We start from the raw sequence: 112,148 nt of genomic DNA, 5'->3' as shown, positions 1-112,148 counted from the left end.
AGCATGTCCCCCATGGATCGGCGTCGCGCTCTTCAACTGGCGGGCGCCGCCGGGTGCAAGCCTAGGAGTCTGGGCGGCAGAAGCTGCGTCGGCTGCAACGCGCGAGAAAACGGTCCATCGCGGCGCTCCCAACGGCGCCCATAGCTCGGCTATGGGCTTGTTGGTATCACCACGCTGTCCTCGTTTTTCGCACGTTTCGCTTCGACGCCTTCTGCCGCCCAGGCTCCTAGCGCGGACGCGCCGGCGCGCAGCCTAAGCGCTGCGCCAGCTTGTGCAGGTTGCTGGGGTCCAGGCCCAGCTCGCGCGCGGCGCCGGCCCAGCGGCCACCGTGCGCGGCCAGGGCCTGCTCGATGGCGGCGCGCTGGCAGGCCTCGACGCGCTCGCGCAGGGTGCCCGCAGGGTCGGACGCCGCGCCGGCCACCGTGGCGCCCGCGGGCCCCGCGGGCACAGCCACCGGCGCGGCGTCCAGGTCCAGCAGCTCGGCGCCGAGGGTGACGATCTCGGTGCGGGTGGCGCCGCGGCTGACGGCCTTGAGCGCGGCGCGGCCGATCACCTGCTCCAGCTCGCGCACGTTGCCCGGCCAGGCGTAGCGGCGCAGCGCCTGCTTGGCCTCCACCGACAGGCGCAGGCTGCGCAGGCCCAGGCGCGCGCGGTTGACCTCCAGCAGGCGCCCGGCCAGCAAAAGGACGTCGCGGCCGCGCTCGCGCAGCGGCGGAATGGTGATGGGGTAGACCGACAGGCGGTGGTACAGGTCGGCGCGAAACGCCCCGTCCTGCACCTGCTCGCGCAGGCTGCGGTTGGTGGTGGCGATCACCCGCACGTCCACCGTGCGCGGCGCGGCCGCGCCCTGGCGCCGCACGGTGCCGCTCTGCAGGGTGCGCAGCAGCTGGGCCTGCACGGCCAGCGGCAGCTCGCCCACCTCCTCCAGCAGCAGGGTGCCGCCATCGGCCGCCTCGAAGCGGCCGGCGCGGTCTTCCACCGCGCCGGCGAAGGCGCCGCGCACGTGGCCGAACAGCTCGCTCTCGGCCAGCGCCTCGGGCAGCGCGGCGCAGTTGATGTGCACCAGCGGCTGCGCGCGCCGGCGCGACAGGGCGTGCAGGCGGTGCGCGAACAGCTCCTTGCCGACCCCGGTCTCGCCCAGCAGCAACACGGGCAGCTCGGTGTCGGCCACGATGCCCAGCTCGTGCAGCAGCTGCTGCATGGGCGGGCTGTCGCCCAGCAGGCCGCGGTCTTCGTCCACCGGCTGCCCGCCCGTGACCGGTACGCCGGCCGACTGGCTGGCCACGCGCAGCGCGCCTTCGAGCCGGCCCACCCGCACCACGGCCTCGATCAGCGGCAGCAGCTGCGCCAGCTGGCGCTGGGCCGGCTCGTCGAAGGTGCCGACGTCCAGCGCATCCAGCGTCAGCACGCCCCAGGGCCGGCCCTCGACGGCCAGGACGATGCCCATGCAGTCGTGCACGTGCAGCGGCTCGCCCGGCCGCTCGATGACCAGGCCGTCGTACGGGTCGGGCAGGCCGCTGTCGTGATGAAAGCGCGTGACCCCAACGCGCCGCAGGATGGCGGCCAGGCGCGGGTGCTCCATCAAGGCGAAGCGGCGCCCCAGGGCGTCGGGCGTCAGGCCGTCCACCGCCTCGGGCCGCAGGCTGTCGCCGCCCGCATCCAGCGCCAGCAGGGCCACGGCGCCGCAGCGGAAGTGCCCACGCAGCAGTTCGGCCAGCCGTTGCTGGCGCACGGCGGCGGGCAACTCCACCGCCAGGTCGGACAACAGTTCGGTGTAGACGGCTGATAGGGTCATATTTACCTTGATATGGTCATTTTAACCTTTAATCAATCGGGTATTTATAACCGTTGCTTTCCCGATTTATTGAACATGGGTCAATTTTTTCCCGGCTCGAGGCGGGCATAAACGCAGGGTAAACCCTTGATATGACGCAAAGCAGGAAAGACCATGACCCAAACCCAGCCTTCTCCCACGTCGCGCCGCCCGCCGCCGCTGGCACGCACCCGCATCCCCGACCTTGACCGCCGGCCCGGCGCCCGCGCCTGGCGGACCGGCCTGCACGCCTGACCCCGACACCCTTTCCGAAAGACCCGACCATCATGGGACGCTACAAGAAACACTGGTTCACCCTGATCGGCCTATGCATCGTGATGTTCTCGCTGCTGGGCTACTTCGGCGCCGACATCTACCGCTCGGCGCCGCCCATCCCCACCCAGGTGGTGACGGACAGCGGCAAGCCGCTCTTCACGGGCGAGGACATCCTCGACGGCCAGACCGCCTGGCAGTCGGTGGGCGGCATGCAGCTGGGCTCCATCTGGGGCCACGGCGCCTACCAGGCGCCCGACTGGACGGCCGACTGGCTGCACCGTGAGCTGACGGCCTGGCTCGACCTGGCCGCCCGGGCGCAATACGGCAAGCCCTACGCCGAATTGGGCGCCGGCCCGCAAGGCGCGCTGCGCGCCGAGCTGAAGGCCGAGTACCGCGGCGACGGGGTGGACGCGCAAAACCGGCTGGTGGTGAGCGAGCGCCGCGCGCAGGCCATGGCGCAGACGGCCGACCACTACGAGCGCCTGTTCTCGGCCGACCCCTCGCTGCAAAAGAGCCGCGAGCACTTCGCCATGAAGGAGGACACGCTGCCCAGCGCCGAGCGCCGCCAGCAGCTGACGCACTTCTTCTTCTGGACCGCCTGGGCCGCGTCGGCCGAGCGTCCGGACAGCCACGTCACCTACACCAACAACTGGCCGCACGAGCCGCTGATCGACAACGTGCCGAGCAGCGAGAACGTGGTGTGGTCGGTGGTCAGCGTGGTGGTGCTGCTGGCCGGCATAGGCTTTCTGGTGTGGGGCTGGTCCTTCCTGGGCAGGCACGACGAGTCCGACCCCGCCGTCCCCGCGCACGACCCGCTGACGCGCTTTGCGCTCACGCCCTCACAGCACGCGCTGGGCAAGTACCTGTTCCTGGTCGTGGGCCTGTTCGTCTTCCAGGTGTTCATCGGCGGCTTCACCGCGCACTACACGGTGGAAGGCCAGCGCTTCTACGGCATCGACGTGTCGCAGTGGTTCCCCTACGCGCTCACGCGCACCTGGCACATCCAGGCCGCGCTGTTCTGGATCGCCACGGGCTTTCTGGCCGTCGGCCTGTTCCTGGCGCCCATCATCAACGGCGGCAAGGACTCCAAGTACCAGAAGCTGGGCGTGGACATCCTGTTCTGGGCGCTGGTCGTCGTCTGCGTCGGCTCCTTCGTCGGCAACTACCTGGCCATCGCGCACAAGCTGCCGCCGGAGTGGAGCTTCTGGCTGGGCCACCAGGGCTATGAGTTCGTGGACCTGGGCCGCCTGTGGCAGATCCTCAAGTGGGTCGGCATCCTGTTCTGGCTGGTGCTGATGCTGCGCGGCGTGACGCCGGCGCTGCTCAGGAAGTCCGGCGAGGACAAGAACCTGCTGGCCCTGCTCACCGCCTCGGTGGGTGCCATCGGCCTGTTCTACGGCGCCGGCCTGTTCTATGGCGAGCGCACCAACCTGTCGGTGATGGAATACTGGCGCTGGTGGGTGGTGCACCTGTGGGTGGAGGGCTTCTTCGAGGTGTTTGCCACCACGGCGCTGGCCTTCGTCTTCAGCAGCATGGGCCTGGTCTCGCGCTCCATGGCCACCACGGCCAGCCTGGCGTCGGCCTCGCTGTTCCTCCTGGGCGGCATTCCGGGCACCTTCCACCACCTGTACTTCGCCGGCACCACCACGCCCGTGATGGCCGTCGGCGCCGCCTTCAGCGCGCTCGAGGTGGTGCCGCTGATCGTGCTGGGCCACGAGGCCTGGGAGCAGTGGCGCCTGAAGACCCGCGCGCCCTGGATGGAAAACCTCAAGTGGCCGCTGCTGGCGTTTGTCACCGTGGCGTTCTGGAACATGCTGGGCGCGGGCGTGTTCGGCTTCATGATCAACCCGCCGATCGCGCTGTACTACATCCAGGGCCTGAACACCACGCCGGTGCACGCCCATGCCGCGCTGTTCGGCGTGTATGGCTTCCTGGCGCTGGGCTTCACGCTGCTGGTGCTGCGCTACATCCGCCCCAGCCTGGTGTTCAGCGAGCGCCTGATGAAGACGGCGTTCTGGGGCCTGAACGGCGGCCTGGTGCTGATGATCGCCACCAGCCTGCTGCCCATCGGCATCATGCAGTTCAACGCCAGCGTGAGCGAAGGCCTGTGGTGGGCGCGCAGCGAGGCCTTCATGCAGCAGCCCCTGCTGCAGACCCTGCGCTGGGTGCGCACCTACGGCGACGTGGTGTTCATCGTCGGCGCCCTGGCCATGGCCTGGCAGGTGGTGCTGGGCGTGTTCCAGCGCGACGCGGCCGACGCGCCGCAGGGCCGGCTGCAGGGCGCGACGTCCTGACGCCCCTTCGGCGGCGCACCCGACCGGCGCGCCGCCGAACCCACCCGCCTGCCCGGCGCCCGGCCTCGATGTCCAAGGCCGTGGCGCCGGGCTTTTTGGGCTCTTGAATCCGCGCTATTTGCCCTTATGATTAGCACTCGTTGGAGTTGAGTGCTAACAAACCGCTCTTCGCCATCCGATCTTGCGGCCCGCCGCGCACGCGCCGGGCCGAGCAAGCGAAATTTTCTTTCATACCATCCACTTAGGAGCATCCATGAAACTGCGTCCCCTCGCCGATCGCGTGATCGTCAAGCGCCTGGAGAACGAAACCAAGACCGCTTCGGGCATCGTCATTCCCGACAACGCCGCCGAAAAGCCCGACCAGGGCGAGGTGCTGGCCGTGGGCCCGGGCCGCCAGGACGATGACGGCGACCGCATCGCCATGAGCGTGAAAGTGGGCGACCGCGTGCTGTTTGGCAAGTACAGCGGCCAGACCGTCAAGGTCGACGGCGACGAGCTGCTGGTGATGAAGGAAGACGACCTGTTTGCCGTCGTCGAGAAGTGATCGCTCGCATCCCGTTCCTGATTACTCCTTGTTTCATAGCTGCTCGCGCTTGATCCACCCGGGCTAGAGCGGTATTTCATTCATATTTTTTCGGAGCCAACAACATGGCAGCAAAAGACGTAGTTTTCGGCGGCGAAGCCCGCGCCCGCATGGTCGAAGGCGTGAACATCCTGGCCAACGCGGTCAAGACCACCCTGGGCCCCAAGGGCCGCAACGTGGTGCTGGAGCGCAGCTTCGGCGCCCCCACCGTCACCAAGGACGGTGTCTCGGTCGCCAAGGAGATCGAGCTGAAGGACAAGCTGCAGAACATGGGCGCGCAGATGGTCAAGGAAGTGGCTTCCAAGACCAGCGACAACGCCGGTGACGGCACCACCACCGCCACCGTGCTGGCCCAGGCCATCGTGCGCGAAGGCATGAAGTACGTGGCCGCCGGCATGAACCCGATGGACCTGAAGCGCGGCATCGACAAGGCCGTGACGGCCCTGATCGAGCAGCTGAAGAAGGCCAGCAAGGCCACCACCACCAGCAAGGAGATCGCCCAGGTCGGCTCCATTTCGGCCAACAGCGACGAGTCGATCGGCAAGATCATCGCCGACGCCATGGACAAGGTCGGCAAGGAAGGCGTGATCACCGTCGAGGACGGCAAGAGCCTGGACAACGAGCTGGACGTGGTCGAAGGCATGCAGTTCGACCGCGGCTACCTGTCGCCCTACTTCATCAACAACCCCGAGAAGCAGGCCGCCATCCTGGACAACCCCTACGTGCTGCTGTTCGACAAGAAGATCAGCAACATCCGCGACCTGCTGCCCACGCTGGAAGCCGTGGCCAAGGCCGGCCGCCCGCTGCTGATCGTGGCCGAAGAAGTCGAGGGCGAGGCCCTGGCCACCCTGGTGGTCAACACCATCCGCGGCATCCTGAAGGTCGTGGCCGTCAAGGCCCCGGGCTTTGGCGACCGCCGCAAGGCCATGCTGGAAGACATCGCCATCCTGACCGGCGGCAAGGTGATCGCCGAGGAAGTGGGCCTGAGCCTGGAGAAAGTCACCCTGGCCGACCTGGGCCAGGCCAAGACCATCGAAGTGGGCAAGGAAAACACCACCATCATCGACGGCGCCGGCAAGGCCGCCGACATCGAGGCGCGCGTCAAGCAGATCCGCGTGCAGATCGAGGAAGCCACCAGCGACTACGACCGCGAGAAGCTGCAAGAGCGCGTGGCCAAGCTGGCCGGCGGCGTGGCCGTGATCAAGGTCGGCGCCGCCACCGAGGTCGAGATGAAGGAGAAGAAGGCCCGCGTGGAAGACGCCCTGCACGCCACCCGCGCCGCGGTGGAAGAAGGCATCGTCGCCGGCGGCGGCGTGGCCCTGCTGCGCGCCCGCCAGGCCGCCGGCACCATCAAGGGTGCCAACGCCGACCAGGACGCCGGCATCAAGCTGGTGCTCAAGGCCATCGAATCGCCCCTGCGCGAGATCGTCTACAACGCTGGCGACGAAGCCAGCGTGGTGGTCAACAAGGTGCTGGATGGCAAGGGCAACTTCGGCTACAACGCCGCCAACGGCGAGTACGGCGACATGATCGAGATGGGCATTCTGGACCCCACCAAGGTCACGCGCACCGCGCTGCAGAACGCCGCCTCCGTGGCCGGCCTGATGCTGACCACCGAAGCCATGGTCGCCGAGGCGCCCAAGGACGATGCCCCGGCCGCCGGCGGCATGCCGGGCGGCATGGGCGGCATGGACGGGATGATGTAATCCCGCCGCGCTGCCGGTTGACCCCGGCAGCCGCCCCGCTCCAGCCACAACCCCCGCCGGCCTCAGGCCTGCGGGGGTTTTTCTTGCGCCGCAAACGCCACGCGCACGCACAGGCCGTGTGCCTCGCCGGGGTTGGCCTGCAGCGTCACGGTGGCGCCGCAGCCGCGTGCCACCTCGCGCACGATGGCCAGGCCCAGGCCGGTGCCTTCGCTGTCGCCGGCCAGGCGATAGAAGCGGTCGAACACCCGCTCCAGCGCCTCGGCCGGGATGCCGGGGCCGTTGTCGTCCACCGTCAGCTCCACCTGCGCGCCGACGCGGCGCACGCCCACCGTCACGCGCCCGCCCTCGGGCGTGTAGCGCAGCGCGTTGTCCAGCAGGTTGGCGATCAGCGCATCCAGCAGCGCGGGTTCGGCCCGCACCCAGGCCGTGCCCGTGTCCGGCGCGTCCAGCCCCAGGTCGATGCGGCGGCGGTCGGCCAGCGCGGCCAGCTGCTCGGAGCAGCGCAGCGCCGCCGCCGCCAGGTCGACCGGCACCAGCCGGGCCTGGGCGTCGGCGTGCTCGGCCTGGGCCAGCAGCAGCAGCTTGTTGGTGACCTCGACCAGCTGCCGGTTGCTGGCCTGCATCTCGCGCCAGATCTCGTCCATGTCGGCGCGGCGGTTGTCCCAGTCGGTGCGGTGCTCGCGCGCGTAGCGCACGAACTCGATCTGCGAGGCCTGCAGCGCCAGCGGCGTGCGCAGCTGGTGCGCCGCGTCGGCGATGAAGCGCCGCTGCGCCTCGGAGTGCGCCTTGAGTTCGCGCACGAACTGGTTGATGGTCTCGCCCACCGGCCGCAGCTCGCTGTGCAGGCTGCGCGCGTCAACGGCAAAGTCCAGGTGCAGCGGGTCGCGCCGCGCCAGCTGGCGCCCCAGGCGCATCACGGGGCGCAGCTCCCAGGTCAGCGCCAGCGGCGTCAGCACCAGCGCCAGGGCCAGCGCCGCCAGCAGGTATTCCACCGTCGGCCACCACAGCGTGCGCACCATCTGGTCGCGGCTGCCGGTGGTCTTGGCCACGGCGATGGTGATGGCCTGCGCGCCGGCCACGTCGTACATGGCGCGCTCGGTGAGGACGGCGCGCACCGGCCGGCCTTCGATCCGCGCGTCGTACCACTGCGCGCGGTCCGGCCCCTGCAGCAGGCGCCGCGCCGGCAGCGGAAAGCCGGGCATGCCGGCCAGCGGCCGGCCGTCAGCGGCGGTCACGCTCAGGAACACCTGGTCGTGCGCGGGCGAGGCGAACAGGGCCAGCGCCGCCGGCGGCACGCTGGCCTGCACGGCGTCGCCGTCCCAGATCAGGCGGTCCGACAGCACCTTGGCCGAGGCCAGCAGGTCGTGGTCCTGCACGTAGTCGGCCATGGCGGCCGCGTTGCGCCAGCTGAACCAGGCGCTGACGGCGACGAACAGCGAGAGCGGCAGCAGCAACCAGGCCGCCAGGCGAAGGCGCAGGCTGGAAGACATGAAGATCAAACGCCCTCGCGCATGCGCAGCAGGTAGCCGACGCCGCGCAAGGTGATGATGGTGGCTTGGCTGGCGTCGAGCTTCTTGCGCAGGCGGTGCACGTACAGCTCCAGCGCGTCCACGCCGGCCTCGTCGTCCAGGTCGAACAGGCCGTCGAGCAGGGCCTGCTTGGGCACCGTGCTGCCCTGCTTGAGCATCAGCGTCTCCAGCAGCGCGCGCTCGCGCGGCGGCAGCGGCAGCGGCGCGCCGGCCAGCGTGAACTGGCGCGTCTGCAGGTCGTAGCCCAGGTCGCCGCACAGCAGGGTGTTGGCGCGCCCCGGCACCTGGCGGCGCACCAGCGCCTTGATGCGCGCCACCAGCTCGCGCCCCTCGATCGGCTTGACCATGTAGTCGTCGGCGCCGATCTCCAGGCACAGCACCTTCTGGTCCAGCGAGGCGCTGGCCGTCAGGATGAGCACCGGCACGCCGTCGCCGCGCTCGCGCAGGCGCCGCAGCACGCCCTTGCCGGACAGCTGCGGCAGGTTCAGGTCCAGCAGCACCACGTCGTAGCGCTGCTGGCGCAGCAGCTGGTCGGCCGCCTCGCCGTCGGCCACGCTGTCGACGATGAAATCCTGCTCGCGCAGCAACTGCGCCAGCCAGTGGGCCAGCGATGCGTTGTCCTCGATCAGCAGCAGCTTCATGGCGGGGAAATTCTAGGGCCCGGCGCGCCATGGACGAAGGCCGCGGCGAGGCGTGGGCGGGCGCACGGGCCAGAAAAGGCAAGACCAGGGAAAACCCCAGTCATTGCGCACCCACGGCGAAAGCTGGATGAAGGACGGCGGTTTCTACAGTGGACGACGTCCTCACCCGAACCGACAGGAGACCATGTCATGAAAACCCCGATGCTTCGCCTCAGCCTGATCGCCGCCGCCCTGGCCGTGTCCGGCACCCTGCCCGCGCAGGCGGCCGACGCCAACACCGTCACCATCATGGTGGGCGGGATCAACAAGATCATCTACCTGCCCGCCAAGCTGACCGAGGCGCTGGGCTACTTCAAGGACGAGGGCCTGAATGTCGAGCTGCAGTCGCAGCCCGCCGGCGTGGATGCCGAGAACCAGCTGATCGCCGGCGCCGTGCAGGGCGTGGTGGGCTTCTACGACCACACCATCGACCTGCAGGCCAAGGGCAAGGAGGTGGAGGCCATTGCCGTCTTCGGCAAGGTGCCGGGCGAGGTGGAGCTGGTCTCCACCAAGGCCGCGCCCAGCTTCAAGAGCATGGCCGACGCCAAGGGCAAGACGCTGGGCGTGACGGGCCTGGGCTCGTCCACCGACTTTCTCACGCGCTACCTGGCGCTGCGCCAGGGCGTGGAGTCCAAGGACTATTCGCTGCTGCCGGTGGGCGCGGGCAACACCTTCATCGCCGCCATCAAGCAGGACCGCATCCAGGCCGGCATGACGACCGAGCCCACGGTGTCGCAAATGCTCAAGACCGGCGAGGCCAAGGTGCTGGTGGACATGCGCACCGAGGAAGGCACCAGGGCGGCGCTGGGCGGCCTCTACCCGGCGCCCAGCCTGTACGTGTCCAACGCCTGGGCCGACTCGCACAAGGAGCAGGCCACCAAGCTGGCCCACGCCTTCGCCAAGACCATGCAGTACATCCACACGCACAGCGCCGAGGAGATCGCCGACAAGATGCCGCGCGACTTCTACGGCAACGACAAGGCGCTGTACGTGGCCGCGCTCAAGAGCTCGCTGCCCATGTTCACCACCGACGGCCGCATGCCCGAGGGCGGGCCGGAGACGGTGCTGAAGGTGCTGTCCACCTTCAAGCCACAGGTCAAGGCCAAGAACATCGACCTGTCCAAGACCTACAGCAACGCCTACCTGCCGGCCGCCAAGTGACCATGAGCCCCACCGAAGTGTCCGCCGGCGCCGCGCCGGCCATCCAGTTCGACGACGTGTCGCTGCGTTTCATCTCCGGCGACGGCACGGCCACCGTGACGCTGCGCAACTTCACGATGGCGGTGGCGCGCGGCGAGTTCGTCGCCATCGTCGGCCCCACGGGCTGCGGCAAGTCGACCACGCTGAACATGATCACGGGCCTGCTGCAGCCCACGGTGGGCGCGGTGCAGGTGATGGGCCAGCCCGTCAGCGGGATCGACCCGCGCATCGGCTTCGTGTTTCAGGCCGACGCGGTCTTTCCGTGGCGCAGCGTGATGGACAACGTGTCGGCCGGCCCGCTGTTTCGCGGCATGCCGCGCGCGCAGGCGCGCGAGCTGGCGGCGCAGTGGATCAACCGCGTGGGCCTGAAGGGGTTCGACCAGCACTACCCGCACCAGCTGTCGGGCGGCATGCGCAAGCGCGTGGCGCTGGCGCAGACCTTCATCAACCGCCCCGAGATCCTGCTGATGGACGAGCCCTTTTCGGCGCTGGACATGCAGACGCGCACGCTGATGCAGGACGAGCTGCTCAAGCTGTGGGGCGGCACCGGCGGCTCGGTGGTGTTCGTCACGCACGACATCGAGGAAGCCATTGCCCTGGCCGACCGCGTGTTCGTGCTGTCGGCGCGCCCGGCCACCCTGAAGCGCGTCTACACCATCGACCTGCCGCGCCCGCGGGTGATGGCCGAGGTGCGCTACCACCCGAACTTCATCGAGCTGTCCAAGCGCATCTGGGCCGACCTGCGCGAGGAAGTTTCCATCCACTGACCGGGCATCCACCATGAATACCGCTGTCCTCGTCCAGGCGCCCGGCGCCGCCGCCGCCGTGCCCGCCTCGCTCAGCGACGAAGCGCTGGCACGCGAATCGGTGCGCGCCCAGGCCGCCCTGCGCCGCCGCAAATGGGTCATCATCGGCCTGCGCCTGCTGTTCCTGCTGGTCGTGCTGGGCGGCTGGGAGCTGGGCGCCAGCCGCAAGTGGATCGACCCGTTCTTCTATTCGCAGCCTTCGCTGATCTGGGAGCAGATCGTCGAGTGGGTGCGCGACGGCACCTCGCAGGGCCCGCTGTGGGTGCAGATCGCCGTCACGCTGGAGGAAACCATCATCGGCTTTCTGATCGGCGGCATCGGCGGCATCGTGTTCGGCATCGTGCTGGGGCGCAACAAGCTGCTGGCCGACGTGTTCAGCCTCTACATCAAGATCGCCAACTCCATCCCGCGCGTGGTGCTCGGCTCGGTGTTCGTCATCGCGCTGGGCCTGGGCATGGCCTCCAAGGTGGCGCTGGCCGTCGTCATGGTGTTCTTCGTCGTCTTTGGCAACGCCTTCCAGGGCGTGGTCGAGGCCGACAAGTACCTGATCGCCAACGCGCGCATCCTGGGCGCCTCGCCGCGGCAGGTGACGACCGCGGTGGTCATTCCGTCGGCCATGTCGTGGATCCTGGCCAGCCTGCACGTCAGCTTCGGCTTTGCGCTGGTGGGCGCGGTGGTGGGCGAGTTCCTGGGCGCCAAGCAGGGCATGGGCCTGCTCATCGCCACGGCGCAGGGGGCCTTCAACGCCAGCGGCGTGTTTGCCGCCATGATCCTGCTGGCGGCCGTCGCCCTGGTGGCCGACTTCGTGTTGACGCGGCTGGAAAAGCGCCTGCTCAAGTGGCGGCCGGCGGCGTTTTAGGCCCACCCCCAAGCTGCGCGGACTTCGTTCCGCTTCGCTCGGTGCTCGCCACCTGAGGTGGCGGCCCTTCGGTCTGTCCAGACCTGCGCAGGCAGGTCTGGAGCCGCAGACCTCAGCCCCCTGCAAGGGGGCATCGCATTCGGCCGGGCCAAGCCCGGCCCTCGCGATCGCTGGCTTGGCCTGCTCCGCGGCCCTTCGGCTCTTTGATTTTTATCAGGAGCTGCGCAACCGAGCCAGCAGGCCCGCCGTCGAAGCATCGAGCACGCTGCTTTCGGTGTGCGCCTGCAGCGCCGCCTCGATCTCGCCGGCGTGGCGCTTGCCCAGCTCCACGCCCCACTGGTCGAAGCTGTTGAGGCCCCACAGCGAGCCGAGCACGAAGGTGCGGTGCTCGTACAACGATAGCAATGCACCCAGGCTGCATGCCGACAGGTCGGGCAAAAGCAGCACGGTGGAGGGCCGGTTGCCGGGAAAGTGGCGCTCGGGCGCGTCGCCCGCCTGGCCGCACATCAGCGCACGCGCCTGCGCCAGGGCGTTGGCCAGCAGTCGGTCGTGGTGGCCGGGCAAGGCGTGGGCGGCATCGCGCACCAGCACGAACTCCACCGGCACCACATCGCTGCCCTGGTGCAGCATCTGAAAAAACGCGTGCTGGCCGTTGCTGCCGGCCTGGCCCCAGGTGACCGGGGCGCTGGCAAAGGCCAGCGGCCGTCCGCGCGCATCGACGCCCTTGCCGTTGCTCTCCATCTCGAGCTGCTGCAGCCAGGCCGGCAGGCCGCGCAGGCCATGGTGGTACGGCGCCACGCAGCGGCTGGCCAGGCCGTGGAAGTTGCGATACCACAGATCGAGCAGCGCCAGCTGCACCGGCAGGTTGCGTTCCAGGGGGGCGCCGGCAAAGTGCTCGTCCAGCGCGCGCGCGCCGGCCAGCAACTGGGCGAAGCCCTCGCGGCCGATGGCGATGGCAATCGGCAGGCCGATGGGCGACCAGAGCGAAAAGCGCCCACCCACGCCTTCGTCGAAGCTCAGGCAGCGGCCCGCGCCGAAGGCGGCTGCCGCGGCCGGGTTGGCGCTGACGGCAACGAAGCGGCGCGCCACCTCGCCCCCGCCCTGCGCCACGAACCAGTCGCGCGCCGACTGTGCGTTGCGCAGGGTCTCGGCCGTGCCGAAGGTCTTGGAGGCGACGATGAACAGGGTGCGCGCGGCCTGCAGCGGCGCCAGCACGGCGGCCAGCTCGTGGCCGTCCATGTTGGCGACGAAGTGCAGGCGCGGCCCGTTCACGTGGCCGCTGGCGCGCAGCGCCTGCACCACCACGCGCGGCCCCAAATCGGAGCCGCCGATGCCGATGTGCACCACGTCGGTGATGCCGGCATCCGCCCGCACGGCCTCGGCCAGCTCCATCATCTCGCGCCGGCTGGCCTGCACCTGGGGCGGTACGTCAACTATGTTTTTGATAGCTGATGGGGCATGATCCGTGGGGGCTAAGGCCGGATTTGATTCGGAACGCCAATGCACGTGGGTGACCGGCCGGTCTTCGCTGACGTTGATGCGCTCGCCGCGCAGCATGGCGTCGCGGTGGGCCTCGACGCGGCACTCGCGCGCCAGCTGGGTCAGCAGGCGCTGGGCGGTGCGGTCGATGAGGTTCTTGGACAGGTCGGCGAACAGCGGCGGCGCCTCGAGGCTGAAGGCGGCGAAGCGCCCGGCGTCCTGCGCGAAGGCACGCCGCAGGTCGAACGCCTGCGGCCCCTCGAAGGCCTGCCGGAAGTGCGCTGTCAGCAGCGCCCACGCCGGCGCCTCGTCGCAGCGCGGGCGCTCTTGCCAGACCCCCATGGCTTCAGCGCGCCTCGATCAGCGCCTCGAGCTTGCGGGCATCCTGGATGAACACGCGGATGCCCTCGGCCAGCTTCTCGGTGGCCATGGCGTCCTGATTGAGCGCTAGGCGAAAGCCCGCCTCGTCGTACTGCACCGGCTCCAGGTCCAGCGCGCGGGCAGCCTCCGCGTCCAGCGCGCGCGGCAGCGGCTCCTGGCTGGCGGCCAGCTGCGCCATCAGCTCGGGCGCGATGGTCAACAAATCGCAGCCGGCCAGCGCGGTGATCTGGCCGACGTTGCGAAAGCTGGCGCCCATGACCTCGGTGGCGATGCCGAAGTGCTTGTAGTACTCGTAGATGCGGCGCACCGACTGCACGCCCGGATCGTTGGGGCCCGCCATGGCGGCCTCGTCCCAGCCCGCGCCGGCGGCCTTCTTGTACCAGTCGTAGATGCGGCCGACGAAGGGCGAGATGAGCTGCGCCCCGGCCTGGCCGCTGGCCACCGCCTGGCAGAACGAGAACAGCAGCGTCATGTTGCAGCGGATGCCGCGCTGCTGCAGGCGCCGGGCGGCCTGGATGCCCTCCCAGGTGCTGGCCACCTTGATCAGCACGCGCTCGGGCGCCACACCCTCGGCCTGGTACAGGGCCATGATGCGCTCGGCGCGCGCCACGGTGGCCTCGGTGTCGAAGGACAGGCGGGCGTCCACCTCAGTCGACACGCGCCCCGGGATCAGCGACAGGATTTCGCAGCCAAAGCGCACCAGAAGCCGGTCCACCTGCTCATCCAGCGGCCGGCCGGCGTGCGCGGCCACGGTCTGCGCCAGCAGCGGCGCGTAGTCGGGCTTTTGCACCGCCTTGAGGATCAGCGAGGGGTTGGTGGTGGCGTCGCGCGGCTGAAACTGGGCGAACTGCCGGAAGTCGCCGGTGTCGGCCACCACGGTGGTCCACTGCTTGAGGGCGTCGAGCTGGTTCATAGCCCTTGATTATCCTGCGTGCCGGGCGCAGATCAGGCCGGCGCGGCCGCCACCACCGACACGCCATGCCCGCCCAGGCCCAGCGCGGCCTGCGCCCCCACGGCCAGCGGCGCCTGCACGTCGGGCGAGATCACCAGGATGCTGCCCAGCGGGGTATCAAAGGTGTATTCGAGCACGCTGCCCAGATAGGCGCGCTTGCGCAGCGTGGCCGGCAGGCCTTGCCCAACCTCCTGCACGCGCCAAGCCTCGGGCCGCACGGCCACCTTGACGGCGCCGGCCGGCAGCGCACGGCGCGGCTGGATCTGCAGCGGGCCGATGCGCACCTGCCCGTCGGCTGCGGCCGTGCCGGGCAGCAGCAGCGCGTCGCCCATGAAGCCGGCGACAAACTCGCTGGCCGGGTGCTCGTACAGCTCGGGCGGCGTGCCGGCCTGGGCGATCACGCCATGGTCCATCACGATGATCTGGTCGCTCACGGCCAGCGCCTCGCTCTGGTCGTGCGTGACGTAGGCCACCGTCAGGCCCAGGCGCTGCTGCAGCGCGCGGATTTCCTCGCGCATGTCGCGGCGCAGGCGCGCGTCCAGGTTGGACAGCGGCTCGTCGAACAGCAGCACCGCCGGCTCCAGCACCAGCGCGCGCGCCAGCGCCACGCGCTGCTGCTGCCCACCCGACAGCTCGCTGGGCAGGCGCGCATCCAGGCCCACCAGGCCCACGCCCTGCAGGGCCGCCTGGGCCCGCTCGGCGGCGCGCGCCTTGTCCACGCCCGACATCTTCAGGCCGTACATCACGTTGTCGCGCACGCTCATGTGCGGAAACAGCGCGTAGCTCTGGAACATCATGCTCACGTTGCGCTCGGCCGGGCCCAGGGTGGTCACCTCGCGCCCGCCGATGAACACCTGGCCGCTGGTGGGCAGCTCCAGCCCGGCGATCATGCGCAGCAGGGTGGTCTTGCCGCAGCCCGAAGGCCCCAGGATGGTGGTCAGCGTGCCTTGGGGCACCTCGAAGCTCACGCCCTTGACGGCCAGCGCGGCAGCGGGGCCGCTGCCATAGCGCTTGACGACGTTCTTGAAAACAATGCCCGACATTCAATCACTCCCCTGCGGCTGCGCGCCCGCGCGGCGCCGGCCCAGCCTGCGCTCGCCCACCAGCGCCTGGATGAGCGCCGCGCACAACGCCATCAGCACGATCAACACGGTGCAATAGGCCAGCGCCACGCCATAGTCGCCGTTGCCCACGCGGCCGATGATGTAGGTGGTGGCCAGCTCGTTTTCAGCGGTCACCAGAAAGATCACCGCGCTGACGGTGGTGATGGCCCGCACGAAGCTGTAGACCAGCGCCGTCACCAGCGCCGGCTTGAGCAGCGGCAGCACCACGTGGCGCAGGGTCTGCAGGCTGCCGGCGCGCAGCATCAGCGAGGCCTCGTCCAGCGAGCGGTCCAGCTGCTTGAAGGCCGCCGTGCCGGCGCGCACGCCCACCGGCAGGTTGCGAAACAGAAAACACAGCACGATGATCAGCGCCGTGCCCGTCAGCTCCAGCGGCGGCACGTTGAAGGCCAGGATGTAGCTCACCCCCAGCACCGTGCCCGGAATGGCAAAGGCCAAGAGCGCCGCGAACTCGAACGCGCCCTGCCCCTTGAACTGCGTGCGCGCCAGCAGCCATGCAATGCCCAGGCCCAGCGCGGCGGTGAGCGGCGCCGAGATGGCCGCCAGCTTGAAGGTGGTGAAAAACGAGTTCCAGGCGGTGCCGGCCCACACCAGGCCGTGCTCGCCCCAGTCCAGCGCGAAGGTGGTGCGAAAGTGCTGCAGCGTGGGCGTGTAGTCGCGCCCCCAGGTCTTGACGAAGCCGCCCGTGAAGGCAAAGCCATACACCAGCAGCGTGAACACCAGCCACGGCAACGCCACGCCCTGCACCAGCCGGCGCACGCCGCGCGGCAGCGGCATGGGAATGCCGGCGTCGCCCTTGCCCGTCACGGTGGTGTAGCTTTTCTTGCCCAGCAAGGCCTGCTGCAGCAAGAACACCGCCAGCGCAAAGCCGGCCAGCAGCCAGGCCAGCGCCGCGGCGCGGCCCTGGTCGTACTGCGCGCCGACGATGGCAAAGAAGATTTCGGTGGACAGCACCGAGAACTGCCCGCCCACCACGATGGGGTTGCCGAAGTCGGCCATGCTCTCGATGAAGCCGATCAGGAAGGCGTTGGCCAGCCCCGGTTTGAGCAGCGGCAGCGTGACGGTGCGAAAGGTCTGCGCCGGGCTGGCGCGCAGGGTTTGCGCGACCTCCTCCAGGCTGGGCGCCACGCCCTGCACCACCGAGCGCATGATCATGAAGGCGATCGGCGCAAAGGCAAAGGTCTGCGCCATCCAGATGCCCACCCAGCCGTAGAACCAGCGCGAGGGCGCAATGCCGAAGGCCCACTCCAGAAACTGGTTGACCAGGCCGGCGCGGCCGAACAGCAGGATCAGCCCCAGGCCCACCACGAAGGGCGGCGTGATGATGGGCAGCAGCGCCACCATGCCCAGCGGCCGCGACAGCCGCCGGCTGCCGCGCTCGGCCATCAGCGCCATCAAGGTGCCCAGCACGGTGGTGCTGGCGGCGGTCATCAGGGCCAGCAGCAGGGTGTTCCAGGCCACGCCGCAGCTGGGGCCGCCGGCCAGGCAGCCCAGGCCGAAGTTGCGGGCGTTGAACAGGCGCTCCCACAGCACGCCGGCCGACGCCTGCCCCTCCTCGGTGAACACCGCCGCCGACAGGGCCTTGAGCACCGGAAACACGATGAACAACGCCAGCAGCGCGCCGCTGACCACCACCGCGGCCGACACGAACAAATCGCCGCGAAACAGCCCGCGCCGCGCCAACCCGAAGGCCGCCAGCACGGCCAGCGCCGCCAGCGCCACCGCCGCGCCCCAGCCCATGCCCAGCTGGCGCGCGGCCAGCTCGCCCCAGGCGCTGTTCAGGCCGTCAAAGGCCCAGCCCCGCGCGCCAATGGCAAAGCCGCTGACCAGCAGGCCGGCCAGGCCCACCACGCCCCCTGCCAACACCCAGGCCCCTTGCGCGCGCCCCGGCGCCATGGCGGCGCCCACAGCTGACAACGCTAGGCCCAGCACGCCCAGCAACAGCCACGGGCGCCCGTAGGCCAGGGCCTGCATCAGCCCGTTGCCGACGTGCTCGTCGCCAAAGCCCTGGCCGATCAGCAGCAGGCCGTTGCTGTCCTGCGCGGCATACCAGGGCAGCGCCAGATAGCCCAGCGCGCCGACCAGCAGCCAGGCCCACAAGGGCCGGTTGGCGGAAAAACCCATGCTGAACCCAGACTCGGCCTTACTTGCCCTGGTTCTGGATTTCCTTCTCCCACTTGGCGATCAGGCGGCGGCGCTCGGCGCTGGCGCCGTATTTGGCGTAGTCGTAGTTGATCAGCTTGATCTTCTTGGGGTCGCTCATGCGCGGGTCGATCGGCACCTTGGCGTTGCTGGGCAGCTGGAACTGCCTGGCCGCCAGGCCGAACTGCTGGCCACCCGGCGTCAGCGCCCACTCATAGAACTTCTTGGCGTTCTCGGTGTTGGGCCCACCCTTGACGATGCTCATGGAGCCCACCTCGGCGCCCGTGCCCTCGCTGGGCGTGGCCTGGCCGACCGGAAAGCCGTTGACCTTCTCGGTGGTCGCGTCGTGCACGAAACTGATGGACACCATGGTCTCGCCGCGCGCCACCGCCTTGACGGGCGCCGTGCCCGAGCGGGTGTAGGCGCTGATGTTCTTGTCCAGCGCCTTCATGTAGTCGAAGGCCTTGTCCTCGCCCATCAGTTGCACCAGCGTGGCGATCATGGTGTAGGCGGTGCCGCTGGAGGCCGGGTTGGCCATCTGGATCTCGCCCTTGTACTCGGGCTTGAGCAGGTCGGCCCAGGAGGTGGGCGCCGCGGCCTTCTTCTTGGCCAGCAGCTCGGTGTTGAAGCCAAAGCCCAGCGGGCCCAGGTACACGCCCACAGTGTGGTATTTGGAGTCGGCCGCCTGCTTTTGCGCCCAGGGGTAGAGCTGCGCCAGCTGGGGCGACTTGTATTCGAGCGTCAGGCCCTGCTCGGCCGCCTGCAGGTGCGGATCGCCCGTGCCGCCAAACCACAGGTCGGTCTTGGGGTTGGCGCGCTCGGCGTTGAGCTGCGCCAGCGCCTCGCCCGAGCCCTTGGCCGTCATGTTGACCTTGATGCCGGTGCTCTTGGCAAACACGGTGGACATCATGTTGCACCACTCGGCCTGCACCGAGCAGATGATGTTGACTTGGCCTTGCGCGGCGGCCAGGCCCGGCAGGGCGATGAGGGACAGGACAAGGGTGGCAGGCTTCATGGCGTGATGAAAAACAAGAAGATGAACGGGCGCCGCGCATCCGGTCGCGCCGCTCCCCCTAGCATTGAACATATCACGCCCAAAGGCCAGCCGCCCCCCGGGGATTCACCGGGCAGGCGCCTCGCGCATGCGCCAGGTCAACGCCCGTAGGTGGCCGTGAACGAGGCCTTGGCCAGCGTGTTGGCGTTGACCATGAAGCCCGCCAGCGCGGCCGGCGCGTCGTCGGGCACGTCGATGCGCGGCACCGACAGCGCGTGCACGGTGAAGATGTAGCGGTGCGGCTTGTCGCCCGGCGGCGGGCACATGCCGCCCCAGGCGTAGATGCCGTAGTCGTTGCGGATCTGGCGCGCGCCGGCCGGCAGCTTGGCGCCGCCCTTGGCACCGGCGTCGGCGGCCAGCTCGTGCACGCTGGCCGGCAGGTCGATCAGCACCCAGTGCCAGAAGCCCGAGCCCGTGGGCGCGTCGGGGTCGTACACGTTCAACGCAAAGCCTTGGGTGCCGGCGGGCTCGCCACTCCAGCGCAGCACGGGCGACTGGTTGGCGCCCGAGCAGCCGAAGCCGTCGAACTCGAAGCGCTGAGCGATGGTGCTGCCGGGGGCGATGTCGGGGCTGGTGAGGGTGAAAGGCATGGCGGTCTCCTGCAAAACCCCAGCATAGTCCACAAGCCCGTCCGGCACGCACGCGCCGGCCGAATGGCCCGTTCGCGCTCAGTGGCTGCGGCGCCGCCCGCGCAAAGCCGCAAGTCCCATCAGGCTCGCCAAAACCATCAAGCCCCACTCGGATGTGGTCGGCACGGGGGCGGGCGTGACATCGGTCACCACCACGTTGTCCAGCGCCGGGCCGCAGTTGGTGGCGTCCTGGCTCGTAAAACCCAAGGTGGTCGTGGCGCCGGTGGCCGTGAACGTATAGGTTTGCGTTGCCCAGCCCATGTTGGAAGGACGGCTATGGCCTGCGGTATCGAAGGTGTAATCGACTGCAGCGCTGCCCGTCGCCAAAACCCGCACGGTTTTGACCTGGGGCCCGCAATCCGTGTTGCCAGCCAAGGCAAAACGGACGCGATACGTGCGACCCGCGATCGTGTCGAAGGCCTGCTCGACACCGCCGGCGCCGATGCCGCTCAGGTCCAGCGAGCGGCTGCCATCTGCGGCCGTCCAATACGTGCCGATGTAGTCGATGCTGGTTCCCGTCACGGTCCACCCGGTGATCTGCGTGTCGCCGGCCGCGAGGTTGGAAAAGCTGCCGGGCGCCGGTCCGGTTTCGAAGCTGCCGTTCTGAAACGGCGCAGCCTGGGCTATCACGCCCATGGTGGCGCCCAAAACCAACAACGAGATGCGCTTGTTCAATGGTTTCACACCTGCTCTCCCTACCGAATTCGATTGACCGGCCCCTCGGGGACCGTATTCAAGTCTCGGTCACGCCTTCAAAAACGTCCAATGCTTCCTGCTGCCAGTGCCGGCCAGCGTTGTGATTTCACGACGTTGATCGGCAAGCGCCTGGGGGTTACGCGCGCCCTTCCTCCACCGCGTGGCAGGCCACCTGAACCCCGTCGACGCTGAGCAGCTTCGGCCGCTCGCTCTTGCAGCGCGCGTTGGCCAGCGGGCAGCGCGGGTGAAAGGTACAGCCGCTGGGCGGGTTGAGCGGGTTGGGCACCTCGCCCTGCACCGGGGTGCGCGCGCGGCCGGTGTCGTGCATCTTGGGGATGGCGTCCAGCAGCATGCGGGTGTAGGGGTGGCGCGGCGTGCCGAACAGGGTCTTCTTGGGCGCCAGCTCGACGATGCGGCCCAGGTACATCACGCCCACGTGGTCGCTCACGTGGCGCACCACGGCCAGGTTGTGGCTGATGAACAGGTAGGTCAGCTGCCGCTCGCGCTGCAGGTTCTTCATGATGTTGAGCACCTGCGCCTGCACGCTCACGTCCAGCGCGCTGGTGGGCTCGTCGCACACCAGGAACTCGGGCTGCGTGGCCAGCGCGCGCGCGATCGAGATGCGCTGGCGCTGCCCGCCCGAGAACTGGTGCGGGAACTTGGCCATGTCCACCGCCGCCAGGCCCACCGACTGCAGCAGCGCGGCCACGCGCTCGTCGGCCTCGGCCTTGGTCTGCACCAGGCCGTGCTCGCGCAGCGGCTCGGCAATGATGTCGGCCACCTTCCAGCGCGGGTTGAGGCTGGCGTAGGGGTCCTGAAAGATCATCTGGATGCCGCGGCGCAGCTCGCGCCCACCCTTGGCCAGCGTGGCGTGCACGTCCTGGTCCTTGAAGAAGAAGCGCCCGCGCGAGGGCTGGTACAGGCCCACCAGCACCCGCGCCACGGTGCTCTTGCCGCAGCCCGACTCGCCCACCAGGGCCAGGGTCTCGCCCTTGTGGATGGTGAAGCTGGCCTCGTCCACCGCGTGCAGCAGCTGGCGCGGCTTGCGCTCGAGCACGCGGTTGAGCCAGGGGGGCGAGACGTCGAAGGTCTTGGCCAGGCCCTCGGCGCGCACCAGCGGGGCATTCACTCCCTCCCCCGCTGGGGGAGGGTTGGGGTGGGGGCCGGCGGCGCTGGCTTCGACCAGGCTTGCCCCCATCCCTGCCTTCCCCCAAAGGGGGAAGGGGCCAATACCTTTCTTGCTCGTCATGCCGCCACCTCCTGTTTGGCATGCAGCCAGCACGCAGCCTGCGTAGCGCCTGCCGGCATCAGCTCGGGGCGCTCGGCGCGGCAGCGCTCGAACACCTTGGGGCAGCGCGGGTTGAAGGCGCAGCCGCGCGGAATGGCGTTCAGCCGCGGCATGGCGCCGTCGATCTGCTCGAGCTGCTCGCGGTCGTGCTCCATGTCGGGGATCGAGGCCATCAGGCCCGTGGTGTAGGGGTGCGCGGGCTGGTTGATGACGTTGTGCACCGGGCCGATCTCGGCGATGCGCCCGGCGTACATCACGGCCACGCGGTCGCAGGTCTCGGCAATCACGCCCATGTCGTGCGTGATCAGCATGACGGCGGCGCCGCGCTCCTGGCACACGCGCTTGAGCAGCTGGATGATCTGCGCCTGGATCGAGACGTCGAGCGCGGTGGTGGGCTCGTCGGCGACGATCAGCTTGGGCTCGGCCGCCAGCGCCAGTGCGATGACGACCCGCTGGCGCATGCCGCCCGAGAACTGGTGCGGGAAGTGGTCGATGCGCTGCTCGGCGGCGGGAATGCCGGTGTCCTGCAGCAGCCGGATGGCGCGCTGGCGCGCCTCGGCGCTGCTGACGGGCAGGTGCGTCTGGATGGTCTCGACCAGTTGGCGGCCCACGCTGTACAGCGGGTTGAGCGAGGTCAGCGGGTCCTGAAAGATGGCGCCGATCTGCTTGCCGCGGACGTGGCGCATCTGCTCGGGCGGCAGCTTGTCGATGCGCCGGCCCTCCAGCACGATCTGGCCGCCGGCCACACGGCCCGGCGGCTCCAGCAGGCCGATGATGGCGGCGCCGGTAAGCGACTTGCCCGCTCCCGATTCGCCCACCACGCCCAGGATCTCGCCCGGCGCGATGTCGAACGAGACGCGGTCGAGCGCGCGCAGGGTGCCGCGCCGATTGGGAAATTCGACCACGAGGTCCTGGACTTGCAACAGGGACATGAAGGGCGTTGACTATGTTTTTGATAGCTTCCGGCGCTTGCTACATCCGCGCCAGAGCCATATTTGATTCGCAATGCACATCAGCGCAGGCGCGGGTTCAGCGCGTCGCGCAGCCAGTCGCCCAGCAGGTTGACCGACAGCGCGATCAGCACCAGCATGGCGCCGGGAAAGATGGTGATCCACCACTCGCCCGAGAACAGGTAGTCGTTGCCCACGCGGATCAGCGTGCCCAGCGAGGGCGAGGTGGGCGGCACGCCCACGCCCAGAAAGGACAGCGTGGCCTCGGTGATGATGGCCGTGGCCACCTGGATGGTGGCCAGCACCAGCACCGGCCCCATGACGTTGGGCAGCACGTGGCGCGTCATGATGCGCCAGGACGACACGCCGGTGACGCGCGCGGCCTGCACGTATTCCTTGCCGCGCTCGACCATGGTGCTGCCGCGCACGGTGCGCGCGTACTGCACCCAGCCTGTCAGTGAGATGGCGATGATCAGCACGCCGAAGGCCACCGACTCGTGCGCGTTGGGAAACAGCGCCCGCCCGACACCGGCGATCAGCAGCGCCACCAGGATGGCCGGAAACGACAGCATGACGTCGCACAGGCGCATCAAGAAGGTGTCGATCCAGCCGCCCTTGAAGCCCGCCAGCAGGCCGAGGGCCACGCCTGCGAGCACCGACAGGATGACCGACACCACGCCGACCACGAGCGAGATGCGCGCGCCGTAGATCAGCGCCGACAGGATGTCGCGCCCCTGGTCGTCGGTGCCCAGCAGGTAGGTGGACTTGCCGTCCGGGTACCAAGCCGGCGGCAGGCGCGCGTCGCTCAGCTCCAGCGTGGTCAGATCGAACGGGTTGTGCGGCGACACCCAGCCGGCAAAGACCGAGCAGAAGATGCAGACGAAGGCGATCACCGCCGCCAGGATGGCCATCGGCGAGTTGCGAAAGCTGTAGCCGACGTCGCTGTCGAGCCAGCGGGCGACGATGTTGCTCATGAATTGATAGCTTGCAGCGCTTGATTGGCGCGCGCCACGGGCCGATTGGGCTTGAAATCCGCCCACGGCCCGGACGCCCGGTGCATCACGGCTTGAGGGTGATCCACTTGAAGGGCATGAAGTTGTCGGCCAGCTGCACCAGCTGGACCTTCTTGCTCACGCCCCAGGCCAGCATCTGCTGGTGCAGCGGCAGGTGGCCCACGTCGTCGATGTGGATCTGGAAGGCCTCCTTGATCATCTCGTTGCGCTTGGCCTGGTCGGTCTCCGAGCCGATCTTGGCGGTGAGCGCGTCCAGCTTGGGATTGCAGTAGCTGCCCAGGTTGAACTGGCCGGCACCGGTCTTGTCGTCCGGGCAGTGCATGATGGCGTTCAGCACGTTGTGCGAGTCGTAGGTCGAGGGCGTCCACGCGAGCATGTAGAAGCTCGTGTCGCGCCGCAGAATCTTGGGAAAGTAGGTGCCCTTGGTCTCGGCCTGCAGGTTGATCTTGACGTTGATCTTGGCCAGGTTGGCCGCCACCGCCTGGCAGATCTGCCCGTCGTTGACGTAGCGGTCGTTGGGGCAGTTCATCGCCACCTCGAAGCCGTTGGCATAGCCGGCCTCGGCCATCAGCTTCTTGGCCGCCTCCACGTCATACGGAAAGCGCTTGTCCTGCGCCTCGGTCCAGCCGTTGATGCCGGGGCCCACCATCAGCGCCGTCGGGCGCGACTGGCCACGCATCACCGTCTTCTTGATGCCCTCGATGTCGATCGCCTGGTAGAAGGCCTTGCGCACGCGCACGTCCTTGAACGGGTTCTTGCCCTTCACGTTGGAAAACAGCAGCTCGTCGCGCTTCTGGTCCATGCCCAGAAACACCGTGCGCAGCTCCGGGCCGGCGATCACGTGCGTGCCCGGGTTGGCGTTGACGCGGGCGATGTCCTGCACCGGCACCGGCTCCATCACGTCCACCTCGCCCGACAGCAGCGCCGCCACGCGCGTGGCCGGGTTGGCGATGGGCGTGAAGACGACCTCCTGCACGTTGCCCTCCACCTTGCCCCAGTAGCGTGGGTTGCGCACGAACACCGTGCGCACGCCCGGCTGGCGCTCGCGCACGTGGTAGGGGCCGGTGCCGTTGGTCTTGAACGAGGCGGTGTTCTCCACCCCCTTGCGCCGGTCCACCGGCTTCACGGCGTTGTTGGCCTCGCACCACTTCTTGCTCATGATGTAGACCTGCGAGAGGATCTGCGGCAGGATGGGCTGCGGCGCCTTGGTCTCGATCTCGATGGTGTGGTCGTCGATCTTGCGGGTTTCCTTCACGTCCGTGCCATAGCTCTTCATGTCCGATCCGTCGGACATGATGCGCCCCATGGTGAACACCACGTCGTCGGCCGTGAACGGCGTGCCGTCGTAGAACTGCACCCCCTTGCGCAGCTCGAAGCGCCACACCGTGGGCGAGGTCTGCTTCCACGAAGTGGCCAGGCGCGGCTCCATTTCCAGCTTCTTGTTCCAGCCCACCAGTGCCTCGTAGGCGTTGCTGTCGACCGAAAGCTGCAGCGACTCGTTGAGCGAATGCGGATCGAGCGAGAGAGCGTCGCCCTGGTTGGCGATGCGCACCGTCTGCGCCGAGGCCGCGCCCGCCAGCGCCAGCGCCAGCAAGGCCGCGCCCACCAGCACCGACAGGCGTTGGGTCTTCAGGTTCATTCGAGTCTCCTTGGTTGTGGGTTGGGGTGTGATGCCAGGGATCAATGTCCGGCCGCCTTGCTCACGCTCAGGCGCGGGTCAACCACCACGTAGAGCAGGTCCACGGCCAGGTTGATGATGACGAAGATCAGCGCGATCAGGCACAGGTAGGCGGCCATCACCGGCACGTCGGCAAAGGTCACTGCCTGGATGAACAGCAGCCCCATGCCCGGCCACTGGAACACCGTCTCGGTGATGATGGCAAAGGCGATCAGGCCGCCCAGCTGCAGGCCGGTGATGGTCATCACCGGCACCAGCGTGTTCTTGAGCGCGTGGCCGAAGTGGATGGCCCGGTCCGTCAGCCCGCGGGCGCGCGCGAACTTGATGTAGTCGGTGCGGAGCACCTCCAGCATCTCGGCGCGCACCAGGCGCATGATGAGCGTGAGCTGGAAGATCGCCAGCGTGATGGCGGGCAGCACGATGTGCACCCAGCCATCGCGCGTCAACAGGCCGGTGCTCCACCAGCCGAGCTGCACCGTCTCGCCACGCCCGAAGCTGGGCATCCAGCCCAGCATGACCGAGAAGATGAGGATCAGCAGGATGCCGATCAGGAAGGTGGGCAGGGACACGCCCAGAAGCGACACCGTCATGAACACTTGGCTGAGGAAGCTGCCGCGCCTGAGCGCCGCGTAAACCCCCATGGGAATGCCCACCAGCAGGGCCAGCGCGGCGGCCACGATGGACAGCTCGAAGGTGGCCGGAAAGCGCTCGGCCAGCAGGCGCGAGACCTTTTGCCCCTGGCGCAGGCTCAGGCCGAATTCGCCCTGCACGGCGTTGATCAGGAAGTGCCAGAACTGCACGAAGAACGGTTGGTCCAGCCCCAGGTCGGCGCGCAACTGGCGGATCTGTTCGGGCTTGGCGTCCTGCCCCAGCAGAAACACCACCGGATCGCCCACGTACTGAAACAGCAGAAATGCCACGAACGCCACGGCCACCATCACCACGATGGCCTGGATCAGGCGACGGAAAATGAATGCACCCATGCTTGGTCGGATCAGTCTGCGGGCATGCTAACAGAGGCAAATGCGCCGGCAGCACAGGGATTGCGAGAATGGGGCGCACCCGATTCGGCGTTTCTCGCACTCCTCGAGCGCGCAGCAAAAAGCCGCCCGAAGGCGGCTCTTGCTGATCTGGCCCGCCCCGAGGGACAGGTCATGCGGCACCCCAAGGGCGCGCGCGATCAGAAGTTGTGGCGAACACCAATGCCATAGTTGTTGGTGCTGTCCAGACGCAGGTAAGCAGCGTAGATGAACGTGCGCTTGGACAGCGCGTACTTGCCTTCCAGAACGCCGTTGGTGTACTTCTTGCCACCCAGTTCGTTCTTGGTGTCACGGGTCAGGTCCAGCGTCACGGCGAAGGCGCCCAGGTTGGCGGTGCCGCCCAAGCTGAAGCCACGGCGCTTCAGGCCAGCAACGTTGGCGTTGTTGTACGAAGCGGCAACCGCGAAGCTGCCGAAGTTGTACTTGCCACCCAGCGCGTAGTTGGTCTTGTTGCCCTTGGTCTTGTTGACCGACAGACCGGCGGCGATCGGGCCGTTCGCGTAGATCGCGTTCAGGTCCCACTTGTCGTTGCCACCGTTGTCGTCCTTCATGATGTAGCCCAGCTCGGCGCTGAAGCCACCCATGTTGGGGGTCTTGTAGCTGAACTGGTTGCTGTTACGCGCGCCACCCGAATAACCGTAGGTGTTGCCGACGACCGAGTAGTTGGCGGAGCCAGTCAATTCCCAAGCGGCCACGCCGAAGAACGACGGGTTCAGCGTGCGGCCCATCTTGAAGGTACCCCAGTTGCCACCGATCCACAGGTTGGCAGCACGGCTCCAGAAGCCCGGGCCGCTCATCGCGCTGGTGCCATCCTTGAGGTTGATGCCGGTTTCGAAGTTGAAGCCAGCCTTCAGGCCGCCACCCAGATCTTCGACGCCCTTGACGCCCAGACGGCTGTTGCCGTTGTTCATCGTGCCTGCGGCGGACATGCCGGTCTTGTTCACTTTGTTGCCGGTCACCGGGTCAACGGATTGCACGCGAGCAATACCCGCATCGGCCACGCCGTACAGGGTCACGGAAGATTGAGCCATCGCGGCACCGGTGAAGCCCAGCACGGCCAGGGCGATCAGAGATTTTTTCATTGCAAGTTCTCCAAGGTTAAACATAGGGCTCCGGTGCGAAGGGTCCGTCTGCGATTCCCGCCGGTTCCCCGGGCCAACCTCCCCGATTGGGAAGTTGTTGTTATTGCACCAGACCTGCCGGGAACATGCAAAGACTTCCGTGCCGAAACGGCCGCAGGAGCTTCGATTTGTTGCGAATCGGCTACACCCCTGCGGCATGGCGTTGGGCCGGTGCAACACCCCCCCGCACGCACCGGCAACGGCGGCCTGGCGTACCATGCATACATGTTGTCACTGACCGATCGCCTGCTGGGCGCCGCCGACAGTGCCCTGCGCACCCTGCTGGCCCAGCCCCAGCCCGCGCGCCCCAGCCCGGCCGCCGGCCTGGCGGCCGCCGACCCCCTCGATGAGCAACACCGGCGCCTGTCGGGCGCCCTGATGCGGGTCAACCACGTGGGCGAGGTCTGCGCGCAGGCCCTGTACCAGGCGCAGGCGCTGACCAGCCACAGCGAGGCCCTGCGCCAGCAGCTGGATGCCGCCGCGCGCGAGGAAACCGACCATCTGGCCTGGACGCGCGAGCGCCTGCAGCAACTGGATAGCCGGCCGTCCTGGCTCAACCCGCTCTGGTATGCCGGCGCCTTCGGCATCGGGGTGCTGGCCGGCAAGCTGGGTGGCGACCGGATGAACCTGGGCTTCGTGGTCGAGACCGAGCGCCAGGTCGAGGCGCACCTGGCCCGGCACATGGAGCGCCTGCCCGCCGCCGACACCGCCTCGCGCGCTGTGGTGGCGCAGATGAAGGCGGACGAAGCCCGCCATGCCGACCTGGCCCTGGCGGCCGGCGGCACCGAACTGCCCCTGCCCGTGCGCGCCCTGATGCGCGCCGCCGCGCGGGTGATGACGGGCACGGCGCATTACATCTGACGCCTGACCCGGCGTTCAGGCCGGTTCGACGACGTCGAACGAGGTCGTGATCTCGGCCGTCTTGCCCAGCATGATCGAGGCCGAGCAGTATTTCTCATGGCTCAGGGCAATGGCGCGCTCGACCGCGGCGGCCGGCACCGCCTTGCCGGTGACGGTGAAATGCATGTGGATGCGCGTGAACACCTTGGGGTCTTGCGCCGCGCGCTCGCTGGTCAGGCGCACGCTGCAGCCGCGCACGTCGTGGCGGCCGCGCTGCAGGATCAGCACCACGTCGTAGGCGGTGCAGCCGCCGGCGCCGGCCAGCACGGTTTCCATTGGGCGCGGCGCCAGGTTTTGCCCGCCCTGCCCGGGGTGGGCCACGTCGGGCGCGCCATCCATGGCAATGACGTGGCCCGAGCCGGTCTCGGCCACGAAGCCCATGCCCGAGCGCGCGCCCGCCGCGCCGGTCCAGGTGACTTGGCATTCCACGATGATTCGACCTTTCCGAAGACAGGCGCCCAGTGTAGCCAGATGCCGCCCGGCGGCGCCCCGATGCTGCAGCGCAACATGATTCACGCACGATCGTGCTTTTCGTGTAGACTACGCTCATGCCAGCAAACATTCGCTGGCGCCGATTGTCTCCTCCACCCCTTCAAAAGGTGGATTAAGCCCTGGGCCTCGCGGTTCGGGGCTTTTTTTTGCTGCAAGGCAGCATGGGCAGCGGGCATGCCTTTGGCGCGCTCCTTATGATGGCGGGCTCGTTTGCGTCCGCTTGCACCATGTCCGCTGCCTCCGCCCTTTCCCCCACCGACTACCTCAAGCAGGTGCTGACCGCGCGCGTGTACGACGTGGCCGTCGAGTCCGACCTGACGCCCGCCAAGGTGCTGGGCCGGCGGCTGCACAACAAGGTGCTGCTCAAGCGCGAGGACCAGCAGCCGGTGTTCAGCTTCAAGCTGCGCGGCGCCTACAACAAGATGGCGCACCTGACACCCGAGCAGCTGAAGGCCGGCGTGATCTGCGCCAGCGCCGGCAACCACGCCCAGGGCGTGGCGCTGGCGGCGCACAAACTGGGTGCGCGCGCGGTGATCGTGATGCCCGTGACCACGCCGCAGGTCAAGGTCGACGCCGTGCGGGCGCTGGGCGGCGAGGTGGTGCTGGTGGGCGACAGCTATTCCGACGCCTACGAGCATTCGCTGAAGCTGCAGGCCGAGCAGGGCCTGAGCTTCGTGCACCCGTTCGACGACCCGCTGGTGATCGCCGGCCAGGGCACCATCGGCATGGAAATCCTGCGCCAGCACCAGGGCCCGTTGAACGCCGTGTTCGTAGCCATCGGCGGCGGCGGGCTGATCAGCGGCGTGGCCGGCTACATCAAGGCGGTGCGCCCCGAGGTCAGGATCATCGGCGTGCAGATGAGCGACTCGGACGCCATGGCGCAGTCGGTGGCCGCCGGCCAGCGCGTGCAGCTGCCCGACGTGGGCCTGTTTGCCGACGGCACCGCCGTCAAGCAGGTGGGCAGCGAGACCTTCCGCATCGCGCGCGAGCTGGTGGACGAGTTCATCCGCGTGGACACCGACGCCGTGTGCGCGGCCATCCGCGACGTGTTCATCGACACGCGCAGCATCGTCGAGCCCTCGGGCGCCATGGCGGTGGCGGCCGTCAAGCAGTACGTGGCCACGCACAAGACCAAGGGTGAGACCTACGCCGCCATCCTGTCGGGCGCCAACATGAACTTCGACCGCCTGCGCTTCGTCGCCGACCGCGCCGAGGTGGGCGAGGAGCGCGAGGCGCTGCTGGCCGTCACCATCCCCGAGGAGCGCGGCAGCTTCCGGCGCCTGTGCGAGCTGATCGGCCAGCTGCCCGGCGGGCCGCGCAACGTGACCGAGTTCAGCTACCGCATCACCAACGCCGCGCAGGGCGGCAAGGCGCATGTGTTCGTCGGCCTGACCACGGTGGCCAAGGGCGAATCGCCCAGGATCACCGCCGCCCTGCAGCGCGCGGGCTTCGACGCCATCGACCTGACGCACGATGAGCTGGCCAAGGAGCACGTGCGCTACATGATCGGCGGGCGCTCGCCGCTGGCGCGCGACGAGCGGCTGCTGCGCTTTCAGTTCCCCGAGCGGCCGGGCGCGCTGTTCAAGTTTTTGAGCGGCATGAAGCCGAGCTGGAACATCTCGCTGTTCCACTACCGCCACCAGGGCGCCGACTACGGCCAGATCCTGGTCGGCCTGCAGGTGCCCGCCGCCGACGACGCGGCGCTGGGGCGCTTTCTGGCCGAGCTGGGCTACCCGTGGGTGGAGGAAACGGCCAACCCGGCCTACCGGCTGTTCCTGCAGGCCTGAGAGAAGCCCTGGCGTACGGCCTTAGATCCCCAGGAACTCAAACGGCGCCGATGGCTGGAATTGCGGCGTGGCGTTGCCCGAGTGGGTGTGGTTCTGGTCGGGCCCCAGGTCGAGCTTGAGCACCTTTCCGCTTTCCTTGCTGAAGTCCAGCGCCTTCAGATCCACCCAGAAGGTGTTCGGCGTCAGGGCCGATTCGAAGAAGTACAGCTTGCGCTGGTGGTCGAACACGGTGCGCCAGCGGGTGGAGGCGATGTTGGGCTGGCCGGGCGTGCTGATGCCGTAGGGCACCGAGACGTTGCGGATCACGCTGAACACGCTGGCCAGCGCCTTGTTCGGATCCTGGTCCTTGGGAATCGCGTTCACGTAGAACGAGGCGCGTGCAAACCGGTCCGCGGCCCGGTTGGTGCCCGGCAGCATGGTCGTGCCGCCGATCTGCCGCCAGTACGCGTCGAGCGCCAGCTGCTCCTCGAAGATGGGCGAGTTGGTCATGACCTGGTACTGGCGGCTGTGGTGAATGACCTGCTTGCCGCCGATGTACTCCACGATGGCGCTGTCGCCGCTGGCGTCCGACATGGACAGGTGCAGCGTCGTCAACCGGTCCTCGCTAGGCACGTTGTCCGACACGAGGGTGAAGGGCTGCTCCTTCAACGCGGCAACGGCTTCCTGCACCGTGGCGAAATTGTCCAGCACGTACTGCGCCCAGGCGGCAATCGTCAGCCCGGGTTTGCTGCTGGCGTCGAACGCCGGGTACTGCGACTCCACCAGCCACAGCAGATTGGCGTTGAGGCCCGCCTCGTTCACGCCGTCGGTGGTGGAGATGTCGTAGCCCGACGTGATGACGCTGCCGTACCTGGACGTCCAGCGCAGCGTGTTGGCGCCGGTCTGCCCGGTACGCTCCATGCCGCGCGGCAGAACCCAGAGGTTGCTGGCGATGTCCTTCTTCCAGTCCATGGAGCGCGCCGCCATCACCTGGCCGTCAGCGCCATGAAAAACAAACCGTGTGCAAGCCCAGGCGCTGGTTGCGGCAGCAAGGCATGAAGCAATCAGCGCTGCGGCAGGCTCACGCCAATGCCTGCGCCCGACAGCGGCGCCGCGGCGCCCGGTGCCGCCACCGGCCGCGGCAAGGCAGCGGCCTGCGGACGCGGGCGCTCGTCGGGCGGCGGCAACTCCAGCCGCAGCTCGCGCCCATGGGCCGCCAGCACCGCGGCGGACGGCGTGACCGCGCGCAGGGTCCAGCCGCCCTCCAGTCCGTCCAGCACGGCGCCCACGCGCAGCGGCCGGGCGGGCTGGCCGTCCAGCGCGATCCGGGCGGCGCCGCCCGCGCCGTGCGTCAGCACGCCCTGCAGCGCCAGCCGCCCGGCCACGTTGGAGTCGGGCGGCGCCGCGGCGCCAGGCTGCGCGCCCAGCGCGCGCGCCACGGCCGCCACGTCCAGCGCCGGCGCGGCGGCGGCCGTGGCGGCCACCGGCACGTCCACCGGCCGCCGCGCGCCCCGCCCCACTGCAGCGCCCACCAGGCCGCGCTGCCGGCGGCCAGCGCCCACAGCGCCAGCGTGGCCAGGGCCACCGGCAGGCGCGATGCAAGGCGAGGCGAGGACATGGCGGCGATTATCATTGAAGCCACCTTTTCCACCCGCGCTTGCGCCTGCCTTCCATGACCGCTGCCCCCCTCGCCGCCCGCTGGCGCCGCGCCGCCGGCTTCACGCTGATCGAGCTGATGGTGGTGCTGGTCATCATCGGCGTGCTGGCGGCGCTGATCGTGCCCAACGTGCTGGACCGCACCGACGACGCCCGCGCCACCGCCGCGCGCACCGACGTGAACAACCTGATGCAGGCGCTCAAGCTCTACAAGCTGGACAACCACGCCTTTCCCACCGCCGAGCAGGGCCTGCAGGCGCTGGTGGCCAAGCCCACGTCGCCGCCCGTGCCACCCAACTGGCGGCCGTACCTGGACAAGCTGCCCAACGACCCCTGGGGCCGGCCCTACCAGTACCTCAGCCCCGGCATCAAGGGCGAGGTGGACGTGATGAGCTTCGGCGCCGACGGCGTGAGCGGCGGCGAGGGCAAGAACGCCGACATCGGCAGCTGGCAGTAAGAGCGCGCCGCCGCCCCATCGCGTGCACGGGCTTGAGCGGATGACTCTTTTTTCGATAGCTGATTGGGCATATTCAGCGCGGGTTGCAGGCCGATTTTGCTTGAAAATCCAGCGCGGCTTCACGCTGATCGAGCTGATGGTGGTCGTCGCCATCGTCGCGCTGGGCACGGCCCTGGTCAGCCTGGCCCTGCCCGATGGCGACCGCAATGCCCTGGCGCGCGATGGCACGCGGCTGGCCGCCCTGCTGGAATCGGCCCGCGCCCAGTCGCGCGTGGCCGGCGTGCCGGTGCAGTGGCGCCCCACGGGCGGCGGCTTCGCCTTCGACGGCCTGCCCGCCACCGCGCCGCCGCTGCCCACCGGCTGGCTGGACGCGCGCACCCACGCCCTCGGCAACGCCCCCGTCACGCTGGGCCCCGACCCGATCATCCCCGCGCAGGCCATCGTGCTGCAGTTGGCCGGTGGCGCCACGCCGCCGCTGCGCGTGGCCACCGACGGGCTGCGGCCGTTCAGCGTGGAGGCCGTGCAGCCATGACCCCCTGCCCGCCGCCGGGCCGCCCCAAGGCGGGCGGAGCCCCCTGGGGGGGCAGCGCACCTCGCGCAGCGGGGGAGCGTGGGGGCTCCGTTTCTGGCTTCACCCTGGTCGAGGTCATGGTCGCGCTGGCCATCACCGCCATTGCCCTCGTCGCGGGCTTGAAGGCCACCGCCGCGCTGACCAACAACGCGCAGCGCCAGGACGCGCTGCTGCTGGCCCGCATCTGCGCCGACAACCAGCTCATCGCGCTGCGCCTGGCACGCCAGCTGCCCGGCGTGGGCGACAGCACCAGCGCCTGCCAGCAGGCCGGCCGCTCGTTCCAGGTGCTGCAGCAGGTGCGCCCCACGCCCAACCCGAATTTCCGGCGCGTGGAGGCTGCGGTCAGCGAGGATGGCCTAACCATTCTTCGGATCTCGACCATCGTGGGGCGGAATTGATGGGCCCCCACGCTCTGCTGCTGCGCACGCGCGGCTTCACTCTGGTCGAAGTGCTGGTCGCCCTGGCCATCCTGGCGGTGATGGCGGCGCTGACCTGGCGCGGCATCGACGGCATGGCGCGCGCGCAGCACGCCACCGAGCAGCACACCGACCAGGTGCTGACGCTGCAGGCGGGCCTGGCGCAGTGGCGCGCCGACCTGGACGCCATGATGATCTGGCCCGCCGCCACGCCCGCGCCCACCGCCACCCCCGGCGCCGCGGCGCCGCAGCGCAGCCTGGCCTGGGACGGGCGCGTGCTGCGCATCACGCGCACCGAGGCCGACGCCGCCGCCGGCCTGCGCGTGGTGGCCTGGGCGCGCCGCGCTGGCGACGGTCAGTGGCTGCGCTGGCAGTCGGCGCCGGTGCAGTCGCAGCAGGCCTGGCAGTCGGCCTGGGACGCGGCAGCGCGCTGGGCCGAGGCCGGCGCTGCGTTTGATTCCGGCAACCCCAACGCCAGCGTCGTCGCCGTGGCGTCCACGCTGGACTGGCAACTGCATTACTTTCGGGGCAACGCCTGGACCAACCCCCTGTCCAGCCCGGCCCAGGACAGCACGAGCGCGCAGGCCCTGCCCGACGCCGTGCGCCTACTGCTGACGCTGGCGCCCGGCCAAACCATCGGCGGCACGGTCACGCTGGACTGGGTGCGGCCCGATTTCGGGGGCTCGCCATGAAGCGGCCCCAATCCGGAGCCGCGCTGTTGATGGCCATGATCACCGTCGCCCTGGTGGCCATCCTGGCCGCCGGCGCGCTGTGGCGCCAGTGGCGCGGCGTGGAGGTGGAGCGCGCCGAGCGCGCGCGCGCGCAGTCCGACTGGCTGCTGACCGGCGCGCTCGACTGGGGACGGCTGATCCTGAAAGGGGACTGGAACGAAGACCTCAACAAAGGCCAGATCGTCGACGACCTGACCGAGCCCTGGGCCGTGCCGCTGGCCGAGGCGCGCCTGTCCACCTTTTTGGCCGCAGGCGAAAGCAGCGAGGCGATCGACCGCGAGGCCTTCGTCTCCGGCCAGATCAGCGACCTGCAGGCGCGCCTGAACGTGATGAACCTGGTGGCCGGCAACGGCGAGCAGCAGCTGGCGGCGCTGGCGCGCTTCGGCCGCCTGTTCGAGCAGCTGGGCCTGCCCAGCCACGAGCTGGGCGCCCTGCAGCGCGCGCTGGCGCGGGCCCGGCAGGCGGCGGCCGGCACGCCCGCAGACGGCGGCGACGCGCCGCTGCTGCCCGCGCGCTTCGACCAGCTGGCCTGGCTGGGCCTGGCCCCCCGCACGCTGGCGCTGCTGCGCCCCTACGTCACGGTGCTGCCGCTGGCGGGCAGCCAGGCCACGCCGGTCAACCTCAACACCGCCAGCGCCGAGGTGATCTACGCCGCCGTGCCCGAGCTCGACCGCGCGCAGGCCGAGCGCCTGGTGGCCCTGCGCACGCAAAACCGCCTGACCACCCCGGGCCAGGCCGCCACCGAGCTGGGCGTGGGCCAGCTGAGCCTGGACTGGGCCTCGGTGAACTCCAGCTTCTTCGAGATCCGCGGCCGCCTGCGGCTGGACGACGTGGCGCTGGAGGAAGTCGCCGTGGTGCAGCGCGCCACCGACGTGCGCGGCCGCTACGTGCGCACGCTGTGGCGCGCGCGCAGCGCCTTGACGGTGCCGGCAGCGGGCCAGTAACTACAAAAACAGTAGCTGCTGGCGCGCATCAAACATGGCCTTCAAATACAAAACCATTCAAACGCCAATCACGATGCGCGCAAGCAGCTCCTATTTTTAAAGCAACCGGACGGCCAGGCGACGGACTGCGGCGCGCACCCCCACCCTACAATCGGCCATCCCGCCATGAGCCTGCTGATCCTCGCCCTGCCGCCCGGCCCTGCTCCCAGCTACGCCTGGGCCACGTCCGCCGACGGCCAGCACCTGAGCGCGCACGGCACGGCCGCGGCCGACCTGCTGCCCGCCGCCGGGCGCGGCGTCGAGGTGGTGGCGGTGTTGCCCGCCACCCAGCTGTCCTGGCACCGCGTGCAGCTGCCGCGCGGCGTGGGCCCGCGCTCGCCGCGGCTGCGCGCCACCCTGGCCGGCCTGCTGGAAGAGCAGCTGCTGGACGAGCCCGAGCAGCTGCACTTCGCGCTCGACCCCGACGCCGGCGCGGGCGGCCCCGCCTGGGTGGCCGTGTGCCACAGCCGCTGGCTGGCCGCGCACCTGCAGGCGCTGGACGCCGCCGGCCGGCCGGTGGCGCGCATCGTGCCCGAGCGCAGCCCCGAGCCGGGCGAGCTGCAGCTCGACTTCACCGGCGAGCCCGAGCGCGCGCAGCTGCTGGTCAGCGGCGGCCCGGACGGCGGCGCCCAGGCCCTGCCCTGGAGCGCCGGCACGCTGGCGCTGCTGCAGGCCCGCCTGGGCCAGGCCCTGGCCACGGCCCACGTGCAGGCCGAGCCCGCCATGGCCGCCCTGGCCGAGCAGCTGCTGGGCCGCCCGCCCACGCTGCACACGCCGGCCCAGCGCCTGCTGCAGGCCAGCGCCACGCGCTGGGACCTGGCGCAGGGCGAGCTGGCGCGCACCGGCGCCGCCCGCGCCTCGCGCCAGGCCGGCGCCGCCTGGCGCAGCTTCTGGCATGCCCCCGCGTGGCGCCCGGCGCGCTGGGGCCTGGGGCTGCTGCTGGGGGTGCAGATCGTGGGCCTCAACGTCGCCGCATGGCAGACCCGCGGCGAGCTGGCCGCGCGCCGCGCGCAGATCGACGCCGCGCTGACGCAGACCTTTCCGCAGGTCAAGGTGGTGGTCGACGCGCCGGTGCAGATGGCGCGCGAACTGGCCGCCCTGCGGCGCGACACCGGCGCCGCCTCGCCGCGCGACCTGGGCCCCATGCTCGGCGCCTGGGCCCGGCACGCGGGCGCCGGCGCCGTGCCTGCGGCCTTCGAGTACGCGCCGGGCGAACTGCGCGTGCGCGGCGTGCAGCTGTCGGCCAGCGCGCTGGAGCAGGCCCGCACCCAGCTGCGCCCGCTGGGCTACCGGCTGGACACCGACCCGCAAGGCGCCGTGCTGCGCGAAGAGGCTGCGCCATGAGTGATTCCCATCCAGCCCCGAAGAACCCCGGCGCCACCGCCCGCCTGGCCACCGCCTGGGCCGCCCTGCAGCCGCGCGAGCGCCGCGGCCTTGCGCTGGCCGCCGCCGTGGTGGGCCTGGCGCTGCTGTGGTGGCTGGCGCTGGCGCCGGCGCTGGCCACGCTGCGCGCCGCGCCCGCCCAGCGCGCCGCGCTGCAGGCCCAGGCCCAGCAGATGCAGCGCTGGCAGCGCAAGGCCCAGGCCCTGCAGGCCCAGCCGCGCCTGAGCCGCGACACCGCCGTGGCCGCGCTCGAGGCCGCCACGCGCCAGCGCCTGGGCAACGCGGCCCAGCTCAGCGTGGCCGGCGAGCGCGCGCAGCTCACGCTCAAGCAGGCGCCGGCGCAGGACCTGGCCGACTGGCTGGCCGACGTGCGCGCCAGCGCCCGCGCCGTGCCGCTGGACGCGCGCCTGACGCGCAGCGGCGACACCGCGCCCGGCGCCCCGGTGCACTGGAGCGGCACGCTGTCGCTCAGCCTGCCTTCATGAGCGCGCCGGGCCGCTCCCAAGCGCGAATCCCGCAGCGCGCAGCGCGGAGGGTCGTCCAATGACACGGCGCCCCGCCACCGCCTGGCGCTGGGCCGCCTTGGGCGCCGTACTGGGCCTGCTATTGACGGTGGCCGTGGCCGCGCCCGCGCGCTGGCTGGCTGCCGCCGTGGCCCAGGCCAGCGGCGGCCACCTGCAGCTGCTGGAGCCCACCGGGCGCGTGTGGGCCGGCTCGGCCCGCCTGGCGCTGGCCGGCGGCGCCGACAGCCGCGACCGCGCCGCCCTGCCCGGCCAACTGCACTGGCGCCTGTCGCCCATGCTGACCGGCGTGCAGGCGCGGCTCGCGCTGGACTGCTGCACCACGCCCGAGGGCCTGCTGTTGCGCGCCAGCCCGCGCTGGGGCGGCGTGCACCTGCAGGTGGCCGACGGCGCCTCGCACGGGCCGGCGGCCGTGCTGGCCGGGCTGGGCACGCCCTTCAACACCATCGCGCCCGAGGGCGAGCTGAACCTGGTCACGCAGGGCCTGGCCGCCACCTGGCTGGCTGGCCGGCTGCAGCTGGAAGGCAGCGCCACGCTGACGGCGCGCGCGCTGTCCTCGCGCCTGTCCACCCTGCGGCCCATGGGCTCGTACCAGCTGGTGCTGCGCGGCGGCAGCGACGTCGGCCTGACCCTGTCCACGCTGGAAGGCGGCCTGCGGCTGTCGGGCAGCGGCCACTGGGTGGGCACGCGCCTGCAGTTCCAGGGCGAGGCCAGCGCCGCCTCCGGGCTGCAGGGGCAGCTGGCCAGCCTGCTCAACATCCTGGGCCGGCGCCAGGGCGACCGGGCGATCCTGTCCTTCAGCTGACGCGCCGTTGGCCATCCCGACCCCATTTGCTACAGTGCCTGCTGCTCACCCAACCGCTCCGTCCATGGCCCGCTTTCCCGCCCGTCCCCTGCTGCGCCCCCTGCTGGCCGGCCTGCTGCTGACGCTGGCCGCCAGCGCCCATGCCGCCGGCACGGGCGCAGGAGCCCAGCAGGCCGAGGGCGGCCGGGTGACGCTGGACTTCGTCAACGCCGAGATCGACGCCGTGGCGCGCACCATGGCCACGCTCAGCGGGCGCAACGTGGTGGTCGATCCGCGCGTCAAGGGCACCATCACGCTCAGCAGCACGGTGCCGGTGTCGCCCGCGCAGGCGCTGGCGCTGTTCGCGGCGCAGCTGCGCATCCAGGGCTTTGCGCTGGTCGAGCAAAACGGCCTGGCGCTGGTGCTGCCCGAGGCGGAGGCCAAGCTGCAGGCCGGCAGCGTGTCGGCCGGCGCCGTCAGGGGCGGCGGGCAAGTCCAGACGCAGATCTTTCGCCTGACGCACGAGAACGCCAACAACCTGGTGCCGGTGCTGCGTCCGCTGATCAGCCCCAACAACACCATCAACGTCAACCCCGGCACCAACGCGCTGGTCATCACCGACTACGGCGACAACCTGCAGCGCATCGGGCGCATCATCGCCGCGCTGGACGTGTCCAACGCCACCGGGGTGGAGGTGGTGCCCCTCAAGCACGCCGTGGCCTCCGACCTGGCGCCGCTGGTGGCGCGGCTGCTGGAGTCCAGCGGCGCCGCCGCGCCGCTGGCACCCGCGGCCGCGCCCGCCCAGGCCGTGGCCGCCGTGCGCGCGGCCGGCGGCGGCAGCGAGGGCGGCTACGCCACCGCCGTGCTGCCCGAGCCGCGCAGCAACGCCATCATCCTGCGCGCCGCCAACCCGGCGCGGCTGGCGCTGGCGCGCTCGCTGATCGAGCAGCTCGACCAGCCGCCGGCGCAGGCCGCCCCGGGCGAGGGCAGCAACATCCACGTGGTCTACCTGAAGAACGCCGACGCCACCAAGCTGGCCGTGACCCTGCGCGCCGCCCTGGCGGCGCTGCCGGGCCAAAGCGCCAACGCCGGCGCCGGGGCGGCCGCCAGTGGCGGCGGCGGCGCGTCATCGCGCCCGGGCAACAGCAACCCGATGGCCCTCGGCGCCAACGCCGGCAACGGCCTGGCCAGCGGCCCCAGCATCGACGCACAGAGCAACAACCAGCCGTCCACCGGCGGGCAGATCCAGGCCGACCCGGCCACCAACTCGCTCATCATCAGCGCGCCCGAGCCGGTGTACCGCGAGCTGCGCGCCGTCATCGACAAGCTGGACCAGCGCCGCGCCCAGGTGTTCGTCGAAAGCCTGATCGCCGAGGTGCGCGCCGACAAGGCGGCCGAGTTCGGCATCCAGTGGCAGGGCCTGCTGGGCCGCCGCGACGGCAGCAACGTGGGCATCATCGGCACCAACTACGGCGCCGGCGGCAGCAACATCCTCAACCTGGTGGGCCAGTTCGCCAACGGCACGCCCTCGGCGGCCAACCTGGTGATGCCGCCGCAGGGCCTGAACCTGGGCCTGGGGCACCGCATCAACGGCCTGTTCACGCTGGGCGCGCTGGCCAATTTTTTGCAGAGCACGGGCACCGGCAACGTGCTGTCCACCCCCACCCTGCTGACGCTGGACAACGAAGAGGCCAAGATCGTCGTCGGGCGCAACGTGCCCTTCGTCACCGGCAGCTACACCAACACCGGCTCCGGCAGCACATCACTCAATCCATTCCAGACCTACGAGCGCAAGGACGTGGGCCTGACGCTGCGCGTGCGCCCGCAGATCAGCGAGAACGGCACCGTCAAGATGGTGATCTACCAAGAGGCCTCCACCGTGGACCCCACCTCGGTCGGCTCGCCCCAGGGCATCATCACCAACAAGCGCGCCATCGAGTCCAGCGTGCTGGTGGACGACGGCGCCATCGTGGTGCTGGGCGGGCTGATGGAAGACGAATACACCGAGAGCGAGGACAAGGTGCCCGGCCTGGGCGACATCCCGGTGGTGGGCAACCTGTTCAAGAGCCGCAACCGCAGCATCACCAAGAGCAACCTGATGGTCTTTTTGCGCCCGGTGGTGGTGCGCGACGCGGTGGACAGCGAGGCCTTCTCGCTCAGCCGCTACGAGCTGATGCGCGCCGCCCAGGGCCGCACCCAGCCCGAGCCCAGCAGCGTGCTGAAGATCAACCAGTCGCCCGTGCTGCCGCCCGTGGTGCCCACCCAGCAGGGCCAGGGCTGGAGCCGGCCGGCCCCGCCACCGCCGCTGATCCACATGCCCGCCAGCGGCGAAAGCAGCGACCCCGGCACCAGCCTGACCCGCACCAGCCCGTAGCCATGCGCTACCCCCTGCCCTACGCCTTTGCCCGCACGGCGCGCCTGCTGCTGCAGGACGACGGCGGGCAGCTGACGCTGTGGCACGACGGCGCGCCCGAGCCCGCCCACCTGAGCGAGGTGCTGCGCCAGCACGGCGCCGACGCGGCGGCGCTGCAGCTGCAGCAGCTCGACGCGCCCACGCTGGCCCAGCGCATCAGCAGCGCCTACTCGCAGGCCGAATCCAGCGCCGCCGCCGTGGTGAGCGAGGTCGAAAGCGACGCCGACCTCTCGCGCATCATGCAGGAGCTGCCGGCGGTGGAGGACCTGCTGGAGGCCGCCGACGACGCGCCCATCATCCGCATGCTCAACGCCCTGCTCACGCAGGCCGCGCGCGACAGCGCCAGCGACATCCACATCGAGCCCTACGAGCGCCACAGCAGCGTGCGCTTTCGCGTCGACGGCGCGCTGCGCGAGGTGGTGCAGCCCAACCGCGCCCTGCACGCGGCGCTGATCAGCCGCCTCAAGATCATGGCCGACCTGGACATCGCCGAAAAGCGCCTGCCGCAGGACGGGCGCATCAGCCTGCGCCTGGGCACCCGCGCCATCGACGTGCGCGTGTCCACCCTGCCCAGCGCCCACGGCGAGCGCGCCGTGCTGCGCCTGCTGGACAAATCCGAGAGCCGCATCAGCCTGGAGTCGGTGGGCATGCAGGGCGAGGTGCTGCGCAAGTTCGAGCACCTGATCGCCCAGCCGCACGGCATCATCCTGGTCACCGGCCCCACCGGCAGCGGCAAGACCACCACGCTGTACGCCAGCCTGGCGCGGCTGGACGCGGCGCACAACAACATCATGACGGTGGAAGACCCGATCGAGTACGAGCTGCCCGGCGTCGGCCAGACGCAGGTCAACCCGCGCATCGAGCTGACCTTCGCCCGCGCCCTGCGCGCCATCCTGCGGCAGGACCCCGACATCGTGATGATCGGCGAGATCCGCGACATCGAGACCGCGCAGATCGCCATCCAGGCCAGCCTGACCGGCCACCTGGTGCTGGCCACGCTGCACACCAACGACGCCGCCAGCGCCGTCACCCGCCTGACCGACATGGGGGTCGAGCCGTTTCTGCTCTCGTCATCGCTGCTCGGCGTGCTGGCGCAGCGGCTGGTGCGCAAGTTCTGCACGGCCTGCCACGGAACTGGCTTGGCCCCCACGCTCCGCACTCACGTTGCTGCGCTGCCCCCCGAGGGAGCTGACCCCGCCTTGGGGCGGCCCGGCGGCGGGGTCGGCTGCGAGGCCTGTGGCCACACCGGCTACGCGGGCCGCACCGGCGTGTTCGAGTTGCTGGTGGTGGACGACGGCATCCGCGCCCAGATCCATGGCCAGGCCGCCGAGGCCGACATCCGCCGCGCCGCGCTGGCCCAGGGCATGCACCTGATGCGCGAGGACGGCGAGCGCCTGATCGCGCAGGGCATCACCAGCCGCGAAGAGGTGCTGCGCGTGACGCGGGGCTGAGGTTCCAGGCCAAAACAGGCCCCAGCGCTCATCCAGAAAGCGCGACCAGCTATCAAAAGAAGAGTTATCACCGGGCCCGGCCTGCCGCCGGTGCATGGCTCACGGCGCTGCGCCGCCCGGCATCAAGGTTGCCAGTTGCCGCTGCGCAATCACATGCCCATGCGCCGCGGCCTTGGCAATCCACATCAGGGCCATGGCCCGGCCGTCACCCTCGCACAGCCCGTCCGCGTGCAGCATGCCCAGCCAGTGCATGGCATCGGCCTCATCCTGCTGCGCCGCTTGCGTGAGGAAGTGCAGCGCTGGCGTAATGCCGCCCCCTGCCCCCCGAGCAAGGGGCGCCGGCTTGCTGCCCGCGTCCACCCTGGCCTCGTCCAGCGCCGTCAGCGCAAACAGCGCACCCACGTCGGCCTGCGCCGCCGCATCGCCCTGGTCGGCACGCACCAGCATCTGCACGTCCTCGTCGGTCAAGTCCACCGCCAGTTCCGGCCGCACCGCCGCAAACGGCACCTGCGCGCCGCGCCCGTCGCCCAGGCGCGGCACCTGCCCTTCCTCGATGCGGCGCTGCCACGTGCGCATGCTGCGGCCCGTCAGGACGGCGGCCGTGTTCAGGCTGATGGGGCGAAAGGCATCGGCGGGCTGCATGCGACCCATTCTAGTGACCCTGCCAACACCTCATCAGGCCTCACGACACCACCAATGGCAGCAGAACCGCCGGATCGATCGGGTCGGGCAAATCCGCGTCCGGAACTCACCCCGTCATCGACATCAGGCTGTCCGCCAGGTTGCGGATTTTGGCAGACGTCATTTGCACCCGTGCAAGACGGGTAGCACCCTGGCCAATTCGTCCAGGATCAGCTATCCGCACCATGCAACGCCGCAGCCCACGCTGCTATCCCCAGTGCACGCCATGTCGCCCAATTGACGCGACAGACCGCTCCGTGTCAGCCGCCCGGCGCGACAAAATCGCATCTTGGCGCCTGCTGCACACCTGGTGCACGCCCAAAACGCCCATTTTTTCACGAGTCGACCTCGGCCCAATTTTTGGCACACCTCGTGCATCCATTCAAGGTGTGCGGCGACGCACGTCAACGAGTGTCTCCAAGGTTCCAACATTTCTTGAAGGGAAATCGAAATGAAAAAACTCCAGCAAGGCTTCACGCTGATCGAATTGATGATCGTGGTGGCCATCATCGGTATTCTGGCTGCCGTGGCGCTGCCGGCGTATCAGGACTACACCAAGAAGGCCAAATTGTCGGAGGTTGTGCTGGCCGCGTCGCAGTGCCGCACCACCATTACCGAGCAAGTGCAAAGCATGGCGGCTGACAAGCTCGGCATCGACAATGGCTGGGGATGCGAGGCAAACATTGCCAGTACTGCTGGATCGGAGCCGACCAAATACGTTGCGCAGGTCCAAACGTCGAAAGACGGCGTTATTTCGGCCAAGGCTCGAGGCTTTAATGACACCAACATCGACGGCAAGTTTGTCGTGATGATTCCCTATATTGGGACGACTGCACTCAGCGTGTCAGCCGCGAACAGCGATCAAGGCAAGCAAATCAGTTCCTGGTCTTGCGGTGGTGGTGACGCGGTAGGTGTTCAACTGGCCAGCTCCACGATCAACAAGTTCCTGCCGGGCTCCTGCAAGTCCTGATTGGATTCAGGCCCTTACGCTTAAAAACCTCCCTGCGGGGAGGTTTTTTTCATGCGGCGATCTCAATTTTGAAGTGCAACACCCTCACATGAGGTAAGTTGCACCGATGGGAACACGATACAAACAACTGCAGGCTGAAGAGCGCATGACGCTGAGCTCGCTGCACCAGCAAGGCTGGAGCCTTCGGGCCATGGGGCGACTGATGGGGCGCAGCCCCAGCACCCTGTGTCGCGAACTGCGGCGCAACAGCAGCGATAGCGGCTACGCCAGCAGCAGCGCCCACCACGCATATCTGAAGCGCCGCATCGATGCCCGACCCTTGCCCAAGCTGCATGCCGATGGCGCTTTGTGGCAGACGGTTTGCACGCTGCTCAGCTGGTGCTGGTCGCCACAGCAAATTGCCAGCACACTCAGGCGCATGCATCCCGATGAGCCCGCCTGGCACGTCTCGCACGAGACGATCTACGACACCATCTACGCCTACCCACGCGGGGAGCTGCGCCGCCAGCTCATCGCCTTGCTGCGCCAAGGCAAGAGCACGCGCAGGCCCCGCTCTGCGGGCCAGGATCGACGAGGGAAGATCCCTGACATGGTGAGCATCCATGTGCGCCCGCCCGAGATCGAAGACCGCCTGATGCCCGGGCACTGGGAGGGCGATCTGATCAAGGGTGCGGGCAACCAGTCTGCGGTCGGTGTGCTGGTGGAGCGTACAACGCGTCTTGTGCTGCTGTGCAAGATGCAGAGCAGCACGGCAGAAAGTGCGCTGGCGGCGTTCTCGGCCAAGCTCAATGCGGTGGCTGCGCCGCTGCGCAAAACGCTCACCTACGACCAGGGTCGGGAGATGGCGCGGCACAAGGCGCTCAGTGAGGCCACGGGCGTGAAGGTGTACTTTTGCGATCCGCACAGTCCTTGGCAAAAGGGCAGTTGCGAGAACACCAACGGATTGCTGCGCCAGTTCCTGCCCAAGGGCACCGATCTGTCGGTGCATGACCAAGATGCGCTGGACTCGATTGCCGACTTGATGAACAACCGACCCAGGCAGACGCTGGGATGGGACAGTCCCTACCAAGCTTTCAAGCGCATCATGACGGCCATCAGCGAGAAAGATTCGGCTACGATTCATTGATTCTCAACCACTGGTGTTGCACTTCAGAGTTGAGATCGCCTGCGGTTTCTGACTTTCGGGTTTTTCATCCTGGCGCTTGGTTGGCTGGTTCCCAACCACTACGACCCCTGGGTGTCGTTCTACAACGAGTTCGCAGCGGGGGCAGGCCTGTGTATTGGCGCCATGCCGCTGCTGCGCGCCGGGCACATTCGGATGCCAGCAGCCATCGTGGTGCCGGCCGCGGCATTGCTGGCGGCGCTGGTCATCGATGCATCCCTGAGCCGCTTGCTGTTCCAGACTGATTTTTACGCCGGCGTTCTGTTTGCAACCCTGTGGCTGCTGGCCGGGGCGGTGGGCGCCAATCCGTCGCATTTTTCGATGCCCCTGGGCTGGCGCGGCCCCAGTGCCCAGGTCAAAAACGATGCCGTGCTGACCGCCTTGGGATTGGCCCTGACGCTGGGCGCATTGACGAGCGTCGCGCTTGCATCCATCCAGTGGCTGGGGCTGCCGCACGGCCTGTGGGTGAGCGGCTCCAGTGGGCGCGCGCTGTCGAACCTGGTACAGCCCAATCACTACGCGACGCTGCTGGTGATGGCCATCGCCGGCCTGGGTTGTTTGCGGGCACAGCGCCAGGTGGGCACTTCGGTGTTCTGGCTGGCGGTGGCCGTGCTGGCGTTTGGCGTTCTCAGCAGCGACTCACGCACGGGACTGGTGGCGCTGGTTTTGGTGCTGCTGATGTGGTTGTGGCGTGCGGCCTGGGTGGAACACAACCGCGCCCAGGTGTTGCAATTCGGCCTGGCCTTGCTGCTGCTGCTGGTGGCGCGGGCGTGCTTCCAGGACTTGGCAGCATGGTTGGGAGCCGAACCAGGACGCGCGGCCACCGACCTTCAGAGCCAATCGCGGCTTCTCATCTGGCGCCAATTACTTGCGGCTACCCAAGCGCAGCCATGGACAGGTTATGGCTGGCTGCAGGTCAGTGCGGGGCAGGATGCCATGGCGCCGGTTTACCCGGGTGGGCGCATGGTGGGCTTCGCGCACAACTTGCCGCTGGATGTTGCCCTTTGGTTCGGCATTCCGGCGGCCCTGGTGTTCACGTTGTCGTGCGCCGCATGGCTGGTGCGACATGCCAGCCTGCGTGATGAGGCCAGATTTCACCCGCTGCTCATGCTCAGCCCGGTGGCGCTGCACAGTTTGCTGGAGTTTCCCCACGCATACGCTTATTTCCTGATTCCTGCGGGAATTCTTGTCGGGCACGTGGCCCGTTTCGATGCCCCGGCCATGCGCCAAGCACGCCCCTGGGCGGTGGCTTTGCTGTTGGCAATTTGCTCCATCCTCGGCGTGGCGCTGCTCTGGGTCCAGACGCAGGCAGAAGAGCCCATGCGCGCCGCTTTGTCGGGCGACGCTGCAATGGCTGATTTTGCGCCACTCGATCGGCGCGTGCCGATTGGCGACGACGTGGCGGCCCTGGTGCGTACTCTGGCCGATGCGAAAGCAGCGGATGCCGCAAGCGTGGAGCGGGCGCGACGTGTGGCGCTGCGCTACCCGTGGCGAGCGGTCAAACGGCAGTATGTGCTGGCACTGTTTTTGCACGATCAGGACCCGGAGGCGTGCCGTGAGCTTGAAATTTTCCGCCACGCCTACAGCGAAAATGCCCATATGCAACTTCAACAGTCGATTCGACTCGCCAGGACGCGACCGTTGCGGTGCCGTTGAACGCCAGCCAATGAGCCAAGACCGCATATCCATGGATCATTCAAAAGATGGCTGCGTTCGCCTTGCGGCACCATGGGCGTTCGCGGGGGTTCTGCTGGCTCTTTGGATACCGAGTTTTTTTGCGACATGGAGGGCTGGCCCCGCAGGGCTGACTTCGTTCATCGACTCGGTCGGCCTGGGCGCTTTTTTCTGGCTACTCTGGTTTGCACTCTGGTCGCGCATGTGGCTCGCGATGGCGTCGGCCATCCCATTTGCCCTGATCTGGCCAGTGGAAATGTGGGTGCGCCTGAATTTCGGCACCCCCATTGCCTCGCACATCGTGGCCGTGGCCTGGGAAACGGGTTGGGACGAGGGAACCAACTTCGCTTCGGCATTTGGGTTTCAACTGGGCGCCCTGGCCCTGGTCTGGCTGGGTGCGTACACCGCCACGATGGTCTGGGCCTGGCGCCAAAAGGTGGCTTGGCGCGGCCGTTCGCGCGCATGGGTGCTGGCCATCGGCCTGCCCTTGCTGTTGTGGTCCAACTGGCCGGGCGGCAGCCAGCCCGCCATCGGCACGGCGTCCGCGGCGGATACGGTGTTGGGGCAAGGCAGCCATGGTTGGGGTGTTGAGTGGGAAAACACGTTTCCCGTCAACCTGTGGGTTGCAGTCAGCCACTATCGGCAACAGCGGCGCAGCCTGCAGACACTGGAAACCACCCTGGCCACGCGCAGCCTGCACGCGACTCAGGCCAAGCCGGATCAGGTGCCTGATCTGGTCGTGCTGGTGATTGGCGAATCGGCCAGCGCCACCCACTGGGGCGCGCTGGGCTACGGCCGCGACACCACACCGCGCATGGCGCGAATGCCGGGCGCGGCCTTGTTCTCCGATGTGGTGGCGCTGTCCACGGCCACACGTTCGGCCGTGCCGAACGTGCTGTCGCGCCGCCCGGTGTTGCGGCCCGACGGCCGGGTGGATCTGGATGCGGAGCCGTCGCTGGTCAAGGCTTTTTCCGAGGTGGGCTACCAGACGTTCTGGTTTTCCAATCAGGCGCCGTTGGGACGGCATGACACGTCGATCGGGCTGTACGCCCATGGGGCCGATCACGTGCTGTTTTTAAACCCGTCGACCTACGACGCCGCAGGCAACACGTATGACGAAGCCCTGCTCGGGCCGTTGCGCCGGACGCTGCAGCAGGGCGGGCGCCAGTTCATCGTGGTGCATCTGCTGGGAAGCCACTTCGACTACGCGCAGCGCTACCCTCCCGCGTTCGATCACTTCCAGCCTTCGGGCCAGGGCGCCGGACACAGCGGTGAGACCCAGCAGGCCCGTACGGGCGATGCGGTGAACAACAGCTACGACAACAGCATTCGCTATACCGATCACATCCTGGGCGAAATTCTGGATGCCGTGCGGGGCGTGGGCGGGCGTGCGGCCGTGGCTTATTTTTCCGATCACGGCGTGGACCCGAGCATGGGCGCCTGCAGTTCGCAAAGCGGTACACGCCGCAGCGAGGAAGCGTACCGGGTACCGGTGTTCGTCTGGCTGAGTGAGGAACTGCGGGCACGACGACCCGAGGTGTGGCAACGCTTGCAGGCCCATGAAAAGCTGCCCTACACCACCCGAGCGCTGTATTCGACCTTGCTTGACCTGTCATCGATCGAGGTGGCCGGTGGGTTGCCGGCGGAAAGCCTTCTCAACCGCCCGTCCAGCGCCGCCCCGCGAATGGTGGCTTATGGCGAGCGGATGGTGGACTTTGATGCGGCGCGGCACAAGGATGCCTGCCGCATCGGCGCCGGCGGGTGAGCAAGCGGCGCAAGTGAGGAATGGACATGATTTTCTGGAAAAACAAATTTCGGGCGCTGGCCGTTCATCTGGCACTGAGCCTGGGCGTGGCGGCCATGGCAGCGGCGCTGGTGTTCTGGGTGTGGTATCGGGTGCCTTTCCGGGCGCTTTCGGGCGGGCGCGAGTTGTTTTGGCTGGTGGCGGGGGTGGACGTGGTGATCGGGCCGCTCATCACGTTCGTGGTGTTCAACCCGCGCAAGCCGCGGCGCGAGAAGGTATTGGACTTCTCGGTGATCGGCGTGCTGCAACTGGCGGCGCTGGGCTATGGCCTGCACACCATTTACGAGGCACGGCCGGTGCATGCGGTGTTTGAGTACAACCGCTTTCGGGTGGTGCACGCCAATGACATTCCAGCCAGCCTGCTGCCGCGCACGCCGGCGGGGATCGATGCCTTGCCGCTGACGGGTCCCACCTGGCTGTCGCTGCGCCCGCTGGTGGGTGGCGAGGTGGTGGACTACACCATGCAGGCCCTGGATGGCGTGCCGGTGGCGGCGCGGCCCGAGCTTTGGCAACCTTACACGGCAGGCCGGCAAGCCATCTTGGCGGCGGCGCGGCCCGTAGCGGATTTGGAGGGGCGTTTTCCCAAGGATGCAGCGTTGATCCGCGCGGGCGTGGCACAGTCGGGCCGCGCCGTGGCCAATTTGAAATATCTGCCCATCCAGGGCCGCAAGGGCGTGGTGTGGACGGTGCTGCTGGACGCCACGACTGCGGCACCGCTGGCTTTCGTGGCACTGGATTCGTTTTGAGCGCTGATATCGGGGACAGATGACTTGAAACACCGCGACCACACCGCACTGGCGCTACTGGACGAGCAGATGAACCTGGTGGGCTGGGCGGCGGTGGATGGGTTTTGATTGAGCATTGCACCGGCCCGCAGCGCTTGACTAGGGTAGATCACAGTCCATCACCCGCAAATTGGCCATCCCGCTTGGCCTGCCGGGCACCCCAGCCCGCAGACGATTCAAACAGCGGCCAGGCGGTCAACCGTGTCTGGAAACTTCTCGACCAGGCGGATCAGCAGCGCGGCCTGGGCGTTGGGCTTGGCCCGGCCCTGCTCCCAGTTTTCCAGCGTGCGGGGGTTGGTGCGCAGGTAGCTCGCCAGTACCGGCCGGGACAGATGCAGGCGCTCGCGCAGGGGAAGATTAGGGTCAGATCATTATTTTCCGCTACCTGCCCCTGGTCAGCAGCAAGACGCTGGACTGCTGGGTGGCGCTGTTGGACGAGCAGATGAACCTGGTGGGTTGGGCACCGGTCGATGGGTTTTGATTGAGTATCAAATCAGACTCTAGCGCCTGTCCAACAAGCGTGAACAGCTATCGAAAGAGAAGCTACCCGAACTTTATTTCCCGACGTTCCAATACCCGAATCACCCTGATGCCCAGGCCGCCGCTTGCAGCGCAGCGGGCAGTTCATGCGCCAACGCCATCTCCTCGCGCTGGTGGTGGTGCTCCAGCAGGTGGCGCAGCGCGTGCGCGGCGTCCAGAAGGGCCAGGGCGGCGCGGCGCCGGGCGGGCTCGCCGCGCGGCGCGCGCTGGGCCAGCGCGGCCATGCGTGCGGCGTGCTCTTGCGCCAGCAGGGCGATGCGCTCGTGCTCCAGCAGGTAGATGCGGGCGTCCCAGCGGGCGCCGGCGGGCACGTGGGGCAGCAGGCGGGTGTTCTCGATCTCGATGTGGCGCAGCAGGCCCCGGTGCCAGCGCACAAATTTTTGCTGCGCCCCGGCAAAGTCCTGCCCCACCACGGCCAGCAGGTGCGCGCGCAGCAGGGCATCCAGGCGATGGTGCTCGCGCTCGAAATCCGGCGCCCCACTTGTTTCAGCATCCATGAGAATTTCTGATCAAAATGGCCTCCGGCGCTTATCCATCAAGCGCCATAAGCTATTTCAATCATAGCACCCTGAACGGGTGCCGAACCCTCAGGCGGCGTAGCCGGGGTTGGGCAGCGCACCCCCCACCAGCTTGGGCGTATTGAGCTGGCGCGGCGCCACCTTGCCGCCGCGGGCCTTGAGCCATTGCTCGACCACATCCCACACCATCTTGTTGCCGGCCTTGGCGGCGTCCTCGGCCACCGGGGCCCAGCCGGCCACCTTGTAGGTCTTGTCGGCGTCGATGGGCTGGCCTTTCAGGCGCATGTCGCTGATGCGCCGGCCCATGGCCTGCAGCGGGTCGCAGGCGTAGGTGAGGCCGCCCACGCGCACCATGTCGCCGCCCTGCTGGTAGTAGGGGTCGGGGTTGAAGAGGTTGTCGCACACGTCTTCCAGCACGGTCTTGAGCATCTCGCCCTTCATCTCGGTGAGGGTGGCGTAGCTGTAGGTGGTGGCCGTCATGTCCAGCAGCCATTCGCGCGTGATGGGCTGGCCGGGCAGCAGCGAGGTGCCCCAGCGGAAGCCGGGCGAAAACGCGATGTCGGCGCCCTGCACGTCCATCAGCGCATCGACGATGAGCTGGTCGCCCGTGCCGTTGAAGTTGCCGCGGCGGTACAGCAGGCCTTCGGTGACGGCCAGCTGCTCGGCCAGCTTGCCTTCATACGGCGCGCGGATCTTGGTGATGAGCGCGTCCATCTCCTTGTCGGCCGGCAACATGTTGGCGAACACCGGCAGCAGCTTGTAGCGGAAGTCCGCCACCTTGCCGTCCTTGACGTCGAAGTCCAGGACGCCCAAAAACTTGCCGTTGCTGCCCGCGTTGGTGACGATGGTCTGGCCCGACTTGTTCTTGACGATGCTGGCCTGCGGCATGCCGTCGTGCGTGTGGCCGCCCAGGATGGCGTCGACGCCGGTCACGCGGCTGGCCATTTTCAGGTCCACGTCCATGCCGTTGTGGCTGAGCACCACGACCACCTGCGCGCCCTTGCCGCGCGCCTCGTCGACCATCTTCTGCAGGTTCTCGTCCTGGATGCCGAACTCCCAGTCGGCCACCAGGTAGCGCGGGTTGGCGATGGGCGTGTACGGAAAGGCCTGGCCGATGATGGCGCAGGACACGCCGTTGATCTGGCGGATGACGTAGGGCTTGAACACCGGGTCGCCGAAGTCGGTGGTCTTGACGTTCTGCGCGACGAAGTCAACCTTGCCCGCGAAGTCCTTGTCGATGATCTCCTTGACGCGCGCCATGCCCAGGGTGAACTCCCAGTGACCCGTCATCACGTCCACGCCCAGCAGCTTGCAGGCGTCGACCATGTCCTGCCCCTGGGTCCACAGGGCCGTGCCCGAGCCCTGCCAGGTGTCGCCGCCGTCCAGCAGCAGCGCGCCCGGGCGGTTGGCCTTCATGCGCTTGACCAGGGTGGCCAGGTGCGCGAAGCCGCCCACCTTGCCGTAGCGCCGAGCGGCGTGCTCGAAGTCCAGATACGTCAGCGCATGCGCCGTGGGCGTGCCGGCCTTCACGCCGGTGGCCTTGAGCAGTTGCTCGCCCACGAGGTGCGGCAGGCGGCCCTTCATGTCGGCCACGCCCAGGTTCACGCTGGGCTCGCGAAAGTGGATGGGCCGCAGTTGCGCGTGGCAGTCGGTCATGTGCAGCAGCGACACGTTGCCGAACTTCGGGATGTCGTACAGCCCCTCGGCCGCCGTCTGCGCGCTGGCGTCGGCAAAGCGCCCCAGGCCCAGGCCGGCGGCGCTGGCGGCGCCCAGCACCTGCATGAATTCGCGTTTGGTGAGATTCATATATCAGCACTCGCTGAAGTATCAAAATGAAAAAAGCCCGGTGGGAACCCGCTCGAGCAGGGCCGAAGCCCGCTCGACAGGCCCACACCGGGCCGTACGCTGCCCTTACTGGTTGACGGGCGACTTGGGGTCCATCAGCAGCGCCACGATGTCGCGCACCTGGGCTTCGGTCAGGATGCCCTTGGCGCCCGCGCGCGGCATGTTGGAGCAGGCGTTGTAGGCCTTGCTGTTCCAGATCTTGCCCCAGGTGTACTTGACCATCTCCTGCGCCTGCGGGCTGTTGGGGTCGGTCACGCCATGCAGCTTGTTATAGTGGTAGAGGCTGGGACCGATGGTGCCGAAGGAGATTTCTTCCTTGGTGATCTGGTGGCAGTTGTAGCAGTTGCCGCCGTTGGGCGTGCTGGCGGTGTCGGTCCAGGTGCGGCCACGGCCGCTCTGGGCGATCTTCTCGCCCGACTTCCAGTCGCCCAGGTACTTGCCGTCGGCCGGCCACTGGATGGTCTTCATGTTGAGCGCTTCCAGCTCCTTGGCGCGCTCGGGCGAAATCGGGTGGCCCGACACGTCGGCGGCGTCGCACGCGTTCAGCGTCGGGTCGCCGGCCAGCGCCTCGCTGACCTTGACGATGCCCTTGTCGTGGAAGGACTCCTGCACGATCTTGTGCGTCAGCGCATCGAGCTGTGCCGGGTTCATGTCGGTGCCCGACGAGGCGCCGCCGGCGCAGGCGGCCAGCAGGGCCGCGGCACCCGCCGCCAGGGCGGCCAGCTTGAAAGAGGTCTTGATGGTCATCGCTTGGGCTCCCGGTTCAGCGCTTGATGGTGGGCACGGCGGACTTGGCGCCCTGGGCGTTCACGCCCAGGTACACGCCCAGGGCCACGGTGACGTCGCTGGCGTAGGTCGGCTCGGGAAAGCGCTGCTGGCGGTAGCAGTCGTTCAGGCGATGCTGCATGCTCCACATCTGGCCATTGGACACGCGGTAGGCCGGCCAGGCGGCAAAGCCCACGCCGTCGCCCGGGTTGCCCGTCAGGCGCGGCAAGTCCTGCAGGCGGATGCGCTTGCCTTCCTCGCCGTGGCAGGAGGCGCAGGCAAAGTCATGCGAGCCGCCGCGCTGGAAGAACAGGCGCTTGCCCACCTGGTACATCTCGCGCTCCTGCGCGTGCGACTGCGGCAGGTTGAAGGGCATGCCCTTGGACTGCGCGCCGATCCAGGTGGCCAGCGCGGTGACGTTGGCGCGCTCGCCCTTGCCCCACTGGCCGTTGATGACTTCCTTGGGGTCGATGCCCTGCAGCATGCTCATGCACGTCACCAGGCGCGACTCCAGGTCCTGCACCTTGCCGGTGTCGGCGAAGTAGCGCGGCAACTCGACGAACGCGCCCTTGACCACGCCCGGCCCCTTGCCCAGATCGCACTGCTGCAGCGAGGCGTTCTTGGAGCCGCGCTTCTTGCTCCACAGCTCCTCGCCCTTCATCTCGAACAGCTCGGACGGGTTGCCGTCCTGCAGCATCTCGCGGTATTCCTCGATGGCCTGGGTGGAAGTCTTCTGGGCCAGGGCCGGGGCGCCGAGGGCCAGCGTCCCCAGCACGGCCAGGCAAAGCGATCGTGCGTGCATCGTCAAGTGTCTCCTGTGTATCGATGTTGTCGTTGAAAAGATCGGGCGGCGCGCGCCGCCAGGGGCCCTGGCCCGCTCTCGCTCAGGAAACCGTCGCCTCGTCGGTGCGGGTGTCGCCCTTGTTGTCCTTCCAGGTGACGGCCACCTTGTCGCCGGCCTTGCCACCCTTGAGGGTGAATTGCAGGAAGGGGTTCTTGGAGACGGCCGGGCCCCACTCGCAGGCAAACACCGGCTTGCCGTTGAGCGTGGCCGTCACGTCGGTGATGTGCCAGGCCGGGATCAGCTTGCCCGAAGAATCCTTGCGTTGGCCGGACTCCATCTCGTGCGCCATCAGCACGCGCACCGTGGTCTTGTCGTCCTTCGCCTGGGCGCGAATGCGCATCGGATCACCCATGTCAATACTCCTGATTCAGTGTTCGTTCAATGTTTCGATGAAGAGGCGGGAGGCGCGCTCAGCCGCCGCAGCCGCCCAGGGTCACCTTGACTTCCTTCTTGGCGTACAGCGCCTTGCCGTCGGTGGTGACGGCGATGGCGTAGACGTCGGAGGACTGGCCCATCTTGGAGCGGGTGGCGAAGTTGGCCTCGACCTCGGGGCCGACCTTGAACATCGCCACCAGGGGCGAGGGGTTCTTCTCGACCATCAGCAGCATCTCCTTGACGTTGGGCAGGGTGGTGGCCACGGTCATGGGCACGACGGCGCCGTTCTCGGCGATGTCGGGCGCGGTGAGCGTGACGTCCTTGCTTTCGGCCAGCGGGCTGGTCACGCCCAGGCCCTTGAGCGCGTCGGCCATCTGCTTGCTGTCGAACGCAGCCTTGTTGAAGGCCAGCGCCGGCTGCGACAGCAGGCTGCCCGCGGTCAACACGCCGGCGGCCAGCGCGCCCTGGCGAAGGGTTTCGCGACGAGTCTGCATGAATCGATCTCCTTGATCCAGATTAAACAATTGAGTTGATGTTAACGGAAGTGCGAGCGCTTCCCAGCGGGATTTCCCCCCATGCCCCGGCTCCCGTCACGGGGCCTTGGCCCCCGCGGCCAGCCAGGCGGCGATGGCCTTGGCGTCGTCAGGCGACAGGGTTTGCGCGGGCATGGGCACGTTGCCCCACACGCCCTCGCCGCCCGAGACGATCTTGCCCGCCAGGTAGTCGGCCTGGCCGGCGTACTTCTTGGCCACTTCGGCAAAGCCGGGGCCGACCAGCTTGGTCGTCATGCCGTGGCAGGCCGTGCAGCCGTTCTTTTGCGTCAGGGCCACGGCGGCGGCCAGCGGGTCGGCCGCGGACGGCTTGGCGGCCCCGCTCTTGGCGGCATCGACGGTGACGGCGCCGCGCTGCGGCCCCACCAGGCGGTTCTGGTCGTGCAGGTTGCCCCAGGCGCTGTCGGCGTGCGCGGGCAGGCGCGAGGTCACGTCCTGCGGCACCTCGCACTGGCTCATGCAGGCCTTGGCCTGGGTGTCGGGCTTGACCTTGCCGGCGCCGAACTCGTTGCCCGGCCACATGGCGTGCTGCGTCGTCATGCCGTTGCGGTTGGGCATGAGCTTTTGCACCTCGGCGATGTTCTTGTCCGACAGCGTGAAGCCGGCCGGCAGGATGTCGCCCAGGTTCAGCAGGTAGGCCGTGACGGCGTAGACCTCGTCGGGCTTGAGCGACTTGGGCGCGTTCCAGGGCATGGCGCGGTTGATGTAGTCCCACAGGGTGGAGACGGTAGGCACCTTCATCAGGGTGGTGCGGCCGGGGTAGTCGGTGCGCTTGAGGGTGGCGACGTGGCCGGTCTTGATGTCGTCCTTGGTGGTGCCGCCCACCAGCGGGTTGAACACCGAGTTGGACTCGCCGAACACGCCGTGGCAGCTGGCGCACTTGGATTCCCAGATGTCCTGGCCCTGGTCGACGCTGCCCGAACCGGTGGGCAGGCCCTTGAAGTCGGGGCGCACGTCGATGTCCCAGGCCTTGACCTCGGCGGGCGTGGCGGCGCGGCCGATGCCGGGGAACCTGTCCTGCGCCGCCGCCGGCAGCACGCAGGCGGCGGCCAGCAGCGCGGCGATGGCGTTACGACAGCTGGACATTCTTCACCTCGCCGCTTTCCTGCACCAGCCAGGACTGGATGGCGTTGTTGTGATAGATCGAGCGCGAGCCGCGCACGGCGCGCAGCTGCCGGTAGTTGGGCTGCACGAAGCCGGTTTCATCCATGGCCCGGCTTTGCACGATGGCGGGCTTGCCGTCCCACGCCCAGTCGATATTGAAGCGCGTGAGGCACCTGTCGAGCACCGGCGTTTCGAGCCGCGCGGTGCGCCAGTTGCGCCCGCCGTCCACCGACACGTCCACGCGCTTGATCTTGCCGCGCCCCGACCAGGCCAGGCCGCTGATGTTGTAGAAGCCCTTGTCCAGCAGCACCTGCCCGCCCGAGGGCGTGGTGACCACGCTCTTGCACTCCTGGATGCTGGTGTACTGGCGGTGCTGGCCGTCGGGCATGAGGTCGATGTAGTGCACCGACTCGTCCTTGGTGTTCCAGGGTTCGTCGCCCAGCTCCACGCGGCGCAGGTACTTCACCCAGCTGACGCCCTGCACGCCGGGCACCACCAGGCGCAGCGGGTAGCCGTTCTCGGGTCGCAGCATCTCGCCGTTCTGCCCGTAGGCCACCAGCACCTGGCCGCTGGTGACCAGCTCGATCGGGATGGTGCGCGTCATCGAGGAGCCGTCGGCGCCCTCGGCCAGCACGAACCGGCCTTTCTTGAGATCGGCGCCGGCCATCTCCAGCAGCGTGATCAGGGGCACGCCGGTGAACTCGCTGCACGAGAGCATGCCGTGCGAGTACTGCACCGTGGGCACGGCCACGTTGCCCCACTCCATGCCGGTGTTGGCGCCGCATTCGATGAAGTGAAAGCGCGACACGCTGGGCAGCCGCATCAGCTCGTCCATGGTGAAGACCTTGGGGGTCTTGACCAGGCCGTTGATCATGAAGCGGTGCCTGGACGGGTCGATGTCCCACCAGCCCTGGTGGTGGCGCTCGAAGTGCAGGCCGCTGGGCGTGACGATGCCGAACAGCGACTGCAGCGGCGCGAACGACACCGAGGCCTGCGTGGTCTGCGTCAGGCCGGGGCTGGGGCGGCGCTGCACGTTGGACTCGTGCTTGGACGGCTTGCCGTAGCCATCGGTCACCACCGGCTGGCCCAGCCCGGTGGACCAGGGCGGCAGGTTCAGGATGTTGGGGTCGCCCCCTTCGGCCGGCACCGGATTGGCCTGCGCGCCGGCCTGGGCCGCGGCCGTGCCGGCCAGGGCCGCGGCAAAGGCGCCGCGGATGAAGTCGCGCCGGCCCTTGCGGCCTTCGGCGAACACGGTCTGGATGCCGGCACGGTCGAGGAACCCCTCGGGCGCCTTGCGCAGGCGGCAGTGCGGCACGGCGCTGGCTTGGTCAGGAAATTGAGGAACGGTCATTTCAGCATCAATATATGCGCATGCGCTTATATTAATGCCTTCCGCCCCCGATGACCATCGGGTTTATCCGAGGTCAAGGAATTTCAAAATCAGTTATCCACCGCGCTGCGCGCCGCCCGCAGCGCAGGAAACACCAAGAGCCCAAGGGCCGCAGAGCAGGCCACGCGCGTAAGCCCCTGGTCGGGGTTTCCCCGGCCAGAGGGCGTGCCCCCTGCAAGGGGGAAGGCGAAACATCGCGCAGCGAGTGGAGACTGGGGGTGTTTCATCTCAAGCCCGCACGGCCTGCCGGGCCTGCGCCAGGCGCTGGTCCAGGTACGCGCTGTAGAAGTCGGGCGCGCCGCCTTCCAGCCGCTCGGCCACCTCGCGCCCGCCGGCGCCCAGGAACAGCACGGTGGGCGCCAGCTTGATCTTCCAGGCGCGCGCCAGCTCGCCATGGGTGATGGGCGTGCCGTCCACCGTCTGCGTGGCCTGCGCGCTGCCCCAATCGACCTGCACCACGGGCAGGCCTTCGTCGGCGTGCATGGGCGCCAGGTAGTGCTCGCGCACCACCTTGCACCAGGGGCAGCCGTGCAGGCTGACCATGACCACCAGCGGGTGCCCGGCCGCCAGCGCCTGCGCCAGCTCGGCCGGCAGCGCGCGCGAGGGCGACAGGGTCTTGGCCGCGGCGCGCGCCGGCGCCGCAAGCCCCAGCGCCGCCAGCGCGCCCAGGCCCGCCAGCAGGCGGCGGCGCCCCAGCGGCGGCCATGGCATCGGCGTCATTTCGTCTCGTGCTCCATCAGCAGGTAGGTGTTGTAGGCGTTCATGCGGTTGGCGGGGCCGAACAGGGGCAGATTCTCCCACTGGCTCCAGTCGGTGGCCTTGTACGCCTCGTCGAACGGCGTCATGTCGCGCGCGGCCGCGCCCATGGTCTTGCGCAGGTAGGCCAGGTAGTCGCGCGTGAGCTGCATGTCCTTGCGCGCGTCGGTGGACACCGGGCCGTGGCCCGGCACGATGACCTCGGCGCCGAAGCCCAGCAGCGTGTCCAGCGACTCGATCCAGTGGCCGCTGTCGGCCTCGCCGACGAAGGGGACGCGGTTGCGGAACACCAGGTCGCCCGCGTACAGCACCTTGCGCGCCGGCACGTAGATCACCAGGTCGTCGGGCGTGTGCGCGGGGCCCACGGGCTGCAGGATCAGCCGGGTGCCGCCCACCGTCAGCTCGGTGCGGCCTTCGATCCAGTCGGTGGCCGGCACCAGGCGGGTCTGGCCGTCGATCCAGGGCGCCAGGTCCTTGCGCGAGGCCTCCAGCCGCTGGCGCGCGGTCTCGGAGTACAGGTATTCGCGCCCGTTCTTCTGGGCGATGATCTTGGCGCCCAAGGCCGCGAACACCTGCAGGCCGTAGACGTGGTCGGCGTGGTAGTGCGTGAGGATGACGTGGGTGACGGGCTGCGGCGTGACCTTGCGGATTTCGGCCAGCAGGCGCTCGGCCAGCGCGGGCGAGCCCAGCGCGTCGATCACCACCACGCCGGCCGAGGTGACGATGAAGCCGGCGTTGGAGATGAAGTTCTGGTTGGCCGGCGAGCCCAGCGCCGACTGGCCCTGGACGTACCAGCACCCGGGCGCCGCCTCCTGCGCCTTCATCTCGGGCACGGCCGGGGCGTCCGCCGCCTCGGCGTAGCGCGTCCAGGCGCTGGCCCAGCCGGCCGTGAAGGCCGCGCAGGCGCACCGCGAGAGAAGTTGACGTCGGTCAAGGGCAGCCGGCATGCGGTCTCCTATATTCATAATTTCATAAGCAACAACTGATGTAATTATCAGGAATGGCCATGGACTTGACAAGCCTGGTGGACCGGCACGGCAGCGGCCCCGTGCTGGCGGCGGGCGGCGCCGTCATCGGCCTGCTGTTCGGCTTCTTCGCCCAGCGCTCGCGCTTTTGCCTGCGCGCGGCCGTCATCGAGTTCTGGCACGGCAAGTTCGCCGAAAAGCTGTCGGTGTGGCTGCTGGCCTTCGCCAGCGCGGTGGTCGCGGTGCAGGCGCTGATCCTGAGCGGCGCGCTGGACGTGAGCGGCGCGCGCCAGCTGGCCAACCGCGGCAGCCTGTCGGGGGCGCTGGTGGGCGGCCTGCTGTTCGGCGCCGGCATGATCATGACGCGCGGCTGCGCCAGCCGCCTGCTGGTGCTGTCGGCCAACGGCAACCTGCGCGCCCTGCTGTCGGGGCTGGTGTTCGCAGTCACGGCCCAGGCGGCGCTGGCGGGCAGCCTGGCGCCGCTGCGCGGCGAAATCGCATCGTGGTGGACGATCGACGGCGGCGCCGCGCGCCATCTGCTGCAGCGCCTGGGCGGCGGCGCGGTCGACGGCCTGGTGCTGGGCCTGCTGTGGCTGGTGGTGGCGGTGATCTTCTCGCTGCGCTCGGGCAACCGGCCCTGGATGTGGATCGGCGGCGTCGGCACCGGGGTGGCGGTGGCGCTGGCCTGGTGGTTCAGCCACCTGGTGGCGCGAAGCAGCTTCGATCCGGTGCAGATCCAGGGGCTGACCTTCAGCGGCCCCTCGGCCGAGTGGCTGATGCGCGTGCTGGCCAGCCCGGCGCCGGCCTTCGGCTTCGACGCCGGCATGCTGCCGGGCGTGTTCGTGGGCTCGGCGCTGGGCGCCTGGGTGGGGCGCGAGTTCAAGGTCGAGGGCTTCAAGGACGGCTACAGCATGGCGCGCTACATCGTGGGCGCCATGCTGATGGGCTTTGGCAGCATGCTGGCCGGCGGCTGCGCCGTGGGCGCGGGCCTGACCGGCGGCGCCATCTTCGCCCTCACCGCCTGGCTGGCGCTGGCCGGCATGTGGGCCGGCGGCGGCCTGATGGAGCGCTGGCTGGCCGAGCCGGTGCACACCACGCAGCCGGCCACGCAGCAGGCGCCGCTGGTGGTGCCGGTGGCGCCTTGAAAATACCGGACGCAGAGGACGCGGAGAAAGCGCAAAGGACGCAGAAATTTTTCCTGGAATGCTATTAATCAAATAGCTAATCACGCTTTCTGCACGCCGGCCAACCCAGCATTTGATCAATTTTCGATTCTTTTGCGTCCTTTGCGAACCCTTGGCGTCCTCTGCGTCCGGCTGTCCGGCTGCTCGCCCACTCACCCCCGCCGCACATCCTTGACCAGCGTGCTCTTGCCGAACAGGCTTTCCACCAGGTCCACCACCAGCTCGGCGGTCTGGTTGCGCACGTCCAGCGCGGGGTTGAGCTCGACGATGTCCAGCGAGCCCAGGCGCCCGGTGTCGGCAATCATCTCCATGCACAGCTGGGCCTCGCGGTAGGTGGGACCGCCGCGCACGGTGGTGCCGGTGCCGGGGGCGATCTCGGGGTCCAGGAAGTCGACGTCGAAGCTCACGTGCAGGTGCACGCCGGCATCCACCGGCGCCAGCGCGCGGGCCATCACCTCGCGCATGCCCAGCTCGTCGACGGCGCGCATGTCGTACACCTCGATGGCGTGCTGCCGGATCAGCCACTTCTCCTGCGCGTCCACGCTGCGCAGGCCGATCTGGCACAGATGGCCCGCCGCCAGCGCGGGCGCGAAGCCGGCCAGCCGCGCCAGCTCGGGCGGCCCCAGGCCGCACAGGCTGGCGACCGGCGTGCCGTGGGCGTTGCCGCTGGGCGAGGTGGCGGGCGTGTTGAAGTCGGCATGGGCATCGAGCCACAGCACGCGCAACCGCTGGCCGGTGGCCCGGCAGTGCCGCGCCACGGCGCCGATGGAGCCGACGGCCAGGCTGTGGTCGCCCCCCAGCAGCAGCGGCAGCTGCCGCGCCTGCAGCGCCTGGTGCACGGCGTCGTGCGTGGCGCGGCACCAGGTCAGCACCTCGGCCAAGTGGCGCAGGCCGCTGGCGGCGTCGCGCGGGCCGCCCGGGTTGGGCGGGCCGGCCAGGTTGCCCAGGTCGCGCACGGTGCGGCCCTGGCGCTGCAGCGCCGGGCCGAGCTGGGCCACGCGCAGCGCGTCCGGCCCCATGCCGGCGCCCAGGCGGCTGGCGCCGATGTCGGTGGGCGCGCCGATGAGCGTGAGGGGGGTTGGCGCGTTCATGCCCAAATGGTACCGGCGCCCGCCTCGCGCACCAGGCTGTAGAGGTCCTTGGGGTCACGCAGCGCGGGCATCAGCGCCAGGCTCTCCAGCAGGCCGTGGGCGCGCCCCAGCGCCTGCAGGCAGCGCATGGCCGAATAGTCCTCCAGCGCGAAGCCGACCGAGTCGAACAGCGTGATCTCGGCCGCGTCGCGCCGGCCCGGGGCCTGGCCGGCCAGCACGCGCCAGAGCTCGGTGACGGCGAAGCCGGGCGCCGCGTGCTGCAGCTCGCCTTCGATGCGCGTCTGCGGCTCGAACTCGACGAACACCCGCGCGCGCCGCAGGATGGCCGCGTCCAGCTCGGTCTTGCCCGGGCAGTCGCCGCCCACGGCGTTGATGTGCATGCCGGGGCGCAGCAGCTCGCCCTGCAGGACGGTGGCGCGCGTCTTGTCGGCCGTGAGCGTGGTCACGATGTCGGCGCCCTGCACCGCCTCGGCCACGCTGGCGCAGGCCCGCAGCTCGACGTCGGCGTCCGCCAGGTTGCGCATCAGCTTGCGCGTGGCCGCCGCGTCCACGTCGTACAGGCGCAGGCTGCGGATGCCCAGCAGGCCGGCGAAGCCCAGCGCCTGGAACTCGCTCTGGCTGCCGTTGCCGATCAGGGCCATCACGCGGCTGTCCGGCCGCGCCAGGCGGCGCGCCGCCATGACCGAGGTGGCGGCGGTGCGCAGCGCGGTGCTCAGCGTCAGCTCGCTCAGGAAGACGGGCGCGCCGGTGTCGACGCGCGCGATCGCCCCGAAGGCCATCACGGTGGGCAGGCCCAGGCGGGTGTTGCGCGGGTGGCCGTTGACGTACTTGAAGGCGAAGTGCCGGGCGTCGGCCACCGGCATCAGCTCGATCACGCCGTCCGGCGTGGGCTGCGCCAGCCGCGCGGTCTTGCTGAACTCGGGCCAGCGCCGGAAGTCCGCCTCGATCGCCTGCTCGACGCCGCGCAGGCACTCGAGCACGCCCACGCGGGCGATCAGGCGCGCGGCGGCCGGCAGGCTGAGGTATTCGAGCGCGCCGGCCTGGGTGGCCGATGGAGCGGCGGACGACATCACGGGCGTTCCTCACGACGACGGGGTTCGCGCCCAGTGTCGCGCAATCGGCGGCCGCGCGCAGCGGCGCGGGGGCAACAGGCCGGCAGCGGCGCTCAGCGGCCGCTCAGGTACTCGGCCACCGCCGCCATCTCCAGCGGCGTCATCTTCTCGACCACCGCGTGCATCACGGCGTTGTCGTTGTTGCGCTCGCGCTTGCCGAACTGCCGGAGCTGGTTGTCCAGGTAGGCCGCGTGCTGGCCGGCCAGGCGCGGCAGCGCGTTGCTGCCGGCGCCGTCGGGGCCGTGGCAGGTGGCGCAGGCCGGCACGCCGCTGAAGCGGTTGCCCGCCTGGTAGATGTACTGGCCGACGGCGGCCAGCGGCGCGTCCCGAGCGGGCTCCTTGTGCGGCGGGCGGCTGGCGTAAAAGCGCCCCAGCGCAGCCATGTCCTCGGGCGTGAGCTTGTCGACCATGGGCGCCATGGCCGTGCTCTGGCGCTTGCCGCTCTTGAAGTTCTCGAGCTGCTTGGCGATGTACGCGGCGTTCTGGCCGGCCAGGCGCGGGAACACCGCGCTGGCCGATTCGCCCTCGGCGCCGTGGCACAGAAAGCACGAGCCGCCGATGATCTGGCGCGCCCGTGCGTCGTCGTCCTGCGCCAGCGCGGCGCCCCCTGTCAGCGCCAGCGCCAGCGCGCCGGCGACCCACCCCAGGCGCCTCATGCCAGGGTATCGGCCCAGATGTTGCGCGCCCAGGCCATGGCGTAGCGGCCCTCCAGCTCGCTGGCGGCGGGCGACACCCCGCCCGAGCCCGGCACCGGCAGCATGGTCTTCTTGTCGGCGTCGTAGCGGTGCACGCTGGCCACGTGCACGACGTCGGTGTCGCTCACGAAGCTGTAGCAGGTGTTGTTGTACAGCGGCAGCGGGTTGGGCGCGCGGCCGGCCAGCAGCGCGACGATGGCGGCGGCCGCCACCTTGCCGTGCTGGTTGGCCATGTGGCCGGACTTGGGCATGGCCGGCGCGATCTGCACCGAGTCGCCCAGCACGTGGATGTTCCTGGCGGCGATGGACTCCATGGTCAGCCAGTCGACCTCGCACCAGCGCTTGTTGGCGGTGGTCAGGCCGGCCTCGTGCGCCACCGTGCCGGCGCGCATGGGCGGCAGCACGTTGAGCACCTGCGCCCTGAGGTCGTCGTTGAAGTCGAACTTGAGCGTGCGGCTGGCCACGTCGACGTCCACCAGCTTGTGGTTGGGGCGGTACTCGACGATGCCCTTGTAGCGGTCGGCCCAGGCCTTCTTGAACAGCGGGCCCTTGGAGGTGACGTCCTCGTTGGCGTCCAGGATCAGCACCTTCGACTTGGGCTTGGCCTGCTTGAAGTAGTGCGCCACCTGGCAGGCGCGCTCGTACGGCCCGGGCGGGCAGCGGTAGGGCGCCAGCGGGATGCTGATGGCGAACACGCCGCCGTCGGGCATGGCCTCGAGCTGGCGGCGCAGCGCCAGGGTCTGCGGGCCGGCCTTCCAGGCGTGCAGCACCTGCTCCTGCGCGCCGGGCGCCTTCAGGCCGGGCACCTGGTCCCACATGAAGTCCACGCCCGGCGAGAGCACCAGCCGGTCGTAGGGCAGCACGCCGCCGCTGGCCAGGCGCACCTGGCGCTTGTCGGCATCGATGGCGGCCGCGCGGTCCTGGACGATCCTGACGCCGTGGCGCCTGGCCAGGTTGTCGTAGGGCGTGGTGATGTCGGCCATCTGCTTGCTGCCGCCCAGCACCAGGTTGGAGATGGGGCAGGAGACGAACGCGGCGCCCGGCTCGACCAGGGTGACCTCCACCTGCCCGTCGGACCACATGCGGATGTACTTGGCGGCCGTGGCGCCGCCGTAGCCGGCCCCCACGACGACGACCTTGCCGCCCGCGCCGCCGCCGACCGAGGCGCAGCCGGCGCTGGCGCCCAGCACCGAGGCGGCCGACGCGGCCTGCACGAATTGACGACGATCCATGACGCTGCCCTCCTTCACTTCTTCTGCGCCGCGAACCACGCGGTGATGGCGGCCAGCTGCTCGTCCGAGTAGCCCTTGGCCAGCTGGTGCATGAGGGTGGCGGGCTTGGCGCCGCTCTTGAAGTCCATCAGCTTCTTCAGCATCTCGTCCTTGTTGGCGCCAGCCAGCGGCTCGTTGCCGGGCTGGGCGTGGCCGCCCGTGCCGTGGCAGTTGGCGCAGGCGGCGGCCCAGCTGCGCACCTGGAAGGGATCGACCTGGGCCTGGGAGACGCTGGCGGCAGCCAGCATGCTGGCCGTCAGCGCGGCGGTCAGTACGGGTTTCATCTCGAGCACTCCTGCGAGGGTGGTTCGGGCCGGCGGCAAAACATGCACCGGTGCTTATATAGCGGACCCATGATACGGGGCGCTGCGGCACGCCGGCACCGGGGGTTAACCCGCGCCGGCCGTTGCGATGATATCGAAAATATAGCGCCTCGGGCTTGAATGACGCGGGCCATGGCCCGATTTCTCTCGAATCCGGCTGAGGTGGCCAGTCAGTGCGCGTCGTCGATGGCGATCTGCGTGCACACCGCGCGGCACAGCGCGGCCACGCGCTCGTCGGCGATGTGGTAGTAGATCTGCACGCCCTCGCGCCGCCGGCCGACGACGCCGGCCTTGTACAGCGTGTTCAGGTGCTGGCTCATGTTGGGCTGGGTGGTGGGCACGTCGTGCAGCAGCTCGCCCACGTTCTTCTCGGTCTGGCACAGCGCGCTGATGATCTTCAGGCGCATCGGCGCCGACATCAGGCGAAACACCTCGGCCGCGCGCTCAAACACCTGCTCCGGCTGGGGCTCGGCCCCGGGCGTCGGCGCGGCGGCTTGGCGGGTGTCGGTCAGCGGCGTGGACATCGCTGGAAATGATAAGCCAAGCGCCGGTCAACGGCCGCGCAGCGCGCGGCTGAGCAGCATGACCGGCACCAGCCCCACCAGCACCAGGGCCAGCGAGGGCAGCGCGGCCTCGCCCAGGCGCTCGTCGCGCGCCAGCTGGTCGGCCACCACGGCCAGGGTGTCGGTGTCGAAGGGGCGCAGCACCACGGTGGCGGGCAGCTCCTTCATCACGTCGACGAACACCAGCAGGCCCGCCGCCAGGCTGGCGCGGCGCAGCAGCGGCCAGTGCACGCGCGCGGCTAGGCCCAGGCCGCCGGCGCCCAGCAGGCTGGCCGACTCGTCCAGGCAGCGCGGCACGCGCGCGTAGCCGGCCTGCACGGACTGCAGCGCCACCGCCACGAAGCGCACCAGGTACGCCCACACCAGGCCCAGCACCGTGGCCGTCACCCAGCCGCCCACGCCGGCGCCGGGCCAGCGCTGCTGCACCCAGCCCACCGGCAGCAGCAGGCCCACCACCACCACCGCACCGGGCACCGCGTAGCCCAGCGCCACCACCTGCACGCTGGCGCGGCGCAGCCAGTCGGCGCGGCGGCGCAGGCTGAAGGCCAGCAGCCACGCCGCGCCCACCGCCAGCACCGCCGTCATGGCGCCCAGGCGGATGCTGTTCCAGGCCCAGCCCAGAAAACGGTCCCAGGGCAGCACCGACCAGTCGGCCGACAGCGGCCGCAGCATGAACAGCACCGGCAGCGCAAAGCCCATCAGCATGGGCAGCAGGCACAGCAGCCAGGCCAGCGCCCGCGCCCAGCCGCGCAGCACGATGGGGCGCGCCTCGTCCGAGCCGGCGTGCGAGGTGCTGCCGCTGGCAAAGCGCAGGCGCCGCTGGGCGCGCTGCTCGCCCCACAGCAGCACGACCACCAGCGCCAGCAGCACGGTGGCCAGCTCGGCGGCGGCGACGCGGTTGTCCATCGACAGCCAGGCCTTGTAGATGCCGGCGGTGAAGGTCTGGATACCGAAATACACCGACACGCCGTAGTCGGCCAGCACCTCCATCAGCGCCAGCGCCGTGCCGGCCGCCACCGCCGGGCGTGCCATGGGCAGCGCCACCTCGCGCAGGCGCCGGCCCAGGCCCGCGCCCAGCAGGCGCGCGGCCTCCATCAGCTGCGGCGCGCGCTCGGCCAGCGCGGTGCGCGCCAGCAGGTACACGTAGGGGTAGAGCGAAAACGAGAACACCCAGGCCGCGCCCCACACGCTGCGCACCTCGGGCAGCAGCCGCCCCTGCAGGCCGAAGGCGGCGCGCAGCCAGGTCTGCAGCGGCCCCGAGAACTGCAGGAAGTCGGTGTAGGCGTAGGCCGTGACGTAGGCCGGCATGGCCAGCGGCAGCAGCAGCAGCCATTCGAACTGGCGCCGGCCCGGAAAGTCGAACACCGTCACCAGCACCGCCGCCGGCACGCCGACCGCCACCACGCCCACGCCCACCATCAGCGCCAGCCCCACGGTGGTGCCCAGGTACTGCGGCAGCACGGTGCGCGTCATCTCCTGCAGGATCTGCGCCGTGGCCGCGTCCCACTGCGTCCAGGCGCCGAGCAGGGCCAGCACCGGCAGCGCCAGCACGGCGGCGACGAGCAGCAGGATCAGGGTCGGGACGGCGCGCAAGATGGCGGGGGTTTTGCTATGGAATCGAAAGCTGCTCGCGCAGGTTGCACGCCGGCTGCAAGCGGTTTTTATCTTGATCCACCGGCGCGCGGCGGCCAATGAGAATTGTACGCATCTACAATTCCACCATGTTCCTGCAGATCGACCAGGTGGACGTGCGCTACGCGGGCCAGGCGCGGGCCGCCGTGCAGGGCGCGACGCTGGGCCTGCACGCGGGCGAGATCGGCGTGCTGATCGGCCCCTCGGGCTGCGGCAAGACCACGCTGCTGCGCGCCGTGGCGGGGCTGGAGCACGTGAGCAGCGGCCAGATCCGGCTGGACGGCCAGCTCGTCAGCAGCGCGCAGGCGCACCTGGCGCCCGAGGCGCGGCGCATCGGCATGGTGTTCCAGGACTACGCCCTCTTTCCGCACCTGGACGTGGGGCGCAACGTGGCCTTCGGCCTGCGGCAGCTGCCGGCCGCCGAGCGCCGCCAGCGCGTGGCCGAGGCGCTGGCGCTGGTCGACCTGCCGGGCAGCGAGGCGCGCTTTCCGCACGAGCTGTCGGGCGGCCAGCAGCAGCGCGTGGCGCTGGCGCGCGCCATGGCGCCGCGGCCGCGCCTGCTGCTGCTGGACGAGCCGTTCTCCAACCTCGACGTGGACCTGCGCGAGCGCCTGGCGCACGAGCTGCGCAGCATCCTGAAGACGGCCGGCGCCACGGCGCTGTTCGTCACGCACGACCAGTTCGAGGCCTTCGCCATCGGCGACCGGATCGGGGTGATGCACCAGGGCCGGCTGCACCAGTGGGAGGACGCCTACACGCTCTACCACCGCCCGGCCACGCGCTTCGTGGCCGACTTCATCGGCCACGGCGTGTTCGTGCCCGCGCGCATCGTGCACGACACCGCCGGCAGCCACGTGCAGACGCCGCTGGGCGAACTGCGCGACCACGCCGAATGCCCGCTGCCGGGCGCCTACCCCGACGGGCGCTGCGACCTGCTGCTGCGCGCCGACGACATCGTGCACGACGACCACGCTCCGGTGCAGGCGCGCATCGTGCGCAAGGCGTTCCGCGGTTCGGAGTTTCTCTACACCCTGCAGCTGGCCAGCGGCGAGACGGTGCTGGCGCACGTGCCCAGCCACCACGACCACCGCGTGGGCGAGTGGATCGGCATCCAGCCCGAGGTGGACCACGTGGTGGTGTTCGCGCCCGATCCGGGTTGACGGCCTTGCTCCCTCGCCCCTCGGGGGAGAGGGAGAAGAAGTCAATCCCCGTGCGCCCAGTAGCCGCCCACCAGGGTGCAGCGCACGCGGCCCGTGAGCTCGCGCCCCTCGAAGGGCGTGTGCTTGCCCTGGCTGCGCAGCGCGGCGGGCTCGACGCGCCAGCGCGCCTGCGGGTCGAACACGCACAGGTCGGCCACGCCGCCCTCCACCAGGCGCCCGCAGCTGGCCTGCAGTGTGCCCAGCGCGCCGCCCAGCACCTGGGCCGGGCCGTGGGTGACGGCGGCCAGCGCGCGCGGCAGGCCGGCGCCGCCGCCCTGCCCCCATTGCAGCGCCAGCGGCAGCAGCAGCTCGAGCGCGGTGGCGCCGGGCTCGGCCTCGGCAAAGGGCAGTTGCTTGGCGTCGGCATCGACCGGGGTGTGGTCGGACACCAGCGCGTCGAGGGTGCCGTCCAGCAGCGCGGCGGCCAGCGCGTCGCGGTCGCGCGCCTGGCGCAGCGGCGGGTTCAGGCGCGCGTGGCTGTCGAAGTGGCCGATGTCCTGGTCGGTCAGCAGCAGCGAATGGAGGCTGACGTCGGCCGTCACGCGCAGGCCCTCGGCCTTGGCCTGGCGCAGCAGGGCCACGCCGGCGGCGCTGGACAGGCGGCACAGGTGCACGCGCGGCGCGCCGGCCATGCCGCGCAGCAGCTCGAACACGGTGTGCAGGGCAATGGTCTCGGCCATCACCGGCACGCCGGCCAGGCCCATGCGCATGGCCAGCGGCCCGCTGGCGGCCACGCCGCCGCCCAGCCACGGGTCCAGCGGGCGCAGCCAGATGGCGTAGTCGAAGGTGCTGGCGTACTGCAGCGCGCGCTGCAGCACCTGGGTGTTGACGACGGGCGCGTCGGCCTGGCCGAAGGCGATGCAGCCGGCGGCCGTCAGCAGGCCCATCTCGGTCAGCACCTCGCCCTTCAGGCCGCGCGTGAGCGCGCCCTGCGGGAACACCCGCGCCTGGTGCAGCTTCTCGGCGCGCATGCGCAGCATCTCGACCAGGCCGGGCTCGTCCAGCACCGGGTCGGTGTCGGGCGGGCACACCAGGCTGGTCACGCCGCCAGCCACCGCGGCGGCCATTTCGCTTTCCAGCATGTGGGCGTGCTCGTGGCCCGGCTCGCGCAGGCGCGCGCACAAATCGACCAGGCCGGGCAGCACCCAGCAGCCGGCGGCGTCGATGCGGCGCGTGGGCGCAAAGCCCTCCGGCGCGCGGCCTATGCTCAGGATGCGGCCGGCGGCAATCGCCACGTCGGCGATTTCGTCGCGCCCGCTGGCCGGGTCGATCACACGGCCGCGCTGGATCAGGATTTTCATGGTTCTTGAATCAAATCAGCCTATAGCCCGCGTGGAACATGCCTCATAAGCTATTGTTTTGTTAGCGCCCGTCATCCCTCGTTGCCCGCCACGATGCTCATCACCGCCATGCGCACGGCCACGCCGAAGGTGACCTGCGGCAGGATCACGCTCTGGCCGCCGTCGACCACCTGCGAGTCGATCTCGACCCCGCGGTTGATGGGGCCCGGGTGCATGACGATGGCATCGGGCCGGGCCCAGGCCAGCTTCTCGGGCGTGAGGCCGAAGCTGTTGAAATACTCCTGGCTGGAGGGCAGCAGCGCGCCGCTCATGCGCTCGTTCTGCAGCCGCAGCATGATGACCACGTCGGCGTCCTGGATGCCCTCCTGCAGCGTGTGGCACACGCGCACGCCCATGGGTGCCAGGTCGCCCGGCACCAGGGTTTTGGGGCCGACCACGCGCACCTCGGCCGCGCCCAGGGTGTTGAGGGCATGGATGTCCGAGCGCGCCACGCGCGAGTGCAGGATGTCGCCGACGATGGCCACCACCAGGTTGGAAAAATCCTTCTTGTAGTGGCGGATGGTGTACATGTCGAGCAGGCCCTGCGTGGGGTGCGCGTGGCGCCCGTCGCCGGCGTTGATGACGTGCACGTGCGGCGCCACGTGCTGGGCCAGCAGGTAGGGCGCGCCGCTTTCGCTGTGGCGCACGACGAAGACGTCGGCGGCCATGGCGCTCAGGTTGGCCACGGTGTCCAGCAGCGACTCGCCCTTGGCGGTGGACGAGCGCGCGATGTCCAGCGTGTAGACGTCGGCCGACAGCCGCGTGGCGGCGATGTCGAAGGTGGTGCGGGTGCGCGTGCTGTTCTCGAAGAACAGGTTGAACACGCTCTTGCCGCGCAGCAGCGGCACCTTCTTGACCTCGCGGTCGCTCACGCTGACGAACTGCGCGGCGGTGTCCAGGATGTGGGTGAGCATCTCGCGGCCCAGGCCCTCGGTGGACAGCAGGTGGATCAGCTCGCCGTGCTGGTTGAGTTGGGGGTTGGTGCGGCCCAGCATGCTCAGCTCCGTGCCTCGATGCGAAAGCTGAACCTGCCGTCGCCCTCGCGCGCCAGCTCCAGCGACTGGGTGGCGGGCAGCATCAGCCGCGCCGCCGCGAACTCGGCCGCCACCGGCAGCTCGCGCCCGCCGCGGTCGACCAGCACCGCCAGCCGCACGCGCGCCGGCCGGCCGTAGTCGAACAGCTCGTTGACCACGGCGCGGATGGTGCGGCCGGTGAACAGCACGTCGTCCAGCAGCAGGATGTCGGCGCCGTCGACCTCGAAGGGCAGCGTGGTCTGCCCGCTGCCGGCCAGGCCGCGCTTGGCGAAATCGTCGCGGTGCAGCGCCGAGGACAGCGCGCCGGGAGCGCCCGCGCGCCCCAGCTCGCGCTGCAGGCGCTCGGCCAGCCACCAGCCGCCCGAGACCACGCCCGCCAACTGCGTATCGGCCTCCAGCAGGCCGCGCACGCCGCGCGCCAGCTCGCCGTACAGCGCCTCGGCATCCAGAGCCAGTGAACTCATGCAAGACTCCTCAAGAACTGCTCCAGGATGATGGCCGCCGCCGCCGCATCAGCGTCGCGCGCGCCGGTCGCCAGCGCCTCGGTGGTGCTGTAGCGCTCGTCCACCTCGTACACCGGCAGGCCGAAGCGCGCGCGCAGCTGGCGCGCAAAGCGCTGGGCGCGGCGGGTGTTGTCGTGCTCGGCGCCGTCGGGGTGCCGGGGCACGCCGACCACCAGGGCGTCGGGCTGCCACTCCTTCACCCGCGCGGCGATCGGCGCCCAGCGCGCGTCGCCTTCCGCATGGATGCTGCCCTGCGGCGTGGCGCTGCGCGTGATGCGGTTGCCGCTGGCCACCCCCGTGCGCTTGAGACCGAAGTCGAAAGCCAGGAACTGGCTGGCCTGAGCCGGAACGCTGGTGCTCGCCGCCCCGTTCATCAGGCGTGACCCGCCTCGGGGGCCAGGCGCCAGGCCTGCAGGCCCAGCAGCGCCAGCGCGCTTTCATAGCGCTGCTCGATGGGGGTGTCGAAGATCAGGTTGGCGTCGGCGTCCACCGTCAGCCAGCTGTTGCCGGCGATCTCGGATTCGAGCTGCCCGCCGTCCCAGGCCGAGTAGCCCAGCGTGACCAGCACCCGGCGCGGCCCGCCGCCGCTGGACAGGGCCTCCAGCACGTCCTTGGAGGTGGTCATCTCCAGCCCGCCGGGCACCGCCAGGGTCGACGCGTAAAGGGATTCATCGGGCGGCAGGCCCTCGGCCACCACGGGTTCGTGCAGCACGAAGCCGCGCTCGGTCTGCACCGGGCCGCCCTGGAACACGGGCTGCACGCCCAGTTCGGCGCGCGCCAGCGGCAGGTCGACCTTGTGGAACAGGTCGGCCATGCTGATGTCGCCCGGCTTGTTGATGATCAGGCCCAGCGCGCCGTGCTCGCTGTGCTCGCACACGTAGACCACGCTGCGGGCGAACGTCCGATCCTCCATGCCCGGCATGGCGATCAGGAAGTGGTTCGTCAGGTTGATGGACGGGGCAGCGTCGGCCATGCGCGCATTTTAGAGCGCATCAGGCCACCGGCTGCGCCGCCGCCGCCCGCGCGTAGCCGCGGACCAGGCCCAGCAGCTCGTCCTCCGAGTAGGGCTTGCCCAGGTAGTGGTCGGCGCCCAGCTGGCGCGCATGCTCCTGGTGCTTCTCGGCCGTGCGCGAGGTGATCATGACCACCGGCAGCTCGCGCCACGCCGGGTTGGCGCGGATGTTGCGCAGGAAGTCGAAGCCGTCCATGCGCGGCATCTCGATGTCCGACAGCACCAGCGCCGGGCGTTCGTGCTGCAGGCGCTCCAGGCCCTGCAGGCCGTCGGCCGCCAGGGCCACGCGGTAGCCCTCGCGCTGCAGCAGGCGCTGCGTGACGCGGCGCACCGTGATCGAGTCGTCGACCACCAGCACCAGCGGGATGTCCGAATGCCCAGCCGGCATCGGCTGGCCCGCGGCCGGCCCGGCGGGTGCCGTGGCGGCCGACACCGCCTGCTCGGCCCAGGCGCGAATCTGCGCGCCATGCACCGCGACCAGCGCCACGGGGTTGTAGATCAGGGTCACGGCGCCCGAGGCCAGGGCCGTGATGGCCACCAGGCCCGGCAGGCGCGACAGCTGCGGACCCAGCGCCTTGATCACCACGTCCTGGTTGCCCAGCACCTCGTCCACGTGCAGCGCCAGCCGCTGCGCGGCCGAGCGCAGCAGCAGCACCGGCGTGGTCTTGCCGCGCGGCTCGCCGCTGCGCGCCGAATGCTGCAGCACCGCGCCGCCCCAATGGAAGGGCACGCGCTCGTCGCCCAGCGCCAGGGCGCCCTCGGCGTAGGCCCGCTCCAGCTCGGCCGCCGGGCTGCGGTGCACGCGCTCGACCAGGCTGGCGGGCACGCCCACCACCCGCTCGCCGACGCGGATCATCACCACGTGCGTCACGGCGGTGGTCAGCGGCAGCACCAGCCGGAACGAGGTGCCCTGGCCGGCGCGATCCTCGATCTCGATGCTGCCGCCCAGCGCCTGCACCTCGGAGCGCACCACGTCCAGGCCCACGCCGCGCCCGGCCAGGCCGGTCACCTCGGAGGCGGTGGAAAAGCCCGGCGTGAACACCAGCTGCGCGATCTCGCGCTCGTCCAGCACCTGGTCGGCGCCGACCAGCCCGCGCTCGATACCCCGCTGGCGCACCCGCTCGCGGTCCAGCCCGCGGCCATCGTCGCGCACCACGACCGACACCTCGTTGCCGGCCTGCTGCACGTCGATGGTGATCACGCCGCTGGGGTCCTTGCCGGCCGCGCGGCGCTCGTCGGGGCTTTCGATGCCGTGCACCACGCTGTTGCGCAGCAGGTGCTCGAACACCGGCGTCATGCGCTCGAGAATGCCGCGGTCCACCTCGATGCCGCCGCCGACGATGTCCAGCCGCACCGGCTTGCCAGCCTCCTTGCCGGCCTGGCGCACCAGGCGGTACAAGCGCTCGGACGCGCCGTCGAACTCGACCATGCGCGTGCGCAGCAGGTCGCGCTGCAGATCGCGCGACTGGCGCGTCTGCGCGGCCAGCTCGTCCTCGCTGGCCTCGATGGCGCGCTGCAGGTTGCGCTGCACGGTGGCGACGTCGTTGACCGACTCGGCCATCATGCGCGTCAGCTCCTGCATGCGCGTGAAACGGTCGAACTCCAGCGGGTCGAAACTCTGCTGCGCGTCGCGCGACTGCGCCAGGCGCGACTGCATCTGCATCTCGGCCTGCAGCTCGACGTCGCGCAGCTGCGCGCGCAGGCGCTCGACGTTGCCCGTCAGCTCGGCCAGCGCCGCGCGCAGCTGGGTGACGTCGTTGTCCAGCCGGGCGCGCGAGGTCATCACCTCGCCGGCCTGCGCCATCAGGCGGTCGAGCAGTTGCGAGCGCACCCGCACCGTCTGGCGGGCGCTGGCGCGCGCGGCGACGAACGAGAAGGGCGTGGGCTCGGCCACCTCGCCGCGCGCCATCGGCATCGCCGGCGCGTCGGGCAGGTCGGCGGCCTCGACCACCGGCGCATGGGCCGGCTGGGCTTGGGCCGCGGCAGGCGCCTGGCCCTCGCCGCCGACGGGCAGGCGCAGCTGCTGGAAGTCGGCCTGAATGCGGTCCAGGTGCTCCAGCAGGGGTTCGAGCTCGGCGCTCGCGAGGTTCTCGGTGCCGAGGTTCTCGATGGCCGACTCGGCACGGTGCGCCATTTCGCCCAGGCGCAGCGCGCCGGCCAGGCGGGCGCTGCCCTTGAGCGTGTGCAGCACACGCAGCGCCTGCGCCCGCGCAGCGGTGTCGTGCGGCTGCGCCACCCACTGGCGCAGCGAGGCACTGAGCTGTGGCAGCAACTCGTCGGCTTCCTCGGCGAAGATCTCGAACAGGTCGGCGTCGACCGCATCGACCGCGTCGATGTCATCGTCGAGCAGCACGCGCGCAGGCGCGGCCTCCGCCGGCGCGTCAGCCACCGCCGCCCGGTCGGCCACGGCCCATGGCAGCTGCGCGATGTCGGTCGACCCGGCCTCCGCCTCATCCGGCTCGAGCGCACGCACCGCGGCCAGCAGTTGCTCGTCCGGCTGCTTGAGCAGCCCGGCGGCAAACTGGTGCAGCAGGCTGCGGATCTCGTCGGCCGCACGCGCCAGGATCTGGTGCTGGCGCGCCGTGCCGCGGGCCTGTCCCTGCAGGCGTTCGAGCGCGTGCTCCACCGCGCGCGCCAGCTCGGACAGCGCGGCAAAGCCGACCGTGGCCGAGCTGCCGGCCAGCGAGTGCGCGCGCGCCATGGCGCGCTCGGGGATGGCGGCGTCGACATGCCGGCCCCACTCGGCCAGGTCGCTCACCAACTGGTCCGACCACTGGTCGGCCTCGCTCAGGTAGACGTTGAACAACGGCGTGCTGATGCGCAGCGGACCGACCGAGGTCACCGCCGATTCGGCGCTGGGCGCGGGTGCCGGCGCGGCCTCGGTGGGGATAACCTCGGGCGCCACGGGAATCAGCGAAACCATCGGCTGCGCCACGTCGGCCGGCACCGCGAGCTCGGGCCACTCGACCGAGGCCTCGGGCCCCGCGAGATCCGGAGGCGCGGCCACCGAGCCGGCCGCAGGCGGCAACTCGAACTCGAAGTCCAGCACCTGCGGCGGCGCGGCAGGATCGGACACGTCACCGACCGGAGGCGGCGCGTCCGCGTCGAGCAGGTCGATCGCATCGGACACCGCCCATTCGCGCTCGTCGGCAACGGGTGCGTCCGGCGCCGTCAACACGATGGGCTCGGACAGTTCCAGGTCGGGCAGATCGAACGCCTGCAACAGACCGTCGCGTACCTGCCCGGTGTCGGATGCGCCGGTCTGACCGGCGGCGAGATCGGCGGCCGGTGGCTCGATCGAACGCTCGTCCGGCGCGGGGACGGCATCCAGGCTCGGCGCGACGGCGCCGGGCGGCGTGGCGGCAGCCGGCTCCCGTGCCGGCGCCGCTGCGACGGCCAGGCCCACGCGCTCGCCGCGCAGGCGCAAGGCGTCGGCCATGGCCTCGAACGGCGCGGCCGACCAATCACCGGCCTGCTGGCGCGCAACCGCCTCGACCCAGTTCGAGAGCGCCTGCAGCGCCTCCCCGGCCACGCCGCGCAAGTCGTCGTCGGCGGGCCGGTGCTCGGCCAGCCGGGCGTTGAGCAGTTGCTCGAGCGACCAGGCGGCGGCGCCGAATTCACCCAACCCCACCATGCGCGAGCTGCCCTTGAGCGTGTGGAAGGCGCGCCGCAGCGTGGTCAGCTGCTCGCCGTCGCTCGGATCGTGCTCCAGTGCGCCCAGCGCCGCCTGGCCCGTGCCCACCACCTCGCGGGCCTCGTCCAGGAAGATGCCCAGCAGGTCGTCGTCATCGTCCTCGGGCACAGGCGCGGTCGCGGGCAGTTCCAAGGGCGCGGGCCTGCTCGCCATCTCCACGGCCTGCAGATGCTGCAGCGCCGTGCTCAGCAAGGCATCGTCCCTGTGCCGCGCGGCCTCGGCCGCGCGGCTGGCGGCCTGCGCCAGCGCCTGGCGCTCGTCCAGCGCGGCCTGGGCCGCCACCCGATCGAGCTGCGCCGGCGTGCGCGGCGGCTCGCACGCCTCGCCGGCGGCATCGGCCGCATCCGCTGGCGCCGCGCTGCCGGACGCGGCCGGCTTGGCGGCGCCCACGCGCCCGCCCACGAAACGGAATTCGTCGCGCGCCTCGTCGTAGACGAACAGCTTGCGCGCCAAGGCCGGCTGGTAGCCCAGCGTGTCGATCAGAAAGCCCAGCGCCCCCAGGCTGCTGCCGAGCTTTTCGAACACGCCCTCGGATACCGCGGCGTCCGGCGCCGCCGCGTCGCGCAAGGCCTCGACCCGCTCGCGCATGCGCGCGACCGCCAGTGCCGCCTGGTCGAGCCCGAGCACCGACAGCACGCCGCGCATCTGGGCCAGCAGATCGGGCACCGCGTCGAGCAGGCTGCGATCGGCCGGCTGCCTGAAAAATTGATCCAGCCGCTGCTCGGCCTCGGCCAGGGTGACCCGCAGCTCGCCCACCACGGTGCCCATGGTCTGGCGGTCGCTCACGCGCCGGTACAACTCCTCCATCCAGGGCTGCAGGCTGGCCACGGGGCGGCCCTCGGCCGCGGCGTCCAGGCGTTCGGCCAGTTCCTGCAAGCGTGCGGAGAACGCCGCGTCCTGAGGCTGGAATTCGGCAAACGACGCCTCCAGGAACAGCACGGCGGTGGCCACTTCCATGGCCTGCTCGGCCGAAGGCTCGCGGCCCGAGCGGCGGACCTGCTGCGCCACCTTGTCCAGCGCCTGCGCCAGCGGCTGGCTGCCCGGGTGCAGGCGCTGCAGCGATTCGACCACCAGGCCCAGCTGGTCCACGCTGGGCTTCAGGCGCGCCAGGTCGCCGCCGGCCAGGGCGGACCAGTTTTCCTTGACCGATTCGACGCGCCGTCGTGCCTGCGCCAGCACCGCCGGGTCGTACAGGCCGAACATCGCCTGCTCGTAGTCCACCGGCTCGTGCCCCTGCAAACCCCAGGCGCGGCGCACGGCGGCCAGGGCCGGCGGCAGCGCGGCCTCGTGCGGGCGCGCCTGCGCGCAGAAGAACAACAGGTCGTGCGCCAGGCGCTCGGACAGCGCCGCCTCGCCGCGTGCCAGGCTGGTGTATTGCAGCAGCACCCGCGACGCGGCGCGCTTGACATGCAGATCCAGCGGCACCAGCCGGGCGGCGATGGCCTCGAAGAAGCCCGCGCACAGGCGCCAGAAACTGGCGCCCCGTCCCGGTGCCGAGCCGTTGGCCAGTTGGCTGCTGACGGCCGCCAGGTCAATGGCGGCGCGCGGGTCGGCATGCCGCATCAGGCGCAACACGCCCTGGTCGAGCCGGTTGCGCACGCTGGCTCCGACGGTCAGGGGGGTGGCTGCCGGCATCGGCTGCGGCTCGGCCCAGCGCCAGGGGTAGGCCCACAGGTCGGCGGGATGGATGCGGTCGGCGCCGGCCAGCTCCTGCACCTGCCGGTAGTTGGGGAACAGGCCCAGGGCACTGCGCGGGCGCTCGGACAGCTGGCCTTCGACGAACTCGACCAACGCGAAACCGCTTTTCTCGAGCACGGCCGCGGCGGCCTCGGTGCAGGTCTCGGGATGGGCGGTGAAGCGCTGGGCCGCCGCCTCCATGCCACGCACCATCTGCGCCGCCACCGCCTGCCCGACCATGTCGAGCGCGCCGGCCACCTGGTGCAGCTGCTGGCGCGCGGTGCGCAGCTGGCTGGCATCCACCGAGGCGAGATCGACCCCGCGCGCATGCTCGGCCTCGTGGGCGAAGCGCCGCAGGGCCTTGGTGGCGGCCTGGACGGTCTTGCGCGTCTCGTCCAGCACCCAGGCCAGGGGCCCCAGATCGCCGGCCGGGATGGCCAGCTCGGCGGACGATTCGGAGGAGGGGCCGATGAACATGAGGGAATGCGCTCCAGAGCCTTGGATACAGGCCGGCGTGCCGCTCGTGCGCGCACCCCGGCGGGCGGTCCGCCGTCAGGCGATCTTGAACCGCGCCACGGACTGGCGCAGCTCGTCGGCCATGCGGGCCAGCTCGCGCACCTGCTGCGCGGTCGAGCGCGTGCTCTCGCCCGTGTGCTCGGTGGTCGCGAAGATGTGCTGGATGTTGCCCGCCACCTCGTTGGCCTGGCCGGCCTCGTTGGACGCGGACACCGAGATCTGCTCGATCAGCTGCGCCAGGCGGCGCGACACGCTGTCGATCTCGGCCAGCGCGGTGCCGGCGCGGTCGGACAGCTGGGCGCCCTCCACCACGCCCTGGGTGGAGCGCTCCATGGCGGCCACGGCGTCCTGGGTGTCGGTCTGGATGGTCTTGACCAGCGTGGCGATCTGCCGCGTGGCGTCGGCCGAACGCTCGGCCAGGCGCTGCACCTCCTCGGCCACCACCGAGAAGCCGCGGCCGGCGTCGCCGGCGGACGCCGCCTGGATGGCCGCGTTGAGGGCCAGCACGTTGGTCTGCTCGGTGATGTCGGAGATCAGCTCGGTGATCTCGCCGATCTCCTGCGAGGACTCGCCCAGGCGCTTGATGCGCTTGGAGGTTTCCTGGATCTGGTCGCGGATGGCGTTCATGCCGCCGATGGCGTTCTGCACCGCGCCCAGGCCCGATTCGGCGGCCTGCAGCGACTGGCGCGCCACCATGGCCGACTGCTGCGCCTGCTCGGACACTGCGTTGATGCGCGTGGCCATGTCCAGCACCGACTGGCCGGTCCGGCGGATTTCGTGCAACTGCTCCGTCGAGGTCGCAAGCAGCTCGGACGAGGTGCTTTCCACCCGCGCCGTGGTCTGTGCCACGCGGGTGGCCGTGCTCTGCACGCTGCCCACCAGCGAGCGCAACTCTTCCACCGTGTAGTTCACCGAGTCGGCGATGGCGCCCGTGATGTCCTCGGTGACGGTGGCTTCCTGCGTCAGGTCGCCCTCGGCCACCGTCTGCAACTCGTTCATCAGACGCAGGATGGCGGCCTGGTTGGCGTCGTTGACGCGCTTGGCGTCCAGCTGCTGCTGCTCGGCGCTCTGGCGCTGCAGCTCGGCCAGCGACTGGCGCTGGCGGCTTTCCCGCAGCCAGGTGTAGACCAGACCGGCAATGGCCAGCGCCAGCACCGCCAGCACCAGCACCATCAGCAGCCAGCTGCCTGCGCCCACGCCGGATTCGTCGGCCAGGCGCGCCTGCAGGCCCTCCAGGTCCTTGCGCAGCGGCTCGCTGTCGGTGGCAATGGTGTTCTGCGCGTCGCGCACGGTCGCCAGGTTCTGCACGTTGCCCAGGATGCCGGCCGCCTGGGCGCGGATGTCCTCGAACACCTTGAGCATGCCGGCGAGCGCGTCGCGCGTTTGCGCGTCGCGCGCCGGCGCCAGCCGCAGGTCGCTGTTGCCGTCCAGCAGGCCCTGGCCCAGCTCCTTGAAGGCATTGAGGTCCTTGCCCAGCAGGAAGATGGCCTCGGGACTGACGCCCTCGACCGTCAACAGCTCGCTGGCCGACTTGCCGATGCGCTGGGCCATCATCACCAGCTGGCTGGCGGCGGCCAGCTCGGCGGGCGCGGCGCCATGCTGCAGCTTGAGCGCGGACACCGTCTCGGCCGCCTCGGACAAATCGGACGACCGGCGACTGATGAAGCGCAGCCCCGTGCCGACCTGGGTCATGACCTTTTGCTGCGCCAGCATGGTGGCCGCGCTCTTTTGCGCGCGCTCGACCATGGGCGTGATCTTGTCCAGCTCGCTGCTGTAGGCGCTGCCCAGCGCGGCCATGCCGGGCCGGCCCTCGCGCAAGCCATCGACGTTGTCGGCCAGCGCGGCCGCGCTGTCCTTCACCTCGGCAAAGGCCGCGGGGTTGCCCAGCAGGGCCTGCGACACCGACTTGGCCAGGCGCTGCGACTGCATCAGCGCCTGGCCGGTGGCGCCCACCTGCTGCGCCGTGCGGTCGGCGCTGGACACCATCCAGAACACCACGACCGCCAGCGCCAGCAGCGCGGCCGCCAGCACGATGGACAGCACGCGCTGGTGCTGCGCCGCGGTGCGCGTGCCCAGGCCGGGGATCGGAAAGGCGTCGTCGGCCTCGTGCGCCAGCACGTCGCTGGCGGCGGGCAGCGGTGCCACGCTCTCGAGGTCCACGGACCCGTATTCCGAACCGGTGGTGCTGGGCAATTCGTGCACCGCCACCGTGTCGCCCTGCTCCATACCATCGCGGGCGGCGGGCTTCTTGAACATCGCCGACAAATTGCCAATCAGTGCCATGGTCTAACCTTGATGAACGGGCTGCACGCCGATTTCGAGAAAAGCCGGTTGTTGCGAGAGCGCCTGCAAGCTGAGCTCGCGCCACTGCCCACCCTGCGCGTCGGTGTAGGTGTGGCCGAAGTGGTCGGGATCGGATGCGGCGCGCGGGCTGGAACGCACGAAGGCCTGCGTGGTGCGCATGCCCAGCAGCTCATCGACCAGCAGCGCGCAACCGGCCTCCAGCAGCGCGTTGAAGCCGACCAGCCGGCACTGGCCCAGCGCCAGCGCCGAGCGCGGCGCGCTGGCCCGGCCTTGCAGGAAGGCGGCCAGGTCGACCACGCCGCTCAGGTTGCCGCGCAGGTTGGCGACGCCCATGAACCAGGGCTCGACATAAGGCACGCGTTGCACGTCGGTCCAGGAAAAAATCTCGGCCGCGTGGCTGAGCGGCACCAGCAGGCGCGCGTCGCCCGCGCGCACGGCCAGCCAGGACGCGGCCACGCCCTGCGAACGCGCCGCCTGCAGGCGCTCGGCCAGCCGGGTCTGAAACTCGCGCAGCGCCTGCTTGCCAGCCATGCTCAGTCCAGTTGCCTGATCTTGCCCATCAACTCGGCGCGATCGACCGGCTTGACGATGTAGTCGCGCGCGCCCTGGCGCATGCCCCAGACGCGGTCGGTTTCCTGGTTCTTGCTGGTGCACAGGATGACGGGCACGTCGGCGTAGCGCGGATCGCGTGCGAGCGCGCGGGTCAGCTGAAAGCCGTTCTTGCCCGGCATCACCACGTCCATCAGGATCAGGTCGGGCTTGTGGCGCTCCAGCTGCGCCTGCGCGTCCTCGGCGCTCTCGGCCGTGGCCACCGAAAGGCCCTCGCCCTTGAGCATCTCGCTCAGGTACATCAGCTCGGTCTTCGAGTCGTCGACGATCAACACACTGCGAACGGGCATTCAAGCCTCTCCTTGGCCGGCGCCGCCGTACTGTTGGACGGCGTGCAGCAGCTGGTCTTTGGTGAACGGTTTGGTCAGGTAGTCCTGCGAGCCGACCATGCGCCCGCGCGCCTTGTCGAACACGCCGTCCTTGGACGAGAGCATCACCACGGGGGTGGCGGCGAACTTCTCGTTGCGCTTGATGATGGCGCAGGTCTGGTAGCCGTCCAGGCGCGGCATCAGGATGTCGCAGAAGATCAGGTCGGGCTGGCTGTCGCCCACCTTGGACAGGGCGTCGAAGCCGTCCTCGGCCAGCGTCACCTGATGGCCGCCCTGCTTGAGAAAAATCTCCGCGCTGCGCCGAATGGTGTTGCTGTCGTCGATGACCAGAACTTTCATGGATCCCGTCGAATTCAAGCGTTTCTCCTGGTCTGACATCCGCACGACGCCAGGCGTCCCTTGGCCGCAACGCGATACCATGGCCGAACCGCCCGCTGGATGCGCAGGTGTGCGCTCCATGCGACGCCACGGCCGACCGCGTCACGTTGTTTAATACTAAAGTCCAATTCCATCAAATGCAATCGATTGTATCCACGGAAGCCGGCTCACAAGGCTTTCGCCGTGGCAAAAAACACGCTCCGGCGGGACTATGTCGGGTTTGACCTCCCCCGAGGCGTCGCATGAGCGCGACAGTTCCGATTCCGGCTCGGAGGCGGACGGCGCGCCGGCGTGCGTGCTCAGCTTCAACGCCAACGACCCCACCGGCGCCGGCGGCCTGACGGGCGACGCGCTGGTGATGGGCTCGGTGGGCGCGCACCTGCTGCCGGTAATGACCGGCAGCTACCTGCGCGACAGCCGCGAGACGGTCGACCACGCGGCGCTGGACGCGGCGGCCATTGCCCAGCAGGCCCAGCTGATCGCGGAGGACATGCCGCTGCAGGCCGTCAAGGTGGGCTTCGTCGGCAGCGCCGAGGCGGTGGCGGCGGTGGCGTCCTTCGTGTCGGACTACCCCGAGCTGCCGGTGATCACCTACATGCCCGACCTGTCGTGGTGGGACGAGCAACAGATCGACAACTACCAGGACGCGCTGCGCGAGCTGCTGCTGCCGCAGACGGCGGTGCTGGTGGGCCACAACACCACGCTACGCCACTGGCTGCTGCCCGACACGGCCTCGCGCCGCCATACCGACGCCACCGACCTGGCGCGCGCCGCCGCCGAGCTGGGCGTGTCCTACGTGCTGGTGACGGGCCTGGTCAAGCCGGGCGAGCGCATCGGCAGCGTGCTGGTGTCGCCGCAGGCCGAGCTGTGCGTGCAGGAGTTCGAGCGCATCGAGGCCGACTTCCTGGGCGCGGGCGACACCCTGTCGGCCGCGCTGACCGGCCTGCTGGCCATGGGCTCGGACCTGACCGAGGCCACGGTCGAGGCCCTGCAATACCTCGACCAGGCACTGGACCATGGCTTTTGCCCCGGCATGGGCCGGGCGCTGCCCGACCGGCTGTTCTGGGCCGAGGCCGAAGACCCCCCCGCGACGGGCACGGCGCCGGATGCGCCGACGCCCGACGATCTCACCCAAGTCCTCCATGACACCAAGCACTGATCGCAACGAATCCCTGATGGCGCGCGCGCGCCGCGTCATCCCCGGCGGCGTGAACTCGCCCGTGCGCGCCTTCCGCGCCGTGGGCGGCACGCCGCGCTTCGTGCAGCGCGCGCAAGGGCCCTACTTCTGGGACGCCAACGGCACGCGCTACATCGACTACATCGGCTCCTGGGGGCCGATGATCCTGGGCCACGGCCACCCGGCCGTGCTGGAGGCGGTGCAACAAGCCGCCACCGACGGCTTTTCCTTCGGCGCGCCGACCGAGCGCGAGATCGAACTGGCCGAGGCCATCATCGCGCTGCGCCCCGGCATGGAGATGCTGCGCCTGGTCAGCAGCGGCACCGAGGCCGGCATGAGCGCCATCCGCCTGGCGCGCGGCGCCACCGGACGCAACGCCATCGTCAAGTTCGAGGGCTGCTACCACGGCCACGCCGACGCGCTGCTGGTCAAGGCCGGCTCGGGCCTGGCCACCTTCGGCAACCCCACCAGCGCCGGCGTGCCGCCCGAGGTGGTGCAGCACACGCTGGTGCTCGAGTACAACAACCTCGCCCAGCTGGAACAGGCCTTTGCCGAGCACGGCCCGCAGATCGCCGGCCTGATCATGGAGCCGATTGCCGGCAACATGAACTTCGTGCGCGCCAGCGTCGAGTTCACCCGCCGTTGCCGCGAGCTGTGCACGCAGCACGGCGCGCTGCTGATCTACGACGAGGTGATGACCGGCTTTCGCGTGGCGCTGGGCGGCGCGCAGAGCGTGTACGCACGCTCGATCCCCGGCTTCGAGCCCGACCTGACGGTGCTGGGCAAGGTGATCGGCGGCGGCATGCCGCTGGCGGCCTTTGGCGGCAAGCGCGCGGTGATGGAGCAGCTGGCGCCGCTGGGCCCGGTGTACCAGGCCGGCACGCTGAGCGGCAACCCGGTGGCCACGGCCTGCGGGCTGGCCACGCTGCGCGAGATCGGCCAGCCCGGCTTCTTCGAGGCCCTGGGCGCCAGGACACACCGCCTGGTCGATGGCCTGAAGGCGGCAGCGCAAAAAGCCGGCGTGCCTTTTGCGGCCGACAGCGAGGGCGGCATGTTCGGCTTCTTCCTGCTGCCCGAGCTGCCGCGCAACTACGGCCAAGTGATGCAAAGCGACGGCGCGCGCTTCAACACGCTGTTCCACGGCCTGCTGGAGCGCGGCGTGTACCTGGCGCCGGCGCTGTACGAGGCGGGCTTTGTCAGCGCCGCGCACAGCGAGGCCGACATCGACGCCACCCTCAGCGCCGCCGCCGAGGTGTTCCGCTCACTCTGACTTCAAATGACGAAATGACTTCGCCGCTGCGCGGCCTCAATGACCTCGCCGCACTTGCGGCTTCGATGACAAGAAGCGCCATGGACAGTCATGGCGCATGGCGCCGTCATCAAGGCCGCGCAGCGGCCAGGTCATTGAGCGCAGCGAAGTCATCGGTCATACGTCAATGACGGAAGTGCCGCACACCAGTGAACACCATCGCCACGCCGCGCTCGTTGGCGGCGTCGATCACTTCCTGATCGCGCATCGAGCCGCCGGGCTGGATGACGCAGCTGGCGCCGTGATCGATCACCACGTCCAGCCCGTCGCGGAACGGGAAGAAGGCGTCGCTGGCCACCGCCGAGCCCGCCAGTGACAGGCCCGCCGCCTGCGCCTTGATGCTGGCGATGCGCGCCGAGTCGAGCCGGCTCATCTGCCCCGCGCCCACGCCCAGCGTCATGCCGCCGCCGCAAAAGACGATGGCGTTGCTCTTGACGTACTGCGCCACCTGCCAGGCAAACAGCAGGTCCTGCAACTGCTCGGGCGTGGGCTGTTTTTGGGTGACGACCTTCAGGTCGGAAACTTTGAGCTGATGGTTGTCGGCGGTCTGCATCAGCAGGCCCGAGCCGACGCGCTTGACGTCCATCGCGTTGCGGCCCTTGTCCCAGTCCGTGGCGCCGCCCGGGGGCAAATCGATCTGCAGGATGCGCACGTTCTGCTTGGCCTTGGTGGCCTGGAACACGGCCAGCGCCTCGGGGCTGTAGCCGGGCGCCATCAGCACCTCGACGAACTGCTTGTTGATCTCCTGCGCGGCGGCCCCGTCCACCGGGCGGTTGAAGGCGATGATGCCGCCGAAGGCGCTGGTGGGGTCGGTCTTGAAGGCTTTTTGGTAGGCGGCCAGCGCGTCGGCGCCCACGGCCACGCCGCAGGGGTTGGCATGCTTGACGATGACGCAGGCCGGCGCCTCGAAGCTCTTGACGCACTCCCAGGCCGCGTCGGCGTCGGCGATGTTGTTGTAGGACAGTTCCTTGCCCTGCAGCTGACGCGCCGTCACCAGCGAGCCGGGGGCGGGGTACAGGTCGCGGTAAAAGGCGGCCTGCTGGTGCGGGTTCTCGCCGTAGCGCAAGTCCTGCAGCTTGACGAAGCGGCCGTTGCTGTGCGCAGGGAAAAGGCCTCGGGCCGGCACCCCATCTGCGCCAGCAGCATCGAAATCAATAGCAGACAGGTAGTCGCTGATGGCGCCGTCGTAGTCGCTGACGCGGTTGAAGGCGGCCACCGACAGGGCGAATTTGGTCTTCAGGCTGATGCCGCCGGCCTTGAGCTCGGCCAGCACGCCGGCGTACTGCGCCGCGTCGGTCAGCACCGCCACGTCGCGCCAGTTCTTGGCCGCACTGCGCACCATGGCCGGGCCGCCGATGTCGATGTTTTCAATGGCGTCGGCCAGCGTGCAGCCGGGCTTGGCCACCGTGGCCTCGAAGGGATAGAGGTTGACCACCAGCAGGTCGATGGTGGCGATGCCGTGCTGGCTGAGTGCCTGCATGTGCGCGGGCAGGTCGCGCCGCGCCAGCAGGCCGCCGTGGATCTTGGGGTGTAGGGTCTTCACGCGGCCGTCCAGCATCTCGGGAAAGCCGGTGTGATCGGCCACCTCGGTGACAGGCAGGCCGGCGTCCTGCAGCAGTTTGGCGGTGCCGCCGGTGGACAGCAGGCGCACGCCCAGCGCGTGCAGCGCCTGGGCGAATTCAAGCACGCCGGTCTTGTCGGAAACGGAAATCAGCGCAGTGGTCATGGGAGGTGAAATTTCAAGTCAAAAATGGGTTTCGCCCGCATGCAGCAAGCGCGGGCAGCTATCGAATCAGGATTTTTCGACCGTCACCAGGCGATGCTCGATGAGCTTCTTGCGCAGGGTGTTGCGGTTCATCCCCAGCCATTCGGCGGCGCGGCTCTGGTTGTGGCCGGCGTGGTGCATCACCACGTCCAGCAAGGGCCTTTCGACGGCACGGATCAGCATGTCGTACAGGCCGTCGGGCTCGGTGCCCTCCAGGTCACGGAAGTACGCCTCCAGGCTGGCCCGCACGCTGTGCTCGATGGGGCTGGCATTCTTGTTCATGGTTGCAACGGGACCTCCACCGTCCCCTGGCCGGCGCACGCGTGGGCACCGGCCTGCGGCAGGCGTTCGTGCGCCGCCGCCAGTTGGTCGAAAAAATCCGCCACGACCTGCCATTGCGCGGCGGCCGTCTCGATGGCGTTCATGCGGGCGCGAAAGGCCTCGCCGCCCGGCAGCTCGCGCACGTACCAGCCGATGTGCTTGCGCGCCGAGCGCACGCCGCTGGACTCGCCGTACAGCGCGTAGTGGTCCTGCAGATGGCCCAGCAGGGCGCGGCGCACCTCCAGCACCAGCGGCGGCGCCAGCGCCTGGCCGGTGGCCAGGAAGTGCGCCACCTCGCGGAAGATCCAGGGCCGCCCCTGCGCGGCGCGGCCGATCATCAGCGCGTCGGCCCCGGTGGCGGCCAGCACCGCGCGCGCCTTGGCGGGCGAGTCGATGTCGCCGTTGGCCACCACCGGAATGCGCACCGCCGCCTTGACGGCGGCAATCGTTTCGTATTCGGCCGCGCCCTTGTAGCCCTGCTCGCGCGTGCGGCCGTGCACCGTCAGCATCTGCACGCCGGCCTGCTCGGCGGCGCGGGCAATCGACAGCGCGTTCCTGACCTGCGCGCACCAGCCGGTGCGCATCTTCAGCGTGACGGGCACGCCCTGCGGCGCGCAGGCCGCCACCACCGCCTCGACGATGGCCAGTGCCAGCGCCTCGTCGCGCATCAGCGCGCTGCCGGCCCACCGGTCGCACACCTTCTTGGCCGGGCAGCCCATGTTGATGTCGATGATCTGCGCGCCGCGCTCGATGTTGTGGCGCGCGGCATCGGCCATCATGGCGGCGTCGGTGCCGGCGATCTGCACCGCGATCGGCCCCGGCTCGCCCGCGTGGTCGGCGCGGCGCGAGGTCTTGAGCGTGTGCCACAGGTCCTTGCGCGAGGTCACCATCTCGCTGACCGCGTAGCCGGCGCCGAAGGCCCGGCACAGCTGTCGGAACGGCCGGTCCGTCACCCCCGCCATGGGGGCGACGAACAAGGCGTTGGGAAGGGAGTAGGGGCCGATCTGCATCGCGGTGGCGCGCTGCCGGCGCAGGCTGCGGCAGTGGAAGCGGGCATTCTAGCTGCTCATATTTTCAGCAATCGAAATCCGGGGAACGACACGGCGGCACGCCCTACACTTGCCGCCCTGATGGACGCATGGCTTCACTCCCTGCTGCAGGCGCTGGCGCTGCCCCAGTACGGCCTGTCGACGGTGTTCGTGGTCGCCTTCGTCTCGGCCACGCTGCTGCCGCTGGGCTCGGAGCCGGCGGTGTTCGGCCTGATCAAGCTCAGCCCGCACCTGTTCTGGCCCGCCATCGGCGTGGCCACGCTGGGCAACACGCTGGGTGGCATGCTGAGCTGGTGGATGGGCCTGGGCGCGCACCATGTGGTGGACCAGTACCGCCACTCGGCCACCCACCTGCGCGCGCTCGACTGGCTGCGGCGCATCGGCCCGCCGGCCTGCTTCGTGTCATTCCTGCCGATCATCGGCGATCCGCTGTGCGCCGTGGCCGGCTGGCTGCGCCTGCCGCTGCTGCCGTGCGCGGCCTGGATGCTGGCGGGCAAGTTCGCGCGCTACCTGGTGATGACCGTGGTCCTGCTGAAGCTCTGGCCCGGCTGACGCCAAAAACTATGTTATTGATAGCTTGTTGCGCTTGATGCACCGGCGCCACAGCCCCATTCGATGCATCGACATTCGCTGAGCCGATGACCGCCGACCTGTTTGCCGACGACGCCCCGCTGGCCGGCACCGCCACCGTGCTGGGCCCGCAGGCCGTGGTGCTGCGCGGCTACGCGCTGCCCTGGGTGGACGCGCTGTGGCCGGCGCTGCAGCACGTGCTGGCGCAGGCGCCGTTTCGCCTCATGGTCACGCCGGGCGGCCAGACCATGTCGGTGCCGCTGAGCAACTGCGGCGCGCTGGGCTGGACCAGCAGCCGCGCCGGCTATCGCTACCGCCCCGACGACCCCGACAGCGGCCGGCCCTGGCCGCCCATGCCCGCCGTGCTGGCGCAGCTGGGCCAGGCGGCGGCCGCGGAGGCCGGCTTTGCCGGCTTCGCGCCCGACGCCGCCCTCGTCAACCGCTACCGCCCCGGCACGCGCCTGTCGCTGCACCAGGACCGCAACGAGCGCGACTTCGACCAGCCCATCGTCTCCATCTCGCTGGGCGTGCCCGCGCTCTTTTTGTGGGGCGGCGCCACCCGCGCCGAGCGGCCCGCGCGGGTGCCGCTGTTCCATGGCGACGTGGCGGTGTGGGGCGGCGTCGACCGCCTGCGCTATCACGGCGTGGCGCCGATAGCCGCGGCGCAGCACCCGCTGACCGGCGCCGAGCGCATCAACGTCACCCTGCGCAAGGCCGGCTGAGCGCGCCGGCGCGGCGTCACAACGGCGGCCCACGTGTCTACTGGCACACACAATCGGCCGATTTGAGCAGCTTTGGCACGGCTGGAACGTTTACATTCGTTCACTCTTGCCGGATGATCGTTAAGATTGACCGCGTTCAAGCATTGCTCTTTAGATGGCCGTCACCGACTCGCACCTCAAGGATTCCCTGGCCAGCGCCCTGCCCGGCGTCGGCCGGGTGCTGGTCATGGCCGGCAAGCTCAGCCAGAAGGTGGCCGAGGACGTCCATCGCAAGGCCCAGGCGGCGGGCCGGTCCTTCATTCCCGAGCTGATCGAGTCCGGCGCGGTGTCGGCCAGCGACTTGGCGCACACCCTGGCCCAGGCCTTCTCGGCGCCGCTGATCGACGTCGACGCGCTCGACCCGCAGCGCCTGCCGACCGACCTGATCGACGTCAAGCTGTCGCTGAAATACCGCCTGCTGGCGCTGTCCAAGCGCGGCGGGCGCCTGATCGTCGCCACCGCCGACCCGTCCGACCACGAGGCGGCCGAGAAGCTCAAGTTCGTCAGCCAGTCGGGCGTCGAGTGGGTGATCGGCGAATACGACAAGCTGGCGCGCCTGGTCGAAAAGCACGGCAAGACCGTCACCGATTCGATGGACAGCATCATCGGCACCGACTTCGATTTCGACGAGGCAAGCCTGGGCTCGGATGCGCCGGCGCCGGAGGCCGACGAAGCGGCCACCGACGTCGAGGACGCGCCGGTGGTCAAGTTCCTGCACAAGGTGCTGCTGGATGCCATCAACCTGGGCGCCTCCGACCTTCACTTCGAGCCCTACGAGCACCAGTACCGGGTGCGCTTTCGCATCGACGGCGAGTTGCAGGAAATCGTCTCGCCGCCGGTGGCCATCAAGGAGAAGCTGGCCTCGCGCATCAAGGTGATCTCGCGCCTGGACATCTCCGAAAAGCGCATCCCGCAGGACGGCCGCATGAAGCTCAAGGTGGGGCCCGAGCGCGTGATCGACTTTCGCGTCAGCACCCTGCCCACGCTGTTCGGCGAGAAGATCGTCATCCGCATCCTGGACCCCAGCAGCGCCCGCATGGGCATCGACGCCCTGGGCTACGAGCCGGAGGAAAAAGAACGCCTGATGCACGCCATCGAGCGGCCCTACGGCATGATCCTGGTCACCGGCCCCACCGGCTCGGGCAAGACGGTGTCGCTCTACACCTGCCTGAACCTGCTGAACAAGCCGGGCGTGAACATCGCCACGGCCGAGGACCCGTCCGAAATCAACCTGCCGGGCGTCAACCAGGTCAACGTCAACGACAAAGCCGGCCTGACCTTCGCCGTCGCGCTGCGCGCCTTCCTGCGCCAGGACCCGGACATCATCATGGTGGGCGAAATCCGCGACCTGGAGACCGCCGACATCGCCATCAAGGCGGCGCAGACCGGCCATCTGGTGCTCTCCACGCTGCACACCAACGACGCGCCCACCACGCTCACGCGCATGCGCAACATGGGCATCGCGCCGTTCAACATCGCCTCCAGCGTGATCCTGATCACCGCGCAGCGCCTGGCGCGCCGCCTGTGCCCCAAGTGCAAGCAGCCGGCCGACATTCCGCACGAGGCGCTGATCGACGCCGGCTTCGCCGAGCACGAGGTGGACGGCAGCTGGACGCCCTACCACCCGGTGGGCTGCGATGCCTGCAACAACGGCTACAAGGGGCGCGTGGGCATCTACGAGGTGATGCCGATCACCGAAGAGCTGCAGCGCATCATCCTGGCCGACGGCAGCGCGCTGGAGATCGCCGAGCAGGCGCGCACCGAGGGCGTGCGCTCGCTGCGCGATGCGGGGCTGCACAAGGTGCGCCTGGGCGTCACCTCGCTCGAGGAAGTGCTGGCGGTCACCAACCAATAAGCCGCGCGCGGCACCACGAGAGACTCCCCATGGCAACACGCACCGCTCCCACCACCGCCACCCGCGGCACGGCCCGCACGCCCGTCAGCCGCAGTGGCGTCAAGGAGACCGTCTACGAATGGGAAGGCAAGGACCGCAACGGCAAGGTGGTGCGCGGCGAGCTGCGCGCCGGTGGCGAGAACCAGGTCAATGCCACCCTGCGCCGCCAGGGCATCGTGGTCACCAAGATCAAGAAGCGCCGCATGCGCTCGGGCAAGAAAATCAAGCCCAAGGACATCGCCATCTTCACCCGCCAGCTGGCCACCATGATGAAGGCCGGCGTGCCGCTGCTGCAGGCCTTCGACATCGTCGGGCGCGGCAACCCCAACCCCAGCGTCACCAAGCTGCTCAACGACATCCGCACCGACGTCGAAACCGGCACCTCGCTGTCGGCGGCCTTCCGCAAGTACCCGATCTACTTCAACAGCCTGTACTGCAACCTGGTCGAGGCCGGCGAGGCCGCCGGCATCCTGGACAGCCTGCTCGACCGCCTGGCCACCTACATGGAAAAAACCGAGGCGATCAAGTCCAAGATCAAGTCGGCGCTGATGTACCCGGTGGCCGTCATGGTGGTGGCCTTCGTGGTGGTCTCGATCATCATGATCTTCGTCATCCCCGCCTTCAAGGAGGTGTTCACATCCTTCGGCGCCGACCTGCCCACCCCCACGCTGATGGTGATCGCCATGAGCGAGTTCTTCGTGCAATGGTGGTGGCTGATCTTCGGCGGCCTGGGCTTCGGCTTCTACTTCTTCATGCAGGCCTGGAAGCGCAACGAAAAGGTGCAGATGTTCATGGACCGCCTGCTGCTCAAGCTGCCCATCTTCGGCGACCTGGTCGAAAAGTCCGTCATTGCCCGCTGGACGCGCACCCTGTCCACCATGTTCGCCGCCGGCGTGCCGCTGGTCGAGGCGCTCGACTCGGTGGGCGGCGCCTCGGGCAACTCGGTCTACAAGCTGGCCACCGACAAGATCCAGCAGGAAGTGGCCACCGGCACCAGCCTGACCACCGCCATGACCAACGCCAGCGTGTTTCCCAGCATGGTGCTGCAGATGAGCGCCATCGGCGAGGAATCGGGCTCGCTGGACCACATGCTGGGCAAGGCGGCCGACTTCTACGAGTCCGAGGTCGACGAGATGGTGGCCGGCCTGTCCAGCCTGATGGAGCCCATCATCATCGTGGTGCTGGGCACCGTCATCGGCGGCATCGTGATCTCGATGTACCTGCCCATCTTCAAGCTCGGCCAGGTGGTCTGATGCTCGAACCCCTGTGGTTGCAAGCCGCGGTCGGCGGCGCGCTGGGCCTGCTCATCGGCAGCTTTCTCAACGTCGTCATCCACCGGCTGCCCAAAATGATGGAGCGCCAGTGGGCCGAGCAATGCGCCGAGCTCCATGGCCAGCCGGCGCCCGAGCAGGCGCCGCTCAACCTGGTCACGCCGCGTTCGCGCTGCCCGCACTGCGGCCACGCGATCGCGTGGTACGAGAACATCCCGGTGCTGAGCTGGCTGGCCCTGCGCGGGCGCTGCTCCCAATGCCACGCCCCCATCGGCGCGCGCTACCCGCTGGTGGAGCTGGCCACGGGCGCACTGTTTGCCTGGTGCGCCTGGCGCTGGGGAATCACGCCAGCGGCGGCGGCATGGTGCTTTTTCGCGGCCGTGCTGGTGGCCCTGACCCTGATCGACTGGGACACCACCCTGCTGCCCGACGACCTGACGCTGCCCCTGCTGTGGGGTGGCCTGATCGCCGCCGCCCTGGGCTGGACCGGCGTGCCCCTGGCGCAGTCGCTGTGGGGCGCGGTGGCGGGCTACCTGTCGCTGTGGGCGGTGTACTGGGCCTTCAAGCTGGCCACCGGCAAGGAAGGCATGGGTTATGGCGACTTCAAGCTGTTCGCGGCCCTGGGCGCCTGGTTCGGCTGGCCGGCGCTGGTGCCCATCATCCTGATGGCCTCGGTCATCGGCGCGCTGATCGGCATCGCCATGAAGATGATGCGCTCGCTGCGCGAAGGCGGCGTGGTCCCCTTCGGACCCTTCCTGGCGCTGGCCGGCCTGACGGCAATGATCTTCGGGCCCGCGAGCATCCTGCGCGTGATTGGGCTCTAGGGCCTGTTAACGCTATGAAGGCCGGCGCCAAACCCCTGCACCTGGGCCTGACCGGCGGCATCGGCAGCGGCAAGAGCACCGTGGCCGCCCTGCTGGCCGAGCGCGGCGCCGCCGTGATCGACGCCGACGCCATCTCGCGCGCCACCACGGCCGCCGGCGGCCCCGCCCTGCCTGCCATCGCCGCCGCCTTCGGTCCCCACATGATCGGCGCCGACGGCGCGCTGGACCGCGCCGCCATGCGCGCGCAGGTGTATGGCGATCCGGGCGCGCGCCAGCGGCTGGAGGCCATCGTCCACCCGCTGGTGGGCCAGCAGATCGAGCGCCAGGCCCGCGCCGCCGAAGGCGCCGGCCACGCCTGGCTGGTGTTCGACATTCCGCTGCTGGCCGAGGGCGGCGCGCGCTGGCGCGCGCGGCTGGACCGCGTGCTGGTGCTGGACTGCCCGCCGGCCGTGCAGATCGAGCGCGTGATGGCGCGCAGCGGCCTGCCGCGCGAGCAGGTGCAGTCCATCCTCGACGCCCAGGCCGCGCGCACGCAGCGCCTGGCCGCGGCCGACTGGGTGCTGTTCAACGGCGAAGGTGTCACAGTGGGTGAATTGCAGGCACAGATCAACGTCCTGGCCCAGGGCTTCGGGCTATGATGCGCGCCAGCAGCGACGCCGAATGAGTCCGCGCGCTGCGGCGCGCGGGGCATGGCCCGGCGTGGCCCCCACTGCGGTTTCGATGGTGAAAGCCGGCGCGTGATCCTGTACGAATACCCTTTCAACGAACGCATTCGCACCTACCTCCGGCTGGAGCACCTGTTCGGCCGCCTGGGCCAGCTGCTGCAGCGCGAGAGCGCGCTCGATCACCACTTCGCCCTGCTGACCCTGTTCGAGGTCATGGACGTGACCGGCCGCGCCGACCTGAAGTCGGACGTGCTGAAGGACCTGGAAAAGCAAAAGGGCCTGATGGCGGCCTACCGCGGCAACCCGGCCATTTCCGAAGCGTCGCTGGACGCACTGCTGGCGCAGCTGGAGCAGGCCTTCACCCAGCTGAACAGCCAGCTGGGCAAGCCCGCCCACGAGCTGACCGAGCACGAATGGCTGATGGCCGTGCGCAGCCGTGCGGCCATGCCCGGCGGCACCTGCGGGTTCGATCTGCCGGCCTACCACACCTGGCAGCACGGCCAGGCCGCCAACCGGCGCGCCGACCTGCACCGCTGGGTCGCTTCGCTGGAGCCGATGGCGCAGGCCATCGCGCTGCTGCTGCAAATCCTGCGCACCAGCGGCAAGCCCCGCATGGTGACCGCCAGCGCCGGCCAGTACCAGATGGGGTTGCCCCAGGGCCGCACGGCGCAGCTGCTGCGCCTGCGGCTGGACGAATCGCTGGGCCTGGTGCCCGAGATCAGCGGCAACCGCCTGGCGGTGTCGGTGCGGCTGATGCGCATGCAGCCCGACGGCAAGCTGCTGGCCGAGCGCGTGGACGCGCCCTTCGAGCTGACCCTGTGCGCATGAGCACGCCGGGCCGCTCCCAAGTGCGAATCCCTCAGCGCGCAGCGCGGAGGGGCGTCCAGTGAGCAATGATTTGACACCTCGCGCGACCACCGTGCGCTGCCCGGCCTGCGGTGGCCCCAGCCGCTACGCCGCGGACAACCCCTGGCGGCCGTTCTGCAGCGCGCGCTGCAAGCTGCACGACCTGGGCGACTGGGCCAACGAGCGCTTTCGGGTCCCGGCGCAGGACGACACGCCCGACGACGCCACGCCGCCGCCGGCAAACTGATCAGCCGCCGGCGCCCGCAGCTTCCTCGGCCAGCCACTGCAGCACCGGCAGCGTGCCGGCCAGCACGGGCGCCACCTGCACCGGCAGGCGCTGCCAGCTTGCGCTCTGGCCCTCGCGCATCTGCAACTCGCCCTGCCAGGCGGTCACGCGGCAAAAATGCAGCCGCACCAGGGCGTGCGGGTAGTCCACCAGCTGCTCGCGCCAGCGGGTGATGGCGGCGGGATCGAGCGTCACGCCCAGCTCCTCGTGCAGCTCGCGCGCCAGCGCCTGCTCCACGCTCTCGCCCGGCTCCAGCTTACCACCCGGAAACTCCCAGTAGCCCGCATACACCTTGCCCGGCGGACGCGAGGTGAGCAGAAAGCGCCCATCGGGCCGGATCAGGATGCCGACAGCCACCTCGACCGCCGCTCGCGCCCCGCCGTCCTGGCGCGGCAGATGGGCGTCGGCACGGATCGGCTCGCCCGTCACGCCGCCGCCCCGCGCCCCATGTAGTCGCGCGCGAACTGATACGCCACGCGGCCCGAGCGCGAGCCGCGCTCCAGCGCCCACACCAGGGCCTCGGGGCGCGCCGACTCGATCTGCGCGGCGCTGGCGCCCAGGGCGCTCAGCCACTGGGCGGCAATGGCCAGGTATTCGGCCTGGGTGAAGGGATAAAAACTCACCCACAGACCGAAGCGCTCCGACAGCGAGATTTTTTCCTCCACCACCTCGCCCGGATGCACCTCACCATCCTCGGTGTGGGTGTAGCTGAGGTTTTCCTTCATGTACTCGGGCAGCAGGTGGCGGCGGTTGCTGGTGGCGTACACCAGCACGTTGGGCGTGCTGGCCGCCACGCTGCCGTCCAGAATGCTCTTCAGCGCCTTGTAGCCGGGCTCGCCCTCGTCGAAGCTCAGGTCGTCGCAGTAGACGATGAACTTCTCGGGCCGACTGCTCACCACCTCCACGATATCGGGCAGGTCCACCAAGTCGGCCTTGTCCACCTCGATCAGGCGCAGGCCCTGCGGCGCAAAGGCGTTCAGGCAGGCCTTGATGAGCGAGGACTTGCCGGTGCCGCGCGCGCCGGTCAGCAGCACGTTGTTGGCCGGCCGGCCCTCGACGAACTGGCGCGTGTTGCGCTCGATCTTGTCCTTCTGCGCGTCGATTTCCTTCAGGTCGGCCAGCGCCATCGGCGCCAGGTGGCGCACCGGCTCCAGCACCCCCATGCCCGACGCGCGCTTGCGGTAGCGCCAGGCCACGGATTGCGTCCAGTCGGGCGCGCCCAGGGGCTTGGGCAGCACCGCCTCGATGCGTGTGATGAGTTGCTCCGCCCGCTCGACCAGGCGCGCCAGGGAATCAGTCATTTCGGCCTCCAGCGCCCATTCAACAAGCGCCAACAGCTATCAAAACAATAGTCTACGCATCAAGAACGGTAGTCGGCGTTGATGCTCACGTAGTCGTGGCTCAGATCGCAGGTCCACACCGTGTCATGCGCCGTGCCGCGGCCCAGGCCCACGCGCACGGTAATCTCGGCCTGCTTCATCACGCGCTGGCCGTCTTCCTCGCGGTACGCCGGGTGGCGCCCGCCGCCGGTGGCCACGTGCACGTCGTCCAGGTGCAGCTCGATCCGGGTCTGATCGAGGTCGGCAATGCCCGCATAGCCCACGGCTGCCAGGATGCGCCCGAGGTTGGGGTCGCTGGCGAAGAACGCCGTCTTGACCAGCGGCGAATGCGCGATGGCGTAGGCCACTTGGCGGCATTCGGCGGCGTCGCGCCCACCCTCCACGCGCACGGTGATGAACTTGGTGGCGCCCTCGCCGTCGCGCACGATGGCCTGCGCCAGCTGGCGCGCCACCTGCAGCAGTGCGGCCTTCAGCGCCTGGCCCTCGTTTGACGTCAGCGAGGTGATGGACGCGTTGCCCGCCTGGTGGGTGGCGATGAGCAGGAAGCTGTCGTTGGTGGAGGTGTCGCCATCCACGGTCACGCGGTTGAACGAGCCCTCGGCCAGCTCGCGCGCCAGCGGCGTGAGCAGCGCCGCGTCGATGCAGGCGTCGGTGGCGACGAAGCCCAGCATGGTGGCCATGTTGGGGCGGATCATGCCGGCGCCCTTGCTGATGCCGGTGACGGTGACCTCGGCGCCGCCGAGCTTGACCTTGGTGCTGAACGCCTTGGGCACCGTGTCGGTGGTCATGATCGCCGCAGCCGCGCGGCCCCATTGGTCGGCACCCGCCGCCGCAATGGCGGCCGGCAGCCCGGCCACGATGCGATCGACCGGCAGCGGCTCCATGATGACGCCGGTGGACAGCGGCAGCACCTGGCGCGGCTCGACGTGCAGCAGGCCGGCCAGCGCCGCGCAGGTTCGGCGCGCGCGCTGCAGGCCGTCCTCGCCGGTGCCGGCGTTGGCGTTGCCGGTGTTGACGACGATGGCGCGGATGGGCGCGCCGCCCGCCAGATGCTCGCGGCAGACCTGGACCGGCGCGGCGCAGAAGCGGTTTTGCGTGAACACGCCGCCCACGCTGGCGCCTTCACCCAGCAGCAGCACGGTCAGGTCGTCGCGGCCCGCCTTGCGCACGCCGGCCTGGGCCATGCCCAATCGCACGCCGGCGACCGGGAAGAGTTGCGCGGGATCGGTGGCGGTCAGGTTGACGGGCATGGTGTCTGCAAGGAGGAGAAGGGACGAGAAATCAGTTCAAGGCGCCATGGCAGTGCTTGTACTTCTTGCCGCTGCCGCAGGGACAGGGATCGTTGCGGCCCACGCGCGGCACGGCGGCAGCGGTGGCGGCAATCGAGGCCGCCATGCTGCGCGCGGCCGCCTCGGGCACGCTCTCGGCCTCGCCGGTCTCGGTGGGCGCGGTGTAAGTGACGTTGCTCACGCGCTCGCCGCGCGCCTCGAAGTCCTGCGCGGCCTGCTCGATCTGCTCGCTGGACTGGATGCGCACCGTCATCAGCGTGCGCGTGACGTCGTTCTTGATGACGTCCAGCAGCTGGCCGAACAGCTCGAAGGCCTCGCGCTTGTATTCCTGCTTGGGCTGCTTCTGGCCGTAGCTGCGCAGGTGGATGCCCTGGCGCAGGTAGTCCAGCGCGGCCAGGTGCTCGCGCCAGTGCATGTCGATGCTTTGCAGCAGCACGGCGCGCTCGAAGGGGTGGAAGTTCTCCGGCCCCACCAGCTCCAGCCGCCGGGCGTAGGCCTGGTTCGCCGCAGCCACCACCTTCTCGACGATGTCCTCGTCGGTGATGGCGCTGGCGGCCTCGACCTCCTGCGCCAGCGGCAGTTCGATCTGCCACTGCTCGGCCAGGGTCTTCTCCAGGCCGGGGATGTCCCATTGCTCCTCGACCGACTCGGCGGGCACGTACTGGCGCACCAGGTCGGTCATGCTGCCGTCGCGGAAGGCGTCGATCTGCTCGGTCAGGTCCTTGGCGTCCAGGATGTCGTTGCGCTCCTGGTAGATCACCTTGCGCTGGTCGTTGGAGACGTCGTCGTACTCCAGCAGCTGCTTGCGGATGTCGAAGTTGCGCGCCTCGACCTTGCGCTGCGCGCTTTCGATGCTGCGCGTGACGATGCCGGCCTCGATGGCCTCGCCCTCGGGCATCTTCAGGCGGTCCATGATGGCGCGCACCCGGTCGCCGGCAAAGATGCGCATCAGCGGATCGTCCAGGCTCAGGTAAAAGCGCGAGGAGCCCGGGTCGCCCTGGCGGCCCGAACGGCCGCGCAGCTGGTTGTCGATGCGGCGGCTCTCGTGCCGCTCGGTGGCGATGATGCGCAGGCCGCCCAGCGCCACCACGTGGTCGTGGTCCTTCTGCCACTGCGCGCGCAGCTCGGCGGCGCGCGCGGCGCGGGCCGCATCGTCCAGGCTGGTGTCCTGCTGCAGCGCGTCGATGGTTTTCTCGACGTTGCCGCCCAGCACGATGTCGGTGCCGCGCCCCGCCATGTTGGTGGCGATGGTGATCATCTTCGAATGGCCGGCCTGGGCCACGATGTCGGCCTCGCGCGCGTGCTGCTTGGCGTTGAGCACCTGGTGCGGCAGCTTGGCCTTGGTCAGCAGCTCGGAGATGATCTCGGAGTTCTCGATCGAGGAGGTGCCCACCAGCACCGGCTGGCCGCGCTCGTGGCATTCGCGGATGTCGGCGATGGCGGCGTCGTATTTTTCCTTGGTGGTCTTGTAGACGCGGTCGAGCTGGTCGTCGCGCTTGGGCGGCTTGTTGGGCGGGATGACCACGGTCTCCAGCCCGTAGATTTCCTGGAACTCGTAGGCCTCGGTGTCGGCCGTGCCGGTCATGCCGGCCAGCTTGCCGTACAGGCGAAAGTAGTTCTGGAACGTGATCGAGGCCAGGGTCTGGTTCTCGGCCTGGATCGGCACGCCTTCCTTGGCCTCCACCGCCTGGTGCAGGCCGTCGCTCCAGCGGCGCCCGCTCATCAGGCGGCCGGTGAACTCGTCGACGATGACGATCTCGGGCCCCTGCTCGCCCTGCTGCACCACGTAGTGCTGGTCGCGGTGGAACAGGTAGTGCGCGCGCAGCGCCGCGTACAGGTGGTGCATCAGCGCGATGTTGGCCGCGTCGTACAGGCTGGCACCCTCGGCGATCAGGCCGCGCTCGGCCAGCACGCGCTCGGCGGTCTCGTGGCCCTGCTCGGTCAGGTAGATCTGGTGCGCCTTCTCGTCGACCGTGAAGTCGCCCGGCTTGGTCACGCCCTCGCCCGTGCGCGGGTCGGCCTCGCCCTCCTGGCGCACCAGCAGCGGCGCCACCTGGTTCATCGCCAGGTACATGGCGGTGTGGTCCTCGGCCTGGCCGCTGATGATCAGCGGCGTGCGCGCCTCGTCGATCAGGATCGAGTCCACCTCGTCGACGATGGCGTAGTGCAGCTTGCGCTGCACCCGGTCGGCCACCTCGTAGACCATGTTGTCGCGCAGGTAGTCGAAGCCGTACTCGTTGTTGGTGCCGTAGGTGATGTCGGCGTTGTAGGCGGCCTGCTTTTCCTCGCGCGGCATCTGCGGCAGGTTCACGCCCACCGACAGGCCCAGGAAGTTGTACAGCCGTCCCATCCACTGCGCGTCGCGGTTGGCCAGGTAGTCGTTGACGGTGACCACGTGCACGCCCTTGCCCTCGAGCGCGTTCAGGTACACCGGCAGCGTGGCCGTCAGCGTCTTGCCCTCGCCGGTGCGCATCTCGCCGATCTTGCCCTCGTGCAGCGCCATGCCGCCCACCAGCTGCACGTCGAAGTGGCGCATCTTCATCACGCGCTTGGAGGCCTCGCGCACGGTGGCGAAGGCCTCGGGCAGCAGCTGCTCCAGCGTCTCCCCGGCCGCCAGCCGGTCACGAAACTCCTGCGTCTTGCCGCGCAAGGCCGCGTCGTCGAGCTGCTCGAACTGCGGCTCCAGCGCGTTGATGCGCGCGGCGACTTTGCGATACTGCTTCAGCAGTCGGTCGTTACGGCTGCCGAAAATCTTGGTGAGAAAGGTCGTGGCCATGCTTAAGCGGTCGCCGCCGCGCGCGCAGCGCCCGGGCAGTGGCGACCAGCGGTCCCAGTGAGTTCAAGATGGTGCGAAGATTGGGGCGAAACCGCCGTGTACAACATCGGGCGGTGCCATCCGGCCATCGTCGCGACAAACTCCCCATTCTACTCACCGGCGACCGCCTGCCCGGGCGCCGAACCTCGATCATGCCCATGCCCCCCAAGTCCCATCGCAGTGCCTCGGTGGGGCAGGCCCTGGACGCCGCCCCGGCCCTGCAACCCTTGCGCGCGCGCCTGGCGGCCTCCGCCGCCCGGCTCGACACCATCCGCCCGCTGCTGCCCGCCGCCCTGCGCCGCGCGGTGCTGGCCGGGCCGATCGACGACGACGAATGGTGCCTGCTGGTGCCGCATTCGGCCGCCGCGGCCAAGATCCGGCAGTTGCTGCCCGCCCTGCGCGCCGCCCTGGAGGCGGCCGGCCATCCGGGGCGCGAGATCCGCATCCGGGTGCATCAGGACCCGGCTGGGCGTTAGAGGATCAAAAGAAAATGGTGCCGCCTGTCGGATTCGAACTGACGACCTACCGCTTACAAGGCGGTTGCTCTACCAACTGAGCTAAGGCGGCAAACCGGGGCGATTCTAGAGGACGGCGCCGGGCGTCCAGACCCGGTGCCTACTTGATGCGCTTGAGCGCCGGCCGCTTGCGCGGATCGGGCGAGGCGGGGCCGGGCGGCTCGGTGTCGTCGTCGGCCGCCGTCGACGAAACGCCGGCGTCGACCACGCCGAGCGTGCTGACGGAAGCCGCGGGCTTCGCCTCGGGCCGGGCCGCGCCGGCGGGCGGGCGCGCCTGCAGGGGAAAAGCCATGCCCTGGCCGTTTTCGCGGGCGTAGATGGCCATGACGCGGTCGATGGGCACAATGATCTCGCGCGGCACGCCGCCGAAGCGGGCGCGGAACTCGATGAACTCGTTGCCGATCTTCAGGCCGCTGGTGGCGTCGGTGCTGACGTTCAGCACGATCTCGCCGTTTTGCACGTACTCGCGCGGCACCTGGACGCTGTCGTCGGCAAACACCGCGACGTAGGGCGTGAGCGCGTTGTCGGCGCACCACTCGTACAGCGCGCGGATGAGATACGGGCGGGTGGAGGCGGATTCCAGGGCGTTCATCGTCGTTGCCGGGGCCGGGGGCCCCAGTGCCGTTACTTGCGCATCACCTTCTCGGACGGCGTGAGCGCCTCGATGTAGGCCGGGCGCGAGAAGATGCGCTCGGCGTACTTGAGCAGGGGCGCGGCGTTCTTGGACAGGTCGATCCCGTAGTAGTCCAGGCGCCACAGCAGCGGCGCCAGGGCCACGTCGAGCATGGAGAAGTTGTCGCCCAGGATGAACTTGTTCTTCAGGAACACCGGGGCCATCTGCGTGAGCCGGTCGCGGATGTTGCCGCGCGCCTTCTCCAGCGCCTTCTCGTTGCTGCGCGCGGCGCGGTTCTCGAGCACGCTGACGTGCGAGAACAGCTCCTTCTCGAAGTTGAGCAAAAACAGGCGCACGCGCGCGCGGTCCACCGGGTCGCCCGGCATCAGCTGCGGGTGCGGAAAGCGCTCGTCGATGTACTCGTTGATGATGTTCGACTCGTACAGGATCAGGTCGCGCTCGACCAGGATCGGCACCTGCCCGTAGGGGTTCATCACGCTGATGTCCTCGGGCTTGTTGTAGAGATCGACGTCACGGATCTCGAAGTCCATGCCCTTCTCGAACAGAACGAAGCGGCAGCGATGCGAGAACGGGCAGGTCGTTCCTGAATACAGCACCATCATGGGGGTCAACTCCTTAAAACCGAAGGAGTGGAAGCCCGCCATCACCCAGGCGAACCCCACTCCGAAGAAAAAGCCCGGACGCGCGAGCGCCCGGATGATCGATGCGTGTTACGTGACGTCTTTCCAGTACGCCGCATTCAGGCGCCACGCGATCAGGGTGAACAAGGCCAGGAACAGCAGCACCCACACCCCGATCTGCACGCGCTTGGTCTGGGCCGGCTCGCTCATCCACTTGAGGAAGTTGACCAGGTCGCCCACGGCCTGGTCGTACTGCAGCGGCGTCAGGGTTCCGGGCGTGACCTGCTCCCAGCGGCCGCTGAAGGTGTGCACCTCCTGGCCGTGCGACTCGCTCGTATGGTAGATCGGCTTGCGCTCGCCCTGCAGCTGCCACAGCGGATGCGGCATGCCGATGTTGGGGAAGGCCAGGTTGTTCCAGCCCGTGGGGCGCGAGTCGTCGCGGTAGTAGGTCCGGAACAGCGTGTAGATGTAGTCGGCGCCGGTGCCGCCCGCGCCCGAGCGCGAACGCGCGACCAGGGTCAGGTCGGGCGGGTTGGCGCCGAACCAGGCCTTGGCTTCATTGGGGTCGATGGCGGCCTTCATCATGGCACCGACCTTGTCGCTGGTGAACAGCAGGTTGTCCTTGATCTCCTGGTCGGTCAGGCCGATGTCCTGCAGGCGGTTGAAGCGCATGAAGGCCGCCGAGTGGCAGCTCAGGCAGTAGTTGACGAAAATCTTGGCGCCGCGCTGCAGCGAGGCCGTGTCGTCCAGCTTGCCGGGCGCCTTGTCCCAGGCAATGCCGCCGGTGGACGCCTGCGCCACGGCGCCAATGCCCAGCGCCAGGGTCAGCCCGAGGATGATCTTTTTCCACATGGTCATGGTTGTTGTACTCCGGCCGGCATCAATGGGGCTTGAAGGTGACGCGATCGGGCACCGGCTTGGGCGTGCCCAGCTGGCTCCACCACGGCATCAGCAGAAAGAAGCCGAAATACACCAGGGTGCCCACCAGCGCCACGCGCTCATTGGTCAGCCATTCCAGCGACGGCTGCGAGAAGATCGGACCTGGCGCCATGATGCCCAGGATCATCAGCACGACAAACCAGATGATGAAGACCACGTACACGGTCTTGTGCCAGTCCGGCCGGTAGCGGATCGAGCGCGCGGGGCTGCGGTCCAGCCAGGGCAGGAAGAACAGGATGATGACCGCGCCGCCCATGATGATCACGCCCCAGAACTTGGGATCGAAGGTCTTGAGCAGGGCCACGCCGACGATCGCCGCCACGGTCAGGATGATCTTGGACTTGGTCGAGCCGCGGCCCTTGAGCCAGGCCAGCACGGTGGCCAGCGCGATGATCAGGCACAGCACGTTGACCATGGTGTCGGTGGTGGCGCGCAGCATCGAGTAGAAGGGCGTGAAGTACCACACCGGCGCGATGTGCGCGGGCGTGACCAGCGGGTCGGCCGGAATGAAGTTGTTGTACTCCAGGAAGTAGCCGCCCATCTCCGGCGCGAAGAACAGCACGGCGAAGAAGATCATCAGGAAACCGCCCACGCCCACGATGTCGTGCACGCTGTAGTAGGGGTGGAACGGAATGCCGTCGGCCGGCGCGGTGGGCGACCAGCGGTTGCCCTTGGGACCGGCCTTGATCTCGATGCCGTCGGGGTTGTTGGAGCCCACGTCGTGCAGCGCCAGCAGGTGCGCCACCACCAGGCCGATCAGCACCAGCGGCACGGCGATGACGTGGAAGCTGAAGAAGCGGTTGAGCGTGGCGTCGCCCACCACGTAGTCGCCGCGAATGAGCAGCGACAAATCGGGCCCGATGAACGGAATGGCCGAGAACAGGTTGACGATCACCTGCGCGCCCCAGTAGGACATCTGGCCCCAGGGCAGCAGGTAACCCATGAAGGCCTCGGCCATCAGGCACAGGAAGATGGCGCAGCCGAAGATCCACACCAGCTCGCGCGGCTTGCGGTAGCTGCCGTAGATCAGGCCGCGGTACATGTGCAGGTACACCACGATGAAGAAGGCCGAGGCGCCCGTGGAGTGCATGTAGCGGATGAACCAGCCGCCCGGCACGTCGCGCATGATGTACTCGACCGACTCGAAGGCCTTGGCCGCGTCGGGCTTGTAGTGCATCACCAGGAAGATGCCGGTGACCACCTGGATCACCAGCACCAGCAGCGCCAGCGAGCCGAAGAAGTACCAGAAGTTGAAGTTCTTGGGCGCGAAGTACTCGCTCATGTGCTTGCGGTATTCCGCAAACAGCGTCGGGAAGCGGTTGTCCAGCCAGTTGTGCAGCTTGGCACCGGCGGATGCGTTGGGAGAGATTTCCTTGAATTCAGCCATGACCGCCTCTTATGCTTTCTTGTCTTCGCCGATCAGCAGCTTGGTGTCCGACAGGTACGTGTACGGCGGCACCACCAGGTTGGACGGCGCCGGTTTGTTCTTGAACACGCGCGCCGAGAAATCGAAGGTCGAGCCGTGGCAGGGGCAGAAGAAGCCGCCCACCCAGTTGTCGGGCAGCGAGGGCTGGGGCCCGGCCTTGAACTTCTCGACCGGCGAGCAGCCCAGGTGCGTGCAGATGCCCACCACCACCAGAATGTCCTTGTGGCTCTCGCGCGCGCGGTCCTCGTTTTGCGCCCACTCGGGCGTGGGAAAGTCGGTGCGCTTGGACAGGGGGTCGGCCACCTCGCTGTCGGTGGTCTTGAGCGTGGCCAGCATCTCGGGCGTGCGCTTGAACACCCACACCGGCTGGCCGCGCCACTCGACGATCATGCGCTCGCCGGGCTGCAGGGCGGAGATGTCCACCTCGACCGGGGCGCCGGCGGCCTTGGCGCGCTCGGACGGCGAAAAGCTCTCGACGAAAGGGGTAGCCAGCGCCACCGCACCGACGGCGCCGGCGGCGCCGGACGCGAGCAGCCAAGTGCGCTTGCTGCTGTCCATGGGTGCAGGGGTGAAGTTGCTGGGTGGTGCGTCACTCATGGCGGTCCTCTGAAACGGCAGGGATGTGTTTTTTTATGCGAATCAACCAAGGATTGTAGCGGAGCGCATCGGGGCCCCGCACAGCGCGGCGGCTGCGCGCGTCGGGCCGCACCACCCGGATTGACATTCCCTGACGGCGCGCAATACTGGCCGTCCGTTCAACAACTCAGGAGGTTTCCACCATGGGCATGATGCAGGAATTTCGGGAATTCGCCGTCAAGGGCAACGCCATCGACCTGGCGGTCGGTGTGATCATCGGCGGCGCATTCGGCAAGATCGTCGACTCGATCGTCGGCGACCTGATCATGCCGATTGTCAGCAAGATTTTTGGCGGGCTGGACTTTTCCAGCTACTACATCCCGCTGGCGGGGCAAGCGGCCGGCCTGAGCCTGGCCGAGGCCAAGAAGGCCGGCGCGGTGTTCGCTTACGGCAACTTCATCACCATCCTGGTCAACTTCATCCTGCTGGCCTTCATCATCTTCATGATGGTCAGGCAGATCAACCGCCTGAAGAAGGAAGAGCCGGCCCCCGCGCCCGCGGCGCCGCCGGAGGACATTCAGCTGCTGCGCGAGATTCGCGACAGCCTGAAGCGTTGAGACGCTCCTTTATTCATAGCTTCTGACGCCCGTCCGCTCCGCGCGGCGGGCGTTTTTCATTCGGCAAGCTGGCGCGCCACGCGCACCGCCGCGAGCAGGCTGCCGGCGTCGGCGCGGCCGCTGCCAGCCAGATCGAAGGCCGTGCCGTGGTCGGGGCTGGTGCGCACCAGCGGCAGGCCCAGCGTGACGTTGACGCCGCGCTCCACGCCCAGGTATTTCACCGGGATCAGACCCTGGTCGTGGTACATGGCCAGCACCAGGTCGAACTCGGCCAGGCCGCGCGCGCGCATGAACACCGTGTCGGGCGCGAAGGGGCCTTGCGCGTCGATGCCCTCGGCGCGCGCGCGGGCGATGGCCGGCGCGATGGCCTCGATCTCCTCGCGCCCGAACAGCCCGCCCTCGCCGGCATGCGGGTTCAGGCCGGCCACCGCGATGCGCGGCGCCCGCTGTAGCGCGGTGCCAACGGATTGGTGCGCAATGCGCAGGGTCTGCAGGACGTTGCCTTCGGTTACCCGCGCGATCGCCTCGCGCAGCGACACGTGGATGCTCACCAGCACGGTGCGCAGCTCGTCGTTGGCCAGCATCATGCGCACCGGCATGGCCGACACCGGCACGCCCGCGTGCTCGGCCGCCAGCGCCTGCAGCAGCTCGGTGTGGCCGGGGTAGCGCGCGTACGGCTCGCCCGCGGCCGCCAGCGCCTCCTTGTGCAGGGGCGCCGTCACCATGGCGCCCACCTCGCCGCGCAGCGCGGCGCGCGCCGCCCACGCCACGCAGTCGCCCGCCAGCCGGCCGGCCGCGGCGCTGATGCGGCCGGGCTCGGGCACGGCCGCGGGCGGCCCCGGCTGCAGCACCGGCACGCAGCGCGGCGGGGCCTGCAGGGCCTGCCGCGGCTCGTCGATGCGGGCCACCGGCAGGCTGACGCCGCCGGCCTGCACCCAGGCGGCGGCGCGGCGCATCAGCGCCACGTCGCCGACCACGAAGCAGCCGGCCAGCAGCTCGGGCGCGTCGCGAAAGGCCTTGGCGATGATCTCGGGGCCGATGCCGGCCGCGTCGCCCAGGGTGATGGCGATGGGCTTGGCGTGGCCGGGTCGGGATGGCGTGGAGGTACGGGCGTAGGACATGCCGGGAGCACGCCGTCAGGCGGGGTTGTCGATGTCGATGAACTGGTGGGCGATGCCCAGCTGCGCCGCCACGTGAGCGCCCAGCGCGGGCGCGCCGTAGCGCTCGGTGGCGTGGTGGCCGCAGGCGTAGAACAGCACGCCGCACTCGCGCGCCAGGTGCGCCTGGGGCTCGGATATCTCGCCGGTGATGAAGGCCTGCGCGCCGGCGGCGATGGCGGCCTCGAAGTAACCCTGCGCGCCGCCGCTGCACCAAGCTATTGTTTCAATAGCTGATGGCGCTTGTCCCACCTGGACAACAGGCCGATTCAATGCTTTTTCCAGGCGACGGGCCAGGGCCGCCGCGTCGGCCAGCGGCACGCCGTCGGCCGGCCGGCCGATGAAGCCCAGCTCCTGCTCGCCAAAGCGCCCCGTGGCCTGCAGGCCCAGGCGCGCGCCCAGTTGCGCGTTGTTGCCCAGTGTGGGGTGCGCGTCCAGCGGCAGGTGGTAGGCCAGCAGGTTGATATCGTGCGCCAGCAGGCGCTGCAGGCGCTGCTTCATCCAGCCGGTGACGGTGCCGTCCTGCCCGCGCCAGAACAGGCCGTGGTGCACCAGGATGGCATCGGCATCCGCCGCGATGGCGGCGTCGATCAGCGCGCGGCTGGCGGTGACGCCGCTGACCAGCTTGCCGATCTCCAGGCGCCCTTCCACCTGCAGCCCGTTGGGGCCGTAGTCCCTGAAACGCTCGGGCTGCAGTTCGGCGTTCAGGGCGGTGAGCAATTGCGAGCGGGAAACGGTCATGTCAAGGCGGGCGCGGCACGGGCGATGCGGGCATTGTCGGGCATGGCGCCCAGCCGCGTGGCGCCCCCCGGCCATGCCCCACAATGGCGGGCATGAAACGTCTGTGGCTTCTGTTTGCGCAAGTGGTGACCGTGCTGCTGGCCGCCTGGTTCGTGGTGCTCACGCTCAAGCCCCAGTGGCTGGGCCGCGCCGGGCCGATGGGGGGCAGCCTGGGCACCATCTCGATCCTGCAGGCGCCCGAGACGCCGGTGGGCGCCAGCGCCCCGGGCAGCCTGAACGCGGCCGTGCGGCGCGCGGCGCCCGCGGTGGTCAGCATCAACACCAGCACCACCACGCACAACCCGGCCGCCAACGACCCCTGGTTTCGCTTTTTCTTTGGCGACCGCGGCGCCGAGCAGCAGCAAAACGGCCTGGGCTCGGGCGTGATCATGAGCCCCGAGGGCTACATCCTGACCAACAACCACGTGGTCGAGGACGCCGACGCCATCGAGGTGGTGCTGGCCGACGGCCGCAGCGCGCCGGCCAAGGTCATCGGCACCGACCCGGAAAGCGACCTGGCGGTGCTCAAGATCGGGCTGGACAAGCTGCCGGTGATGGTGCTGGGCCACTCCGAGCAGCTGCAGGTGGGCGACCGGGTGCTGGCCATCGGCAACCCCTTTGGCGTGGGGCAGACGGTGACCAGCGGCATCGTCAGCGCGCTGGGGCGCAGCCAGCTGGGCATCAACACCTTCGAGAACTTCATCCAGACCGACGCCGCCATCAACCCCGGCAACTCGGGCGGCGCGCTGGTCGACGTCGAGGGCCAGCTGATGGGCGTCAACACCGCCATCTACTCGCGCACCGGCGGCAGCCTGGGCATCGGCTTCGCCATTCCGGTGGACACCGCCAAGCAGGTGCTGGAAAGCATCATCAAGAACGGCCAGGTGGTGCGCGGCTGGATCGGCGTGGAGCCCGGCGAGCTGACGCCCGAGCTGGCGCAGACCTTCGGCGTGGCCACCGGGCAGGGCGTGATCGTGACCGGCGTGCTGGGCGGCGGCCCGGCCGCCCTGGCCGGCATCCGGCCGGGCGACGTGATCAGCGACGTGGCGGGCCAGCCGGTGCGCACCGTGTCGGAGCTGCTGACGCGCATCGCCGCCCTGGCGCCCGGCCAGCCCGCGGCCTTCACCCTGCTGCGCCGCGGCGAGACCAGCCAGGCCAGCGTGACGCCGGTGCAGCGCCCGCGTCCGCGCGCGCAACCCACGCGCTGATTCAGGCTTCCTTGGCTTCGGCCTCTTCGTCGGGCTGCGCGGTGTTCTTGATGAACACGCGCGCCGCCCAGATGCCCAGCTCGTACAGCAGGCACATGGGAATGGCCAGCGACAGCTGCGACACCACGTCCGGCGGCGTGACGATGGCCGCCACCACGAAGGCCAGCACGATGAAGTAGCCGCGGAAGTGCTTGAGCTGCTCCACGCTGACCACGCCCAGGCGCGCCAGCACCACCACGGCGATCGGCACCTCGAAAGCCAGGCCGAAGGCCAGGAACATGGTCAGCACGAAGCTCAGGTAGGCCTCGATGTCCGGCGCCGCTGTGATGCTCTTGGGCGCGAAGCTCTGGATGAAGGCGAACACGCGGCCGAACACCAGGAAGTAGCAGAACGCCACCCCGGCGAAGAACAGCAGCGTGCTGGAGACCACCAGCGGCAGCACCATGCGCCGCTCGTGCGAGTACAGCCCCGGCGCGACGAAGGCCCAGACCTGGTAGAGCACCACCGGCAGCGCGATCATGAAGGCTGCCATCAGCAGGATCTTCAGCGGCACCATGAAGGGCGAGATCACCGAGGTGGCGATCAGCGTGGCGCCGTGCGGCAGGTGGGCGATCAGCGGCGCGGCCAGCAGGTCGTACAGATGGCCGGGGCCCGGGTAGATGGCCAGCGCGACGGCCACGATGCCGATCGCCACGATGGACTTGATCAGCCGGTCGCGCAGCTCCATCAGGTGGGCGACGAAGGGCTGCTCGGTACCGGCGAGTTCGTCTTCGGGTTCGGGTTTGGGGGTCGAGTCGGTCATGCAGGGCCCGAGGGCAGGAGCTGGCGACGCCCGGGCCTAGGCACCGCGCGAAAAGCTCAGCGATTGGATTTCTTGGGACGAAAGCGCGCCACCCGCGCCGCGCCCGACTGCACCTGGCGGCGCACGCCATGGCGTGCCTTGTACCACTGCGGGATAGCGCCGCGCTTGAGGCGCCAGTTCTTGTCGGGGCGGCGGTATTCGGGCGGCGGCGTCCAGCCGCCGTCGGGCAGCGGGTCGTCGGGGTGGCTCAGGCCGGCGGTGGCCTCGTTCCAGTCGCGCTCGAAGCTGGCCGTGGTCTCGTGGATGCCCTTCTCGACGTCGCGCCCGGCCGACTCCACCGTCTCCTTCATCTTGCGCAACTCGTCCAGGTCCATGGCCTGGTTGACCTCCGCCTTGACGTCGGCCACGTAGCGCTGCGCCTTGCCCAGCAGCATGCCCACGGTGCGGGCCACGCGCGGCAGTTTCTCGGGGCCGATGACGATCAGCGCCACGGCGCCGATCAGGGCCATTTTGGAGATGCCGAGATCAAGCACGAATCAACGCCTCGCCTACGCGCGGATCAGCTCTTTTCCTTGGCTTCGACGTCGATGGTTTCCTTGCGCGCGGCGGCGTTGGTGACCTGGCCGGCCGGCGCGTCGGCGGCGGGCGCGTCGGCCGCGCCGTCCTTCATGCCGTCCTTGAAGCCCTTGACCGCTCCGCCCAGGTCGGTGCCGATGTTCTTGAGCTTCTTGGTGCCGAAGATCATGACCACGATCAGCAACACGATCAACCAATGCCAGATGGAAAACGAACCCATGGTGAGACTCCTTGCACCGGGCGAAAGCGGCGCGTCAACCTGAATTTTAGACTGCGGGGCGCGGGGATGGTTGCATCAACCCCTGCGCCAGGGGCGCGGCCCGCCGATGACGTGCACGTGCAGGTGATGCACTTCCTGCCCGCCCTCGGCGCCGGTGTTGACGACCACGCGGAAGCCACCGTCTGGGTAGGGGTTGCAGCCCTGCTCCAGCGCCAGGCGCGGCGCCAGCGTCAGGATGCGGCCCAGCAGGCGCTCGTGCTCGGCGCCGGTGTGCGCCAACGAGAGGATGTGGGCCTTGGGCACGATCAGAAAATGCACCGGCGCCCAGGGCGCGATGTCGTGGAAGGCGAACAGCTCCTCGTCCTCGTAGACCTTGCGCGAGGGAATCTGGCCGGCAACGATCTTGCAGAAGATGCAGTCGGGATCATGGTGGGGCCCGGCGTTGCTCATGCGCGTTCTCCGTTCTTGGCGGTCAGGGGGGCTTCGATGGCGGTGCTGCGCACGCCCAGGTTGCGAAAGTGCGTCTTGAGCCAGTGCTGGCCCGTCTGGCGGCCGATCTCGAACAGGCGGTGCAGAAAGACGATGTCGGCGCGCATCTTGCTGGCCGTGCCGAAGGCGCGCAGCGCCGCGCCGCCATCGACGCGGTGCAGCAGCATCTTGCGGTAGCGGCCCGGGTCCAGCCGGCCCTCGTCGAGCAGGCGGGCGACGAACTCGATGGCGCGGAACTCGGCCAGCAGCGGCGCGTTGAAGGTGATCTCGTTGACGCGCTCCATGATGTCCTGCGCGTCGGCGTCGGCCTTGAAGGGCACGGCCACCGGGTTGATCTGCACCAGCACCACGTCGTTGCTGCGCGTGTTGTAGATCAGCGGGTAGAGGGCCGGGTTGCCCGAATAGCCGCCGTCCCAGTACAGCTCGCCGGCGATCTCGACCGGCTTGAACAGCGTGGGCAGGCAGGCCGAGGCCATCACCGCGTCCACCGTCAGGCGCTTGCCGCTGAACACCTCGCCCCCGCCGGTGCGCACGTTGGTGGCGCAGACGAACACCTTCATGGCGTGGACGCTGTCCAGCAGGTCGAAGTCGACCTGGTCCAGCAGCAGGCGCCGCAGCGGGTTGACCCCCAGCGGGTTGACCTGCGCCGGCGTGAGCCACTGCGAAAACCACGACACCACGGCCTGCGTGGCCGGCAGCGGCAGCCCGGTGGTGAAGCTGCCCAGCAGGCCCACGCCTTCCCAGAAGCGCTTGAGCGCCGCGCGCGCGGCCTCGTGCACGTCCTGGCCCTTCAGGCCGTCCTGGCGCGCCCGGGCCAGCCCGTGGGCCAGCACCACGGCGTTCATGGCGCCGGCGCTGGTGCCGCTGGCGCCATCCAGGGCGATGCGGCCGTCCTCCAGCAGCGCGTCCAGCACGCCCCAGGTGAAGGCGCCGTGCGAGCCGCCGCCCTGCAGCGCCAGGTCGACCGAGCGCGGGGCCTCGTCCGCCTTGGCGGCGCTGGTGCGCGCGGCCTCAGGCATCGACGGCCTGGCCGGCGTTCATGCGCACCATGCCTTTAACGATGCGGTACAGGAACCAGATGGAGATGACGACCCAGGCGATCCAGCCGGGCAGCGCGAACAGCAGCCACAGCGGCGCGGTCAGCACGTACCAGAAGCCCGCCCACAGCACCGAGCGGATGCGCCAGCTGAAATGGCTGGCCTGCCAGGTGCCGGCGGCCTCGTCCTTCTTGACCAGGTCGACGATCAGCGCCACCAGCAGCAGCGCGATGCTGGGCTGCGCGCCCGGAAACACGGCCCCCACCGCCACCACCAGGTGCAGGATGTAGCTGACCCAGCCCCAGGTGCGCAGGCTGTCGGCCTGCGCCTGACCCTTGGGCTCGACGTCGATGATGTCGTTGTTGCTCATGCGTGGGTGCCTCCTTGCGTGGACTCGCTGCGCTCGCGCTCGCGCGCCTTGCGCAGCGCCTTTTCCTCGATGCCCGACAGCCCTTCGCGGCGCGCCAGCTCGGCCACCACGTCGGCCGACGACAGGCCGAAGTGCGCCAGCGCCACCATGCCGTGAAACCACAGGTCGGCCATCTCCGCCACGATCTTCTCGCGCGCATGCGCGGCGCCGGGCTGGTGCTCGGCGTCCTTGGCGGCCATCACCACCTCGGTGGCCTCCTCGCCGATCTTCTTGAGAAAGGCGTCGGGCCCCTTGTGCAGCAGGCGCGCGACGTAGCTGGTGTCGGGGTTGCCCCCGGCCTCCGGCTTGCGGCTTTCGATGACGGCGCTCAAGCGCGCCAGGACGTCTTGTTGCAACATGGCCCCTATGTGTAGATGGTTCCGGGGTCTTTCAAGACCGGATCGACGGCCGTCCAGGCACCGTCTTTCAGCACGCTGAAGAAACAGCTGTGGCGCCCGGTGTGGCAGGCAATGCCCGGCTGGTGGCCGAGCTGCGTGACCTTGAGCAGCACCACGTCCTGGTCGCAGTCGATGCGGATCTCGTGCACCTGCTGCACGTGGCCCGACTCCTCGCCCTTGAACCACAGGCGCTGGCGCGAGCGGCTGAAGTACACCGCGCGGCCCAGCTCGGCCGTCTTGGCCAGCGCCTCGCGGTTCATCCAGGCGAACATCAGCACGTCGCCCGTGCCCGCCTCCTGCGCGATCACGGGCACCAGGCCCTGCGCGTCCCACTTGACGTCATCCAACCAGCTCATAGGCGGGATTGTCCGCGATTCGCGCGGCGGCCGCCCTGCCCTGCTCCCTCGCCCCTTGGGGGAGAGGGAGCCGATACCAGCCCGGGAGTGGTCAATAAACGCCCTGGGCCAGCATGGCATCGGCGATCTTGACGAAGCCGGCGATGTTGGCGCCCTCGACGTAGTTGACGGTGCCGTCCTTGTGCTCGCCGTGGCGCA

108 protein-coding genes and 1 tRNA gene (1 of these 109 cut by a window edge) are annotated in these 112,148 nt (G+C 69.5%); 38 read left to right on the top strand and 71 right to left on the bottom strand.

The features are described 5' to 3' along the window. Positions 1-226: 226 nt before the first annotated feature. Positions 227-1,795, bottom strand: a complete 1,569-nt coding sequence (gene norR, locus H6927_07315; protein MCP5217910.1) for a nitric oxide reductase transcriptional regulator NorR — start codon at positions 1,793-1,795, stop codon at positions 227-229. A gap of 305 nt (positions 1,796-2,100) precedes the next feature. On the opposite strand from norR, the gene H6927_07310 reads away from it, so the two are divergent. The 3 genes from H6927_07310 to groL all read left to right on the top strand — a co-directional run bounded on the left by H6927_07310 (position 2,101) and on the right by groL (position 6,672). Then, positions 2,101-4,383, top strand: a complete 2,283-nt coding sequence (locus H6927_07310) for a nitric-oxide reductase large subunit (protein ID MCP5217909.1) — start codon at positions 2,101-2,103, stop codon at positions 4,381-4,383. Positions 4,384-4,636: 253 nt separating this feature from the next. Continuing rightward, complete coding sequence (gene groES, locus H6927_07305) at positions 4,637-4,927, top strand: co-chaperone GroES (protein ID MCP5217908.1); 291 nt, start codon at positions 4,637-4,639, stop codon at positions 4,925-4,927. 104 nt (positions 4,928-5,031) lie between these two features. After that, a complete protein-coding gene (gene groL / locus H6927_07300; protein MCP5217907.1) occupies positions 5,032-6,672 on the top strand; it encodes a chaperonin GroEL in 1,641 nt (546 codons plus the stop codon). A 62-nt stretch (positions 6,673-6,734) separates the two neighbouring features. Here the strand turns inward: groL and H6927_07295 are convergent, their stop codons facing one another. Both H6927_07295 and H6927_07290 read right to left on the bottom strand, forming a co-directional pair. After that, a complete protein-coding gene (locus H6927_07295; protein MCP5217906.1) occupies positions 6,735-8,162 on the bottom strand; it encodes a sensor histidine kinase in 1,428 nt (475 codons plus the stop codon). Positions 8,163-8,167: 5 nt separating this feature from the next. Next, positions 8,168-8,842, bottom strand: a complete 675-nt coding sequence (locus H6927_07290; protein MCP5217905.1) for a response regulator transcription factor — start codon at positions 8,840-8,842, stop codon at positions 8,168-8,170. A gap of 201 nt (positions 8,843-9,043) precedes the next feature. Between H6927_07290 and H6927_07285 the strand changes: the two genes are divergently transcribed. The 3 genes from H6927_07285 to H6927_07275 are packed head-to-tail and all read left to right on the top strand — an operon-like array spanning position 9,044 to position 11,746. Then, a complete protein-coding gene (locus H6927_07285) occupies positions 9,044-10,042 on the top strand; it encodes an ABC transporter substrate-binding protein (GenBank protein MCP5217904.1) in 999 nt (332 codons plus the stop codon). Between the two features lie 2 nt (positions 10,043-10,044). After that, complete coding sequence (locus tag H6927_07280; GenBank protein MCP5217903.1) at positions 10,045-10,848, top strand: ABC transporter ATP-binding protein; 804 nt, start codon at positions 10,045-10,047, stop codon at positions 10,846-10,848. A 13-nt stretch (positions 10,849-10,861) separates the two neighbouring features. Beyond that, entirely contained in the window at positions 10,862-11,746 is an 885-nt protein-coding gene (locus H6927_07275) for an ABC transporter permease (GenBank protein MCP5217902.1), read from the top strand. A 213-nt stretch (positions 11,747-11,959) separates the two neighbouring features. Here H6927_07275 and pgi read toward each other — a convergent pair whose 3' ends face one another. The 13 genes from pgi to H6927_07210 form a co-directional block, all read right to left on the bottom strand. Next, positions 11,960-13,567, bottom strand: coding sequence for a glucose-6-phosphate isomerase (pgi, locus tag H6927_07270; GenBank protein MCP5217901.1), 1,608 nt, complete (start codon positions 13,565-13,567; stop codon positions 11,960-11,962). Positions 13,568-13,571: 4 nt separating this feature from the next. After that, complete coding sequence (gene tal / locus H6927_07265) at positions 13,572-14,519, bottom strand: transaldolase (protein MCP5217900.1); 948 nt, start codon at positions 14,517-14,519, stop codon at positions 13,572-13,574. A gap of 32 nt (positions 14,520-14,551) precedes the next feature. Next, a complete protein-coding gene (locus H6927_07260; GenBank protein ID MCP5217899.1) occupies positions 14,552-15,601 on the bottom strand; it encodes an ABC transporter ATP-binding protein in 1,050 nt (349 codons plus the stop codon). Continuing rightward, positions 15,602-17,803 carry an iron ABC transporter permease gene (locus tag H6927_07255; protein MCP5217898.1) on the bottom strand — a complete coding sequence of 734 codons (2,202 nt, stop codon included), beginning with the start codon at positions 17,801-17,803 and terminating at the stop codon, positions 15,602-15,604. A gap of 19 nt (positions 17,804-17,822) precedes the next feature. Continuing rightward, positions 17,823-18,836 (bottom strand): ABC transporter substrate-binding protein, encoded by a 1,014-nt coding sequence (locus tag H6927_07250; GenBank protein MCP5217897.1) that lies wholly within the window; start codon positions 18,834-18,836, stop codon positions 17,823-17,825. Between the two features lie 137 nt (positions 18,837-18,973). After that, positions 18,974-19,465: a YbhB/YbcL family Raf kinase inhibitor-like protein gene (locus H6927_07245; GenBank protein MCP5217896.1), complete on the bottom strand. Its 492-nt coding sequence runs from the start codon at positions 19,463-19,465 to the stop codon at positions 18,974-18,976. Positions 19,466-19,543: 78 nt separating this feature from the next. Next, positions 19,544-20,140 (bottom strand): choice-of-anchor C family protein, encoded by a 597-nt coding sequence (locus tag H6927_07240; protein MCP5217895.1) that lies wholly within the window; start codon positions 20,138-20,140, stop codon positions 19,544-19,546. Between the two features lie 196 nt (positions 20,141-20,336). Next, complete coding sequence (locus H6927_07235) at positions 20,337-21,398, bottom strand: ATP-binding cassette domain-containing protein (protein ID MCP5217894.1); 1,062 nt, start codon at positions 21,396-21,398, stop codon at positions 20,337-20,339. A 47-nt stretch (positions 21,399-21,445) separates the two neighbouring features. Beyond that, entirely contained in the window at positions 21,446-22,420 is a 975-nt protein-coding gene (locus H6927_07230) for an ABC transporter ATP-binding protein (protein ID MCP5217893.1), read from the bottom strand. Positions 22,421-22,500: 80 nt separating this feature from the next. Then, positions 22,501-23,412 (bottom strand): ABC transporter permease, encoded by a 912-nt coding sequence (locus tag H6927_07225; protein ID MCP5217892.1) that lies wholly within the window; start codon positions 23,410-23,412, stop codon positions 22,501-22,503. Positions 23,413-23,497: 85 nt separating this feature from the next. Continuing rightward, the gene (locus H6927_07220; protein MCP5217891.1) at positions 23,498-25,090 is read right to left on the bottom strand and encodes an ABC transporter substrate-binding protein; all 1,593 of its coding nucleotides are present in this window, start codon (positions 25,088-25,090) and stop codon (positions 23,498-23,500) included. A 41-nt stretch (positions 25,091-25,131) separates the two neighbouring features. Next, positions 25,132-26,112, bottom strand: coding sequence for an ABC transporter permease (locus H6927_07215; protein MCP5217890.1), 981 nt, complete (start codon positions 26,110-26,112; stop codon positions 25,132-25,134). Between the two features lie 197 nt (positions 26,113-26,309). Next, entirely contained in the window at positions 26,310-27,251 is a 942-nt protein-coding gene (locus H6927_07210) for a porin (protein ID MCP5217889.1), read from the bottom strand. A 264-nt stretch (positions 27,252-27,515) separates the two neighbouring features. On the opposite strand from H6927_07210, the gene coq7 reads away from it, so the two are divergent. Then, a complete protein-coding gene (coq7, locus tag H6927_07205) occupies positions 27,516-28,151 on the top strand; it encodes a 2-polyprenyl-3-methyl-6-methoxy-1,4-benzoquinone monooxygenase (protein MCP5217888.1) in 636 nt (211 codons plus the stop codon). Positions 28,152-28,166: 15 nt separating this feature from the next. On the opposite strand, the gene H6927_07200 is transcribed toward coq7, so the two are convergent. Continuing rightward, the gene (locus tag H6927_07200; GenBank protein ID MCP5217887.1) at positions 28,167-28,619 is read right to left on the bottom strand and encodes an OsmC family protein; all 453 of its coding nucleotides are present in this window, start codon (positions 28,617-28,619) and stop codon (positions 28,167-28,169) included. A gap of 290 nt (positions 28,620-28,909) precedes the next feature. On the opposite strand from H6927_07200, the gene ilvA reads away from it, so the two are divergent. Then, positions 28,910-30,469 carry a threonine ammonia-lyase, biosynthetic gene (gene ilvA, locus H6927_07195; GenBank protein MCP5217886.1) on the top strand — a complete coding sequence of 520 codons (1,560 nt, stop codon included), beginning with the start codon at positions 28,910-28,912 and terminating at the stop codon, positions 30,467-30,469. Positions 30,470-30,490: 21 nt separating this feature from the next. On the opposite strand, the gene H6927_07190 is transcribed toward ilvA, so the two are convergent. Next, complete coding sequence (locus H6927_07190) at positions 30,491-31,516, bottom strand: linear amide C-N hydrolase (protein MCP5217885.1); 1,026 nt, start codon at positions 31,514-31,516, stop codon at positions 30,491-30,493. After that, positions 31,513-32,010: a hypothetical protein gene (locus tag H6927_07185; protein ID MCP5217884.1), complete on the bottom strand. Its 498-nt coding sequence runs from the start codon at positions 32,008-32,010 to the stop codon at positions 31,513-31,515. The genes H6927_07190 and H6927_07185 overlap by 4 nt, the downstream gene beginning before the upstream one ends. 110 nt (positions 32,011-32,120) lie before the next feature. Here H6927_07185 and gspG point away from each other — a divergent pair, with 110 nt between their 5' ends. The 10 genes from gspG to gspE all read left to right on the top strand — a co-directional run bounded on the left by gspG (position 32,121) and on the right by gspE (position 41,814). Continuing rightward, positions 32,121-32,561 carry a type II secretion system major pseudopilin GspG gene (gene gspG, locus H6927_07180; protein ID MCP5217883.1) on the top strand — a complete coding sequence of 147 codons (441 nt, stop codon included), beginning with the start codon at positions 32,121-32,123 and terminating at the stop codon, positions 32,559-32,561. 40 nt (positions 32,562-32,601) lie between these two features. Then, a complete protein-coding gene (locus H6927_07175) occupies positions 32,602-33,093 on the top strand; it encodes a prepilin-type N-terminal cleavage/methylation domain-containing protein (GenBank protein MCP5217882.1) in 492 nt (163 codons plus the stop codon). Continuing rightward, the gene (gene gspI, locus H6927_07170; protein MCP5217881.1) at positions 33,090-33,530 is read left to right on the top strand and encodes a type II secretion system minor pseudopilin GspI; all 441 of its coding nucleotides are present in this window, start codon (positions 33,090-33,092) and stop codon (positions 33,528-33,530) included. Before H6927_07175 ends, gspI begins: the two co-directional genes overlap by 4 nt. Next, positions 33,530-34,240 (top strand): prepilin-type N-terminal cleavage/methylation domain-containing protein, encoded by a 711-nt coding sequence (locus H6927_07165; GenBank protein MCP5217880.1) that lies wholly within the window; start codon positions 33,530-33,532, stop codon positions 34,238-34,240. Before gspI ends, H6927_07165 begins: the two co-directional genes overlap by 1 nt. Beyond that, positions 34,237-35,223: a type II secretion system minor pseudopilin GspK gene (gspK, locus tag H6927_07160; protein ID MCP5217879.1), complete on the top strand. Its 987-nt coding sequence runs from the start codon at positions 34,237-34,239 to the stop codon at positions 35,221-35,223. Before H6927_07165 ends, gspK begins: the two co-directional genes overlap by 4 nt. Positions 35,224-35,388: 165 nt before the next feature. Beyond that, on the top strand, positions 35,389-36,606 hold the full coding sequence (locus H6927_07155; GenBank protein MCP5217878.1) for a general secretion pathway protein GspL: 1,218 nt from the start codon (positions 35,389-35,391) through the stop codon (positions 36,604-36,606). Further along, complete coding sequence (locus tag H6927_07150; GenBank protein ID MCP5217877.1) at positions 36,603-37,130, top strand: type II secretion system protein M; 528 nt, start codon at positions 36,603-36,605, stop codon at positions 37,128-37,130. The genes H6927_07155 and H6927_07150 overlap by 4 nt, the downstream gene beginning before the upstream one ends. 58 nt (positions 37,131-37,188) lie before the next feature. Then, on the top strand, positions 37,189-37,971 hold the full coding sequence (gene gspN / locus H6927_07145; GenBank protein ID MCP5217876.1) for a type II secretion system protein N: 783 nt from the start codon (positions 37,189-37,191) through the stop codon (positions 37,969-37,971). A 64-nt stretch (positions 37,972-38,035) separates the two neighbouring features. Beyond that, on the top strand, positions 38,036-40,324 hold the full coding sequence (gene gspD, locus H6927_07140; protein ID MCP5217875.1) for a type II secretion system secretin GspD: 2,289 nt from the start codon (positions 38,036-38,038) through the stop codon (positions 40,322-40,324). Between the two features lie 2 nt (positions 40,325-40,326). Further along, positions 40,327-41,814: a type II secretion system ATPase GspE gene (gene gspE, locus H6927_07135; protein ID MCP5217874.1), complete on the top strand. Its 1,488-nt coding sequence runs from the start codon at positions 40,327-40,329 to the stop codon at positions 41,812-41,814. 99 nt (positions 41,815-41,913) lie between these two features. Here gspE and H6927_07130 read toward each other — a convergent pair whose 3' ends face one another. Beyond that, a complete protein-coding gene (locus tag H6927_07130) occupies positions 41,914-42,456 on the bottom strand; it encodes a hypothetical protein (GenBank protein ID MCP5217873.1) in 543 nt (180 codons plus the stop codon). Between the two features lie 490 nt (positions 42,457-42,946). Here H6927_07130 and H6927_07125 point away from each other — a divergent pair, with 490 nt between their 5' ends. The 5 genes from H6927_07125 (at position 42,947) to H6927_07105 (ending at position 48,851) form a co-directional block, all read left to right on the top strand. Next, the gene (locus H6927_07125; GenBank protein MCP5217872.1) at positions 42,947-43,465 is read left to right on the top strand and encodes a pilin; all 519 of its coding nucleotides are present in this window, start codon (positions 42,947-42,949) and stop codon (positions 43,463-43,465) included. 106 nt (positions 43,466-43,571) lie between these two features. Then, the gene (locus H6927_07120) at positions 43,572-44,591 is read left to right on the top strand and encodes an IS30 family transposase (protein MCP5217871.1); all 1,020 of its coding nucleotides are present in this window, start codon (positions 43,572-43,574) and stop codon (positions 44,589-44,591) included. Positions 44,592-44,702: 111 nt separating this feature from the next. After that, positions 44,703-46,283 carry an O-antigen ligase C-terminal domain-containing protein gene (locus H6927_07115; protein MCP5217870.1) on the top strand — a complete coding sequence of 527 codons (1,581 nt, stop codon included), beginning with the start codon at positions 44,703-44,705 and terminating at the stop codon, positions 46,281-46,283. A 31-nt stretch (positions 46,284-46,314) separates the two neighbouring features. After that, positions 46,315-48,066, top strand: coding sequence for a phosphoethanolamine transferase (locus H6927_07110; GenBank protein MCP5217869.1), 1,752 nt, complete (start codon positions 46,315-46,317; stop codon positions 48,064-48,066). Between the two features lie 26 nt (positions 48,067-48,092). Further along, on the top strand, positions 48,093-48,851 hold the full coding sequence (locus H6927_07105; GenBank protein MCP5217868.1) for a pilus assembly protein: 759 nt from the start codon (positions 48,093-48,095) through the stop codon (positions 48,849-48,851). Positions 48,852-49,471: 620 nt separating this feature from the next. On the opposite strand, the gene H6927_07100 is transcribed toward H6927_07105, so the two are convergent. The 10 genes from H6927_07100 to H6927_07055 form a co-directional block, all read right to left on the bottom strand. Beyond that, positions 49,472-49,927, bottom strand: coding sequence for a hypothetical protein (locus H6927_07100; protein MCP5217867.1), 456 nt, complete (start codon positions 49,925-49,927; stop codon positions 49,472-49,474). 90 nt (positions 49,928-50,017) lie between these two features. Further along, positions 50,018-51,754 (bottom strand): thiosulfohydrolase SoxB, encoded by a 1,737-nt coding sequence (gene soxB, locus H6927_07095; protein MCP5217866.1) that lies wholly within the window; start codon positions 51,752-51,754, stop codon positions 50,018-50,020. A 105-nt stretch (positions 51,755-51,859) separates the two neighbouring features. Continuing rightward, a complete protein-coding gene (gene soxX, locus H6927_07090; GenBank protein ID MCP5217865.1) occupies positions 51,860-52,540 on the bottom strand; it encodes a sulfur oxidation c-type cytochrome SoxX in 681 nt (226 codons plus the stop codon). A 16-nt stretch (positions 52,541-52,556) separates the two neighbouring features. Next, a complete protein-coding gene (gene soxA, locus H6927_07085; protein ID MCP5217864.1) occupies positions 52,557-53,360 on the bottom strand; it encodes a sulfur oxidation c-type cytochrome SoxA in 804 nt (267 codons plus the stop codon). 82 nt (positions 53,361-53,442) lie between these two features. Continuing rightward, positions 53,443-53,754, bottom strand: coding sequence for a thiosulfate oxidation carrier complex protein SoxZ (gene soxZ / locus H6927_07080; GenBank protein MCP5217863.1), 312 nt, complete (start codon positions 53,752-53,754; stop codon positions 53,443-53,445). A 58-nt stretch (positions 53,755-53,812) separates the two neighbouring features. Next, on the bottom strand, positions 53,813-54,271 hold the full coding sequence (soxY, locus tag H6927_07075; protein ID MCP5217862.1) for a thiosulfate oxidation carrier protein SoxY: 459 nt from the start codon (positions 54,269-54,271) through the stop codon (positions 53,813-53,815). A 96-nt stretch (positions 54,272-54,367) separates the two neighbouring features. Beyond that, positions 54,368-55,414: a c-type cytochrome gene (locus H6927_07070; protein MCP5217861.1), complete on the bottom strand. Its 1,047-nt coding sequence runs from the start codon at positions 55,412-55,414 to the stop codon at positions 54,368-54,370. Then, positions 55,398-56,783, bottom strand: coding sequence for a sulfite dehydrogenase (soxC, locus tag H6927_07065; GenBank protein MCP5217860.1), 1,386 nt, complete (start codon positions 56,781-56,783; stop codon positions 55,398-55,400). The genes H6927_07070 and soxC overlap by 17 nt, the downstream gene beginning before the upstream one ends. Positions 56,784-57,050: 267 nt before the next feature. Beyond that, entirely contained in the window at positions 57,051-57,500 is a 450-nt protein-coding gene (locus tag H6927_07060; GenBank protein MCP5217859.1) for a hypothetical protein, read from the bottom strand. 38 nt (positions 57,501-57,538) lie between these two features. Continuing rightward, the gene (locus H6927_07055) at positions 57,539-58,402 is read right to left on the bottom strand and encodes an MBL fold metallo-hydrolase (protein MCP5217858.1); all 864 of its coding nucleotides are present in this window, start codon (positions 58,400-58,402) and stop codon (positions 57,539-57,541) included. A 176-nt stretch (positions 58,403-58,578) separates the two neighbouring features. Here H6927_07055 and H6927_07050 point away from each other — a divergent pair, with 176 nt between their 5' ends. Next, positions 58,579-59,688 (top strand): YeeE/YedE family protein, encoded by a 1,110-nt coding sequence (locus H6927_07050; protein ID MCP5217857.1) that lies wholly within the window; start codon positions 58,579-58,581, stop codon positions 59,686-59,688. Between the two features lie 191 nt (positions 59,689-59,879). Here the strand turns inward: H6927_07050 and rocF are convergent, their stop codons facing one another. The 7 genes from rocF to H6927_07015 form a co-directional block, all read right to left on the bottom strand. After that, entirely contained in the window at positions 59,880-60,818 is a 939-nt protein-coding gene (gene rocF / locus H6927_07045) for an arginase (GenBank protein ID MCP5217856.1), read from the bottom strand. After that, positions 60,815-61,888, bottom strand: coding sequence for an ornithine cyclodeaminase (locus H6927_07040; GenBank protein ID MCP5217855.1), 1,074 nt, complete (start codon positions 61,886-61,888; stop codon positions 60,815-60,817). The genes rocF and H6927_07040 overlap by 4 nt, the downstream gene beginning before the upstream one ends. Positions 61,889-61,983: 95 nt before the next feature. Beyond that, the gene (locus H6927_07035; GenBank protein ID MCP5217854.1) at positions 61,984-62,586 is read right to left on the bottom strand and encodes a cytochrome c4; all 603 of its coding nucleotides are present in this window, start codon (positions 62,584-62,586) and stop codon (positions 61,984-61,986) included. Next, complete coding sequence (locus H6927_07030; protein ID MCP5217853.1) at positions 62,583-63,857, bottom strand: FAD-dependent oxidoreductase; 1,275 nt, start codon at positions 63,855-63,857, stop codon at positions 62,583-62,585. Before H6927_07030 ends, H6927_07035 begins: the two co-directional genes overlap by 4 nt. 14 nt (positions 63,858-63,871) lie before the next feature. After that, complete coding sequence (locus H6927_07025) at positions 63,872-64,180, bottom strand: c-type cytochrome (protein ID MCP5217852.1); 309 nt, start codon at positions 64,178-64,180, stop codon at positions 63,872-63,874. Between the two features lie 209 nt (positions 64,181-64,389). Further along, positions 64,390-64,743 (bottom strand): helix-turn-helix transcriptional regulator, encoded by a 354-nt coding sequence (locus H6927_07020; protein ID MCP5217851.1) that lies wholly within the window; start codon positions 64,741-64,743, stop codon positions 64,390-64,392. A gap of 27 nt (positions 64,744-64,770) precedes the next feature. Beyond that, a complete protein-coding gene (locus tag H6927_07015; protein MCP5217850.1) occupies positions 64,771-66,447 on the bottom strand; it encodes an iron ABC transporter permease in 1,677 nt (558 codons plus the stop codon). Between the two features lie 56 nt (positions 66,448-66,503). On the opposite strand from H6927_07015, the gene H6927_07010 reads away from it, so the two are divergent. Beyond that, a complete protein-coding gene (locus H6927_07010; protein ID MCP5217849.1) occupies positions 66,504-67,574 on the top strand; it encodes an ABC transporter ATP-binding protein in 1,071 nt (356 codons plus the stop codon). Between the two features lie 41 nt (positions 67,575-67,615). On the opposite strand, the gene H6927_07005 is transcribed toward H6927_07010, so the two are convergent. From H6927_07005 to H6927_06960, 10 genes are all read right to left on the bottom strand, one after another. Continuing rightward, positions 67,616-68,914 carry a dihydroorotase gene (locus H6927_07005; protein MCP5217848.1) on the bottom strand — a complete coding sequence of 433 codons (1,299 nt, stop codon included), beginning with the start codon at positions 68,912-68,914 and terminating at the stop codon, positions 67,616-67,618. 71 nt (positions 68,915-68,985) lie between these two features. Then, a complete protein-coding gene (locus H6927_07000; GenBank protein ID MCP5217847.1) occupies positions 68,986-69,948 on the bottom strand; it encodes an aspartate carbamoyltransferase catalytic subunit in 963 nt (320 codons plus the stop codon). A 2-nt stretch (positions 69,949-69,950) separates the two neighbouring features. Continuing rightward, on the bottom strand, positions 69,951-70,451 hold the full coding sequence (gene pyrR / locus H6927_06995; GenBank protein MCP5217846.1) for a bifunctional pyr operon transcriptional regulator/uracil phosphoribosyltransferase PyrR: 501 nt from the start codon (positions 70,449-70,451) through the stop codon (positions 69,951-69,953). Then, positions 70,448-70,864 (bottom strand): Holliday junction resolvase RuvX, encoded by a 417-nt coding sequence (gene ruvX, locus H6927_06990; GenBank protein ID MCP5217845.1) that lies wholly within the window; start codon positions 70,862-70,864, stop codon positions 70,448-70,450. Before ruvX ends, pyrR begins: the two co-directional genes overlap by 4 nt. Next, entirely contained in the window at positions 70,864-71,463 is a 600-nt protein-coding gene (locus tag H6927_06985) for a YqgE/AlgH family protein (GenBank protein ID MCP5217844.1), read from the bottom strand. The genes ruvX and H6927_06985 overlap by 1 nt, the downstream gene beginning before the upstream one ends. 19 nt (positions 71,464-71,482) lie before the next feature. Further along, a complete protein-coding gene (locus H6927_06980) occupies positions 71,483-77,350 on the bottom strand; it encodes an Hpt domain-containing protein (protein MCP5217843.1) in 5,868 nt (1,955 codons plus the stop codon). Positions 77,351-77,425: 75 nt separating this feature from the next. Beyond that, a complete protein-coding gene (locus H6927_06975; GenBank protein MCP5217842.1) occupies positions 77,426-79,672 on the bottom strand; it encodes a type IV pili methyl-accepting chemotaxis transducer N-terminal domain-containing protein in 2,247 nt (748 codons plus the stop codon). A 3-nt stretch (positions 79,673-79,675) separates the two neighbouring features. Further along, complete coding sequence (locus tag H6927_06970) at positions 79,676-80,224, bottom strand: chemotaxis protein CheW (protein MCP5217841.1); 549 nt, start codon at positions 80,222-80,224, stop codon at positions 79,676-79,678. Positions 80,225-80,226: 2 nt separating this feature from the next. After that, a complete protein-coding gene (locus H6927_06965; protein MCP5217840.1) occupies positions 80,227-80,592 on the bottom strand; it encodes a response regulator in 366 nt (121 codons plus the stop codon). Next, the gene (locus H6927_06960) at positions 80,593-80,970 is read right to left on the bottom strand and encodes a response regulator (protein ID MCP5217839.1); all 378 of its coding nucleotides are present in this window, start codon (positions 80,968-80,970) and stop codon (positions 80,593-80,595) included. Between the two features lie 250 nt (positions 80,971-81,220). Here H6927_06960 and H6927_06955 point away from each other — a divergent pair, with 250 nt between their 5' ends. After that, a complete protein-coding gene (locus tag H6927_06955; GenBank protein ID MCP5217838.1) occupies positions 81,221-82,168 on the top strand; it encodes a bifunctional hydroxymethylpyrimidine kinase/phosphomethylpyrimidine kinase in 948 nt (315 codons plus the stop codon). After that, positions 82,152-83,456, top strand: coding sequence for a glutamate-1-semialdehyde 2,1-aminomutase (gene hemL / locus H6927_06950; protein ID MCP5217837.1), 1,305 nt, complete (start codon positions 82,152-82,154; stop codon positions 83,454-83,456). The genes H6927_06955 and hemL overlap by 17 nt, the downstream gene beginning before the upstream one ends. A gap of 163 nt (positions 83,457-83,619) precedes the next feature. On the opposite strand, the gene purH is transcribed toward hemL, so the two are convergent. From purH to dusB, 3 genes are all read right to left on the bottom strand, one after another. After that, entirely contained in the window at positions 83,620-85,221 is a 1,602-nt protein-coding gene (gene purH / locus H6927_06945; GenBank protein MCP5217836.1) for a bifunctional phosphoribosylaminoimidazolecarboxamide formyltransferase/IMP cyclohydrolase, read from the bottom strand. Between the two features lie 66 nt (positions 85,222-85,287). Then, on the bottom strand, positions 85,288-85,542 hold the full coding sequence (locus H6927_06940) for a Fis family transcriptional regulator (GenBank protein ID MCP5217835.1): 255 nt from the start codon (positions 85,540-85,542) through the stop codon (positions 85,288-85,290). After that, positions 85,539-86,591: a tRNA dihydrouridine synthase DusB gene (dusB, locus tag H6927_06935; GenBank protein MCP5217834.1), complete on the bottom strand. Its 1,053-nt coding sequence runs from the start codon at positions 86,589-86,591 to the stop codon at positions 85,539-85,541. Before dusB ends, H6927_06940 begins: the two co-directional genes overlap by 4 nt. A 120-nt stretch (positions 86,592-86,711) precedes the next feature. Here dusB and H6927_06930 point away from each other — a divergent pair, with 120 nt between their 5' ends. From H6927_06930 to H6927_06895, 8 genes are all read left to right on the top strand, one after another. After that, positions 86,712-87,182, top strand: coding sequence for a DedA family protein (locus H6927_06930; GenBank protein MCP5217833.1), 471 nt, complete (start codon positions 86,712-86,714; stop codon positions 87,180-87,182). An 86-nt stretch (positions 87,183-87,268) separates the two neighbouring features. Further along, positions 87,269-87,922, top strand: a complete 654-nt coding sequence (gene alkB / locus H6927_06925; protein MCP5217832.1) for a DNA oxidative demethylase AlkB — start codon at positions 87,269-87,271, stop codon at positions 87,920-87,922. Between the two features lie 154 nt (positions 87,923-88,076). After that, on the top strand, positions 88,077-89,816 hold the full coding sequence (gene pilB, locus H6927_06920) for a type IV-A pilus assembly ATPase PilB (GenBank protein ID MCP5217831.1): 1,740 nt from the start codon (positions 88,077-88,079) through the stop codon (positions 89,814-89,816). A 29-nt stretch (positions 89,817-89,845) separates the two neighbouring features. Continuing rightward, positions 89,846-91,108, top strand: a complete 1,263-nt coding sequence (locus H6927_06915; protein ID MCP5217830.1) for a type II secretion system F family protein — start codon at positions 89,846-89,848, stop codon at positions 91,106-91,108. Continuing rightward, positions 91,108-91,950, top strand: coding sequence for a prepilin peptidase (locus tag H6927_06910; GenBank protein MCP5217829.1), 843 nt, complete (start codon positions 91,108-91,110; stop codon positions 91,948-91,950). Before H6927_06915 ends, H6927_06910 begins: the two co-directional genes overlap by 1 nt. A 14-nt stretch (positions 91,951-91,964) precedes the next feature. Further along, positions 91,965-92,588: a dephospho-CoA kinase gene (locus tag H6927_06905; GenBank protein ID MCP5217828.1), complete on the top strand. Its 624-nt coding sequence runs from the start codon at positions 91,965-91,967 to the stop codon at positions 92,586-92,588. Between the two features lie 99 nt (positions 92,589-92,687). Continuing rightward, entirely contained in the window at positions 92,688-93,443 is a 756-nt protein-coding gene (gene zapD, locus H6927_06900) for a cell division protein ZapD (protein MCP5217827.1), read from the top strand. Between the two features lie 58 nt (positions 93,444-93,501). After that, positions 93,502-93,708 (top strand): DNA gyrase inhibitor YacG, encoded by a 207-nt coding sequence (locus H6927_06895; GenBank protein MCP5217826.1) that lies wholly within the window; start codon positions 93,502-93,504, stop codon positions 93,706-93,708. Here the strand turns inward: H6927_06895 and H6927_06890 are convergent, their stop codons facing one another. From H6927_06890 to secA, 4 genes are read right to left on the bottom strand one after another with little or no spacing between them, the layout of a single operon-like run. Next, the gene (locus H6927_06890; protein ID MCP5217825.1) at positions 93,709-94,176 is read right to left on the bottom strand and encodes an NUDIX domain-containing protein; all 468 of its coding nucleotides are present in this window, start codon (positions 94,174-94,176) and stop codon (positions 93,709-93,711) included. Beyond that, a complete protein-coding gene (locus tag H6927_06885; protein MCP5217824.1) occupies positions 94,173-95,048 on the bottom strand; it encodes an ATP-binding protein in 876 nt (291 codons plus the stop codon). Before H6927_06885 ends, H6927_06890 begins: the two co-directional genes overlap by 4 nt. Positions 95,049-95,107: 59 nt before the next feature. Continuing rightward, positions 95,108-96,337: a bifunctional glutamate N-acetyltransferase/amino-acid acetyltransferase ArgJ gene (argJ, locus tag H6927_06880; protein ID MCP5217823.1), complete on the bottom strand. Its 1,230-nt coding sequence runs from the start codon at positions 96,335-96,337 to the stop codon at positions 95,108-95,110. A 31-nt stretch (positions 96,338-96,368) separates the two neighbouring features. Continuing rightward, positions 96,369-99,152: a preprotein translocase subunit SecA gene (secA, locus tag H6927_06875; GenBank protein MCP5217822.1), complete on the bottom strand. Its 2,784-nt coding sequence runs from the start codon at positions 99,150-99,152 to the stop codon at positions 96,369-96,371. A gap of 197 nt (positions 99,153-99,349) precedes the next feature. Here secA and H6927_06870 point away from each other — a divergent pair, with 197 nt between their 5' ends. Continuing rightward, positions 99,350-99,667 carry a hypothetical protein gene (locus H6927_06870; protein MCP5217821.1) on the top strand — a complete coding sequence of 106 codons (318 nt, stop codon included), beginning with the start codon at positions 99,350-99,352 and terminating at the stop codon, positions 99,665-99,667. A 15-nt stretch (positions 99,668-99,682) separates the two neighbouring features. Here H6927_06870 and H6927_06865 read toward each other — a convergent pair. From H6927_06865 to petA, 6 genes are all read right to left on the bottom strand, one after another. Continuing rightward, a tRNA-Thr gene (locus H6927_06865) sits at positions 99,683-99,758 on the bottom strand. 48 nt (positions 99,759-99,806) lie between these two features. Continuing rightward, the gene (locus tag H6927_06860) at positions 99,807-100,298 is read right to left on the bottom strand and encodes a ClpXP protease specificity-enhancing factor (protein MCP5217820.1); all 492 of its coding nucleotides are present in this window, start codon (positions 100,296-100,298) and stop codon (positions 99,807-99,809) included. Positions 100,299-100,330: 32 nt separating this feature from the next. Next, positions 100,331-100,942: a glutathione S-transferase N-terminal domain-containing protein gene (locus H6927_06855; GenBank protein MCP5217819.1), complete on the bottom strand. Its 612-nt coding sequence runs from the start codon at positions 100,940-100,942 to the stop codon at positions 100,331-100,333. Positions 100,943-101,050: 108 nt separating this feature from the next. Next, positions 101,051-101,812: a cytochrome c1 gene (locus H6927_06850; protein ID MCP5217818.1), complete on the bottom strand. Its 762-nt coding sequence runs from the start codon at positions 101,810-101,812 to the stop codon at positions 101,051-101,053. A gap of 28 nt (positions 101,813-101,840) precedes the next feature. Then, positions 101,841-103,286, bottom strand: a complete 1,446-nt coding sequence (locus H6927_06845) for a cytochrome bc complex cytochrome b subunit (protein MCP5217817.1) — start codon at positions 103,284-103,286, stop codon at positions 101,841-101,843. A gap of 9 nt (positions 103,287-103,295) precedes the next feature. After that, positions 103,296-103,922, bottom strand: coding sequence for a ubiquinol-cytochrome c reductase iron-sulfur subunit (petA, locus tag H6927_06840; GenBank protein MCP5217816.1), 627 nt, complete (start codon positions 103,920-103,922; stop codon positions 103,296-103,298). Positions 103,923-104,104: 182 nt separating this feature from the next. On the opposite strand from petA, the gene mscL reads away from it, so the two are divergent. Continuing rightward, positions 104,105-104,518: a large conductance mechanosensitive channel protein MscL gene (mscL, locus tag H6927_06835; GenBank protein ID MCP5217815.1), complete on the top strand. Its 414-nt coding sequence runs from the start codon at positions 104,105-104,107 to the stop codon at positions 104,516-104,518. Positions 104,519-104,574: 56 nt separating this feature from the next. Here mscL and pdxA read toward each other — a convergent pair whose 3' ends face one another. Both pdxA and H6927_06825 read right to left on the bottom strand, forming a co-directional pair. Continuing rightward, entirely contained in the window at positions 104,575-105,639 is a 1,065-nt protein-coding gene (gene pdxA, locus H6927_06830; GenBank protein ID MCP5217814.1) for a 4-hydroxythreonine-4-phosphate dehydrogenase PdxA, read from the bottom strand. Positions 105,640-105,654: 15 nt separating this feature from the next. Next, entirely contained in the window at positions 105,655-106,416 is a 762-nt protein-coding gene (locus H6927_06825) for a Nif3-like dinuclear metal center hexameric protein (GenBank protein ID MCP5217813.1), read from the bottom strand. A gap of 92 nt (positions 106,417-106,508) precedes the next feature. Between H6927_06825 and H6927_06820 the strand changes: the two genes are divergently transcribed. Continuing rightward, positions 106,509-107,663 carry a trypsin-like peptidase domain-containing protein gene (locus H6927_06820; protein MCP5217812.1) on the top strand — a complete coding sequence of 385 codons (1,155 nt, stop codon included), beginning with the start codon at positions 106,509-106,511 and terminating at the stop codon, positions 107,661-107,663. Between the two features lies 1 nt (position 107,664). Here the strand turns inward: H6927_06820 and tatC are convergent, their stop codons facing one another. The 9 genes from tatC to gdhA form a co-directional block, all read right to left on the bottom strand. Further along, a complete protein-coding gene (gene tatC, locus H6927_06815; protein MCP5217811.1) occupies positions 107,665-108,465 on the bottom strand; it encodes a twin-arginine translocase subunit TatC in 801 nt (266 codons plus the stop codon). A gap of 56 nt (positions 108,466-108,521) precedes the next feature. Further along, positions 108,522-108,998, bottom strand: coding sequence for a Sec-independent protein translocase subunit TatB (gene tatB, locus H6927_06810; GenBank protein ID MCP5217810.1), 477 nt, complete (start codon positions 108,996-108,998; stop codon positions 108,522-108,524). 26 nt (positions 108,999-109,024) lie between these two features. Beyond that, positions 109,025-109,261, bottom strand: a complete 237-nt coding sequence (gene tatA / locus H6927_06805; protein MCP5217809.1) for a Sec-independent protein translocase subunit TatA — start codon at positions 109,259-109,261, stop codon at positions 109,025-109,027. A gap of 75 nt (positions 109,262-109,336) precedes the next feature. Beyond that, positions 109,337-109,711, bottom strand: coding sequence for a histidine triad nucleotide-binding protein (locus tag H6927_06800; protein ID MCP5217808.1), 375 nt, complete (start codon positions 109,709-109,711; stop codon positions 109,337-109,339). Beyond that, on the bottom strand, positions 109,708-110,769 hold the full coding sequence (locus H6927_06795) for a patatin-like phospholipase family protein (GenBank protein MCP5217807.1): 1,062 nt from the start codon (positions 110,767-110,769) through the stop codon (positions 109,708-109,710). Before H6927_06795 ends, H6927_06800 begins: the two co-directional genes overlap by 4 nt. Continuing rightward, entirely contained in the window at positions 110,762-111,157 is a 396-nt protein-coding gene (locus H6927_06790) for a hypothetical protein (GenBank protein ID MCP5217806.1), read from the bottom strand. Before H6927_06790 ends, H6927_06795 begins: the two co-directional genes overlap by 8 nt. Beyond that, a complete protein-coding gene (locus H6927_06785; protein MCP5217805.1) occupies positions 111,154-111,555 on the bottom strand; it encodes a phosphoribosyl-ATP diphosphatase in 402 nt (133 codons plus the stop codon). The genes H6927_06790 and H6927_06785 overlap by 4 nt, the downstream gene beginning before the upstream one ends. Positions 111,556-111,560: 5 nt before the next feature. Next, the gene (hisI, locus tag H6927_06780; GenBank protein ID MCP5217804.1) at positions 111,561-111,959 is read right to left on the bottom strand and encodes a phosphoribosyl-AMP cyclohydrolase; all 399 of its coding nucleotides are present in this window, start codon (positions 111,957-111,959) and stop codon (positions 111,561-111,563) included. 82 nt (positions 111,960-112,041) lie between these two features. Then, positions 112,042-112,148, bottom strand: partial view of an NADP-specific glutamate dehydrogenase gene (gene gdhA / locus H6927_06775; GenBank protein MCP5217803.1) — the 3' portion only. It continues 1,237 nt past the right edge of the window; the window shows 107 of its 1,344 coding nt (coding positions 1,238-1,344); the start codon falls outside the window, past its right edge; it ends in the stop codon at positions 112,042-112,044.

This window comes from Burkholderiaceae bacterium (assembly GCA_024235995.1).
Taxonomy (GTDB): Bacteria; Pseudomonadota; Gammaproteobacteria; order Burkholderiales; family Burkholderiaceae_C; genus Ottowia.
Note: the sequence above shows the minus strand (reverse complement) of the source record. Positions and strands in the feature narration are given on the sequence as shown.

Bases quoted from the DNA above. Each gene is read 5' to 3' on its own strand.
- H6927_06845 (MCP5217817.1), bottom strand. From the start codon at position 103,286: ATGGCTGAATTCAAGGAAATCTCTCCCAACGCATCCGCCGGTGCCAAG.
- H6927_07020 (MCP5217851.1), bottom strand. From the start codon at position 64,743: ATGTCCACGCCGCTGACCGACACCCGCCAAGCCGCCGCGCCGACGCCC.
- H6927_07030 (MCP5217853.1), bottom strand. From the start codon at position 63,857: ATGGATCGTCGTCAATTCGTGCAGGCCGCGTCGGCCGCCTCGGTGCTG.
- H6927_07240 (MCP5217895.1), bottom strand. From the start codon at position 20,140: ATGGGCGTGATAGCCCAGGCTGCGCCGTTTCAGAACGGCAGCTTCGAA.
- soxC (MCP5217860.1), bottom strand. From the start codon at position 56,783: ATGACCGTTCCTCAATTTCCTGACCAAGCCAGCGCCGTGCCGCACTGC.
- H6927_07100 (MCP5217867.1), bottom strand. From the start codon at position 49,927: ATGGATGCTGAAACAAGTGGGGCGCCGGATTTCGAGCGCGAGCACCAT.
- soxZ (MCP5217863.1), bottom strand. From the start codon at position 53,754: ATGGGTGATCCGATGCGCATTCGCGCCCAGGCGAAGGACGACAAGACC.
- soxA (MCP5217864.1), bottom strand. From the start codon at position 53,360: ATGCACGCACGATCGCTTTGCCTGGCCGTGCTGGGGACGCTGGCCCTC.
- soxX (MCP5217865.1), bottom strand. From the start codon at position 52,540: ATGACCATCAAGACCTCTTTCAAGCTGGCCGCCCTGGCGGCGGGTGCC.
- H6927_06870 (MCP5217821.1), top strand. From the start codon at position 99,350: ATGCCCCCCAAGTCCCATCGCAGTGCCTCGGTGGGGCAGGCCCTGGAC.
- H6927_07055 (MCP5217858.1), bottom strand. From the start codon at position 58,402: ATGAAGGCGCAGGAGGCGGCGCCCGGGTGCTGGTACGTCCAGGGCCAG.
- gspK (MCP5217879.1), top strand. From the start codon at position 34,237: ATGAAGCGGCCCCAATCCGGAGCCGCGCTGTTGATGGCCATGATCACC.
- pgi (MCP5217901.1), bottom strand. From the start codon at position 13,567: ATGGGGGTCTGGCAAGAGCGCCCGCGCTGCGACGAGGCGCCGGCGTGG.
- H6927_06795 (MCP5217807.1), bottom strand. From the start codon at position 110,769: ATGCCTGAGGCCGCGCGCACCAGCGCCGCCAAGGCGGACGAGGCCCCG.
- H6927_07210 (MCP5217889.1), bottom strand. From the start codon at position 27,251: ATGAAAAAATCTCTGATCGCCCTGGCCGTGCTGGGCTTCACCGGTGCC.
- secA (MCP5217822.1), bottom strand. From the start codon at position 99,152: ATGGCCACGACCTTTCTCACCAAGATTTTCGGCAGCCGTAACGACCGA.
- H6927_07290 (MCP5217905.1), bottom strand. From the start codon at position 8,842: ATGAAGCTGCTGCTGATCGAGGACAACGCATCGCTGGCCCACTGGCTG.
- pilB (MCP5217831.1), top strand. From the start codon at position 88,077: ATGGCCGTCACCGACTCGCACCTCAAGGATTCCCTGGCCAGCGCCCTG.
- H6927_07050 (MCP5217857.1), top strand. From the start codon at position 58,579: ATGGCCATGGACTTGACAAGCCTGGTGGACCGGCACGGCAGCGGCCCC.
- H6927_06860 (MCP5217820.1), bottom strand. From the start codon at position 100,298: ATGAACGCCCTGGAATCCGCCTCCACCCGCCCGTATCTCATCCGCGCG.
- gspD (MCP5217875.1), top strand. From the start codon at position 38,036: ATGGCCCGCTTTCCCGCCCGTCCCCTGCTGCGCCCCCTGCTGGCCGGC.
- H6927_07040 (MCP5217855.1), bottom strand. From the start codon at position 61,888: ATGTCGTCCGCCGCTCCATCGGCCACCCAGGCCGGCGCGCTCGAATAC.
- H6927_06915 (MCP5217830.1), top strand. From the start codon at position 89,846: ATGGCAACACGCACCGCTCCCACCACCGCCACCCGCGGCACGGCCCGC.
- H6927_07235 (MCP5217894.1), bottom strand. From the start codon at position 21,398: ATGGGGGCAAGCCTGGTCGAAGCCAGCGCCGCCGGCCCCCACCCCAAC.
- soxY (MCP5217862.1), bottom strand. From the start codon at position 54,271: ATGCAGACTCGTCGCGAAACCCTTCGCCAGGGCGCGCTGGCCGCCGGC.
- H6927_06985 (MCP5217844.1), bottom strand. From the start codon at position 71,463: ATGGCCGACGCTGCCCCGTCCATCAACCTGACGAACCACTTCCTGATC.
- H6927_06965 (MCP5217840.1), bottom strand. From the start codon at position 80,592: ATGCCCGTTCGCAGTGTGTTGATCGTCGACGACTCGAAGACCGAGCTG.
- petA (MCP5217816.1), bottom strand. From the start codon at position 103,922: ATGAGTGACGCACCACCCAGCAACTTCACCCCTGCACCCATGGACAGC.
- H6927_07005 (MCP5217848.1), bottom strand. From the start codon at position 68,914: ATGAAAATCCTGATCCAGCGCGGCCGTGTGATCGACCCGGCCAGCGGG.
- H6927_07245 (MCP5217896.1), bottom strand. From the start codon at position 19,465: ATGCCTTTCACCCTCACCAGCCCCGACATCGCCCCCGGCAGCACCATC.
- rocF (MCP5217856.1), bottom strand. From the start codon at position 60,818: ATGAACGCGCCAACCCCCCTCACGCTCATCGGCGCGCCCACCGACATC.
- H6927_06790 (MCP5217806.1), bottom strand. From the start codon at position 111,157: ATGAGCAACAACGACATCATCGACGTCGAGCCCAAGGGTCAGGCGCAG.
- H6927_06980 (MCP5217843.1), bottom strand. From the start codon at position 77,350: ATGTTCATCGGCCCCTCCTCCGAATCGTCCGCCGAGCTGGCCATCCCG.
- gspI (MCP5217881.1), top strand. From the start codon at position 33,090: ATGACCCCCTGCCCGCCGCCGGGCCGCCCCAAGGCGGGCGGAGCCCCC.
- H6927_06850 (MCP5217818.1), bottom strand. From the start codon at position 101,812: ATGTGGAAAAAGATCATCCTCGGGCTGACCCTGGCGCTGGGCATTGGC.
- pyrR (MCP5217846.1), bottom strand. From the start codon at position 70,451: ATGAGTTCACTGGCTCTGGATGCCGAGGCGCTGTACGGCGAGCTGGCG.
- H6927_07000 (MCP5217847.1), bottom strand. From the start codon at position 69,948: ATGCTGGGCCGCACCAACCCCCAACTCAACCAGCACGGCGAGCTGATC.
- alkB (MCP5217832.1), top strand. From the start codon at position 87,269: ATGACCGCCGACCTGTTTGCCGACGACGCCCCGCTGGCCGGCACCGCC.
- H6927_06820 (MCP5217812.1), top strand. From the start codon at position 106,509: ATGAAACGTCTGTGGCTTCTGTTTGCGCAAGTGGTGACCGTGCTGCTG.
- H6927_07025 (MCP5217852.1), bottom strand. From the start codon at position 64,180: ATGAAACCCGTACTGACCGCCGCGCTGACGGCCAGCATGCTGGCTGCC.
- H6927_07035 (MCP5217854.1), bottom strand. From the start codon at position 62,586: ATGAGGCGCCTGGGGTGGGTCGCCGGCGCGCTGGCGCTGGCGCTGACA.
- hemL (MCP5217837.1), top strand. From the start codon at position 82,152: ATGACACCAAGCACTGATCGCAACGAATCCCTGATGGCGCGCGCGCGC.
- H6927_06975 (MCP5217842.1), bottom strand. From the start codon at position 79,672: ATGGCACTGATTGGCAATTTGTCGGCGATGTTCAAGAAGCCCGCCGCC.
- ruvX (MCP5217845.1), bottom strand. From the start codon at position 70,864: ATGAACGGGGCGGCGAGCACCAGCGTTCCGGCTCAGGCCAGCCAGTTC.
- pdxA (MCP5217814.1), bottom strand. From the start codon at position 105,639: ATGTCCTACGCCCGTACCTCCACGCCATCCCGACCCGGCCACGCCAAG.
- H6927_06905 (MCP5217828.1), top strand. From the start codon at position 91,965: ATGAAGGCCGGCGCCAAACCCCTGCACCTGGGCCTGACCGGCGGCATC.
- H6927_07310 (MCP5217909.1), top strand. From the start codon at position 2,101: ATGGGACGCTACAAGAAACACTGGTTCACCCTGATCGGCCTATGCATC.
- H6927_06825 (MCP5217813.1), bottom strand. From the start codon at position 106,416: ATGACCGTTTCCCGCTCGCAATTGCTCACCGCCCTGAACGCCGAACTG.
- H6927_06855 (MCP5217819.1), bottom strand. From the start codon at position 100,942: ATGATGGTGCTGTATTCAGGAACGACCTGCCCGTTCTCGCATCGCTGC.
- H6927_07225 (MCP5217892.1), bottom strand. From the start codon at position 23,412: ATGAGCAACATCGTCGCCCGCTGGCTCGACAGCGACGTCGGCTACAGC.
- H6927_06910 (MCP5217829.1), top strand. From the start codon at position 91,108: ATGCTCGAACCCCTGTGGTTGCAAGCCGCGGTCGGCGGCGCGCTGGGC.
- H6927_07250 (MCP5217897.1), bottom strand. From the start codon at position 18,836: ATGAAGCCTGCCACCCTTGTCCTGTCCCTCATCGCCCTGCCGGGCCTG.
- coq7 (MCP5217888.1), top strand. From the start codon at position 27,516: ATGTTGTCACTGACCGATCGCCTGCTGGGCGCCGCCGACAGTGCCCTG.
- purH (MCP5217836.1), bottom strand. From the start codon at position 85,221: ATGACCACTGCGCTGATTTCCGTTTCCGACAAGACCGGCGTGCTTGAA.
- soxB (MCP5217866.1), bottom strand. From the start codon at position 51,754: ATGAATCTCACCAAACGCGAATTCATGCAGGTGCTGGGCGCCGCCAGC.
- H6927_07275 (MCP5217902.1), top strand. From the start codon at position 10,862: ATGAATACCGCTGTCCTCGTCCAGGCGCCCGGCGCCGCCGCCGCCGTG.
- H6927_06785 (MCP5217805.1), bottom strand. From the start codon at position 111,555: ATGTTGCAACAAGACGTCCTGGCGCGCTTGAGCGCCGTCATCGAAAGC.
- H6927_07220 (MCP5217891.1), bottom strand. From the start codon at position 25,090: ATGAACCTGAAGACCCAACGCCTGTCGGTGCTGGTGGGCGCGGCCTTG.
- gspN (MCP5217876.1), top strand. From the start codon at position 37,189: ATGACACGGCGCCCCGCCACCGCCTGGCGCTGGGCCGCCTTGGGCGCC.
- H6927_06955 (MCP5217838.1), top strand. From the start codon at position 81,221: ATGTCGGGTTTGACCTCCCCCGAGGCGTCGCATGAGCGCGACAGTTCC.
- H6927_07105 (MCP5217868.1), top strand. From the start codon at position 48,093: ATGATTTTCTGGAAAAACAAATTTCGGGCGCTGGCCGTTCATCTGGCA.
- H6927_06940 (MCP5217835.1), bottom strand. From the start codon at position 85,542: ATGAACAAGAATGCCAGCCCCATCGAGCACAGCGTGCGGGCCAGCCTG.
- H6927_07125 (MCP5217872.1), top strand. From the start codon at position 42,947: ATGAAAAAACTCCAGCAAGGCTTCACGCTGATCGAATTGATGATCGTG.
- H6927_07165 (MCP5217880.1), top strand. From the start codon at position 33,530: ATGGGCCCCCACGCTCTGCTGCTGCGCACGCGCGGCTTCACTCTGGTC.
- tal (MCP5217900.1), bottom strand. From the start codon at position 14,519: ATGAACCAGCTCGACGCCCTCAAGCAGTGGACCACCGTGGTGGCCGAC.
- tatC (MCP5217811.1), bottom strand. From the start codon at position 108,465: ATGACCGACTCGACCCCCAAACCCGAACCCGAAGACGAACTCGCCGGT.
- H6927_07120 (MCP5217871.1), top strand. From the start codon at position 43,572: ATGGGAACACGATACAAACAACTGCAGGCTGAAGAGCGCATGACGCTG.
- H6927_07285 (MCP5217904.1), top strand. From the start codon at position 9,044: ATGCTTCGCCTCAGCCTGATCGCCGCCGCCCTGGCCGTGTCCGGCACC.
- H6927_07010 (MCP5217849.1), top strand. From the start codon at position 66,504: ATGTTCCTGCAGATCGACCAGGTGGACGTGCGCTACGCGGGCCAGGCG.
- tatA (MCP5217809.1), bottom strand. From the start codon at position 109,261: ATGGGTTCGTTTTCCATCTGGCATTGGTTGATCGTGTTGCTGATCGTG.
- groL (MCP5217907.1), top strand. From the start codon at position 5,032: ATGGCAGCAAAAGACGTAGTTTTCGGCGGCGAAGCCCGCGCCCGCATG.
- H6927_07295 (MCP5217906.1), bottom strand. From the start codon at position 8,162: ATGTCTTCCAGCCTGCGCCTTCGCCTGGCGGCCTGGTTGCTGCTGCCG.
- H6927_06970 (MCP5217841.1), bottom strand. From the start codon at position 80,224: ATGGCTGGCAAGCAGGCGCTGCGCGAGTTTCAGACCCGGCTGGCCGAG.
- H6927_06930 (MCP5217833.1), top strand. From the start codon at position 86,712: ATGGACGCATGGCTTCACTCCCTGCTGCAGGCGCTGGCGCTGCCCCAG.
- H6927_07280 (MCP5217903.1), top strand. From the start codon at position 10,045: ATGAGCCCCACCGAAGTGTCCGCCGGCGCCGCGCCGGCCATCCAGTTC.
- mscL (MCP5217815.1), top strand. From the start codon at position 104,105: ATGGGCATGATGCAGGAATTTCGGGAATTCGCCGTCAAGGGCAACGCC.
- gspE (MCP5217874.1), top strand. From the start codon at position 40,327: ATGCGCTACCCCCTGCCCTACGCCTTTGCCCGCACGGCGCGCCTGCTG.
- H6927_06800 (MCP5217808.1), bottom strand. From the start codon at position 109,711: ATGAGCAACGCCGGGCCCCACCATGATCCCGACTGCATCTTCTGCAAG.
- argJ (MCP5217823.1), bottom strand. From the start codon at position 96,337: ATGCCCGTCAACCTGACCGCCACCGATCCCGCGCAACTCTTCCCGGTC.
- norR (MCP5217910.1), bottom strand. From the start codon at position 1,795: ATGACCCTATCAGCCGTCTACACCGAACTGTTGTCCGACCTGGCGGTG.
- H6927_07260 (MCP5217899.1), bottom strand. From the start codon at position 15,601: ATGTCGGGCATTGTTTTCAAGAACGTCGTCAAGCGCTATGGCAGCGGC.
- H6927_06885 (MCP5217824.1), bottom strand. From the start codon at position 95,048: ATGACTGATTCCCTGGCGCGCCTGGTCGAGCGGGCGGAGCAACTCATC.
- dusB (MCP5217834.1), bottom strand. From the start codon at position 86,591: ATGCAGATCGGCCCCTACTCCCTTCCCAACGCCTTGTTCGTCGCCCCC.
- H6927_07150 (MCP5217877.1), top strand. From the start codon at position 36,603: ATGAGTGATTCCCATCCAGCCCCGAAGAACCCCGGCGCCACCGCCCGC.
- H6927_07215 (MCP5217890.1), bottom strand. From the start codon at position 26,112: ATGGGTGCATTCATTTTCCGTCGCCTGATCCAGGCCATCGTGGTGATG.
- gspG (MCP5217883.1), top strand. From the start codon at position 32,121: ATGACCGCTGCCCCCCTCGCCGCCCGCTGGCGCCGCGCCGCCGGCTTC.
- H6927_06960 (MCP5217839.1), bottom strand. From the start codon at position 80,970: ATGAAAGTTCTGGTCATCGACGACAGCAACACCATTCGGCGCAGCGCG.
- H6927_07130 (MCP5217873.1), bottom strand. From the start codon at position 42,456: ATGCAGCCCGCCGATGCCTTTCGCCCCATCAGCCTGAACACGGCCGCC.
- ilvA (MCP5217886.1), top strand. From the start codon at position 28,910: ATGTCCGCTGCCTCCGCCCTTTCCCCCACCGACTACCTCAAGCAGGTG.
- H6927_07230 (MCP5217893.1), bottom strand. From the start codon at position 22,420: ATGTCCCTGTTGCAAGTCCAGGACCTCGTGGTCGAATTTCCCAATCGG.
- H6927_07155 (MCP5217878.1), top strand. From the start codon at position 35,389: ATGAGCCTGCTGATCCTCGCCCTGCCGCCCGGCCCTGCTCCCAGCTAC.
- groES (MCP5217908.1), top strand. From the start codon at position 4,637: ATGAAACTGCGTCCCCTCGCCGATCGCGTGATCGTCAAGCGCCTGGAG.
- H6927_07110 (MCP5217869.1), top strand. From the start codon at position 46,315: ATGGATCATTCAAAAGATGGCTGCGTTCGCCTTGCGGCACCATGGGCG.
- H6927_07255 (MCP5217898.1), bottom strand. From the start codon at position 17,803: ATGGGTTTTTCCGCCAACCGGCCCTTGTGGGCCTGGCTGCTGGTCGGC.
- H6927_07070 (MCP5217861.1), bottom strand. From the start codon at position 55,414: ATGTCCAGCTGTCGTAACGCCATCGCCGCGCTGCTGGCCGCCGCCTGC.
- H6927_07175 (MCP5217882.1), top strand. From the start codon at position 32,602: ATGACTCTTTTTTCGATAGCTGATTGGGCATATTCAGCGCGGGTTGCA.